Origin of the sequence: Prosthecobacter sp. (assembly GCF_044236155.1) — a bacterium.
In the GTDB taxonomy this organism is placed as follows: Bacteria; Verrucomicrobiota; Verrucomicrobiia; order Verrucomicrobiales; family Verrucomicrobiaceae; genus Prosthecobacter.
In genome coordinates, this window is sequence record NZ_JBIIHA010000003.1 from 171,800 (window position 1) to 287,142 (window position 115,343).

88 protein-coding genes (2 of these 88 running past the window's edge) are annotated in these 115,343 nt (G+C 61.4%); 54 read left to right on the forward strand and 34 right to left on the reverse strand.

Features of this window, described 5'->3' with window-relative positions; all coding sequences use genetic code 11:
- From ACILSE_RS04560 to ACILSE_RS04570, 3 genes are all read right to left on the reverse strand, one after another.
- On the reverse strand, positions 1 to 3,862 hold the 5' portion of the coding sequence (locus ACILSE_RS04560; protein WP_395716172.1) for an alpha-2-macroglobulin family protein. Its footprint begins 2,111 nt before the window's first position; 3,862 of the gene's 5,973 nt are visible here — the first part of the coding sequence; the start codon lies at positions 3,860 to 3,862; its stop codon lies off the left edge, out of view.
- A gap of 79 nt (positions 3,863 to 3,941) precedes the next feature.
- Positions 3,942 to 5,102: a 1-deoxy-D-xylulose-5-phosphate reductoisomerase gene (locus ACILSE_RS04565; RefSeq protein ID WP_395716173.1), complete on the reverse strand. Its 1,161-nt coding sequence runs from the start codon at positions 5,100 to 5,102 to the stop codon at positions 3,942 to 3,944.
- 104 nt (positions 5,103 to 5,206) lie between these two features.
- Positions 5,207 to 6,112, reverse strand: a complete 906-nt coding sequence (locus ACILSE_RS04570; protein ID WP_395716174.1) for a phosphatidate cytidylyltransferase — start codon at positions 6,110 to 6,112, stop codon at positions 5,207 to 5,209.
- Positions 6,113 to 6,211: 99 nt separating this feature from the next.
- On the opposite strand from ACILSE_RS04570, the gene ACILSE_RS04575 reads away from it, so the two are divergent.
- Complete coding sequence (locus tag ACILSE_RS04575; RefSeq protein WP_395716175.1) at positions 6,212 to 6,847, forward strand: LysM peptidoglycan-binding domain-containing protein; 636 nt, start codon at positions 6,212 to 6,214, stop codon at positions 6,845 to 6,847.
- Here the strand turns inward: ACILSE_RS04575 and ACILSE_RS04580 are convergent, their stop codons facing one another.
- The 3 genes from ACILSE_RS04580 to ACILSE_RS04590 all read right to left on the reverse strand — a co-directional run bounded on the left by ACILSE_RS04580 (position 6,848) and on the right by ACILSE_RS04590 (position 9,647).
- On the reverse strand, positions 6,848 to 7,837 hold the full coding sequence (locus ACILSE_RS04580; protein ID WP_395716176.1) for an aminoglycoside phosphotransferase family protein: 990 nt from the start codon (positions 7,835 to 7,837) through the stop codon (positions 6,848 to 6,850).
- 110 nt (positions 7,838 to 7,947) lie between these two features.
- Complete coding sequence (locus tag ACILSE_RS04585; RefSeq protein ID WP_395716177.1) at positions 7,948 to 8,868, reverse strand: sugar phosphate nucleotidyltransferase; 921 nt, start codon at positions 8,866 to 8,868, stop codon at positions 7,948 to 7,950.
- A gap of 56 nt (positions 8,869 to 8,924) precedes the next feature.
- Complete coding sequence (locus ACILSE_RS04590) at positions 8,925 to 9,647, reverse strand: hypothetical protein (protein ID WP_395716178.1); 723 nt, start codon at positions 9,645 to 9,647, stop codon at positions 8,925 to 8,927.
- Positions 9,648 to 9,802: 155 nt separating this feature from the next.
- Here ACILSE_RS04590 and ACILSE_RS04595 point away from each other — a divergent pair, with 155 nt between their 5' ends.
- From ACILSE_RS04595 to ACILSE_RS04620, 6 genes are all read left to right on the forward strand, one after another.
- Positions 9,803 to 10,057 carry a hypothetical protein gene (locus ACILSE_RS04595; RefSeq protein WP_395716179.1) on the forward strand — a complete coding sequence of 85 codons (255 nt, stop codon included), beginning with the start codon at positions 9,803 to 9,805 and terminating at the stop codon, positions 10,055 to 10,057.
- 187 nt (positions 10,058 to 10,244) lie between these two features.
- A complete protein-coding gene (locus ACILSE_RS04600; protein WP_395716180.1) occupies positions 10,245 to 10,403 on the forward strand; it encodes a hypothetical protein in 159 nt (52 codons plus the stop codon).
- Positions 10,404 to 10,569: 166 nt separating this feature from the next.
- A complete protein-coding gene (locus ACILSE_RS04605) occupies positions 10,570 to 11,010 on the forward strand; it encodes an Rrf2 family transcriptional regulator (RefSeq protein ID WP_395716181.1) in 441 nt (146 codons plus the stop codon).
- A complete protein-coding gene (locus ACILSE_RS04610; RefSeq protein WP_395716182.1) occupies positions 11,007 to 12,323 on the forward strand; it encodes a hypothetical protein in 1,317 nt (438 codons plus the stop codon). Before ACILSE_RS04605 ends, ACILSE_RS04610 begins: the two co-directional genes overlap by 4 nt.
- Before the next feature lie 48 nt (positions 12,324 to 12,371).
- Complete coding sequence (locus ACILSE_RS04615) at positions 12,372 to 12,749, forward strand: toxin-antitoxin system YwqK family antitoxin (protein ID WP_395716183.1); 378 nt, start codon at positions 12,372 to 12,374, stop codon at positions 12,747 to 12,749.
- Positions 12,750 to 12,828: 79 nt separating this feature from the next.
- Complete coding sequence (locus tag ACILSE_RS04620; protein ID WP_395716184.1) at positions 12,829 to 13,518, forward strand: cation:proton antiporter regulatory subunit; 690 nt, start codon at positions 12,829 to 12,831, stop codon at positions 13,516 to 13,518.
- 5 nt (positions 13,519 to 13,523) lie between these two features.
- On the opposite strand, the gene ACILSE_RS04625 is transcribed toward ACILSE_RS04620, so the two are convergent.
- The gene (locus ACILSE_RS04625; RefSeq protein ID WP_395716185.1) at positions 13,524 to 14,603 is read right to left on the reverse strand and encodes a DEAD/DEAH box helicase; all 1,080 of its coding nucleotides are present in this window, start codon (positions 14,601 to 14,603) and stop codon (positions 13,524 to 13,526) included.
- A gap of 206 nt (positions 14,604 to 14,809) precedes the next feature.
- Here ACILSE_RS04625 and ACILSE_RS04630 point away from each other — a divergent pair, with 206 nt between their 5' ends.
- The 10 genes from ACILSE_RS04630 to ACILSE_RS04675 all read left to right on the forward strand — a co-directional run bounded on the left by ACILSE_RS04630 (position 14,810) and on the right by ACILSE_RS04675 (position 31,215).
- The gene (locus ACILSE_RS04630) at positions 14,810 to 16,114 is read left to right on the forward strand and encodes a hypothetical protein (protein ID WP_395716186.1); all 1,305 of its coding nucleotides are present in this window, start codon (positions 14,810 to 14,812) and stop codon (positions 16,112 to 16,114) included.
- 91 nt (positions 16,115 to 16,205) lie between these two features.
- A complete protein-coding gene (locus tag ACILSE_RS04635) occupies positions 16,206 to 17,672 on the forward strand; it encodes a hypothetical protein (protein WP_395716187.1) in 1,467 nt (488 codons plus the stop codon).
- Positions 17,673 to 17,697: 25 nt separating this feature from the next.
- Positions 17,698 to 19,689 (forward strand): DUF4838 domain-containing protein, encoded by a 1,992-nt coding sequence (locus ACILSE_RS04640; RefSeq protein WP_395716188.1) that lies wholly within the window; start codon positions 17,698 to 17,700, stop codon positions 19,687 to 19,689.
- A 20-nt stretch (positions 19,690 to 19,709) separates the two neighbouring features.
- The gene (locus tag ACILSE_RS04645) at positions 19,710 to 20,558 is read left to right on the forward strand and encodes an alpha/beta hydrolase (protein ID WP_395716265.1); all 849 of its coding nucleotides are present in this window, start codon (positions 19,710 to 19,712) and stop codon (positions 20,556 to 20,558) included.
- A gap of 55 nt (positions 20,559 to 20,613) precedes the next feature.
- Positions 20,614 to 22,536 (forward strand): MBL fold metallo-hydrolase, encoded by a 1,923-nt coding sequence (locus ACILSE_RS04650; protein ID WP_395716189.1) that lies wholly within the window; start codon positions 20,614 to 20,616, stop codon positions 22,534 to 22,536.
- A gap of 74 nt (positions 22,537 to 22,610) precedes the next feature.
- On the forward strand, positions 22,611 to 23,624 hold the full coding sequence (locus ACILSE_RS04655) for a serine hydrolase domain-containing protein (protein ID WP_395716190.1): 1,014 nt from the start codon (positions 22,611 to 22,613) through the stop codon (positions 23,622 to 23,624).
- 72 nt (positions 23,625 to 23,696) lie between these two features.
- Positions 23,697 to 26,156 (forward strand): DUF1553 domain-containing protein, encoded by a 2,460-nt coding sequence (locus ACILSE_RS04660; protein ID WP_395716191.1) that lies wholly within the window; start codon positions 23,697 to 23,699, stop codon positions 26,154 to 26,156.
- Positions 26,157 to 26,159: 3 nt separating this feature from the next.
- Positions 26,160 to 27,578, forward strand: coding sequence for a DUF1501 domain-containing protein (locus tag ACILSE_RS04665; protein ID WP_395716192.1), 1,419 nt, complete (start codon positions 26,160 to 26,162; stop codon positions 27,576 to 27,578).
- A gap of 188 nt (positions 27,579 to 27,766) precedes the next feature.
- Positions 27,767 to 28,702, forward strand: a complete 936-nt coding sequence (locus ACILSE_RS04670) for a DUF6807 family protein (protein WP_395716193.1) — start codon at positions 27,767 to 27,769, stop codon at positions 28,700 to 28,702.
- A gap of 101 nt (positions 28,703 to 28,803) precedes the next feature.
- Positions 28,804 to 31,215: a PVC-type heme-binding CxxCH protein gene (locus ACILSE_RS04675; protein ID WP_395716194.1), complete on the forward strand. Its 2,412-nt coding sequence runs from the start codon at positions 28,804 to 28,806 to the stop codon at positions 31,213 to 31,215.
- A gap of 201 nt (positions 31,216 to 31,416) precedes the next feature.
- Here the strand turns inward: ACILSE_RS04675 and ACILSE_RS04680 are convergent, their stop codons facing one another.
- Positions 31,417 to 32,082: a hypothetical protein gene (locus tag ACILSE_RS04680; RefSeq protein ID WP_395716195.1), complete on the reverse strand. Its 666-nt coding sequence runs from the start codon at positions 32,080 to 32,082 to the stop codon at positions 31,417 to 31,419.
- 153 nt (positions 32,083 to 32,235) lie between these two features.
- Between ACILSE_RS04680 and ACILSE_RS04685 the strand changes: the two genes are divergently transcribed.
- On the forward strand, positions 32,236 to 33,777 hold the full coding sequence (locus ACILSE_RS04685; protein ID WP_395716196.1) for a hypothetical protein: 1,542 nt from the start codon (positions 32,236 to 32,238) through the stop codon (positions 33,775 to 33,777).
- A gap of 22 nt (positions 33,778 to 33,799) precedes the next feature.
- Here ACILSE_RS04685 and ACILSE_RS04690 read toward each other — a convergent pair whose 3' ends face one another.
- The gene (locus ACILSE_RS04690; protein ID WP_395716197.1) at positions 33,800 to 35,884 is read right to left on the reverse strand and encodes a DUF1549 domain-containing protein; all 2,085 of its coding nucleotides are present in this window, start codon (positions 35,882 to 35,884) and stop codon (positions 33,800 to 33,802) included.
- An 82-nt stretch (positions 35,885 to 35,966) separates the two neighbouring features.
- On the opposite strand from ACILSE_RS04690, the gene ACILSE_RS04695 reads away from it, so the two are divergent.
- The 7 genes from ACILSE_RS04695 (at position 35,967) to ACILSE_RS04725 (ending at position 45,446) form a co-directional block, all read left to right on the forward strand.
- A complete protein-coding gene (locus ACILSE_RS04695; RefSeq protein WP_395716198.1) occupies positions 35,967 to 38,651 on the forward strand; it encodes a hypothetical protein in 2,685 nt (894 codons plus the stop codon).
- Positions 38,652 to 38,687: 36 nt separating this feature from the next.
- Positions 38,688 to 40,487 (forward strand): FAD-dependent oxidoreductase, encoded by a 1,800-nt coding sequence (locus tag ACILSE_RS04700; protein WP_395716199.1) that lies wholly within the window; start codon positions 38,688 to 38,690, stop codon positions 40,485 to 40,487.
- A 63-nt stretch (positions 40,488 to 40,550) separates the two neighbouring features.
- On the forward strand, positions 40,551 to 40,718 hold the full coding sequence (locus ACILSE_RS04705; protein ID WP_395716200.1) for a hypothetical protein: 168 nt from the start codon (positions 40,551 to 40,553) through the stop codon (positions 40,716 to 40,718).
- A 36-nt stretch (positions 40,719 to 40,754) separates the two neighbouring features.
- Positions 40,755 to 41,504 (forward strand): sugar phosphate isomerase/epimerase family protein, encoded by a 750-nt coding sequence (locus ACILSE_RS04710; protein WP_395716201.1) that lies wholly within the window; start codon positions 40,755 to 40,757, stop codon positions 41,502 to 41,504.
- Between the two features lie 113 nt (positions 41,505 to 41,617).
- Positions 41,618 to 42,871, forward strand: a complete 1,254-nt coding sequence (locus tag ACILSE_RS04715; protein ID WP_395716202.1) for a DUF1501 domain-containing protein — start codon at positions 41,618 to 41,620, stop codon at positions 42,869 to 42,871.
- On the forward strand, positions 42,868 to 45,132 hold the full coding sequence (locus tag ACILSE_RS04720; protein WP_395716203.1) for a DUF1549 domain-containing protein: 2,265 nt from the start codon (positions 42,868 to 42,870) through the stop codon (positions 45,130 to 45,132). Before ACILSE_RS04715 ends, ACILSE_RS04720 begins: the two co-directional genes overlap by 4 nt.
- A 173-nt stretch (positions 45,133 to 45,305) precedes the next feature.
- Positions 45,306 to 45,446: a hypothetical protein gene (locus tag ACILSE_RS04725; RefSeq protein WP_395716204.1), complete on the forward strand. Its 141-nt coding sequence runs from the start codon at positions 45,306 to 45,308 to the stop codon at positions 45,444 to 45,446.
- 77 nt (positions 45,447 to 45,523) lie between these two features.
- Here ACILSE_RS04725 and ACILSE_RS04730 read toward each other — a convergent pair whose 3' ends face one another.
- On the reverse strand, positions 45,524 to 48,505 hold the full coding sequence (locus ACILSE_RS04730; RefSeq protein ID WP_395716205.1) for a hypothetical protein: 2,982 nt from the start codon (positions 48,503 to 48,505) through the stop codon (positions 45,524 to 45,526).
- A gap of 143 nt (positions 48,506 to 48,648) precedes the next feature.
- Here ACILSE_RS04730 and ACILSE_RS04735 point away from each other — a divergent pair, with 143 nt between their 5' ends.
- Both ACILSE_RS04735 and ACILSE_RS04740 read left to right on the forward strand, forming a co-directional pair.
- Positions 48,649 to 49,704 carry a metallophosphoesterase gene (locus ACILSE_RS04735; protein ID WP_395716206.1) on the forward strand — a complete coding sequence of 352 codons (1,056 nt, stop codon included), beginning with the start codon at positions 48,649 to 48,651 and terminating at the stop codon, positions 49,702 to 49,704.
- Positions 49,705 to 49,785: 81 nt separating this feature from the next.
- The gene (locus tag ACILSE_RS04740; RefSeq protein ID WP_395716207.1) at positions 49,786 to 51,186 is read left to right on the forward strand and encodes a DUF1501 domain-containing protein; all 1,401 of its coding nucleotides are present in this window, start codon (positions 49,786 to 49,788) and stop codon (positions 51,184 to 51,186) included.
- Between the two features lie 47 nt (positions 51,187 to 51,233).
- Here ACILSE_RS04740 and ACILSE_RS04745 read toward each other — a convergent pair whose 3' ends face one another.
- Positions 51,234 to 53,015 carry a hypothetical protein gene (locus tag ACILSE_RS04745; RefSeq protein WP_395716208.1) on the reverse strand — a complete coding sequence of 594 codons (1,782 nt, stop codon included), beginning with the start codon at positions 53,013 to 53,015 and terminating at the stop codon, positions 51,234 to 51,236.
- A 49-nt stretch (positions 53,016 to 53,064) separates the two neighbouring features.
- Positions 53,065 to 54,003, reverse strand: a complete 939-nt coding sequence (locus tag ACILSE_RS04750) for a polymer-forming cytoskeletal protein (protein ID WP_395716209.1) — start codon at positions 54,001 to 54,003, stop codon at positions 53,065 to 53,067.
- Between the two features lie 177 nt (positions 54,004 to 54,180).
- On the opposite strand from ACILSE_RS04750, the gene ACILSE_RS04755 reads away from it, so the two are divergent.
- Entirely contained in the window at positions 54,181 to 55,386 is a 1,206-nt protein-coding gene (locus ACILSE_RS04755; protein ID WP_395716210.1) for a homoserine O-acetyltransferase, read from the forward strand.
- An 85-nt stretch (positions 55,387 to 55,471) separates the two neighbouring features.
- Here ACILSE_RS04755 and ACILSE_RS04760 read toward each other — a convergent pair whose 3' ends face one another.
- Entirely contained in the window at positions 55,472 to 56,212 is a 741-nt protein-coding gene (locus ACILSE_RS04760; RefSeq protein ID WP_395716211.1) for a hypothetical protein, read from the reverse strand.
- A gap of 152 nt (positions 56,213 to 56,364) precedes the next feature.
- Between ACILSE_RS04760 and ACILSE_RS04765 the strand changes: the two genes are divergently transcribed.
- The 5 genes from ACILSE_RS04765 (at position 56,365) to ACILSE_RS04785 (ending at position 61,832) form a co-directional block, all read left to right on the forward strand.
- The gene (locus tag ACILSE_RS04765) at positions 56,365 to 57,153 is read left to right on the forward strand and encodes an MBL fold metallo-hydrolase (RefSeq protein WP_395716212.1); all 789 of its coding nucleotides are present in this window, start codon (positions 56,365 to 56,367) and stop codon (positions 57,151 to 57,153) included.
- 35 nt (positions 57,154 to 57,188) lie between these two features.
- The gene (locus ACILSE_RS04770) at positions 57,189 to 58,856 is read left to right on the forward strand and encodes a TIGR03790 family protein (protein WP_395716213.1); all 1,668 of its coding nucleotides are present in this window, start codon (positions 57,189 to 57,191) and stop codon (positions 58,854 to 58,856) included.
- 74 nt (positions 58,857 to 58,930) lie between these two features.
- Positions 58,931 to 60,343 carry a PQQ-binding-like beta-propeller repeat protein gene (locus ACILSE_RS04775; RefSeq protein ID WP_395716214.1) on the forward strand — a complete coding sequence of 471 codons (1,413 nt, stop codon included), beginning with the start codon at positions 58,931 to 58,933 and terminating at the stop codon, positions 60,341 to 60,343.
- A complete protein-coding gene (locus ACILSE_RS04780; protein WP_395716215.1) occupies positions 60,343 to 60,990 on the forward strand; it encodes a DUF1080 domain-containing protein in 648 nt (215 codons plus the stop codon). The genes ACILSE_RS04775 and ACILSE_RS04780 overlap by 1 nt, the downstream gene beginning before the upstream one ends.
- A 56-nt stretch (positions 60,991 to 61,046) precedes the next feature.
- The gene (locus ACILSE_RS04785) at positions 61,047 to 61,832 is read left to right on the forward strand and encodes a cyclic nucleotide-binding domain-containing protein (RefSeq protein WP_395716216.1); all 786 of its coding nucleotides are present in this window, start codon (positions 61,047 to 61,049) and stop codon (positions 61,830 to 61,832) included.
- On the opposite strand, the gene ACILSE_RS04790 is transcribed toward ACILSE_RS04785, so the two are convergent.
- Positions 61,810 to 63,210, reverse strand: coding sequence for an enolase C-terminal domain-like protein (locus tag ACILSE_RS04790; RefSeq protein WP_395716217.1), 1,401 nt, complete (start codon positions 63,208 to 63,210; stop codon positions 61,810 to 61,812). The genes ACILSE_RS04785 and ACILSE_RS04790 overlap by 23 nt on opposite strands.
- A 78-nt stretch (positions 63,211 to 63,288) precedes the next feature.
- On the opposite strand from ACILSE_RS04790, the gene ACILSE_RS04795 reads away from it, so the two are divergent.
- The gene (locus tag ACILSE_RS04795; protein ID WP_395716218.1) at positions 63,289 to 64,074 is read left to right on the forward strand and encodes an amidohydrolase family protein; all 786 of its coding nucleotides are present in this window, start codon (positions 63,289 to 63,291) and stop codon (positions 64,072 to 64,074) included.
- Positions 64,075 to 64,077: 3 nt separating this feature from the next.
- Here ACILSE_RS04795 and ACILSE_RS04800 read toward each other — a convergent pair whose 3' ends face one another.
- Positions 64,078 to 64,404: a DUF4339 domain-containing protein gene (locus tag ACILSE_RS04800; RefSeq protein WP_395716219.1), complete on the reverse strand. Its 327-nt coding sequence runs from the start codon at positions 64,402 to 64,404 to the stop codon at positions 64,078 to 64,080.
- 89 nt (positions 64,405 to 64,493) lie between these two features.
- On the opposite strand from ACILSE_RS04800, the gene ACILSE_RS04805 reads away from it, so the two are divergent.
- A complete protein-coding gene (locus tag ACILSE_RS04805; protein WP_395716220.1) occupies positions 64,494 to 65,318 on the forward strand; it encodes an amidohydrolase family protein in 825 nt (274 codons plus the stop codon).
- 5 nt (positions 65,319 to 65,323) lie between these two features.
- On the opposite strand, the gene ACILSE_RS04810 is transcribed toward ACILSE_RS04805, so the two are convergent.
- The 5 genes from ACILSE_RS04810 to ACILSE_RS04830 all read right to left on the reverse strand — a co-directional run bounded on the left by ACILSE_RS04810 (position 65,324) and on the right by ACILSE_RS04830 (position 71,114).
- A complete protein-coding gene (locus ACILSE_RS04810) occupies positions 65,324 to 66,727 on the reverse strand; it encodes an FAD-dependent oxidoreductase (RefSeq protein ID WP_395716221.1) in 1,404 nt (467 codons plus the stop codon).
- Between the two features lie 48 nt (positions 66,728 to 66,775).
- Positions 66,776 to 67,585: a glycosyltransferase gene (locus ACILSE_RS04815; RefSeq protein WP_395716222.1), complete on the reverse strand. Its 810-nt coding sequence runs from the start codon at positions 67,583 to 67,585 to the stop codon at positions 66,776 to 66,778.
- 14 nt (positions 67,586 to 67,599) lie between these two features.
- Complete coding sequence (locus ACILSE_RS04820; RefSeq protein WP_395716223.1) at positions 67,600 to 68,556, reverse strand: polysaccharide deacetylase family protein; 957 nt, start codon at positions 68,554 to 68,556, stop codon at positions 67,600 to 67,602.
- A gap of 22 nt (positions 68,557 to 68,578) precedes the next feature.
- Positions 68,579 to 69,754 (reverse strand): non-hydrolyzing UDP-N-acetylglucosamine 2-epimerase, encoded by a 1,176-nt coding sequence (gene wecB / locus ACILSE_RS04825; protein WP_395716224.1) that lies wholly within the window; start codon positions 69,752 to 69,754, stop codon positions 68,579 to 68,581.
- Between the two features lie 109 nt (positions 69,755 to 69,863).
- Positions 69,864 to 71,114: an ArnT family glycosyltransferase gene (locus tag ACILSE_RS04830; RefSeq protein ID WP_395716225.1), complete on the reverse strand. Its 1,251-nt coding sequence runs from the start codon at positions 71,112 to 71,114 to the stop codon at positions 69,864 to 69,866.
- 106 nt (positions 71,115 to 71,220) lie between these two features.
- Here ACILSE_RS04830 and ACILSE_RS04835 point away from each other — a divergent pair, with 106 nt between their 5' ends.
- Positions 71,221 to 72,135 (forward strand): sugar phosphate isomerase/epimerase family protein, encoded by a 915-nt coding sequence (locus tag ACILSE_RS04835; RefSeq protein WP_395716226.1) that lies wholly within the window; start codon positions 71,221 to 71,223, stop codon positions 72,133 to 72,135.
- 65 nt (positions 72,136 to 72,200) lie between these two features.
- Here ACILSE_RS04835 and ACILSE_RS04840 read toward each other — a convergent pair whose 3' ends face one another.
- The 3 genes from ACILSE_RS04840 to ACILSE_RS04850 all read right to left on the reverse strand — a co-directional run bounded on the left by ACILSE_RS04840 (position 72,201) and on the right by ACILSE_RS04850 (position 75,048).
- Positions 72,201 to 72,806 (reverse strand): HNH endonuclease, encoded by a 606-nt coding sequence (locus tag ACILSE_RS04840; protein ID WP_395716227.1) that lies wholly within the window; start codon positions 72,804 to 72,806, stop codon positions 72,201 to 72,203.
- A 216-nt stretch (positions 72,807 to 73,022) separates the two neighbouring features.
- Positions 73,023 to 73,970, reverse strand: coding sequence for a metal ABC transporter substrate-binding protein (locus tag ACILSE_RS04845; RefSeq protein WP_395716228.1), 948 nt, complete (start codon positions 73,968 to 73,970; stop codon positions 73,023 to 73,025).
- A 55-nt stretch (positions 73,971 to 74,025) separates the two neighbouring features.
- Positions 74,026 to 75,048: an A/G-specific adenine glycosylase gene (locus ACILSE_RS04850; protein ID WP_395716229.1), complete on the reverse strand. Its 1,023-nt coding sequence runs from the start codon at positions 75,046 to 75,048 to the stop codon at positions 74,026 to 74,028.
- Between the two features lie 88 nt (positions 75,049 to 75,136).
- Between ACILSE_RS04850 and rnhC the strand changes: the two genes are divergently transcribed.
- From rnhC to ACILSE_RS04870, 4 genes are all read left to right on the forward strand, one after another.
- Positions 75,137 to 76,084, forward strand: coding sequence for a ribonuclease HIII (rnhC, locus tag ACILSE_RS04855; protein ID WP_395716230.1), 948 nt, complete (start codon positions 75,137 to 75,139; stop codon positions 76,082 to 76,084).
- Positions 76,085 to 76,161: 77 nt separating this feature from the next.
- Positions 76,162 to 76,482, forward strand: coding sequence for an HU family DNA-binding protein (locus ACILSE_RS04860; protein ID WP_395716231.1), 321 nt, complete (start codon positions 76,162 to 76,164; stop codon positions 76,480 to 76,482).
- A gap of 102 nt (positions 76,483 to 76,584) precedes the next feature.
- On the forward strand, positions 76,585 to 79,668 hold the full coding sequence (locus ACILSE_RS04865; protein WP_395716232.1) for a c-type cytochrome: 3,084 nt from the start codon (positions 76,585 to 76,587) through the stop codon (positions 79,666 to 79,668).
- A 20-nt stretch (positions 79,669 to 79,688) separates the two neighbouring features.
- Entirely contained in the window at positions 79,689 to 80,489 is an 801-nt protein-coding gene (locus tag ACILSE_RS04870; RefSeq protein ID WP_395716233.1) for a DUF1080 domain-containing protein, read from the forward strand.
- Position 80,490: 1 nt separating this feature from the next.
- Here the strand turns inward: ACILSE_RS04870 and ACILSE_RS04875 are convergent, their stop codons facing one another.
- The gene (locus ACILSE_RS04875; protein ID WP_395716234.1) at positions 80,491 to 81,852 is read right to left on the reverse strand and encodes a redoxin domain-containing protein; all 1,362 of its coding nucleotides are present in this window, start codon (positions 81,850 to 81,852) and stop codon (positions 80,491 to 80,493) included.
- A 42-nt stretch (positions 81,853 to 81,894) separates the two neighbouring features.
- Positions 81,895 to 83,154: a GDSL-type esterase/lipase family protein gene (locus tag ACILSE_RS04880; protein WP_395716235.1), complete on the reverse strand. Its 1,260-nt coding sequence runs from the start codon at positions 83,152 to 83,154 to the stop codon at positions 81,895 to 81,897.
- A 67-nt stretch (positions 83,155 to 83,221) separates the two neighbouring features.
- Here ACILSE_RS04880 and glgX point away from each other — a divergent pair, with 67 nt between their 5' ends.
- The 5 genes from glgX (at position 83,222) to ACILSE_RS04905 (ending at position 92,354) form a co-directional block, all read left to right on the forward strand.
- Positions 83,222 to 85,363 carry a glycogen debranching protein GlgX gene (glgX, locus tag ACILSE_RS04885; protein WP_395716236.1) on the forward strand — a complete coding sequence of 714 codons (2,142 nt, stop codon included), beginning with the start codon at positions 83,222 to 83,224 and terminating at the stop codon, positions 85,361 to 85,363.
- A gap of 128 nt (positions 85,364 to 85,491) precedes the next feature.
- On the forward strand, positions 85,492 to 86,871 hold the full coding sequence (gene murJ, locus ACILSE_RS04890; protein ID WP_395716237.1) for a murein biosynthesis integral membrane protein MurJ: 1,380 nt from the start codon (positions 85,492 to 85,494) through the stop codon (positions 86,869 to 86,871).
- A complete protein-coding gene (locus ACILSE_RS04895) occupies positions 86,868 to 89,018 on the forward strand; it encodes a glycosyltransferase (protein WP_395716238.1) in 2,151 nt (716 codons plus the stop codon). Before murJ ends, ACILSE_RS04895 begins: the two co-directional genes overlap by 4 nt.
- 3 nt (positions 89,019 to 89,021) lie before the next feature.
- Positions 89,022 to 91,079: an asparagine synthase (glutamine-hydrolyzing) gene (asnB, locus tag ACILSE_RS04900; RefSeq protein WP_395716239.1), complete on the forward strand. Its 2,058-nt coding sequence runs from the start codon at positions 89,022 to 89,024 to the stop codon at positions 91,077 to 91,079.
- A 21-nt stretch (positions 91,080 to 91,100) separates the two neighbouring features.
- Positions 91,101 to 92,354, forward strand: coding sequence for an O-antigen ligase family protein (locus tag ACILSE_RS04905; protein ID WP_395716240.1), 1,254 nt, complete (start codon positions 91,101 to 91,103; stop codon positions 92,352 to 92,354).
- Here the strand turns inward: ACILSE_RS04905 and lpxA are convergent.
- The 4 genes from lpxA to acs all read right to left on the reverse strand — a co-directional run bounded on the left by lpxA (position 92,314) and on the right by acs (position 97,942).
- Complete coding sequence (lpxA, locus tag ACILSE_RS04910; RefSeq protein WP_395716241.1) at positions 92,314 to 93,114, reverse strand: acyl-ACP--UDP-N-acetylglucosamine O-acyltransferase; 801 nt, start codon at positions 93,112 to 93,114, stop codon at positions 92,314 to 92,316. The genes ACILSE_RS04905 and lpxA overlap by 41 nt on opposite strands.
- Positions 93,115 to 93,148: 34 nt before the next feature.
- Positions 93,149 to 94,468, reverse strand: coding sequence for a bifunctional UDP-3-O-[3-hydroxymyristoyl] N-acetylglucosamine deacetylase/3-hydroxyacyl-ACP dehydratase (locus ACILSE_RS04915; protein ID WP_395716242.1), 1,320 nt, complete (start codon positions 94,466 to 94,468; stop codon positions 93,149 to 93,151).
- A gap of 99 nt (positions 94,469 to 94,567) precedes the next feature.
- The gene (locus ACILSE_RS04920; RefSeq protein WP_395716243.1) at positions 94,568 to 95,821 is read right to left on the reverse strand and encodes a PQQ-binding-like beta-propeller repeat protein; all 1,254 of its coding nucleotides are present in this window, start codon (positions 95,819 to 95,821) and stop codon (positions 94,568 to 94,570) included.
- Positions 95,822 to 95,959: 138 nt separating this feature from the next.
- Complete coding sequence (gene acs / locus ACILSE_RS04925) at positions 95,960 to 97,942, reverse strand: acetate--CoA ligase (RefSeq protein ID WP_395716244.1); 1,983 nt, start codon at positions 97,940 to 97,942, stop codon at positions 95,960 to 95,962.
- Between the two features lie 145 nt (positions 97,943 to 98,087).
- Here acs and ACILSE_RS04930 point away from each other — a divergent pair, with 145 nt between their 5' ends.
- The 4 genes from ACILSE_RS04930 to ACILSE_RS04945 all read left to right on the forward strand — a co-directional run bounded on the left by ACILSE_RS04930 (position 98,088) and on the right by ACILSE_RS04945 (position 105,849).
- On the forward strand, positions 98,088 to 99,062 hold the full coding sequence (locus tag ACILSE_RS04930; RefSeq protein WP_395716245.1) for a peptidylprolyl isomerase: 975 nt from the start codon (positions 98,088 to 98,090) through the stop codon (positions 99,060 to 99,062).
- 25 nt (positions 99,063 to 99,087) lie between these two features.
- Positions 99,088 to 99,459, forward strand: a complete 372-nt coding sequence (locus ACILSE_RS04935; RefSeq protein WP_395716246.1) for a type II toxin-antitoxin system RelE/ParE family toxin — start codon at positions 99,088 to 99,090, stop codon at positions 99,457 to 99,459.
- Between the two features lie 184 nt (positions 99,460 to 99,643).
- Complete coding sequence (locus ACILSE_RS04940) at positions 99,644 to 100,801, forward strand: aminotransferase class V-fold PLP-dependent enzyme (RefSeq protein ID WP_395716247.1); 1,158 nt, start codon at positions 99,644 to 99,646, stop codon at positions 100,799 to 100,801.
- Between the two features lie 89 nt (positions 100,802 to 100,890).
- On the forward strand, positions 100,891 to 105,849 hold the full coding sequence (locus tag ACILSE_RS04945) for a FlgD immunoglobulin-like domain containing protein (RefSeq protein WP_395716248.1): 4,959 nt from the start codon (positions 100,891 to 100,893) through the stop codon (positions 105,847 to 105,849).
- Positions 105,850 to 105,862: 13 nt separating this feature from the next.
- Here the strand turns inward: ACILSE_RS04945 and pheT are convergent, their stop codons facing one another.
- The 4 genes from pheT to rpmI form a co-directional block, all read right to left on the reverse strand.
- The gene (pheT, locus tag ACILSE_RS04950; RefSeq protein ID WP_395716249.1) at positions 105,863 to 108,256 is read right to left on the reverse strand and encodes a phenylalanine--tRNA ligase subunit beta; all 2,394 of its coding nucleotides are present in this window, start codon (positions 108,254 to 108,256) and stop codon (positions 105,863 to 105,865) included.
- 88 nt (positions 108,257 to 108,344) lie between these two features.
- Positions 108,345 to 109,370 (reverse strand): phenylalanine--tRNA ligase subunit alpha, encoded by a 1,026-nt coding sequence (pheS, locus tag ACILSE_RS04955; protein WP_395716250.1) that lies wholly within the window; start codon positions 109,368 to 109,370, stop codon positions 108,345 to 108,347.
- A gap of 92 nt (positions 109,371 to 109,462) precedes the next feature.
- A complete protein-coding gene (gene rplT, locus ACILSE_RS04960) occupies positions 109,463 to 109,846 on the reverse strand; it encodes a 50S ribosomal protein L20 (RefSeq protein WP_395716251.1) in 384 nt (127 codons plus the stop codon).
- Between the two features lie 124 nt (positions 109,847 to 109,970).
- A complete protein-coding gene (gene rpmI / locus ACILSE_RS04965; protein WP_395716252.1) occupies positions 109,971 to 110,180 on the reverse strand; it encodes a 50S ribosomal protein L35 in 210 nt (69 codons plus the stop codon).
- A gap of 188 nt (positions 110,181 to 110,368) precedes the next feature.
- On the opposite strand from rpmI, the gene ACILSE_RS04970 reads away from it, so the two are divergent.
- From ACILSE_RS04970 to ACILSE_RS04990, 5 genes are all read left to right on the forward strand, one after another.
- Positions 110,369 to 112,024 (forward strand): ATP-binding protein, encoded by a 1,656-nt coding sequence (locus ACILSE_RS04970; protein WP_395716253.1) that lies wholly within the window; start codon positions 110,369 to 110,371, stop codon positions 112,022 to 112,024.
- Positions 112,025 to 112,065: 41 nt separating this feature from the next.
- On the forward strand, positions 112,066 to 113,172 hold the full coding sequence (locus ACILSE_RS04975) for a 6-bladed beta-propeller (RefSeq protein ID WP_395716254.1): 1,107 nt from the start codon (positions 112,066 to 112,068) through the stop codon (positions 113,170 to 113,172).
- A 229-nt stretch (positions 113,173 to 113,401) separates the two neighbouring features.
- Positions 113,402 to 113,962, forward strand: a complete 561-nt coding sequence (locus ACILSE_RS04980) for a SixA phosphatase family protein (protein ID WP_395716255.1) — start codon at positions 113,402 to 113,404, stop codon at positions 113,960 to 113,962.
- A 272-nt stretch (positions 113,963 to 114,234) separates the two neighbouring features.
- On the forward strand, positions 114,235 to 114,591 hold the full coding sequence (locus tag ACILSE_RS04985; protein WP_395716256.1) for an ArsR/SmtB family transcription factor: 357 nt from the start codon (positions 114,235 to 114,237) through the stop codon (positions 114,589 to 114,591).
- A 32-nt stretch (positions 114,592 to 114,623) separates the two neighbouring features.
- Entirely contained in the window at positions 114,624 to 115,067 is a 444-nt protein-coding gene (locus ACILSE_RS04990; RefSeq protein ID WP_395716257.1) for a rhodanese-like domain-containing protein, read from the forward strand.
- A gap of 112 nt (positions 115,068 to 115,179) precedes the next feature.
- Here ACILSE_RS04990 and ACILSE_RS04995 read toward each other — a convergent pair whose 3' ends face one another.
- On the reverse strand, positions 115,180 to 115,343 hold the final stretch of the coding sequence (locus tag ACILSE_RS04995) for an ABC transporter ATP-binding protein (RefSeq protein WP_395716266.1). The gene runs 535 nt beyond the window's last position; the window shows 164 of its 699 coding nt (coding positions 536-699); its start codon lies off the right edge, out of view — the gene reads right to left on this strand; its stop codon occupies positions 115,180 to 115,182.

The following is a 115,343-nucleotide window of genomic DNA, read 5'->3' on the forward strand; positions in this document are numbered from 1 at the left end:
CATGCGCGGCCACGGCCATGATGCGATAGCGCGTGAGATTGTCCGGCGCGTTGACGCTGGCGGTAAGTTTGCCCTGCGCGTCCGTCATCCCCGACGCCAGCCACAGCGGCGTGGCGATGAAGTTTTTTCGCACATCGATTTTTCCACCCATCGAAGCCTCAGCATCACCACCGCCGACGACGAAGCCCTTGTTGCCGCGATCACGCGCGGCGAGCTCTTCGGAGAGCAGGCTGTCGAAGGAGGTGAAGCTGTCGATGGCGAGCGGGAACTCGGCGTGGAAAAACGCGGAGGGGTCTGGCGTCTCGTGCTTCATGAGGCTGAGCACGCCCTCATCGACGGCGTAGAGCGTCACATCCGCACCGGAAACGGGGGCGCCCTTCGCATCGGTGATCGTGGTGGTGATGCTCACAGCCTCGGCGGGGCGGACTTCCTCCCGGTCCGGCTTCACGGCGAGCTTCAGATCCTTCGCATCGGATTCGACGGTCAAAGAACAGTAACCGACGCGATACTCCGGCATCTTGTGCTGCTTCGTGCTAGCGGCGGAGCCGCGGATGACGATGACCGAGACGTAGGCGTTCGGGAATTCATCCTCGCCCAACGGAACGCGAATGATCGGATTGTCCGGCGAGATTTCGGTGACGAACTGGCGGTGGATCTTGTTGCGCTCTAGGGTGACGAGCGCGGTGCCCGCGATTGGCGTCTTGACCACGATCACGGCGTCCTCGCCGGGTTTGAGCTTTGTCTTCTCAGGCTGAAGGTTCATACGGTTGCCATCCTCCATCGCCCACGGGAATTCACCGCCGCCGACCGCGTAGAAGGGCATGCGGGAGAGAACTTTCGTTCCTTTGGCGTCGATGGCCTCAGCGGTGAGGAAATAAACGCCGCCACGTGTCGGCGTGAAGGCGAGTGCGGCCGAAGGAGCGGATTTCGCGGTCACGGGCTTGAGATCGACGCTCTGCTTCAATTCCTCACGCAGCACGACCTGGTCCTTCGTCGTCGTGCCGCCGCCAGCGGTGGCGATTTTCAGCGTGTGATACTCCTGGCGCTCGACTTTGAGCTCGACGCGCACATTTCCAGCGGCCGGTGCACCTTTGGAATCAATCGCGACAACCTCCAGGTTCATCGGCTTCCCTGCGGTCGCAAAATACTGCGGGCCACGGAGCCCTAGCAGGTAATCCGCGCCCGGCACCTCGAACTCGACGGCGGAGCTGATGGTCTGCTCGTTAATGTCGGTCACTTCCGCGTTCACGCGCACCATTTGCGGCAACGCAGCGCGGTCCGGCGGCGGGCGCGGCATTTCGAGCGTAGCGGTGCCGTCCTCGCCGAGGAAAAGATCGCCGTTCACGAACCACTCGTCCTCGTTTTCCTCCTGCTCGCCGTAAATGTAGTCGCCGTCGGAATCACGATCCTGCGCGTAGTGGGACCACGCGGGCGCCTCGCCGAAGTGATAGTCGCGGAAGGCCTCCGGCGGCATGAAATCGCGGCGTGAGTTCGCGCTCCACGAGACATCGGCCACGGAGAGGGCCTTGCCCATGAGGTAGTTCGCGCTGAGTGGCAGATGGATGCGGTCGGCCTGAAACTTGAGAGCCTTCGCATCGAGCTTCACCTCAAAGGTGTTCGACTTGTAGTCGTCGATGCGGAAGCTCATGTGGCCGCCGTCGCTGCTCTGGCTGTTCGCGTTGGGCGATTTGAGATTCAGCGAGACATTGTACCAGCCCGCAGGGCCGGTGGGCAGCGCGATGTCATCCGCCCAGGCACCGGAAGCTGTGAAGGTGACCGGCTTGTCGATGACGACGCGGTAACGCGGATCGCGGATGACGAGGCGACCTTCGGCGGGCGCTTGATCGAGGCTCAAATCATCACCCGTCAGCAGGCGTGTGTGGGCCTTGAAGTGCGCAGTCTCACCGGGCTTGTAAAGCGAGCGGTCCGTGAAGACAAAGGTGCGGCGCTGCGGCTGCCAGACGCTTTCATAGGACTGGTTGATCTCATATGGAACGCCGATCCCGCTTTCGTTGACCTCGATCACGGCGCAGTCGCCCGCCTTCTCCGCGAGCACAAACGAAGGCGAGGTTCCCGGCACGATGGCGATGCCACTGGCGTCGGTGTCGCCGTAACCAGCGAGCTTCAAATCGGAATCTACGAGCGTGAGGCGAACGCCGGGGACGGGCTTGCCGCTTTCGAGAGACGTCACGAAGAAGACAGACTCGCGGCCGTTGCTTTTCTGCATGATGCCGAGGTCGGTGAACTGCACGAGGGACTGGGTGATGACGCCCTTGTCCTTCAATCCGGCAGCGGCGGTGCCTTCGAGCTCGATGAAGAGCGGCGCGGCAGCGAAATCGCCGAGCACCTCGCGCCAGTTGAGCTTCAAAATCTCGCTCTGGTCGAGCGGCTTGTTCACTGGGAAGGTGCGGTCAAAGACCTGCGTGCCTGGATAGGCATCGATGGGCTGCGTCTTGTAGGCGGCCTTTTGTTTCTCATTGCCGTAGTAGGCGGTCTCGTAGGCGCGGTATTGGTCCAGCGCCTTCAGCAGCTCGGGACCGGTGAGACGCTTCGCACGCACGCGCACCTGGCTCACATTCGCGGCGCTGAACTCGTAAGCTCCCGCTCCTTTGGCGAGCTGCGCATTGATGAAGGTCGGGGCGGCGAGGTAGGGAGGATTCGGCACGAAGGTGACCTCGCTCTTGTAGGCGGCCTGCAAGGGCAGGTTGTCGCCGGAGGTGAGCGCCTGCGCCACGGTGACCTCATACTTCTTATTCACCTCGAAAGGCCCGGAGAGACGCAGCGTCCAGCCCTGCACCTCGGCCTTGAGGCCGGTCATGGGGCCTTCGTCCTTGTTCACCACCGCGGCGATCTTCTGGCCGATGGACGCACGCTTCACGGTGATGAAGGGCATGATTTTTTGCACGAACGCCTCGGTCATCTCCTTCGTCATCTCGGTGTCGGAAGGAGGCAGGAGGCGTTTGTTGAAGTCGATGTCGATGTAATAGTCGCTGTCGAAGGGCGTGTGCGCCTCGACCAGCCGAACGGCGAACGGCGTGATCTCGCCGATCTGGATGTCATCGCCGGTGGCCAGCGCGTTGTGGCCGGAGGCGTTCGTGAGCGTCTCGGCGATCTGCAAACGCCAGCCTTTCGCGACCGGCAGCGGCGACTCAGGCTCCACGATGATCGCGCTGAGCCGCGCGGCATCCTCGGCGACGGCGGGTTTCGCTTTCGAGATTTGTTCCGCCCACGTTGGCTGCGGCTCCGCGCTCATGCGGGTGAAATCCTTGCCCGTGGCATGGCGGATCGTCGCCTTCACTGGCGGCGCGTTCTCGGAAGTGAACTGGATGTGCTTCACCGCCTCGGCGGGCGTCACGGCGTCGTTGAACTCGAAGAGAAAACGCGGGCTGCGGTTCTGCGCACCGTCATCAAACCAGCGCGGGTGCTGGTCGATGATGCGGAAGCGTGCGCTCTCGACGGAATCGAGTTTTTCGGCCGAAAGCGGCCTGCCTGTGAGATCGGCCAGACCAGCGCGCAGCTTGAAGTCATAGCTGCTGGCGAACTTCGGGGCCTGTGTGAGGTGAAAATGCCCGCTGCGCGTGCTCGTCCACTCAAATGTGCCCGTCAGCTCCGGGGAGACGATGATCGGCGAGGCGTCCGCCGCTTTGCCGATCTGCTCCTTGGCGACCATCGGCGTCGGAAAGACGACCTCGATGGTCGATTCGGGTGAAAGCTCTGCCGGATTGATGCTGATCGTGGCCTGCAAGGGCGGCGGGGCAGCTTCTTTGGCATTGGCACGGCTTTTGGAGGGAGCCGCTGAGGAAACAGAAACAAAAGCCAGTGTCATGACTGGCAGCAGCGCGAGGCTGAGCGTGGTTTTCATGGTGAACAAGGTTCACCGCGAGAGTAGCACGCCGCCACCGGGAGCGAGGGGATTTTTGGGAAGTTTTTGGAAGCTGGTGTCACGCCGCCGCCTCACGCCTCGCCCACGCATCTGCCTCGATGAGGGCTTCCAGATTCGGATGCGCGACAACCTGATGCGCGTTCATGACGCGCTCCACGGTCTGCCAGATGCCGGGAAAATTGATCTTGCCATTGAGGAAGGCATCGACGGCAACTTCGTTCGCCGCATTGAGCACGGCGGGCAGCGTGCCGCCGACGGTGCCGGCGTGGCGGGCGAGATTGAGCGCGGGGAAATCTTTCACCCGCGGTGCTTCGAAGTGCAAAGCGCCGACCTTGGCGAAGTCGAGCGGCTTGAGGTTGTTCGGGACGCGGTCGGGCCATGTCACGGCATATTGAATCGGGAAGCACATGTCGCTGTGGCTGAGCTGGGCGATGACGCTGTTGTCGGCGAACTCGACCATGCTGTGGACGATGCTTTGCGGATGCACGACGACCTCGATCTTTTCCATCGGCACGTCGAAGAGCCACTTCGCCTCGATCATCTCCAGGCCTTTGTTGAAGAGCGTGGCGCTGTCGATGGTGATCTTGCGACCCATGGTCCAGGTGGGATGCTTCAGTGCCTGCGCGACGGTGACTTGCGGCAGTTGATCGGCTGGCAACGTGCGGAAGGGGCCTCCGCTGGCGGTAAGCAAGATGCGCTGGACGCTGCTGTGCTGGTGGCCTTCGAGGCACTGGAAGATGGCATTGTGCTCGCTGTCCACGGGCAGGATGTTCACGCCCTTGCGTTTCGCGGCCTCGGTGACGGCCTCGCCGGCCATGACAAGAATTTCCTTGCTGGCGACGGCAAGATGCATGCCGCGCTCGATCGCCGCGAGCGCCGGAGCGAGCCCGGCGGTGCCGACGATGGCGACGAGCACCATGTCGGCGTCGGATTCATTGACGAGATCGACGAGCCCCTGCATTCCCGTGTGTAAAACGACATCCGCAGGCAGCAACGCACGCGCCTTGGCCGCCGCGGCGGCATCGGTGAGCGCGACCTGCTTCACACCGGTTTCGCGGACCTGCTCGACGAGCGACTCAACGCTGCTGTTCGCGGCCAAGCCGACAATTTGCATCCGCTCCGGGATGTCGCGGGCGACTTTCAGCGCGCTGGTGCCGATGGAGCCGGTGGAACCGAGGAGGAGGACGCGGCGTTTGGCGATGGAATTGGCTGAGGGCATCAGAATGACTAAATCAAAATGGCGAATGACGAAGCCCAAAGAACGAACCCTGATTTAGACATTGGGAATTGATTCGTCATTCCTCATTCTGGTTTCGTCATCCTTCACCGCGCAATGGCGGACAAGTAAAAATAAAACACCGGCGCGGTGAAAAGCAGGCTGTCCGTGAGATCGAGAATGCCGCCGATGCCGGGGAGCTTGTGGCCGCTGTCCTTGATGGCGACACAACGTTTCAGCACGGATTCCGCGAGGTCCCCGGTCACGGCGGTGGCGCAGAGCACCGGGGCGAGGATCATTCCATGCAGCCAGCCGATGGGGGCGATTTTTTCAGGAATGGCGAGCAGCAGGATGATCGCGGCGACAAAGGAGCCGACAAACGCGCCGACAAAGCCCTCCCACGACTTCGCCGGGCTGATGTGCGGGATCATTTTATGCTTCCCGAGGACCACGCCGAACGCATAGGCGCCCATGTCGCTGAATTTCGTGACCATGATGAGGAAAAGCACGAGGAAGAAGCCGGTAATGCCGATGCCGTCCGGCTGGAAATACATCAGACGAACGATGAAGCCGAAGAAGATGACGGTATAGACGACACCGAAGACCGTGTTGAAGATGCGCTGCAGTGTGAGCGCGCCCTCGAGCTGGTGACGGTAGCAAAGCAGGAATGAGCCGTGCACACTGGCCGTGAGAGCGGCCAGGTCCAGCCACATCGGCGGCTCAGTGTGATGCCTCGTTGTCCACCAGATCACCGACCCCCAGTAGGCCAGGCAGATGATGGAACCGAGGATGTTGAAGGAGCGCGCATGCACATCCACGCGCAAGAGACGATAATATTCCACCGCTCCCGCGACGCCGAAAAAGCCGGTGATGGCGAGCAGCAGGAGGTTGCTCTTCCATTGAAACGCCACCGCGAGCAGCGCCCACAGCATCAGCGTGCTGAACAGACGCGACGCGAAGACACGGCGCTTGCTGGGCGCGATCGGCGGGGCTGCGGCGGCGGGTTCGGACATGCGGCGGGTTGGAGAGCGCCATTTAGAGCGCAGGCGGTGGGATTGGGCAATGCGATTTCGTGTTTGGCTTTCGTTCGTGTCACCGTAACATCCGTCTTCATGGCAGCCTACGTCATCCAGCCCGGCGACACGCCCATGGGCATCGCCCGCAAATTCGGCATGAGCTTCGACCAGTTCAAAGCGGCGAATCCCGGCCTCTGCGACGCGAACAACAACTGCCGCGTGCTCTTTCCCGGCCAGATTTTGCAAGTGATCCCGCCCAACGGCGCTCCGCAGCCCGCGCCGACACCCGCGCAACCCGCCGCCGGCTTCGTGCCACAGGCACCACCGTGGATGGAAGTCGCTCTGCGTGAGCAAGGCGTGGCCGAGTGGAATCCTGGCGACAATCCACGCATCATCGAATACCTCGCCAGCGTGGGTGTGCGTGGCGGTGACGAAACGAGTTGGTGCGCTGCCTTTGTGAACTGGAGCCTGCGAAGAGCCGGCTTCCGCGGCCACGGCACCGGCCTCGCGGGCCAGTGGATCGGCTTCGGCCGCGCTGTGGCGCCGACCTACGGCTGCATCGTCGTCACCCAGCCGCTATCCGCCGGTGCCAGCGGCCATGTGGGCTTCCTGCACGCGATGGACCAGAAGAACGTCTGGCTCCTCAGCGGCAACAGCGCCAACCGCGTCCGCATCTCCGCCTACTCCCGCGGCAAGCTGGCAGCGGGGCAGTGTTTTCGCTGGCCGGTGTGATCAAAAGCCGCCTTCGAAGAACGCCCGCAGGGGGTCCAGATCCGGGGATGCGCGGCAAACCTCGGTCAAATTCAAGACAGCGGCGGGAATGTGCTGCTGGTAGTGCGGCTTGCCGAGGTTGCGGCTGAGATTCGCATACGCGCCAAGCGCCTGCATGAGGCGCTGCGCGGCGCAAAGGTGGAAGACCTCGTGTAGTTCATCCCGGTCGAGCGCGCGATGCACAGCGTAGTAGCGCAGCAGTTCGTGGCGCTCATCACGCGTGAGAGTCACATAGGGGTCGTAGAGCAGCGAGGCAAGGTCGTACTCGGCGCGGCCGAGGCGTAGCCCTTGATAATCGACCAGCCAGGCATCCTCGCCACGGATGAGCACGTTCTGGCTTTGAAAATCGCGGTGGACGAGGCAGCGCGGCAGTCTGGCGAGGCGGCGGCGGAGCTGTTTGAGCGCCTCGTGCGCGGAGGCGTATTCATCGCGGCCGAATTCACGCCCGAGATGCCCGCCGACGAAGTGATCGAGAAAGTAATTCTGTTCCCACTCGTAGAGCGCCTCGTCGAAGGGCGGCTCCAGCTCTTCGAGATCGGCGTCCGAGAGTGAAACCTCACCGACGGCGTGAAATTTGGCCGCCTCGCGCAAAGTGGCCTCGTAAAGCGGACGGCGCACGGCCCAGGGCTTCTGATCGAAGGACTGCAAATCGACGCGGCCGAGATCCTGCAGCCAAACGCAGAGACGCCGCTCGTCGAAGGCCATCACATGCGGCACATGCGCGCCGATTTTTTCGAGGCGATGGGTGGCAGGCACGAACTTCGGATTGTCCCGGCGGGCGAGCGTGTAAACCATCAGCACCATCGACTCGCGGCCGTCCTGCCAGTTGAGGCGGTAGAAATGGCGGTCAGAGGCCCCCTTGAGGATCACCTCGACCTCGCACGGCGCGTCATTCAGTTCTGGAAACTGCTCGCGGGTGAGAATGAGCAGGGCCTCGTGTTCGGGGGACATTTTCGTCAGTTCAAAGTTTCAGGTTCAAAGTTCCAAGTTGGAAAATCTCAGAGCGACCACGCATTCACACAACTTGAAACCTTAAACTTTAAACTTGAAACCCGGATCACTCAGAAATCGGCATCCTCCACGATTCCCGCGGCCGTGACACCGCTGCGCACGATGCAGCGCTTCAGCACCGCGCCGCGCACGACGCGTCCACCGGGCCAGACGATGGTGTCCTCAAGCTGGGCACCGGACTCGATCACGGCGTCAGCGCCGATGACATTCGTGCCGCGCAGGATGGCACCATCGTCGATTTTGGCCGCCGGATCGAGCGCGGGGCCATACCTGCCGTTGAGCGCTGCATGCGCGGCCAGATAGGCCGTGCGGCTGCCGAGATCCCACCAACTGCCCTCATCAATGACCACCCCGCCGATTTTCGCGCCTTCGCGGATCATGTTGAGGAAGATCGGTATGACGGACTCGACCTTGCCGGGAGTGATCCAGTCATGAATGGCCGGATCGCAGGCGTAGATGCCGGTGAAGAGATATTTCCCATCGTCACCGGTGCCAAGCTTGTTGCGGATGTCGGTGATGCGGCAGGAACGCTGGTCGAACGCGATGTGCAACGACGGTCCATGGCTGCGCAGCGCCAGCGTGACGAGATTGCCGTTCTCTCGATGCTCGGTGATCAACTGCTTGAGCGGCAGGTCGGTCAGGATGTCGCCGTTATAGACGAGAAATGAGTCGTTCCCGAGCAGATCACGCACGTTGGCGATGCCGCCGGCCGTTTCGAGACGCACGGGGCTTTCGTTGCGGAATTGGATTGGCACGTCACGGTAGCTCTGCTGCGGAAACGTCCGCGCATAGGCCTCGGGAATGTGATGCGTGTTCACCACGAGGCGCGAGACGCCTGCCGCGATCAGATGATCGAACGCGTAGGTGATGAGCGGCCGGTGAAACACAGGCACGAGCGGTTTCGGAAGCTGTTCCGTCAGCGGCCGGAGCCGTTCGCCAATGCCTGCGCCCAATACAAATGCCTGATTCACGCGGCGGCCTTTACGCGCTGCCGATGGCGGCGCAAATGGAAGTTCTCCGCCACCGTTCAGGCGGCACGTTTCTTCCGCAGGAAGGTCACCAGCGCCACGATGATTGCCACGGAAGCCAAAGCAGGCAGCGTGTAGCCGCTTCCAGCCGCGGCCTCGCACATCGGGCACATGAGATCACCCGCGGCGGCGGCACCAGCATCAGTCGTGATCGGTGGCGGAGCCTTGCTGCGCGGTGAGAAGGTCTTCAAAGACAGCACATAGCTCGACTCGCCGGGGAAGAGGATTTGGTAGCGTTCCACCTTCTTCCCGAGCGCCGTGTTGTGATAAAGCACGCTCAGCGTTCCCTCGGGCAGCGCCTTGATCGAGTAGCCGGTCGTTCCCGCCGGAATTTTCGTCTTCCAGGTGCCGGTGAGCATCACCGGGTCTTCCGGAGTCTTGAGCGGGGCGTTTTCCATGGTGGTGAACTGCCAGTCGAACTCCGGTTTCACCTCCACGACAGGATCCAGCACCACAGCCACGACGCGCTGGATGTAGTCACGGGCCGTGGCTTTCAGCTTGTCCTTTTGCTCCGGTGGCGTGACACCGAGATCGGCGTTCGTGAGGTACGGGGCCACATTCGGATCCGGCTCGAAGCTGCGGGGGTCGATCTCCACCTGGAGCGTCCAGTCGCCGTTTTGCTCGAAGCTCGCCCTGACCGCCACGTCCGGCAGCGGATGGGCGAGGACCTTTGCAAACGGCCAAAACAGGCTCAGGAAAAGGAAAAGCGCGTTCAATCTCATGTCCAGAGCGTGGCACAGGCGGCGACCGTGTGACGAGCCTTTTTGCATCCCCCCCCAAAAATTTTGATTGTCAGACCCCGGCTCGTTCGTTTTGAATGTGTGCAAATCCGATTTGGGGCAGTTCCCTGCCGGAAAAAGCCAACACTCAATCAAATATGAAATCCATCCTCACCACCCTCGCCGTCATCGGCCTCTCCGCCTCCGCTTTCGCCGGCTGTGGCAAAACCGAAACCACCAGCGGCAAGCTCAAGTCCGTTGACGCCGACTCCAAAGCCATCGTCATCGAAGCCGACGGCAAGGACGTCAAACTCACCCTGACCGCCGCCGTCAAGGATGCTGACAAGCTCGTCGGCAAGAAAGTGACCGCCGTCAGCTCCCACAAGAAAGTGGAGTCCCTGAAGGAAGGCTGATTCATTGCGCGGTGATTGATCTCACCCACGAAGCCCGGAGGCACCACCTCCGGGCTTTTCTATGCCCGAACCGGTCCGCCATGCAATTCGCTGCGGAGAATGCCCGGAATAAAACGTTTCATCCTCGCTCGAATCAACATGCCGGAACCTTCCGGTGACTGATCCTGAACTCCAATAACACACCACCATGAAAGCACTCCTCACCCTCGCGCTCGCCGCCCTTACCCTCAGCAGTTGCACCTCCGACGGTCGCTGCATCTTCGCTGGAAAGAAAAAAGACTGCTGCTCTGCCAGCGCCGCTTGCTGCGAGAAAAAAGCCGCCGATTGCAAGACCTGCAAGCATTGAAGCCCTTCGTCCAGCCAGACGAACGACGAGAACCCGGAGCACGCGCCTCCGGGTTTTTTGCGCCCGGATTGTGCCGATCCTGCCGCTGAATGCGCGGCGCTTGGCGCGAGATGCTTAAAGGTGCACGCGGCGTGCAAGTTTAATCCCCTGCCCTCGTAAAGCGGGCATGCGACTCAGCCTCTTCACCGACTATTCCCTGCGCGTTCTCATGTTCGCCGCGCTCAAGGCCGAGGCTTTTTCTCTCAGTGAAGTCGCCGAGGCCTATGACATCTCGCGCCACCATCTGGTGAAGGTGGTGAACTACCTCGCCAAGCTCGGCTACCTCGAAACCCGTCGCGGCCGTGGTGGCGGCATCGCGCTGGGCATGAAACCGCAGGACATCCGCATCGGCATGGTCGTCCGCCGAACGGAGGATTCGCCCTTCATCGTCGAATGCTTCGACAAGAATCACAACACCTGCGCCATCAACGGCTCCTGCCGCCTCAAAGGCGTGCTCGCCCAGGCCGTGAACGCTTTCTACGAAACGCTCGACCGCCATACACTGTGCGACCTCGTTTCCGGTGTCGATGGAGCACGTTTGAACCGCATTTTGCTTCCCCAGTCATGAATCGTCTCCTGCAAAGAGGCCTGCTCGCCTTCTCGCTCTCCGGCGCCGCCCTGCTGGCCGAAGACGAATACGAAAACGCTCCCATCCGCTACTCGGAAACCGAGCCCAACGACGCCGCGCAGCGCCTCGAACGCCTCATGGCCGCCGGAAAGGTCAAAATCGACCGCACCGACGCCTGGACCGTGCTGCGCGATGTGATGAAGCATTTCGACATCCCGCCAGAGTCACAAACGATGGTCTTCTCGAAGACCAGCAAGCAAAACGACCGCATCAGCCCGCAGACACCACGCGTCGTTTATTTCGGCGACAACGCCTATGTCGGCTACTGCCTCGGCGGCTCCATCGAGGTCTCCACCATCGACCCGAAGCTCGGTCCGATCTTTTATCTGCTCGATCCCGATGAGGCACCGCAGAAGCCGCTGCACTTCCAGCGCGACCAGAGCTGCCTGAGCTGCCACGGCGGCCCATTCACCCCCGAGGTGCCCGGCGTCATTGTGCGCTCCGTCTTTCCCGGCCCGGAAGGCCACCCCATCATGAGCCAGGGCAGCACCGTCGTCGATACCACCACGCCCTTCAGCGACCGCTGGGGCGGCTGGTATGTCACCGGCAGGCACGGCAGCGTCCTGCATCGCGGCAACATCACCGCCACGGAAAAAAACGACCAGACCATCGACATCGACTTCATAACAGGGGCGAACGTCACCAGCCTGGCCCAGTTCTTCGACACCACGCCATACCAGCGCAAAACGAGCGACATCGTCGCCCTCATGGTCCTGGAGCATCAGACCAGCGTGCAAAACGTGCTCACCAAGGCCAACCACACCTCTCTGCGCGCGATGCACATGCAGACCAGCCTTCAAAAAGAGCTTGGGGAACCCGTGAGCAGCGAGCCCACCGGCACCGCACGCCGCATCATCGACCACTGCGCCGAGGACGTCATCGAGGCGCTCCTCTTCAAAGACGAGGCCGCCCTGCCCGAAGGGGGCATCGAGGGCGATCCGGCCTTCCAGACCGCCTTCACCAAACGCGCTCCGCAAAGCAGCGACGGCCGCAGCCTGAAGGACTTCCAACTCCTCAACCGCCTCTTCAAGCACCGCTGCAGCTACATGGTCTATTCACTCACCTTCCAGCACCTCACCGCCCCGCTGAAGCAAACCGTGCTCGCACGCCTCTGGACCGTCCTCGAGGGCAAGGACACCACCGGCAGCTACAATTTCCTCGGCGAAACCGAGCGCGCCCACATCCGCCGCATCCTCGCCGAAACGCTCCCCGGAGCACCGGCGGAGTGGAAGAAGACTCTGGCGAGCAAGTGACCCGGAGCCGCGTGTTGCAATGCGTCTTGTCATCTCCAAGCTGAGAGGATGAACCGACTCCTCCCCCTCCTGCTCTGCGCGCTCTGCCTCTCCTCCTGCGAAAAACAACCTGCCGAAGTCGATTTCGCCGACAAAGAAGTCGAACTGCTCAACGAAGGCAAAGAAGCGAAATACAAAGGCAAGCCCTACACCGGCCTTGTCCGCAACAAGCACTCCAACGGCAAGTCCGCCGGCGAATATCCCTACACCAACGGCAAGATGCACGGCGTGATGAAGGAATGGTGGGAAAACGGCCAGCAGTCCGCCGAAACCAACTTCGACCACGGCCAGCGCCACGGCCTGAACCGCTACTGGGACATGAAGGGCAAGCAAACCAAGGAACAATTCTACGACCACGACAAATCCGTGAGCGAAAAGCACCTCTGACCAGTTCCTTAGCCTGCCCGCAATGCTTCGCATGGCGATGCAGGCGGGTCATTCCTCATTCTGATTTCGTCATTTCACCATGGTCGCCCCCGTCATCGCCCTGCTCGTCATCGCGCTCGTGTCGCTGCTCGCGGTGCGTGTCGGTGCCACGGCGCTGATGATGACCGGCATCAGTTGGGACACCGCCAGCTTCCAGGCCTACTCCGCCTTCTTCGGCGTCGGCTTCACCACCAAGGAAGCCGAGCTCGTCGTGAACCACCCGGTCCGCCGCCGCATCATCCGCGATCTCATTCTCGCCGGCAACGTCGGCCTCACCTCCGCGCTCGCCACGCTCATCGTCACCCTGCTGCAAAGCAGCTCCGGCGGCGACACGATGCTCATGCTTGGCTGGCTCGTCGGCGGGCTGCTGCTCCTGCTGTTTATCTCACGCATGAGCTGGTTTCAAAAAGTGCTCGATCACGTCATCCAGCGCACCTTGGAGCGCACCGGCATGGTCCGCGCGCTCGACTACGAGCTGCTCCTTCGCATCCAGCACGGCTACGTCGTCTCCGAAATCGAAGTCATGCCAGACACCTTCCTCGCCGGCCGCACGCTGAGCGATTCACGCCCCTGGGACCGCGGTGTCGTCATCCTCGCCATCAAACGCGATGGCGAAACGCATCCCGGCATTCCGAGCCGTGATGATTTGATCAAGGCAGGCGATGTCGTCACCGCCTACGGCAAAGAAACGGCCCTCCATGCCATGACGCAGCCGGCGGAGAGGCTCTGAGCGGGTCACCGCCGCCACTCGCTGAACTTCACCCGCAGCCGTTTTTCCAACTCCGTGACAAGCAACTTTTCATTCGGCTCGATGAGGACGAGTGACATGCCTTTGTTCCCCGCACGCGCCGTGCGGCCGCTGCGGTGCGTGTAGTATTCCATCTGGTCTGGAAGCTGATGGTGGATCACAAAACTCAAACCGGCCACGTCGATGCCGCGCGCGGCGACATCCGTGGCCACGACGAACTGCACACGCTGCTTTTTGAAGGCGCGCATCACCTTGTCCCGCTCTTTTTGCATCAAATCGCCCTGTAGCACATCGACGGCGAGACCGATGTCCTTCAGCTCCTGGCAAAGATCCATCGCGCCGTGCTTCGTGCGGGTGAAAATGAGGCCGCGCTGGTCCTTCTGGCGCTTGAGGAAGTTCGCGATGAAGGCGGTCTTCTCCGCACGCTTGCAGATCGCGAAGCGGTGGTCGATGTCGCGGTTCACTATCTGTGCCGTGTCGATCTGGATCGAATGCGCGTTAGCGGACATGCAGCCCTTAATGAGAACCTGGATCGCGTCAGGAAACGTGGCGGAAAACAGCCAGGTGCTGCGCCGCATGGCCGCCAGCTTCAGAATCTCCGTGAGTTGCTTCTTGAAGCCCATGCTCAGCATCTCGTCCGCCTCGTCCAGCACGAGATAGCGCACGAATTCGAGAGTCAGCGCGTCACGTTCGATCAAGTCCAGCAGCCTGCCCGGCGTGGCGACGACGATGTGGGTGGGACGCTTCAGCGCCTCTGTTTGGCGGTCTATGTTGTCACCACCACTGAGCACCTCGATAAAAATTTTCTCGGTGTGCTTGGTGAAGCGGAAGAGCTGCTTACCGATCTGCTTCGCCAACTCACGCGTGGGAGCAAGAACGAGTCCTTGGATGTCCCGATGCTTGGGATTCATCTTCGTCAGCAGCGGCAGTCCAAAGGCGGCAGTCTTGCCCGTACCAGTTTGCGCTTGAGCAATGAGATCACTGCCATCCTTCAGCAGGAACGGGATGACTTTTTTCTGCACCTCAGTCGGTGTGGTGATGCCCAGTTCCTCCAGGCCACGGATCATCTCCTCTGGGATTCCAAGTTCTTTGAATGGGTGCGACATCCCGTGCCATCCCTCACAATGCGCTGAATTGCCAGCAAGAAAGCGCATCAGGCCACGCCAATTCTGCGGCGCGCGCGATGAAAGGCTGATGAATTGAGAAGGTATGAAGCGGCCTGTCAGTAAAATCGTTGAAGTAAGACATCGCGTGACAACCCTGTTTAAAACCCATGAATCGCCACCTCCTGCTCTGCTGCACCTTTCTTTGCGGCCATGCTTTCGCAGCTGAGCCAGCTTCATCTGACGCCGTGCTCCAAAGCACGGTGGATCGCGCTCGCATTCTCTCCCAGGTGAGATGGACGCCTGTCGCGGGGACGATGCCGAATCGGAAGGGCGGGTTCTTTGAGGCGGGGAAGGAGAATGTCGGTGTGCCTTACTCCAGCGTGCGGTCGGAGGGGCGTTACATTGGTTTTGACATCGGATTGCGCACGTTCCTGGCAGCGGTGGAGAATCCGCAGAGCGTGCTCTACACGGAGAACCTCACAGGCAAGGTCTCGAACGCTGCGGCCTACTACGGCAGCGTTTGCTCCGCCTACACCAGCTACGCGCTGGGCTGCGGGATCTGGGAGGTGAGTCGTCGTTATGGTCCGCAAATCAGCGACGGCATCCGGTTGGTCGAGCCGCAATCGGCGGACGCTGCGCAAGCGGGTGATGTGATCTACACGCCGCACGCCACTGAGACCTCAGGCTCGCATGTGGAGATGGTCACGGCGGTCATCAAGGATGCCTCGGGTCGCGTGATCTCCGTGCGCGTAGATGAAAGCCGCCCGCCGACCACCGCCACGACGGAGCGCAGCGCGGCCGCCTTCAACACGCATCTCGCCTCGCGAAACAAGCAGCTCTTTCGCATCACGGATCGCGAGGCCTGGCGCGGCGCGAATCGCTCTGAACCGCTGCTTTTTCCGAACTACGAGGCCGATGCCGCGAAGCCGAAGATCAATCGCACCCTGCTCCTCGATCTCGGCGACTGGGTGCCGTATCAGAAGGGCAACCCCGTGAAGTTCAACGTCATGGACCGCGATCAGCTCGGCGTGAAGTCGCTCGTCATCCGTCGCGGCGACCAGTTGGTGGAGGAAATTGCTCTCGCTGGCCCCGGCGTGCATGAGCGGGCCTTTGACACCTGCGGCGACTACACCGCGCAGGTCATTCACCGCGATGGAAAGCCCAGTCAGGCATGCGAGTTCGCTGTCTGTGATCTCAAGCTCACGCTGCCGAAAGACAAAGTGTCGATGAAGGGCGGCTGGGAGGTTGGTTTTGGCGCGGCGAACATCCAACCCATCGTCATCTACCTCTGGAGCGAGGCGGACAGCTACGGCCGCCATCCGCTCTTCCTCACCGAGGAGCAACGCCGCACCGGATCACTCACCATTCCCGCGAATCTGCTCAAAAAGCCCGGCAAGCTGCAAGTCTGGCTCATCGGCGAGCACAAGCTCGGTCGCCTGAAACTGCGGAAGGACATCACGATGGTGCCGTGAGGCGTCGCGTTGCTCCTCATCGAGAAAGGTACCGGAGTTCGCGGTGTTGTGCCGCAAGTTGCCGATGCGTGTGCCGTTCACAGATGAAATCATGCGCCACCAATCCCTGCTCCTCCTCACCAGCTTTTGTCTGGCATTCGCATCGCTGGATCTTGTCGCTGCGGCGCCGGTTTTTCGGGCGGGCGCGGCCACGAGCAACATCACGCCGACCATCGCCGTCGAATCGGGCGCTCGCACCAGCCGACCGCCGGCGACGCATGTTCATGATGAGCTGCATGCCCGTTGTCTCGTTCTTGATGATGGGGAGGCGAAGCTGGCGCTGGTCGTGTGCGATTTGCGGCATATTTCGGCTGAAGTGGCCGCTGCCGCCAAAGTGATCATCGAGAAGACGACGGGCATCCCGCCGCAGTGCGTGGTGATTTCGGCGACGCATTCGCACACCACGGGTGGTGCGAAGCTGGAGGAGCGCGAGGGCGAGCCGTTTTTTGAATACAGCGCTTTCCTCACCCGGCGCATCGCCGATGGCGTGTTGCGGGCTCACAATCAGCTGGAACCGGCGCAGATTGGTTGGAGCGTCGCCGAGGAGCCGACGCAGGTCTTCAATCGCCGATGGTTCGTGATGCCTGAACGCGGCCCGATCTACGGTGCGCACGACAACGTCGAGAAAGTGGACACGAATCCCGGTTACAAGGGTCTGCTGCGGCCCGCTGGCCCCGTGGACCCGCAGATCACGTTTGTGTCCGTGAGATCCACTTCAGGCAAACCGATCTCGCTGATGGCTTCCTACGGCCTGCACTATGTCGGCGGTGTGACGGAGAACACCATCTCGGCCGACTACTTCGCCATTTTCGCTGACCGCGTGGGCGAGCTGCTCGGTGCGGACCGCCATCAAGATCCGCCGTTTGTCGGCATTATGGCCAACGGCAGCAGCGGCGACGTGAACAACCTGGAGCGCTACTCCGACGAGGAACTGGCCAAGCGCGGTCCGCAGCCGAAGAAGAAGTATCAACCCTTCGAAAAAGCCCGCGAGGTGGCGGACCTGTGCGCCAGCAAAGTGATGGAGGCTCACAAAACACTGCAATGGCACGATCACGTGAAGCTATCCTCGGTGCAGCGTACACTCACCTTCGAGCGGCGCTATCCGACGAAGGAGGAGGTCGCGTGGGCAGAGTCGGTGAAGGCCCGAAGGATCAAGCCGATGAGCGCCAGCCGGTATAGCACCTACAGCACCGTGCTCGCGTTTGCCTCACCGGACATGCCGCCGACGCTCGACGTGATCGTGCAGACGCACCGCATCGGCGAACTGGCCGTGGCTGCGATGCCGTTTGAGGTGTTCGCGGAAATCGGCCTCGAATTGAAGCAACGAAGCCCCATCCAGCCGCTGATGAACATTTCCATCGCCAATGGCTCCCACGGCTACCTGCCCACGCCCGAGCAGCACAAGCTCGGCGGTTACGAAACGTGGATCGGTGTCAACAAAGTGCAGCTCGACGCCTCCGTGAAGATGGTGAACGCCCTAGTCGAGATGCTCGGTGAGCTGTCGGCGAAGAAACCCTGATCCGAAGCCGCAAGCCTTTCCCATAATGAATCACAAGCTCACACTCATCGCCGCGGTGCTGGCCGCCACCGTTCCTGCACGCGCAGCCGATCTCGTCCTCGCTTCGAAGGACTCGCCACCTTTGCCGATCATCGTCTCTGCCGACGCTCCGCCGCGCACGCGGAATGCGGCGGAGGTGATGGCGGGTTACATTGAGAAGATCAGCGGGAAAAAGCCGCTCGTGATGCTCGGTGCGTCGTCTCCAGCGCCGGACAGCGCGATCTGGGTCGGCGTGCAGCCGGAAGTGAAGGCATTGTTTCCGAAGGTGGACTTCGATTTCAAACATCCTGAAGAGATCGTCTTCGCGGCGAATGAAAAGCATGTGGTCATCGCCGGGCGCGACCGCTGGGACCCGAAGCACATGGAGGCGAAGGGCCGGCTGAGCACGAAGACAGGCATGCAGCAGGAGTATGGCACGGCGAATGCGGTTTATACCTTCATTCGGGATCAACTGGGCGTGCGCTGGCTCTGGCCGGGTGAGGACGACGTGCTCAAGCAAGCATCTATCAGCGTCGCGTCGATGGAGCAGCACTATCATCCCCAGATCCGGGCACGGGCGGGGCTTTTCACCAAGCTCGAACTGGGTGATCACAAAGAAGGCCCTGACATGGAATGGGCACGCGTGCAGCGCCTGCAGCTCGACTCCATGGAGATCGATGGCGGCCACGGCTTCGGCCACTGGTGGGAAAAATATTCGAAGACGAACCCCGAGTTCTTCGCCCTCCAGCCAGACGGCACACGCAGTCCGCATCCCACACCGAACAACACCAAGCTCTGCGAGTCGAACCCACAGGTCTGGCAGCAGTGGCTCACCGAGGTGGAGGAGCAGCTTCGCGTCGATCCCACGCAGCGTGTTTTCAACGTCAGTGAGAATGACGGCTATGACTTCGGCCACTGTGTGTGCCAGGACTGCCTCGCCAAAGATCATCCGGATGGCGAGAAGTTCACCTTCCGCTGGCGTGGCAAACAGGAGGAACGCCCCGCGCTGACCGACCGCCAAGTCGTCTTTGCCAACACGCTCGGGCGGATGCTCAAAAAGCGTTTTCCGGACAAGGAGCTCTACGTCCAGCTCCTCGCCTACGGCTACTCCCGTCCTGCGCCCATCGCCGCCATGCCGGATGAGAATGTCATCATCGCCAACGTCGGCAACTTTGCCATGCGCGGGAAGAAGGAGCGTGAGACACCGATGAAGCAGCACGCCGAATGGGCCGCGAAGGCGAAGCACATCATGTGGCGGCCCAATCTCGGCAATCCCGCTGGTTTGAGCTGGGGCATGCCGGATGTGCCGATCACTCAACTGGCTGAAGACTTCCGCTTTGCGGCTGAAACGCAGTGCCTCGGCCTCTACTTTGACATGTTCTGGTATCACTGGTCCACGCAGGGGCCGCTCTACTATGCGCTCGCTCATCTTGCCTGGGATCCTAAAGCGGATGTGGCAGCGCTGATGGACGACTACTACCAGCGCTGCTACGGACTCGCTGCGGCGGACGCAAAAGCCTACTGGCAGCTGCTGGAGCGCACGCGCATGGAGTTCGTCGTTGAAAAGCCAAGCCCCTTCCGGGCCTTCGAGCTTCCGCAGAAATACACGGCCGAACTCTTTGCCCAAGCGCAGGCACATCTCGACTCCGCAGCTGCGAAACTCATCTCTGCCGATGAAAAATTCCGTCGGAGGCTGCATTTCACCCGCTGCGGCTTTGAGTTTGCCAAGCTCGCCGTCGATACCCGCGCTGCGATGCAGCAGTTTGAGGCCAGCAAAGGCAAAGACGAGGCCGCCAAAGCGCGCGTGCTCGCCAACTGGGACCGCACGGTGGTCATGCAGAAAGAGTTCCCGCCCTACGCCATCAATTGGAACGCCACCTTTCACACGCCCGGCGCTACCCCCGGTGGTAAACGCGATAAACGCGGCGAGGGCCTCCACCCCAAATCTCCCCTCACCCCCTACACGCTCAAGCGCATGCAAGCAGCGGGCTTGGAGTGAGCTTTTCACAACCCGCCTTGATGAACTGTCTCCCGCTTTTCGCCGCCGCGTGTCTGCTGCCGTGCTTTTCGCTCCTCGCCGCTGAAAAGCGCATCACGCTCTGGCCGGACGGTGCGCCCGGAGCACTCGGCAACACGCCGAAGGACATCCCGACGCTCACGCCTTACCTCCCCGCCAAGCCGAGCGGAGCGGCGATGCTGCTCATCCCCGGCGGCAGCTACAGCGGCATCTACGAAGGCCAGGCGGAGCCGTTTGCGCTCTGGCTCAATGAGCAGGGGCTGACGGTCTTTGTGCTGCGCTACCGACTCGGCAGCGCGGGCTATCGCTATCCCGCGCAGCTTCAAGATGCGGTGGAGGCGATGTTTCAGATTCGCGGCAATGCGACGAATTGGAAACTAGACCCCAAACGCATCGGCGTGATGGGCTTCTCCGCTGGCGGGCATCTCGTCTCCACCCTCATCAACCGCCCCGAGGATGGCCTGCTCGATGGTCGCGATTACAAGATCAGTCCACGTCCCGATCTCGCCATCCTGTGCTATCCGGTCATCAGCATGATCACGAAGCCGCACGCCACCTCGCGGAAGATGCTCATCGGCGACTCACCCGATGAAAAACTCCTCCGCCAGACCTCCAGCGAGCTTCAGGTGAAGCCCGGCCTGCCTCCCGTCTTCCTCTGGCACACCATGGAGGACAAACTGGTCCCCGTGGAGCACGCCCAGCTCTACGCGGCCGCTTTGCATGCGAATGGCGTCCCTCACGAGCTACATCTTTACCAGCACGGCGACCACGGAACGGGTCTCATCGGCACGGAGCATCCGTGGTTCGCGGATTTGCTGTTTTGGCTGAAAGGTCAGGGGGTTGTGAAGTGAGGCCGTAGCATCGTGAATTTGGAGCAAAGCTGACTCCTGCGGCGTTGGTAGGGGCATGAAGTGTCTTCTGGTCTTCCTGCTCAGTTTGCCGTGCTTGGCTTTGGCCTCCTTCGAGGAGGTCGCGCCCGGCATTCACCGCTGGCAGGACACCTGCAACGTGCATGTGCTGAAACACGAGGACGCGGCTGTTCTCATCAATCTCGGCGATGGCAGCGTGCTGGAGCATCTGGGGGAGATCGGTGTGAAGCACGTCGAGCGGGTGCTGCTCACGGATCACCATCGCGAGCTGTGCCAGGGTGAGACGAAGCTGGATCGCGCGGTCACGAAGGTCGCGGCTTCGGAGATCGAGAAAGAGATCCTCGAAAACCCGCTCTCGTTCCGCAAATGGCATCCGCGTCTTGGTGACAAACACAGTGTGCATGGCGCGAGCTATGTGCGCCCGCCGTCTGCGCCGCTGAAAATCGACTGCGTGCTGGCAGATGGCGAGGTTTTCGCGTGGAATGGTTTCGATATCACCTGCGTGAGCACACCGGGCCATTCGCCGGGCGGGATGAGCTTCGTTTTGAAGCGTGAAGACCGCACACTGGCCTTCACCGGCGGCGTGATGCATGACGGCGCGAAGATGACGAACTGGTTCGACACCGAGTGGGACTACGGTTTCGCCAAGGGTCTCGACGCGCTCACCGCCTCCGTGCAAAAACTCGCCACGCTGGGCATTGAGACCGCGTTTCCATCGCAGGGTCCGGTCATTCGTGATGCGACGAGGCAGTTTGAGGCTTATGAAAAGAAGCTCGCCGACTTCCGGCCCGATTACATTCGCGGCTATCCGGTGAACAATCTCTCCAAACGCGGACCTCACCCGGCCACGAAGCCGACGAAGGCAAACTACATCGTGCAGGTGACACCGCACCTCTACATGTTCGGCCCGGAGATGGCGGGGAAGAATTTCGCCATCCTCATCGCCGACAGCGGCCACGCGCTGCTGCTGGATTGCGGTCTGTTCCCGAAGCTCGTACTCGAGCGCATCATCAGCGACATGAAGGAGCACCTCGGCCTCAAACAGATCGACGCCTGCTGGATCAGCCACTCACATGGCGACCACTTCACGCTCTTCCCCGCGCTGCAGGATCACGGCGTGAAGTTCTGGACGATGGACACCATCGCCGACAAGTGCGAGAACCCGCGCTTCTACGACTACCCGGCGATGATCGGCGCCTACAACGCCGGATTTGAAAAGGCAAAGATCGACCGCGTGCTCAAGGCCGGCGACGTGATCGAATGGGAAGGCTACCAACTTCACATCGACTGGATGCCCGGCCAGACGGAGTTCGGAAACGCGCTCTGGCTCGAACTCGATGGAAAAAAGGTCGTCTTCACTGGCGACAACCTCTTTGGCGATCCCAGCGATCCCGCGCAAAACGGCCACGAGTGCGTGAACGCGCGCAACAGCGCCATCATCGAGGAAGGTTATCTCGTGGCGGCGAAGTATCTGCAAAAGCTCCAGCCGGACATCATCATGGGCGCGCACGGCGTGCTCATGACCGAGCCGAAGGACTTCATCGAGCGCTACCACGACTGGGCGCTGCGCGCGATCGGCAAATACAAAGACCTGCTGCCCGACAAGGACTATGAATACGGCTACGATCCCTACTGGGTCAGCGCTTATCCGTATCGGGTCGATGTGGCGAATGAGGCCGATGTGAGCATCACCGTGCGCAACTTTCGCGACACCTTGCAGCAGCATCGAGTCGTCCTCCAACTCCCGCCTGGCGTGAAAGCCGAGCCGGCTTTGCTCGAAGGCACTGTCGGTCCGAAGTCGCGTCAAAGCTTCAAAGTCAAACTCACCGCCGATCCGGCATTACTGCCCGCTGGTGTGCAAATGGTGCCGATGGACATCACGCTCAACGGCAAGCGATACGGCCAACTCTTCGATTTCATTATCCAGGCCAAGGAGGCCGCAAATCCAGCCACCAAATGATGAACCGCCGTCAAACTCTCTCCACCTTGCTTGCCAGCCTCGTTGCGACGAGAGGCCACGGAGCCAGCTCTGCCATGCAAACCGCCACCCAAATCATCCAAACGCAAATCGACAATGGCACCCTTCACTCCGCCGTGCTGCATGTGTGCCGTGGCGATCAGGTCACGCAACATGTCTTCGGCAAAGCGCAGGTGGACTCGATGTTCCTGCTTGGCTCCATCACCAAGCCGCTCGCCGCTGCCGTCCCGGTGATGATCCTGGTGGATCGCGGCGAGGTAAAGCTCTCGGAGCGAGCTGTGAAATACCTTCCTGAGTTCAACGAAGGCGCACGGAAGGATGTCACCATCGAGCAACTGCTCACGCACACCTCCGGCCTGCCGGATCAGTTGGAGAACAACAACGAACTTCGTGCCCAGCACGCGCCGTTGTCAGAATTCGTGAAAGGCGCGGTGCGCACGCCCTTGCTGTTCGCGCCGGGTACGAAGTATCACTACCAAAGCATGGGAATCCTTCTCGCGGCGGAGATCGTCGAGCGAGTCTCGAAGATGCCGTTGCCTGATTTTCTTCTGCAACACGTCTTCACGCCGCTCGGCATGTCACGCACCGTGCTTGGCCTCGGCAAATTCAAAAAGTCCGACATGGTGCCGATGCAAACAGAGCATGCCGCGCCCGAAGCCGGCGGCGGCGATCCCAAAGCCCGCGAGTGGGACTGGAACAGCGATTACTGGCGCAACCTTGGCGCTCCGTGGGGCGGTGCGCACAGCACGGCGTCCGACATGTCCATCTTCCTGCGCAGCTTTCTGCATTTCGACGGCAAAGTGCTGCGCGAGGAAACGGCGCGCCTCATGATTCAGGATCGCACGCCCACACTCGAAGCGCATCGCGGTATCGGCTTCATGGTCGGAACCGCCAGCCTCGGCAAAGGTTGTTCCGCTCATGCTTTCGGCCACAGCGGCTCCACCGGCACACTCGCCTGGGCCGATCCGGCCACGAACACCACTTTTGTGCTGCTCACTGCCCTGCCGAAGAATGTTTCCGGCGACCTCATCCTGCATCCGGTGGCGGATTTGATTTCGACCCTGAGCTGATTGCGCTGGATTTTGCCATGCATGGAGTGGGAATATCCCATTCAACGAATCGTATTACCTGTGACACATTTTATGATGAGAATTATCCTTTTCGCCACCCTGGCCCCAATCGCCCTCTTCGCCGCCGAACCGCCCATTCCGGCCAAAATCGAGTTCAACCGCGATGTGCGGCCCATTTTGAGCGACAACTGCTTCTACTGCCACGGAAACGACCCGAAGCATCGCGAGGCTGATCTGCGGCTCGACCTCCGCGACGAGGCCGTGAAGGCCAAAGCCTTCCTCCCTGGTAATGCGAAGGATAGCGAACTCGTCTCCCGCATCCTCACGGACGACCAAGACGACCTCATGCCGCCGCCGGACTCGCACAAGAAGCTCACGCAGCGCCAGAAGGACATCCTCAAAAAATGGATCGAGCAGGGCGCCACCTACCAACAGCACTGGGCCTATGAAAAGCCCATCAAAGCCTCCATCCCCGCTGGAGTGAATCCCATCGATCACCTCGTGCAAAAGCGCCTGAGCGAAATCGGTCTCAAACCTTCACCAAAAGCTGATGCACGCACTTTGGTGCGCCGTCTCTCCTTTGATTTGCTTGGCCTGCCGCCCAAACCGTCGGACTTGTCTGACTGGTCGGACAAAAAGCTCGATGCGCTGGTCAGCCAGCTCCTTAAATCCCCCCACTACGGCGAGCGCATGGCCATCGCGTGGCTCGACCAAGTCCGCTTCGCCGACACCATCGGCTACCACAGCGACAACCCGCACAACGTCTGGCCTTATCGCGATTACGTCATCCAGTCGTTCAATAAGCACAAACCCTTCGACCGCTTCACAATCGAGCAGATCGCCGGAGACTTGATGCCGGATGCCACTCAAGAAACCCGCGTCGCATCCGCCTTCAACCGCCTGCTGCTTACCACCGAGGAAGGCGGCGCTCAGGCCAAGGACTACGAGCAGCGCATGCTCACAGACCGCGTCCGCGCCATCGGCAATGCGTGGATGGGCCAGACCACCGGCTGCGCCCAGTGTCACGATCACAAGTTCGATCCCATCACCATGCGGGACTTTTACACCCTCGGCGCTTTTTTCGCCGACATCAAAGAGCCCATCCTCGGCCGCCGCGAAGATGGCATGCTCGTCACCACGCCGGAAAACGAAAAGAAGCTCGCCGAGCTTGATGCAAAGCTCGCTGAGGCCAAAAAGATGCTCGCCAAAGTGCAGCCAGAACTCAACAAGGCCCAAAAAGCCTGGGAGGCCGAGTTTGCCGCCAAAACGGATCACAAGGAAAAAGAAGCCAAAGACATCGCCGCGCTGTTGAAGGCCAAAAACCGCAATCCAAAGCAGAAACAGCAGATCGACGCCTACTTCGCGAAAATCAGCCCGCTTCACAAAGCCGAGCGCGATGCCGTCACGAAGGCCGAAGCGGCTCGCAAGGCCTTCTACGATCCTCTTCCGAAGTGCATTGTCTCCGTCAGCGATAAAACAAAACGCACCGTGCGCATCCTTCCGCGTGGCGATTGGATGAACGAAAGCGGCGAAATCGTGAAGGCCGCTCTGCCCAGCTACTTGCCCAAACCGAAAATCGAAGGTCGCGACCTCACACGTCTAGATCTCGCCCAGTGGCTCGTTTCCAAAGAAAATCCGCTCACCGCCCGCAACGTCATGAACCGGTTGTGGAAGCAGTTCTTCGGCACCGGCCTCAGCAAGGTGCTCGACGACCTCGGCGCTCAAGGCGAGCCGCCGGTGAATCCTGCGCTGCTCGATTGGCTTGCCTGCGAGTTCATGGACAGCGGCTGGGACATGCAACACATGATCCGCCTCATCGTCACCAGCCACACCTACCAGCAGGTCAGCACCTCCACGATGGAACTCACCGCCGCCGATCCCTACAACCGCGAATGCGCCCGCCAGAGCGCCTTCCGCCTCGATGCCGAACTCGTGCGCGACAACGCCCTCGCCATCTCCGGCCTGCTCGTGCCAAAAATCGGCGGCCCCAGCGTCAAACCCTACCAGCCCGCCAAATACTGGGAAAACCTCAACTTCCCCACCCGCGAATGGCAAAACGACAGCGGCGAGAGCCTGTATCGTCGCGGCATGTACACCTGGTGGCAGCGCAGCTTCACCCATCCGGCCATGCTCGCCTTCGACGCCCCCAGCCGCGAAGAATGCACCGCCGAGCGCAACCGCTCCAACATCCCGCAGCAAGCCCTCGTCCTCCTCAACGATCCCTCCTACGTCGAAGCCGCCCGCGCCTTCGGCGCCCGCATCCTGCAAAGTGATGGCGACATCGCCAAACGCATCACCTGGGCCTTCCAACAAGCTTTGCAGCGCCAACCAACCGCCGACGAAATGAAGACGCTTTCGTCTCTCTTCACCAAACACCTCGCCGATTACCAAAAAGACCCCACCGCCGCCGAAGCCCTGCTCCAAACCGGTGCTGCACCTGTCGCAGCCAATTCGAACAAGCCCGAGCTCGCTGCGTGGACTCACGTCGCCCGTGTGCTGCTCAATCTGCACGAAACGGTCACGCGGAGCTGATCCATGAATTCAATCAGCGCCCACACCCGCCGCGCCTTCCTCGGCCGCACCTCGCAAGGTCTCGGCGGCATCGCTTTGGCCTCGCTGATGAGTCCGGGGCTGCTCGGGGCGGCCTCACGCGGCGTGCTGGGCAAGCTGCCGCTGCCGCAAAAAGCAAAACGCGTCATCTGGCTCACCATGGCGGGTGGGCCGTCGCAGTTGGAGCTGTTTGATTACAAGCCGAAGCTCGCGGCGATGGACGGGAAGCCGATGCCGGAGTCGTTCACAAAGGGACAGCAGCTTGCGCAGCTCCAGGGGCAGAAATTGGTGTGCAAAGGGCCGATGTTTGGCTTCGCGAAACACGGTCAGTGCCAGATGGAGCTCTCCGAGCTGCTGCCACACCTCGGCAGCGTGGCGGATGAAATCTGCCTCGTGCGCTCAATGACCACGGACGCGATCAACCACGACCCCGCGCACATGTTCATGAACACCGGCGCTCAAATCGCGGGCCGTCCGAGCATGGGCGCATGGATTACCTACGGCCTGGGCAGCGAGGCGGAGGATCTGCCCGGCTTCGTCGTTATGGTGTCCACGGGCAAAGGCCGCACGCCGCAACCCATCGCCGCACGGCAGTGGAGCAGCGGCTTTTTGCCATCGAAGTATCAAGGCGTGCAGCTCCGCTCGCAGGGCGATCCCGTTTTGTATCTCACCAGCCCAAACGGCGTCACTCGCGAACGACAAGGCGCGGACGTGGCCGCGATCAATGCGCTGAACAAACAGCACGCTGCACTCTGCGACGATCCCGAGATCGCCACGCGCATCGCGCAGTATGAAATGGCCTTTCAAATGCAGGCCAGTGTGCCGGAGTTGATGGACATCCGCCCCGAAGGCCCGAGAACCCTCGAACTCTACGGCTGCACGCCCGGCGATGGCTCCTTCGCGTCGAATTGCCTTCTCGCCCGCCGACTCGCCGAACGCGGCACGCGCTTCATCCAGCTCTACCATCGCGATTGGGACCACCACAGCCTCCTGCGCGAAGAATTGCCGCTCCGCGCCAAAGAAGTCGATCGCGCCTGCATGGCCCTCATCACCGATTTGAAGCAGCGCGGCCTCTTTGATGACACGCTCATCGTTTTCAGCGGCGAATTCGGCCGCACACCGATGGCTCAGGGCAACAAAGGCCCCATCGGCCGCGATCATCACAACAAAGCCATGTCCATGTGGCTCGCCGGTGCCGGCATCCAACGCGGCCTCACCTTTGGCAGCACGGATGATCTCGGCTACGCCGCCCAGGAAAACATCACCACCGTCCACGACCTCCACGCTACCATGCTGCATCAACTCGGCATCCAGCACGACGCCTTCAGCTTCAAGTTCCAAGGACTTGATGCAAGGCTGAGTGGCGTAGAAGGCGCGAAGGTGATCAAGAAGATCCTTGCTTGAAGCGACGCCTCAAATGACGAAACCAGAATGGCGAATGATGAAGAAAGTTCGAATGCCGAAAACTTGGCGCTTCGTGCTTCGTCATTGATTCGGCATTCCTCATTGATTCACTTCGTTCTCCCTCCGGGCTCGTTTCACTCGTCTGTCTCGCTTCGCTCGGCTCTGGTTTCGTCATTCCATCCCTTTCCATGAAAAACACCCTCCTATTCCTCGCCCTCACTCTTCCCACCTTCGCCTTCGACATCACGGTCGCTGACAAAGACCACGTCGCGGTCGCCAATGGCGGCAAGGTCGTGGCGAAGCTCATGATGGCGAATGATCTCAGCACGCCGGAGAAGCATCACGAGACCTACAAGCCTTACATGCACGTCTTCAGCGCCGATGGCTCCACGCGGCTCACGAAAGGCGCGGGGTTCAACTTCACGCATCATCGCGGCATCTTCCTCGGCTTCAGCAAGATTGGCTACAACGGCAAATCCTATGACCGCTGGCACATGAAGAAGGGCGATCAGGTCGTGACGAAGGTCACGCCTAGCGAAAACACCTTCACCGCCCACATCGACTGGCAGGGCGACACCACCGCGCCCTTCCTCACCGAAGAACGCCGCTTCAGCTTCACCACGCCCGCCAAGCCCTTCTATCTCGGCATCGAAATGAACAGCGCCATCAAAGCCATCAGCGGCGAAGCCGACATGAATGGCGATCCCGAGCATGCAGGCGCTCAATTCCGCCCGAGCGAACTCGTGGACACGAAATCGACGACTTACGTCTTCCCCGGCGAAAACATCGACGCTCACAAGGTCAAAGACCTGCCCTGGGCTGCCGAAATCTTCACCACCGAAGGCAAAACCTTCACCGTCGTGATCCTCAATCACCCCGATAACCCGAAGGACACCGCCACCTCCGCCTACCGCGACTACGGTCGCTTCGGCATGTTCCCCAAAGGCAAAGCGACTGCAGAGGCGCCCTTCAAACTGCGCTACCAATGGCTCATCGCTGAAGGCAACGTGCGTGATGCCGCTGTCTTCCAAAGCGCGTGGAATGCTTTCGCAGGCAAATCCGAGCCCGTGCCTTCGCTGACGATCAAAGCGTCCGAGCAGCCGAAGCCGAAAGCGAAGAAGTGAGAGGTGCCGTCAAGAAGGTCAAGCGGTCGTCAAAACGCGAGTCCGTGGCACTCTTGACCCCTTGACGCCTTGACCTTCAGCACCTTGACCAAATTTTCCCCATGACGCGCCCACTCATCGCCCTCCTTTGTCTCTCGCTCGCGCCGCAAGCGCTGGCAGTACATTCCAAAAACGCCGGCCCCGAGAAGGTCGAGCTGAAGTTCAAGCTGCCACCTCCTGCGCCGCTTTCGCCGGAAGAGGCGATGAAGAGCTTCGCGGTCGAAAAGGGCTTCCGCATCGAGTTGGTCGCGAGTGAGCCGATGATCGAATCGCCGGTAGCGATGAGCTTTGATGATCAGGGGCGGCTCTATGTCTGCGAGATGCGTGGTTACATGCACGATCTGGCTGGCAGCACGGAAAAGGAGCCGACGGGACGTGTTTCGCTGCTCGAAGATACCGATGGCGATGGTCGCATGGACAAGGCGACGGCGTTTCTCGACCAGGTCGTCATGCCGCGTGCGGTGATGGCGGTGAATGGTGGCGCGTTGATCGCGGTGCCGCCGCAGTTGCTCTTCTGCAAAGACACGAATGGCGATGGCATCGCGGACGTGAAGGAAGTCGTGGCGACGGACTTCGGCACGCTCGGCGGACAGCCGGAGCACATGGCGAACTCGCCTGTGTGGGCGATGGACAACTCGATCTGGTGTGCGGGTTACAGTTCGCGGCTAAAGCTGCGCGGCGGCACGTGGATGAAGGATGTCGGGCTCGGTCGCGGTCAGTGGGGGCTTTGCCAGGACGACCACGGCAGGCTCTACTTCAACTACAACAGCGACATGCTCCGCGCCGATCTGCTGCCGACGGAGGCCTTTGCTCGCAATCCGCTGCTGCGCAATGCCACCAGCATCAATGCGAAGCTCGCCGCCGATCAATCGCTCTACCCTGCGCATCCCACGCCCGGCGTTAATCGCGGTTACGATGCCAAAACACTGAGCGCCGACGGCAAGCTGCAACGTCCCACCGCCACCTGCGGTGCGCTCATTTATCGTGGCGATGCGTTTCCATCGGCGTATCGCGGCAATGCCTTCGTGCCAGAGCCGAGCGCGAATTTGGTGAAGCGCTTCACGATGAGCGAGGCCGATGGTCTCGTGAAGGCCTCGAACACCGCGAAGGGCAGCGAATTCCTCACCTCCACCGACGAGCGCTTCCGCCCTGTGAACGCCTGCAACGGCCCCGACGGTGCGCTTTACCTCGTGGACATGTATCGCGGCATCATCCAGCACCAGAGCTTCCTCACGCATTACCTCATCGCGAACATCCAGGCGCGAAAACTCGAGCAGCCCTTCAACATGGGCCGCATCTGGCGCATCGTGCCGGAAGGCAGCAACGCCAAGCCCGTGAAGGTCACGAAAGACGCGAAACTCCTCACGCATGCCAACGGCTGGGTCCGCGACACCGCTCAGCGACTCATCGTCGAGTCCGCCGATGCCTCTGCGGTGCCCGCGTTGAAGGAGTTGCTGCAAAACGAAAGCCCCATCGCCCGCGAGCATGCGCTTTGGACGCTCGACGGCCTCGCCGCCATCACGCCAGACATCGTGAAGACCGCTCTCACCGACCCAAGCGAGCACGTCCGTGCCGCTGCGGTGCGTGTGGCACCTCGCGATTACGTTTTCGAGCTCGCTGCTGAAAAACATCCGCTCGTGCTCGCCAACCTCGCCATCAAAACGATCAACGAGGCCGCATTGGCCCCGCTGCTCGCCACACACGGCAAAAACGCCCTCATCCGCGAAGCCGCCCTCACCGGCCTGCGCGGCAAAGAAGCCGCCTTTGCCAAAACACTCGCCCAAACGCCTTCGGATGGCTCCAAGGCCGTCATCGGTGCTTTGGCCGAATTGATCGCTCTCGCCGGAAAAGCTGGTCCCATCGCCGAAATGCTCGATCTGGCCGCCAACTCGCCCGAAAACCGCGACACCATCCTCAAAGGCCTCGCCAAGACCGACAGCAAATCGAAGACCGTGAAGCTCGTGTGGCTCGAAAAATCCCCACCGAAGCTCAAACTGCCCGCTGACCTCGAAAAACGCCTCGTCTGGCCCGGCAAACCCGGCGCCCCCACACCGCCCGTCATCAAACCGCTCACCGCTGAGCAGACCGCCCTCTTTGAGAAAGGCAAAACCATCTACGCCACGCTCTGCGCCGCCTGCCATCAGCCGCACGGCTTCGGTCTCGACGGTCTCGCGCCGCCGCTCGTCGATAGCGAATGGGTTCTCGGCAAAACCGACGTGCTCGCCCGCATCGTCATGCACGGCCTCGCCGGCCCCGTGAAAGTCAGCGGCCGCACCTACAACCTCGCCATGCCGCCTTTGCCCCAACTCACCGATGAAGACATCGCCGGCGTGCTCACCTACATCCGCCGCGAGTGGGAACACACCGCCAGCGCCGTCGAAACCAAAACCGTCACCAGCATTCGCGAACAAGAAAAAGGCCGCATGATGATGTGGACCGAGACTGAGCTGAAGAACCTTGGGAAGAAGAAGTGATATGACATGGACTGCGGCAGCCTGCTGCCGCTTTCCTGAGGCAGCCCTGCTGCCGCCGAAGGCTTTTGGTGATCAAGAAAGCACTGCGGCTCACGCCTACGCGAGAGCGGTGGAAGTTTGCGAAAGGTCGTTGGGCCACTCGACGGCCAGCAGGCTGCCGCAGTCCAAGGAGCCTTCGGCTCAGAATTGGGTAATGTTTCGTCACTTCGACGGCACTTGGGAACCTGTCATCGGCACGAACTGGCGTTTGGCAGCATCCCAGAGCCATCGTTGATCCACTTTGGCTGAAGATGTTCTTCCGATTTCATCCACTCGATGTTCAGTTCCGTGCAGTCTCAGCATGACTGGCTTGGATGCATCACCGTCCATGTGTTCGATCTGCAACTGTCCATGGTCAAACCAACGCTCATCATTCTGCGCCACTGCACGTGTGTGCATCAAGGAGCGCATTTGCCCGTCTTTGAGTTCGAGAAGCCAGAGTGAGCCGTTGCGGCGATGGGTACTTGTAAACACATGCAGCACCCAGCCTACCTCGCGGATTTCTCGCCAGTAGAAATCGCGCACGTAATGTCCCGCATCCTCCAGATAGTCGGCAGGCAGGGAAACAAAACCGAACACGGCATCCCCGTCATGCTTTACGACCACCAAATCGCCCCACCAGCGAGCTTCCCGCTCGCAATGAAGCGCGGACACTTTTTCGCCTTCTGGATGCGGCGCACGAGTCACGCTGACAAAGCTGTTTGTGGCACGGGTCAGGCCCTCACTCTTCCATCTGGCTTCATCCAGCAAGTTTTCCTGCCCAAAGCAGGTCAATGAAGCCCAGACAAGGAGCATCAGGAAGCCGGAAATAGAAGAACGAAGCAACATGACGCAAACATGTCATTCACCAATGTCCCTGCAAGTCATGAACTGGACACCTCGCCAGCGTCTGGTGATGTCGTTCGTAGTTGCCGGTGAGCATGCGGCAGAACCAAACAACCTCGGGAAGAAGTAATGCCCTCCTGCGGACGTATGCGGTGCATGCGTTCGCTTTTCATTCTCTTCATCGTTCTCTCGGCCACTGCCGCCGAGCCCGTCCGCATTGGCAAGACGCATCAGCTTTTCCTCGACGACCATCTCATCGAGCACACGGAGCATCTCACGCGACGCGTGCAGCAGGCGCGGAAGCATGAAGCGAATCCGATGATCGTGCCGCGGGCCGCCTGGGAGCCGGAGGGCTACTTTTTGCCATCGGTGATCTTTGATGAGGAGGAACGCCTCTTCAAAGCGTGGATCGACGGCGGCGGGCCGGGCGTGTTTTACTTCACGAGCAAGGATGGCATCACCTGGGAGCGGCCCAAGCTGCATTTGTTTCCCGAGTTCGACGCGGAGCCGACGAATCGCGTGATCCTCAGCGGCTTTGAGTTTGATCAAAAGGAAGCGCCACCGGAGAAGCTGGCCTACCTGCGGTCGCGTGAGCGCGGATGGACGTATTTCTGCTACGCGAGCGGCGTCATCAAAGACAAGCGCGAGACCGATCCGCAGAAGCGCTACAAGATGGCTTACCTGTGGATCGACCGGAAATTTCAGCGCACTCCCACATCGAAACTGGGCAAACTCACCGCGCTGGGCGTGGCCTTCAGCCCCGATGGCATTCACTGGACGCCGCACAACGAACCCGCGAGCTACGCCACGCTCGATGCGCCGATCCATGTGACCTGGGATGAGAAGCGTCAGCGCTGGATCATGCTCGGGCGTGCCTTTGGCGTCGTCACCGATGCAAAAAAGGCCGCGCAGGCCGCCGAGCCGAATCTGCAATACAACGCGGGCCGCGCCGTGATCCGCTGCGAAAGCGCGGACTTCATCCACTGGACGCCAGAGAAGGGTGATCTCGTTTTGGCGAGCGATGCGCAGGACACGCCCACCACGGAGATTTACGACATGCGCAGCATTCCCTATGCCGGGCTGCACATCGGCCTCGTGCACATGTTTCTTAACAATCCTGACAGCGTCACGCTGCCCATCCAGCTCGCCGTGAGCCGCGATAACAAAACCTGGCAGCGTCTCAGCGACCGCTCGCCCTTTCTCGCGCAGGGCGGCTTTGGCGAGTGGGATCGCAGCGTCATCTCGCCACCGACGGCCGATCCGCTCGTCGTCGGTGATGAGCTGTGGTTTTACTACACCGGGCGCAATGGCCTGCACAGCACGCGCTGGATTCCTGAGGACAATCCGAAGCTGCTCGCCGGTGTGTCGCCGTTTCGCGGCTCGCTCGGCCTCGCCACGATTCAGCGCGACCGCTTTGTCGCGATGGAGGGCAACTACCGCCCCGGTATCCTGCGCACAAAGCCCTTCATTCACGATGGCGGCACCCTGCATGTGAATGCGGCGGCGAAGTTCGGCATCCTCACGGTGAGCCTGCTCGATGAGTCTGGCGTCTCGCTGCAAAAGATCACGATCAAGGAACGCGATGCCATCGACATCGCCCTTCCCGAACTCACCAAGCTCTCCGCGAGAAAAGACCAGCCGGTGAGATTGGAGTTCAGCGTGCAGAACGGGCGGCTGTTCTCGTTTTGGGTGGAGTGAGTCTTCGGGAGCCCGATCAACCTCACTGCACAAACAAGAACTGCTGCCCGTTGAGCAGGGCGAAGACGATGTCCTCGGTGCTCGCGTCCTTGAGGCGGGCTTTCTCGGCGGCGGTGGGCTTGCGGGTCAAAAGGGCGAGGTAGATGGCTTCGACGCGGTCGGACTCGTCGCGGAGGTCGAGCATGAGGGCGTTCCAGGGATCGAGCACGCGGGGGATGAGGCTGCTGTTCATCATTTGCAGGGCCTGCGTGATGGAGGCGTCGGCGCTGGCGTTTTCGATGACTTCACGGTCGCTCTGGCCGAACTCGCGCAGAAAATGACCGCCAGGCGCGGGTTGATCGAGTTCCGAGGCACGCAGGTAGGTGGTGTACATGCTGAGGCGATTTTTGATGAAGGCATCGCGTGAGGCCTCGGGGATGGCCCGGCGCTGCATTTCGGGGGCGAGGAGGTCCTGCCACTTGGTGGCGTCGCGATGCTCGGCTCCGACTTTTTCCAGCAGGTCGCCACCGCGAAGACCGGCATCGGGTCCATCGAGATGGGCGACGGAGCGTTTTTCCTTCGCCGCGAGTTTTTGAGCCGCAGGACGGATGAGATGCGCGCTCACGGCATCACGCTGGTTGTTTTCCACGGTCGTCATTTGCAGACCGATCTGCTTCGCGAGTGCCTTGTCATCAGCGGCGCGGGCGGCCTCCAGTTCCTTTTGCAGGCGCTGGGCGGTCTGTGCGTTGCGCACATAGGTGGCGGCAGCGGCTTTGACGCCTTCAAAGATCTCGCTGCTGCTCATGAGGCGCTGCGAGAGGATGGTGTCACGGGCGATGGCGCGGCTTCTCCGCAGGTAGTCGTGCATGACGCGGTTCGGCAGATCAGGCTCGGGATTGATGAGCGTGACGAGGCTGTCCCAGGCCTGCTCGGCGGTCATGCGGCGCAAAACGGGGCCGGTGAAGTGACTGCTGTCACCGGCGGCGATCTCTCCGCGCACGCACTGCGACTGATAAGCTCGGGTGTGCAGCAACACGCGCAAAAAGGCCTTCATGTCATAGCGCAGCACCTTCATCTGGCTCTCCAGTTCGCGTTGCAGCGCGGGAATGACGGGCGTGGAGCTGTCCATGATCTCATCGAGCGGCTCCATGTTTGCCAGGCCGAAAAGCCGCTTCCACAGGCGGTTCACGATCACCGTGGTGAAGCGCGGATTCTCCGGCGAGGTGGCCCAGGCCGCGAAGGCATCGAGCTGGCCCTCGCCCGTGGCTGCTGGCGGTGCTTTGCCGAACATGACGGCTGGTTTGATCGCCTCATGCGGCTTACCGTCGTTGTATTGATAGTCGTGCGGGAGTTTCAGCGGCAGGCCGGTCCACACCATGCCCGCGAAGGTCTGCGGGCTGAGCGCATTTTCGATGGTGACGCCCATTTTGGGCCGCTCCGGGCCTTTGTAAGGCCCCACGAGGTCCAAGGCGGCACGAAAGAGAGGAATCTTCTTCCAGTGGCTGAACTCGTTGCCATGCGTGAAGGCCGCCATCTGGTAAAAATCCATCTGCGACCATTTATCGAAGGGGTGATTGTGACACTGGGCGCACTCGATGCGTGTGCCGAGAAAGATGCGCGTGAGGTTGGCGAGGTTGTCCAGCGGCATGCCCGTGTCGCGCAGGTAGAAGGCGGTGCCAGGTGCGTTGAAGATGTCGCCACGTGCGGAGAGCATCTCGCGCACCCATTGGTCGTAGGGCTTGTTGCTGCGGAGCGCCTCGCGGATGAGATCACAAAAGACCGCGTGATGCCCGCGTCGTGTGAGCTGGGACTGCGCCCGGAGCACATCGGCCCAGTAGTTGAACCAGTGCAGCGCATAGCCATCGCTGGCGAGCAGGCGGTCGATGAGCCGCGCTCGCTTATCCGCACCCGAATCGGCCCAAAACGCGCGAGCCTCCTCCAGGGTCGGGATTCGTCCGATCACATCCAGATACACGCGGCGAAGAAAGACCTCGTCCGAGGCCGGAGCATTCGGTGACAGCCCCTTCTCCTGCCAATGACGCTCCAAAAGGGCATCGATGCGCGATGCCGCCTCATCCGCGTAAAGCGAGACAAAAGACAGAAGCAGGAAAAAGAGGCCTAAACGCATGGAGGCGCTCTAAACGGCGTGATCGCAGTCATGTTTTCAGCACGGACAAGAGTGGCTGGTTGTCCTGCGTTTGTTCGGCCGCATGCGCTTCCTCTATCTCCTTCTCGCCACCACCGCTGCTGCGCAGGTCATGCCTGCGCCGGACATCGCGTCGATTCCGCGGCTGCCATGTGTGACGACGGGTTTTGGCAACACACTCATTCGCGGCAACAGCTTTGCCGACAATTCGCAGACGTGGATGCAGCTCTACACGGCGGACATGGCGGTGAGCGCGGAGGGCTTTGTGTTTCTCACGACGAAGTGGGAGGAGGGCCTGCGGGCGGCGGGCATCTACAAAGATGGCGATGCGCTGCCGGAGATGACCGGCCTCGGAGTGAACTCGGGCGAGGCGGTGGCGGTGAGCGAGCACTTCGCGGCCTATGCGCGTGAGGTGAAGAGCAAGGACGGCCCGGTGATGACGCTCGTGCTCTTTGAAAGGCGCGCTGGCAAGGCGCTCGACAGTGCGAAGCAGCGCACCACCTATCTGCCGGAGCAGAAGAGCAGCATCACCGGCCTCGCCATCGACGAGGCGCGGGATCGCGTCTATTTCGCGGATGACGAAGGCGTGCGAGCGCTGTCGTTGAGGACGCTGAAGCCGCTCGACTTTCACATCGCGTTGGAGCGTGCGGGCAAAATGCTCGTGGATGAAAACGGGGCGCTGTGGGTCATTCAGCGGGCTACTTCCGCCTACGCACACACACCGCTGCAAGGCGAGGTCTTTGGCAGCGAAGCCATCGACGCGGAGCACGGCCTCGAGCAGGCCGTGAGCACCTCGGACAAGATCAAATACATCGCCAAGGACACGTCGGGCGCGTTTGTCGGCCTCGATTTCGGCAAAGCCGTGGCCGTCTCCCGGTTCAGCCTCATGGGCGACAGCGCGAAGGCGGACTTCCGGCAGTTGAAGGTGCAAACGAGCGCCGCTGGCCGCGACGGCCCGTGGGCGGATGTCGCCACGCCACTCGACAAGCTCTACAACTACCCGGAGGAGTTTGTGACGCTCGATGCCTCGCAGCCCATCCGCGCCATTCGCGTCCTCTCACCCGATTTGACCATGTGCCGTATGGCTGCGTATGCGCCGCCACAGGTGATCGCGGGCCGTGTGTTGAAGTATGAAGGCGCGGAGCTCAAAGCGAGCCTCAACGACATCACGCAGCCGATGGACATCGCCATCGATCCGCGCACGAAAAGGCTCTTCGTGGCCGATGGAGGCCCGGAGCATCAGATTCACGGCTTTTCCGATCAAAACGGCCAGATGAAGCACGAGGTGAGTTTCGGCGAAAAAGGCGGATGGAGGTCGCAGAAGGGCAAAATCGGCCCGCAGAGCTTCGAGAACATCCGTGGCATCGGTTTTGATGCGCAGGGCTGTCTGTATGTGTGCGATGTCGGCATGGCCGGCATGTGCCAGAGCCGCCTGCATGCCTTCACGCCGGACTTCGAGCCAAAGTGGAGCCTGCACGGCACCAGCTTCCTCGACAGCGTAGATGCCGATCCGCAATCGCCACGCGATGTCTTCTCCAGCTTCAATCACTACCGCGACGAAAAGTGGATCGCCAGCACGCTCGACCGCGCCCGCTTCCCCGATGATCCACGCTCGAACGGCAGCGCCCTCGTTTATGGCGTGCGTCGCTGGTTCGGGAAAAAGTTCCTCATCACCACCACGCAGCATGGCAATCCCATGTGCGTCTTCCGTTTTGAAGACGGTGACGACACCGCCATCCCCTGCGCACTCATCGCACCGCGCCACACCGCGAAAATCTGGCCACCGCACCAGCCGCTGGGCTTTGGCAGCATCATCTGGACGGATGACAACGGCGACGGCCAGTTCGATGCCGCTGAATACGCCAAAGCGCTGCGTGACGACAGCGACACCGCGTTTCAAAACATCGACGAGCAGGGCAACTACGCCTTCATCACCCGCATCAAAGGCACGCGCCATCTGCGCAAACTCGCACTCATCGGTCTGAATGCGCACGGTGCTCCCGTTTGGAAATGGAACGCGCCGGAGAACACGCTGCTCGAACTCCCGCCGCCCTGGCAGGACGGCAAAGCACGCCTCGGCGGCTTCGAGATCGACTCCGAGCGTGGCGAGGTCTTCCTCTTCGGCTTTCCCGCCGACAAACCGAACGAATGCGGCATGAACTGGCCGCTCGGACGCCTGCTGCAACGTTGCGAGATCAAGGACGGCAAGCTCATCGTCACGCAGAGCGCGGAGTTGCTGCACAATGTCGTCATCGACACCCGCACAAAAGACCAGGCCTACGGCGCGGCGTTGTGCGGCGACTATCTTTTCATCGCCTACGCGCATCATTTCACCGTGCTCGTCTATCGCCGCGCCGACCTCAGCCTCGTCGGCCGGCTCGATCTCGGCCCGCAGGTGCTCAAGCCCCTGATGGACGGCATGCACGAGCTCATCGTGCGCCCCGATGGCGAAGGCTTTGTGCTCTGGTCCCCGCACTACGTCGCCAACGCCATCCACCAGCGGCGCTGGAACGGCCAGACCACCGGCTACGAGCCACCACCAACCCTCATGCTCGAAAACAGCAAACTCACCTGGACCGTCGATGGCACCCTCGAACGTCGCGTTCTCCGCGAGAACGGCTGGAGCGCTTGGGAGCCGGTGAAAACAACGGCGCGTGAGTTTGAAGAAGCGCCGCAGGTTAAAACAGCCGCCTACCGCCTGCGCACCGCACGCTCCGACTGGTCCGCGACGGTGTATCTGCGGCGGTGATTTTTTCCCTGAGCTACCCACAGCATCAAGACCACCATGCCCGCCACCCGCCGCCATTTCCTCCAAACGACCACCGCCACACTCGCCGCGTGTGCCTTTGATCCGCGCTTGCTCGCGGCCGATGCCGTCGAAGCCGATGTCTGCATCTATGGCGCGACGGCCAGTGGCATCGCCGCAGCGCTCGGTGCGACGGATGCAGGGGCCAAAGTGATCATTGTGGAGCCTTCGCGATGGCTGGGCGGCATGAGCGGCGGTGGGTTGAACGCGATTGATTGGGGCTACAAGCGCTCGGTGGGCAAGATGGCGCTGAAGCTCCTCATCGATAAGGACGACGTGGCGATGCGTGAGCTCTACAAGCGCGAACTCGCCCAGCTTGGCATCCCGGTGATCTATGAGCATCGGCTGGCGAGCGTGGTGAAGGAAGGCGCTCGGATTCGCAGCATCACGCTCGATCACGCGCCGGCGGACAAGCTCGGCTGCCCCATCGAGCAGCCTTTGGCGAAGAACGCGAAGACCGTCGCGGCGCGGATGTTCATCGACTGCTCGTATGAGGGCGATCTGATGGCGAAGTCCGGCGTGAGCTACACCTGGGGCCGCGAATCGCGCGAGGAGTATGGCGAGTCGCTCGGTGGCGTGCGGCCGATCTTGATGCGTTACGACATCGACCCGTATGTGAAGCCCGGCGATCCGAAGAGCGGCCTGCTGCCATTCGTGCAGGACATACAAATCGGCCCGCTCGGGAGCGCGGACAAGCTCACGATGATGTATGCTTTTCGTTGGGTGCTCACGCGAAAAGACCCCATCCGCATCGAGAAACCCGACGACTATGATCCGCGTCGCTATGAGATCTTCCGTCGCGGTTTCCAGAAGGGCGTGGACATGCGAGCGGGGCGGAAGATGCATGTGCTCGGCGAATACTCGCAAAACAACGGCTGGGGCATCTTCAGCGGGAATTCAAGCCGCGCACTCTGGGCGCAGTCGATGGCTGGTGAGAACGCCGCCTATCCCGATGGCGACTGGGTCACGCGCTCGCGCATCTGGCGGGATCAGATGAACTTCGTGCGCGGCATGTATCACTTCCTGCGCACCGATCCCTCCGCACCACCCGACATGCGAGAGCGAGCGGAGGCCATCGGCTTTCAGCGCGGCATCTTTGATGAGACAAACGGCTGGCCGCATCAGCTCTACGTGCGCGAGGCGCGACGCATGAAGTCGGACTACGTCGTCACGCAAAAGGACCTCGAAGGCGCGGCCAGCCCCGAGGACTCCGTCGGCCTCGGCAGCTACGGCGTCGATGACTGGCCCTATGCCAGCATCGCGCACGAGGGTGGCATCGCGCTCAGCGGCGGCGAGTTCAGCATCATGAAGGCGAACCCGGCACACAGCGGCATCCATCGCCTGCCGTATCGCGCCATCCGGCCAAAGCAGAGCGAGTGCGAGAACCTCCTCGTGCCCGTGTGCTGCTCCGCCAGCCACATCGCAATGACCTGCATCCGCATGGAGCCCGTGTGGATTACCCTCGGCCTCTCCGCCGGCATCGCCGCCGCGCATGCGATCCAGCAAAACACCGCCGTGCAAGCCATCGACTTCCCGCGCTACCGCCGCGCCCTGCTCGATGCCGGCCAGATCCTCGAACTCAACGAAACCAGCGCCGCCGGCTGGAACTCCCGCGATGAATGGAACCAATCCAAGCCCGGCTACGAATGGGTCTTCGATGCCATCGACGAAGACAAAGACGGCCGCATCTCACCCAGCGAGTATCGCGAGTTCCAGGCCTTCAAGCAGAAGCACAAGGACTGGCAGGAGCGGCTCAAGGCGAAGGTGGGTGGGAAATAGCCTTCACCTTGCCTGTGGCCCGAAATTGCTCTCAAACTCATTCTTCTGCCTATTCCAACACTCATGAACCGCCGTCGCCTTTTTCAACTCGCTGCTCTGGCTCCACTCGGAGCCGCCACTTCCCAAGCGGCCTACTCGCCGCTCCCGAGCACGGGCAAAGCTCGCTTCACGCCGACGCTGAATGCGTATTCGTTCCTCGAACAGCTCAATGCCAACATCGCCGATCCCTAGACGGGCATCGACCTCTTCGGCGTGTGCGATTTCTGCGTGAAGCATGACATCGAGGCGGTGGATCTCACCGGCTACTTCTTTCCCGGTTATCCGAATGCACCGACGAGCGACTACATCGCCCGCATTAAGCACTACACGCATGATCGCGGCATCACGATCAGCGGCACAGGCGTGAAGAATGACTTCGCCACGGCGGACAAGGCCGTGCGTGCCGAGGGTGTGGCCTTGACGAAGCGGTGGATCGAGGTGGCCGCGCGGCTGGGGGCACCGGTGGTGCGCGTGTTTGCCGGACCGCAGCAAAAGAATCCGAAGGACTGGCAGGGCGCTGCTGGTAGTGCCTCGCGCGACGAGGTGGAGAAGTGGATGGCCGAGGCGCTGCGCGACTGCGCCGAGCATGGCGAGAAACATGGCGTCATCGTCGCGGTGCAGAATCACGGCGACTTCCTCAGCACTGGCCCGGAGCACGTAAGCCTGCTGAAGCGCGTCGATCATGCCTGGTGCGGTGCGCTCGTGGACACCGGCAAATACTTCACCGAAGATCCGTATGCCGACATCGCGATGATGGTGCCGCACGCGGTGAACTGGCAGATCAAGGAAACGCTCGGCAGCAGCCTCAAGACACCGCCCACCGACTTTAAGAAGCTCGCGAAGATCATCCACGACGGCGGCTATCGCGGCTTCGTGCCCATCGAAACGCTCGCCATGGGCCGCAAGGACTACGATCCCGCCGCCGAAGTCGTGAAAGTGCTCGCCGCCATGCGTGCGGCAATCGCGGAGCTGAAGTGAGCATGGCTCAAACGAGGGCGTGGGCCTTGGGTGTATGAGAGACACCCGTTCGCGGCAGATTCGCACTTTCTCGCGGCAAGTCCGCGCCTGGATGACGTGTTATTTGCGTGACCATGAACCATCCTCTCCATCGTCGAAACTTCATCGCCCGGGCGGCCAGCACGCTGCTCGGCGTGCATCTGCCGCGGGTGTTTGCTGCCGATGCGAAGCCTGCGGGCAACGCGAGGGCGAAAAACATCATCTACCTCTACATGGACGGTGGCATGAGCCACATCGACACCTGGGACCCGAAGCAAGGCGCGACGGCCGGACCGACGAAGGCCATCAAGACGAGCGCGGATGGCATTCAACTCGCCGAATACCTGCCGCGCACGGCGAAGCAGATGCATCATGGCAGCGTCGTGCGCAGCATCACCTCCACGCAGGGGGCGCATGCGCCGGGGAACTACTTCATGCACACCAGCTATGAGGAGCGCGGCACCATCTTGCATCCCAGCCTCGGTGCGTGGCTGAGCCTGTTTCAAGGTCCGGGCAATCCCGAGCTGCCCGCCAGCGCCTACATCGGCAATGCGAGCCGTCATCCAGGCGCGGGTTTCTTTCCGCCGGTGCACACGCCGCTCTTCGTGAACAATCCCGAGGCCGGTCTGCGCGACATCGAGTTGCCGAAGAGCCTCGCCCGTGAGTCGCACGAGGCACGCATGGCCGTCGCGGGCGATCTCGACGCGTTGTTTTTGAAGAAGTATCCGCAGCGCGAGGTGAAAGCCTATGCCGAGGCCTACGACGGAGCCTTCAAGATGATGAAGAGCGCCGACATCGCCGCGTTTGACCTCACGCAGGAGAAAAAGGAACTGCGCGAGCGCTACGGCAGCGATCCCTTCGGCCAGGGCTGCCTGCTGGCGCGGCGTCTGGTCGAGCATGGCATCCGCTTCGTCGAAGTGAGCCTGCATGGCTGGGACACGCACACGAACAACTTCGTCGGCACGCCCGATCTCTGCGAAAAGCTCGACGCCGGACTCGCCACGCTCATCGAGGACCTGCATCAGCGCGGCATGCTCAAAGACACGCTCGTGGTGGTCACAAGTGAGTTCGGCCGCACGCCGGAGATCAATGTGAACCAAGGCCGCGATCACTATCCCAAGGCCTTTTCCTCCGCGCTCTTCGGTGGCGGCGTGAAGGGTGGCACGGTCTTTGGCTCCACCGACAAAACAGGTGCTGAGATCGAGTCCGATGCGCTCCGTGTGCCCGATTTCAACGCCACGCTCGCCTACGCCCTCGGCCTGCCGCTGGAGCAGATCGTGCACTCGCCCACGATGCGCCCCTTCACCGTCGCGAACAAAGGAAAGCCCGCCACGAGCCTCTTCGCATGAAACGATTCCTTTTCTCGCTCGGCTTCGTTTGCATGACGAGCGCCGCCTTGGCCCAAAACAACCTCCAGCAGCACGCCGCGGCCATTGATCGCGTGCTGGAGGCGCATTGGCAGGCGAACAAGGTCACGCCGAATCCACCGGCGAGTGACGAGACGTTTCTGCGGCGCATCTATCTCGATCTCGCTGGCCGCATCCCGACGACGCAGGGGGCACGCCAGTTCCTCGAATCAGGCGAAAGCGGCAAACGCGCTGCCTTGATCGACGATCTGCTCGCTCGCGAAAGCTACGCCTCGCATTTCTTCAATGTGTGGGCCGATGTGCTGCGCTTCAAGACGCACTACGTCAACACATCGAACGTCATCCCGGCCGCCTACCGCAGTTACATCCGTGAGAGCCTGCGCGACAACAAGCCCTACGATGTCTTCGTGCGCGAGATGCTCTCCGCGAAAGGCTATGCCTGGGACAATCCGGCCATCGGCTACTACCAGCGCGATCCCGACATGCCGCTCGACAACATGGCGCTCACGGCGCGCATCTTTCTCGGCACGCGCATCGAGTGTGCGCAGTGTCACAACGATCCCTTCGACAAGTGGCTGCAAACCGATTTCTACCATCTCGCCGCCTACACGCATGCCAACAAGTCGGTGAATGAGGCCTTTGAAGGTGCCCGCCTCGAAATCAAACGTCGGCAGGATCTCATCGAGGCCGATTTCAAAGCGGAGAAGAAGGCCGCGACCGATGGAGGCAAGGCAGCGGAGGCTCGCAAGCAGCAGCGGCTCGACGCGATGCACTATCGGCCGGTCGTCGGCGTCATCAAAAATCCCGTGGGGCAACTTTTGAGCCCCATCGGCCTGAATCGCAAAGCGGACAGCGTCTTGAAGCTGCCGCACGATTTCAAAGAGGACGACGGCAAGCCTTTCGACGTGATGACGCCCGCCTCGCTCATGGGAGAGGCGGCGCCCATCGCTACGGGGCAGGATTCGGCGGAGGCGTTCGCGAACTGGCTCACCTCGCCGAAGAATCCGCGCTTCACACGCGTCATCGTGAACCGCCTGTGGCGTCAGATGCTCGGCCTGCCGATCACGGAGCGCTTCGACAACCTGCGCGATGACACGAAGGCCATGATCCCCGAACTGGAGGGCCATCTCGTGCAGCTCATGATCACGCTGCGTTACGACATGAAGGCCTTTCTCGGCACCATCGCCCGCACGCGTTTGTATCAGGCGCAGGCGAGCCTGGAGGCGCACACCGTTGGCTCTGCGTATCATTTTCCCGGCCCGCTGCTGCGCCGCATGAGCGCGGAGCAGGCATGGGATTCACTCGCGGCACTCATCTCGCATGAACCGGATGCGCGTGACGAGCAGCGCGAGTTCACCGATGCGCGTCGAGTCGGCATCTCGCAGATGGTTTGTGATGCCTACCTGGCCTTCGACGGCAAAAAGCTCCTCGACATCGCCTACGAGGCGCTAGGCCCCGACATGGAACTGCAAGCCAAAGAAGCCGCCGTCATGGAGGAGATGACGCAGGCGAATCGCGCCAAAGACGACGCCAAAGTGCTCACGCTACGTCGCGCGCAGGGGGACATCCGCCGCGAGCGTGCGACGAAGATGGTCGAGAAGTTCATCAAGCCCGTCCTGCACGGCCTCGCTGCTCAAAAAGGCGTCCAGGTCTTTGAAGACAGCCTCTACAAAATGAATCCGAACCCCGGCGTGCTCGTCAGCGAGACCTGGCGGAAGATGTGGCTGCCCGGCTACGGCCCCAAACCGCGCACCGAGGCCGATTTGAAAGCCGACGAGGCCAAAGAAGCCTCTCAACTCGCCGAACTCGCGAAACGCCTCCAAATCCCCGCCGAGCGTCAAAACGACTTCATCACCCACACGAAGAAAATCCTCGCCGAATGGCATCGCGCCTCCGAACTCGACTCTCCCGCGCCTCGCGGCCATCCATTGCGCACACTTGGCCAAAGCGACCGCGACTTCGTCGAAAACGCCAACCTGCAAGCCTCCATCCCGCAGGCCCTCATGCTCATGAACAACGAAATCATGACCGAAAGTGCCCTGCTTTCACCGTGGTCGCCGCTGATGCTCAACGTGACCCAAGCCACGACAACCGATCAACAACTCGAAGCGGCCTATCTGGCCCTTTTGAGCCGAAAACCATCGCCGGAGGAAGAAGCCCTCTGGGCCGCCCGCAAGTTCACGCGGGCGGAGGACATGGTGCACGCGCTGCTGAACACGAAGGCGTTTTTGTTCATCGAGTAGTTTGGCTCAGTTCACCAAACTCCTCACTAACTTGCGAATAGAACAAAGGAACCGAGCCACACAGGGGGCTAGTCCTTAGCCCCCACTGCTTTGTCCATTTGGCTCGCTTGCCCAAGTTACTCCTCGCCTAAAACGCCCCCGACAAAGGCAAGGCGCACCCGAGCGTGTGGCTTGTGACGGACGAAAAGGCCCGCATCGTCTGCATCACCCTCGGCCACGCCGCCGACGCGCACGGCAATCCCGCCTTCAAGACGCTGCTCATCAACGCAGTGAAGTGGTTGGGCGGAAACGGGAAACAGAACGATCATCAATAGGGAGCGCCAAAAATCCGCTTGATCATCTCATCGGCGGTTATGTTAACTTGTGCAGCGATGATTGGATGAAACGACTCTCACTTGCCCTCAGGCGGAATGAAGTCGGTGATGACTCGCACGGAGGGCTGGGCCTGGGAGCGTGTTTTTGAATCCCAACCGATGATCAGGTCGATGGAGCCATCGCGGCGACGGAGATCGGGCATGAAGCAGCGCACGCAGTTGTCGAGGTCTTCGCAATCAGCGGGGCTGTGCCCTTCGATGCGCAGGTGCGGCTCGATGCGGATTTGTCCGCCGGGACTGAGGTCGATGCGATCAAACTGCACCGCCGCACCTTGCGCGGAGAGAATGAAAAAACGGCCATCGGGCGAGGTGATGATCTTTTCGCCCGGACGCCGGAAACTCAGGGTGGTGACAGCTTCGCCTGCATGGGTGCGCAGCTTGATGCCGTCGATGAACTGGCGCTGCGCGATGCTCCAGGTATAAAGCGTGGCATCGTCAGTGAGGATGAGCAGGAAGCGGTGGCAGGGCGACATGGCGAGGTGACTATCGGCGCTGCCACCCTGCGCAGTGAGCGGCATGGCAAAGCCGAGCAGGTCACGCAGGCCATGCTGCTCGGACACGTCGTAGAGGAAGATTTTTTCGTCGAGGTTGCTGGGAACGAGGGCTTTGTCTTTCGCATCGAGTTCATCGACGAACACCTGGCTGGGCCTGCCGCTGCCGAAAATCTCCTGTCGGCGGCGGCCATCGTGGGCGCTCCAGACGATGCGGCTTTGCAGAGTGCCGAGCGCACCGCAGCAACGGCTCAGATTCGCGGCGGTCTGACTCGGAATGGACGCGGCGGAGGCAAGGTCGTTGATGTTGAACAACTCGATGCCGGTGGTGTAGGGCGTGCCGCCGCGACCGGGACGACCGGTGCCGCTGTCGAGCATGCGACCGCCAAAGACGGGGAAAATGCGGTCGTATTGCTTCAAGCCGCCGCGCAAGTGGCCGTCCACGGCTTGCGGGGCCATGCGGGTGTGAAAGCTGTCGGCGCTCATGTTTTCGAAGACTTTGCCGGCCTTCGAATAGCGGATGCGAGTCATGCCGGTGTAGCCTGTGATGAGCAACCATTGCTCGTCGCCATGAGCAACCCAGGCGGAGTCATAAGCACCGACTCCGGTGGCCAGCGCGGCCTTTGCAGGCTGCGGTGTTTTGAAAACGGCGCGCTTCTCCGCGAGACCGGAAAAATCGAGCGTGCAAAGCGGATACACTGCGTAGTCGCATACGGCGGCCGTTTTGTCCGGCTCGCCGGGGATGGGTGTGACGAGAAACACCGGGCCGAGGCTGGGGCCGCCGTTCAAGGAATCCGCGAGTGCGCCCTGCGCCTCGGGAGCGGCTTTGAGCTGCTGGAGGAAATCATACTTCACAGTGACGATGCCCTCCGGTGCGCCGGCGTAGGTGCGGTAGGCGTGGCGTGAGGCAGGCGGCAGGAGCTTTGAGGCATCCCAACCGTCTAGCATGAGCAACTGCCGGATGGAGGCGCGTGGAATCTCGAAGCCATCGAGTCCCGCCGGACCGACGAGATGCCTGCCGAAGATGTTGCCCGCGAGATGCACCATGGTCTTGCTCACACCGCTGATCGTGGCCTCGCGGGTGGGTGAAAATCTTGTGAGTCCATCCTTCGACACCGTGTCGGTGAGTGAGGTGACTTCGCCAAAGGCGGTGGTGTTGCCTTGGTCATCGAGGTCCAGCCGCCACGGTCCACCGGCAGATTTTTTCCCGGCGGGCACGATGAGCAGTCCGGCCTCGGTGATGACGGGCATGCTGAGCTTTCGCTCATCAGCCGCTGCACCGATGACGGGCGGCGTCTTGTAAAGCGTGGGCGTGGCGCTTTCCCAAGAGCCAACATGCAACCGCGTGTCGGCGGCGAAAGCGGTCGCGTCGCTCCAGTCCTGCGGGATGGAAAACACACCGCCGATGCGGCGCTGCGGCACATCGACGCCCGGCGGGTTGGGCGCGGTTTTGTAGTCGAGGATGTCGATGAGAAAGACCCGACCGCGAGTGCAGACCATGAGCCAGTTCCCGCTCAACCATCCAGGCGAACCCTTCATCACATCGCCGCCAGGACAGATTTTTTGCAAACCCAGCGGAGGCGAGCACTCGAAGCGCTTCGTGTGCGGATCAAAGCGCACGACGCGATATTCCGCGATAAAGTAGATGCGCCCTTTGTCATCGGTGGCGGACAGCGTTTGTCCGAGATCGTCATCGCCTTCGCCGAGTATGTGCCGCTGGCGACCGCTCCAGTCCTTCTCCTTCACTTGGTTCGTGACATGCACTTTCACTTCGCTGCCGAGCTGCACGGTCTCATCCCCGCGACCTTCACCCCAGGCCTTTTGAATCGGCACTTCAACGAGGAATTTCATCCAGCGGTCGAGTTTTTCGCCCGCATAGATCGCCTTCTTGTAGGTGACGTAGAGGCTGGCCTGGTGCGGATCATCCGGTGCCGCCGTTTGCCGGCTCACCAGGATGCTGGCGCAACGCAGCGGCATATCACCACGCGAGATCACCGGGTAAGTGATGTCTTGTTTCGCCACCGTGCGCCCTGCGGGCGCGATGCGGACCTCCCGCAGCTTCGTGACATCCGGCAGCGCGATCTTCGGCGCTGCCTCCATGGCCGAACCCGGCTGAATGTGTGCAAACGCCGCCCCCAGCGCGATCTGCGGGCGCACATCGACCTCCGGCAACGGCGAGAAGATTTTGTCCGCGACCAACTTCCCACCTTCGCCGCGCAAAGCGACGCTCAAGCCCGCCACTGAGCCGAGTTGCGTCACATCCAGGACCAGCGTGCCTTTGATCGCCGGATCAGCGAGGTCGATGTCGAGCTGCTTCTCCTTCGCGTCGCCAAGTCGCAGCCGCACATCGGCACTCAGCGTGCGGTGAGCCTCACGCAGCAAATCAAAGCGCTCCAGCTTGATGATGATCTCACCCCTGCTGCGATACGCCACGATGGTTTCAGCCCCGCGAAGCGGCAACACGAGGACGGCAAGGACAAGAACGATGCGTTGGATGAATGCGGCCATAATGCGATGAATACAGACAAACCCACCTGAATGAATCATAAAACCATCACTTCATTATTCGCTCCTGCTTCCCACACTAACGAAAGCGTTTTTGTTCATCGAGTGAGAATAGGTTGGGAACTTGGGAGCGTTTTTGAGAAGCCATGACTCCCACCACTCGCCGCCGGTTTCTTCGTGATGTTGCGTTTGCCAGCGCCGCTTCGGCCTTGCCGAGTCTGTCAGCGGCGGAGCGTGCCGACGCGGTTTCGTTCTTTGTGGTCGGGGACACGCATTACTGCGCTCAGAAGGAGAATATCAAAGTCATGGATGAAGTCTCCGCGAGCTACAACGCGGCGCTGGTGCGGCAGCTCAATGAACTGCCTGGGACGGCTTTTCCGACGGAGATCGGTGGTGGCGTGGTGCCGGTGCCGGGCGGTGTCATCCATGCGGGCGACATCGTGGACAATGGCGACAAAGGGCCGGGCAAATATGCGATGGCGGAGACGGAGTTCGCGGCTTTCACGGCGGATTGGGGGCTGAATGGCGGCGATGGCAAACTGCGCTGGCCGGTGCGCGAGGTGCATGGCAATCACGACAGCCCGCGTGGCGATGGTCCGGTGATCACGGGCATCAAGGAGCGCAATCAACGGCGTGCGGGCATCGTGAACCGCTCGGAGAACGGCCTGCACTACTCGTGGGACTGGGGCGGCGTGCATTTCGTGGCGCTCGGCATCGTCGTGGGCGATGCGCCGGAGGTCACACGCACGCGACGCTATGCACCGCTGGGCAGTCTGCCGTTTTTGAGGCAGGATTTGGAGACGCAGGTCGGCAAAAGCGGTCGCCCGGTCGTGCTGGTGCATCATGTGGATGTGCATCGCTACTCGGAGACGGTGGCTGATGACAAAGTGAAGAGCCACGAGTGGGACTACGGCGATGCGCAGGCCTTTCACGCCGCGCTGAAGCCGTATCGCATCGCCGCGACGATGTGCGGGCACACGCACACGCGGAAGATCGCCCGCTGGAATGGCACCAAGGACGACCGTGTAACCGAAGGCGTCCCATTTCTGAACACCGACAACGCCGCGCACTTCGACAAGCCCGCGCAGGCCATCCTGCATGTCGAGATCGCCGCGAACGAGATGCGCGTGCGCGAGTTTGGCACCAAGGACGGCTGGCAGACCGGTGCATGGACACCGCAGGTGTGGAGGTTTCCGCTTTAGGTCTGAAAGATGTGACTTTGAAGTGGTGGATGCCGTGAGTTCCGCGAGAAAAACTCATACTTTGCCCCGTTTTGTTGGGACATGATCTCCCCTCTTCATCGCCGTGCTTTCCTCGGCAAAACGTCGCAAGGCCTCGGGGCCGTTGCGCTGGCTTCGTTGCTCAAACCGGCTGCCGCCGCGCCGATGGCGGGTGTTTTGACGAAGCTGCCGCTGCCGCAGAAGGCGAAGCGGGTGATCTGGCTGACGATGGCGGGCGGGCCTTCGCATTTGGAGACGTTTGATCCGAAGCCCAAGCTGGCGGAGATGGATGGGAAGCCGATGCCGGAGTCCTTCACGAAAGGGCAGCAGCTCGCTCAACTACAGGGGCAAAAGCTGAACTGCTTCGGGCCGCAGCACAAGTTCGCGAAGTTCGGGAAGAACCAGATCGAGATTTGTGAGCTGTTTCCTCAGATCGGCAGTGTGATCGACGACATCTGCCTGATCCGCAGCATGACCACGGATGCGATCAATCATGATCCAGCGCACATGTTCATGAATACCGGCTCGCAAATCGCCGGACGGCCCAGCATGGGCGCGTGGGTGACGTATGGCCTCGGCACGGAGGCGTCCGATTTGCCGGGATTTGTCGTTTTGACCTCGCTAGGCCGTGGCGGGCAAAATCAGCCGATCGCGGCGCGGCAGTGGAGCAGCGGCTTTTTGCCTTCGAAGTATCAAGGCGTGCAGCTTCGCGCCAAAGGCGATCCCGTTTTGTATCTGACGAACCCGAATGGCGTCACGCGTGAGCGACAGGGAGCCGATGTGGCGGCGATCAATGCGCTGAACAAGGCGCACGATACGCTGGTGGACGATCCTGAGATCGCCACACGCATCGCGCAGTATGAAATGGCCTTCCAGATGCAGGCGAGCGTGCCGGACCTGATGGACGTGAGCGGCGAGGGCCAGAAAATCCTCGATCTCTACGGCTGCCAGCCCGGCGATGGCTCTTTCGCTTCGAACTGCCTCCTCGCGCGTCGTCTGGCGGAGCGTGGCACGCGTTTTATCCAGCTCTATCACAAGGACTGGGACCATCACGGCGGCGTGAAGGACGGCGTGAAGCTCAAGGCCGAGGAAATCGACCGCGCCTGCATGGCGCTGATCACCGATCTCAAACAGCGCGGCATGCTGGAGAGCACGCTCATCGTGTGGGCGGGTGAGTTTGGCCGCACGCCGATGTCGCAGGGCGGCAGCGGTCGCGATCACCACAACAAGGCCATGAGCGTGTGGATGGCCGGCGCGGGCATCCAGGGCGGCATCGTGCATGGCTCGACCGATGACCTCGGCTACGCGGCGATCGAAAAAATCACCACCGTGCATGATTTGCACGCCACGATGCTCCATCAGCTCGGCATCGACCACAACGCCTTCAGCTTCAAATTCCAAGGCCTCGATGCCCGCCTGAGCGGCGTCGAGGGCGCGAAGGTGATCAAAGACGTGCTGGCGTGAAATAAAGCGAGCCGATTGAGAAATGAAGGCTGAGTCGGAACCTCTCGCTACTTCCGGATCGTGCGTGCCTTGTCGGTGTAGAAGACCATCGGCAGGCTGAGGTTTTCCTTGTCGCCGACGGGTTGGCCGACGAGCGGGACGGGCACCTTGTAGGGGAAGTCGGGATGAGGGAGGAAGTCTTTGTCGAAGGCAAGCATGGGGCCGCGAATGATGAGATCGCGCCATTCGGAGTAGGGCCCGGTGTAAACATCGGCGATGCGCTCCACCTTCGCGGAGACGGGCGTCATGATGAAACCGGCCAGTTTCGCGCCACGCTCCTCCGCCCTGGCTTTCATGACCTCGTAATCCGCGCGCTGGGTGCAAAGATTCACGCAGGGCACGTCGGCATACCACGCGACGAAGGCGGGCGAGTCTGAGATGAGGAACTCATCGCGCTCCACGAGCAGGCGCAGTAGGAAGGCGCGCTCGGGCAGGAAGGGCGGCCAGTGTGGCGGGATCTTGCCGCCCATGGTGAGGCCGAACTTCATCAACACGGGCAGGTTCACCGCCAACGGCAGCGCGGTGATGATGAGAGCGGCCAGCGCCGCGCCCCAGCGCGACATGAAATTGAAGGCGTCGGCAGTTTGAAACCGCGACCAGAGGATGACGAGCATGGCCGATCCAAAGGCGCTCATCGCTGGCATGAGCACGATGTAGAGGGCGTTGTCGTCGTTTTCCTTGTCCACGAGGCCGAGCAGGCCCATGCCGAGCGCGACGCATGCAAAAACAGCCGCCAGCATCCAACGCGCCGCCGCGGCGTCCGCCTTCCGGAAACGATGGATGAGCGCTATGAAAAAGAGAAGCGCCGGCACGACGTGGCCGAGATGCGCGTGGATGCCGCCGATCTGCTCCTGCCAGCCCAGACCGATGCGACGCAGCAGGTCGTCCACCTGGAGCAGCGGCACGGCGGGTGTGAAGTCACGCAGCAGCGAATCATGCGCGACGGCGGAGGATTGGGCCTGGAATATCGCCTTGATGCCTCCAAGAGGATCTCCGCAAAGCTGCACATTCCACCAGCCCCAGGCAACGAGAGCCAGCACCGGAAAAAACGCCACGACGAGCACGCCCGCCTTTCCACGCGGCAAAAAAGCCGCCACGCCGACGAGAATGCCCAGCACGATCCACAGCGCCATCCAATGCGTGAGCAGCATGAGCATGCAGACCAGCCCCAGCAGTGTGAGAGGCACGAAAATGCCGCGATTGTCCGCCGCACGGCCCGCCGCCGAGGCATACAGGCGGAATGCGAGCGCGAAGAGCGGCAGCAGCATCGCACGAGGCGCGCCGCTGACCATGATCTGCCACGCAGGCTCGCACACAAGCAGCGCGATGGCGGTGATGGCGGCGACCTGCTCGTCAAACAGCCGTCTGGCGGCCCCGTGTGTGAAAAAAATCGTCAGCAAATACCAGGCGGCGCCGAAGCAGGCGATCACGCGGTCGAGCATGAAGACCGCGCTGCCTTCCACGGGATCATAGACCTGCCATGGCTTCATGAAACGAAAGGCGAGCGACCATAGCAGCGGCTGCAGCGGCGGCTGCACCGTCTCCGGCATGGCGAGCGGAGTGACGTTTTTTTTCGCGGCCTCGACCTGGCTCCACGCATAGGGCTGGATGGCACGTGTTTGATAAGATCCCGTGCGAGCGATCTGCCGGGCGAGCTGCGCCTGGTCCATGCCCTCCGCGCTGCCCAGACCGCGGAATGTCACAAAGACATGCAGCAGGGCCATCACGAGGGCGGCGGCGTAAAACACCAGTCGTAGCAATGCGCCGGGGCCGGAGGAGTTGGGAGACATGCGTGTTACATTCCACAATCTGCCCGCGCGTGCCAAGAACGATCTCGTCTCACTCGTGCGGCTCGAAGCTCACCGAGGCGCAAAGCCGTTGGCCGCTGGTGTTGGCGCAGCGCCACTGCCAGCGCACCGCCGGCTTCACAAAGGAGCCCAGCTCACCCTCCAGGATGCGGAACTGGCCGAGCAGCTCGCCACCATCGCGCACGACCAGAGAGCGGGCCGCGACGGTGCCGGATAGCGTGCCGCCTGGTTCGAGCGTCACCGGCCCCTCGCAGACGAAATCTCCCGTCGCCTGGCCGTAGATGGTGATGGCGCGCGCCTTCACCTCGTGGAGAAATGTCACCTCGCAGCCGGAGACGACCTCCAGCCGGTCGCACACGACCACATCGGCGATGAGTCCGTCCGTGTCGATGGTTCGCGAGAGCAAGGCTTGGGTTTCCTGCTCCACGCGGGTGAGTTTTTTCATGCACACGGGACAGCTCGGCGTGGAAAAGTCTCCTGCCGTCGTCACGACGAAGAGAAAGTCGCTCTTGTCCCCCGGCAACGCTCGCACGGCGGCGTCGAGCGCTGCCGCATCCACCGCCTCGATGCGAAGCTCCTGTGCCGTGCGCAATGCGGCGGGACTGAAACCCGCGGGCGCGATCAGGATGCCCCGGGTGTCGCGCGCTGTGCGCACCTCCTGATCGAAACGCCGCACCGTCTCCGGCGTGGCACCCCATTCGTTCCACGGCACGATTTTCACCATCGCACGGCGAGGTTTTGATGACTTCGGCTGCTCGATCATGCCGAAATGCACCGCACCGTCCGGCATCACGCGTGAACCGGCCAGCTCGCAGCCGCCTGCGGCGGCGATGGCACGCGCCAGCTCAGAGAGCCGCGCCCAGTCGAGGCTGGCGATCAGTTCAGGCGACCATCCGGCCAGCCGGTCCACGCCACCGCCGCGCCGGAGGGAGAAGCCGGCTTCTTCGAGGGTGGCGAACGGGTCGAGCATCGGACGTGCAGAGTGGAATGATGGAGCAGTGGAGTTATGGGCAAATGTACCAAAGCACATTCGCGCCGGTCCCCAACACTCCATTTCTCCAATACTCCATCATCCCGCTTCTCCTGCCACGGTCGTCATGGTGTTCCAGCTTGCCGCATCTGCAAAACCCTGTTTCTTCCGCGCCTCATGTCGAAAGCGGCCAAAACACAGGAAACCCAATTTTTTCAGACCGGCAGCGCGAAGAAGCCGTTCGTGTTTGCCTCCGGTGACAAGCTGCCCGGCATCACGGTCGCCTACGAGACCTACGGCAGGCTGAACACCAGCAAATCGAACGCCATTCTTCTGTTTCACGCCCTTTCCGGCAGCCAGCACGCCGCCGGCCTGAACACGGCGGTGCCGCACACCGACGAGCGCTGGACGGAGGACATCCATCAGGGCTGGTGGGATCTTTTCATCGGCCCGGACAAGGCGTTGGATACGAATCGCTACTTCATCATCTGCGCGAACTACCTCGGCGGCTGCTACGGCACCACCGGCCCGGCTTCGATCAACCCGGAGACGGGCAATCCCTACGGCAGCAGCTTTCCGCCCGTGCGTACCAGCGATGTCGTCGCCTCGCAGCTCGCATTGCTCGATCACCTCGGCATTAAAAAGCTCCATGCCGTGATCGGCGCGTCCGTCGGCGGCCTGCTGGCCATCAATCTGGCCACGTTGCATCCGGAGCGCGTGAAACTCGTCGTTCCCATCGCCAGCGGCTGCCGCACCACCGTTTTGACACGGCTCACATTGTTCGAGCAGGTGCTCGCCATCGAAAACGACCCGCATTTCAAAGGCGGCGACTACTACGACGGCGATGCACCGGAATACGGCCTCGCTCTCGCCCGCATGATCAGCCACAAGACCTTCGTGCATCTCGACGCCATCGAGCGCCGCGCCCGGCAGGATTTGAAGCAGGGCGGCGACACGCTCTCATGGTACCGCGTGCAGCACAATGTGGAGAGCTACATGCTGCATCAGGGGAAGAAATTCGTGAAGCGCTTCGACGCGAACACCTACCTGCGCATCGCCGACATGTGGCTGCGCTACGATCCACTGCGTGACGCCGGTGTGAAGACCTACGAGCAGCTCTTCGCCCGCAGCGCCGCCGCCGGGCAGCACTACCTCGTCTTCAGCATCGACAGCGACTTCTGCTTCTACCCCGAGGAGCAGGCGGAGCTCGTCTCCCATCTCGAAAAAGCCGAGGTTTCGAACATGCACATCACCGTGCACTCCGACAAAGGCCACGACTCCTTCCTGCTCGAACCGCAGCTCTACACTCCGCATTTGTCCTTCCTGCTCGAAGGCAGATGGAACAAGGGCTCGGTGGATCGCCCGGTGCAGGAAGTGGAGTGACGGCGCGCGATGCTATGGAGCTGATGCCGGCTCGCCGCCCAAACCCGCGCCGACGAGCTTCCGCGCATCATTCCCTGCAGGCTGCTCATGCTTTTTTGGAGAGCGCCTCATACATGCAGAAAAAGCACACGGTTCCGTAGGCAGCGGTGATGTCGATAACGACACCAAAGGCGGCGTCCACGATCCAGAAATCTGGCATGATCTCGAGGACTGACAGAACAGCGAGCAGGACGATGGGAACGCCGACAATGAGCATCAGTATGAGCAGAAGACCCGCGACCTGCCAGTAGCGGCCCTGGGTGAGCTGTTGGCAGCGGCTCATGGCGGCGTTGCCGGACAGGCGCTCGCATATGACCACGCTGTCCACCAGCACCAGCCTGGGATAAAGATAGAAAAACGGCACCACCAGCAGGAGGAAGGAAAGGATGAGCAGCAGGCCGGTGAGGAAGCGCGTCCACCACATCCGGGGCCATGCCTTCAAACCTGCAATGAACGCCTGACCGATGCTGACCGGAGTACCCGAGCCGTGATGCAGCGCCACATGGATCACCCCGGCGGTGGCGATGATGCCGAAGAAGTTTTCGAGGAGCTGGGCAAATTTGAAAGACTTGCGGAGATCATCCTCGCCGAAGACAAAGGCATCCATGTAACAGCTCAGCAGCTCGCAGGGAACCCAGATGAGCATGACCGTGACCGCGATCTGCATGAACCGCTCGTGGAAAATGCGCCACGCTCGCGACATGATGACGCCGGTTCGGAGCGGATCTCCAGGCTGGACAACGATCTCCGCCGCAGGCGGGGCATAGGGGTTGAAGAAGTCGCTCATGGGAAAACTTGGCCTGTCCACAACGGCGGGGGAACGTCCAGATAATGCCGTGCTCGCCGGGGCAAGCATGCGGCAGCTTCATTTCGCGGCATCTCCTGCTGTGCAAGTTTCAAATCGTCGCTAACACTGCGGGGACGCCTTTGAACCCCAACATGTCCATGCAGCTCACCTTCCTCGGCACCGGCACATCGGTCGGCATTCCGGTGATCGGGTGTGATTGCGCGGTGTGCCGCAGCCCGGATCCGAAGGACAAGCGGCTGCGCTGCTCGGTTTACATCCGCACGCCGGAGATGGCGTGGGTGGTGGACACGGGGCCGGATTTTCGCACGCAGTGCCTGCGCGAGAACATCCGCAAGATCGACTCGGCAATCTTCACGCACCCGCACATGGATCATCTGACCGGCTTCGACGAGCTGCGACGTTTCACGGTTGAAATCGATCATTTCATGCCGGTTTACGGCACGCCGGAGTGCCTCGCGGTGCTGGAGCGCATGTTCAACTACGCCTTCAACGGCGAGAACCGTTACCGCGGCTACCTGAAGCCGTTTCCAAAGCCGATCCACGGACCGTTTCATCTCGGCGAGACGAAGGTCACTCCGCTGCCCGTGCAGCATGGCAAGGTGGACACCATCGGCTACCTGTTCGAACGCGGCGGCAAAAAGCTCTGCGCCTACATCCCGGACTGCAAGACGCTGCTGCCGCGGACGATGGAAGCGTTGCACGGCGTGGACACGCTCATCATCGACGCGCTGCGCCACACGCCGCATCCCACGCACATGAGTTTCGAGGAATCCCTGGCCGTACAGCGTGAAATCCGCCCGCGCCAGACGTGGTTCACGCACATCCAGTGCGAGATCATGCATGCGGTGGAAGATCCGAAGCTCCCGCCTGGCGTGAACATCGCGTACGACGGGCTCAAACTGGAATGGGCGGGAGAATGATGAAACCAGAGCCGAGCGAAGCGAATCAATAACGAATGAGGAAGGAACTCCGAATGACGAAACCCGAGATCAAAAGCCTGGCGAATGTTCGACATCCACGTTTCGGCATTGCGGCTTCGTCATTCGTTCGTTATTCGCCATTCCTCATTCGTCATTTTTTCACCATCTTTTCGCTCATCATCCTGAGCCACCCGGCACACGCGCAGCTCGTGGCCGACTGGGACGCCGCCGCGGAAACCGCGGTCGTTTTCAACCCTGCGTTTCCCGGCTCGGCCGAACTCGCGGCTCATTATGCCGAGAAGCGCCGCATTCCGAAGGAGCGCGTCCTCGGCCTGCGCTGTTCGCAGGAGGATTCGATGTCGAGAAAGGAGTTTGAGGAGCAGTTGCGCCTGCCGCTGCTGCAAACCTTTCAAAGCAAGGGCTGGTGGATGACGCAGCCGCCCGCAACGGGCAAAACACTCACCGGAGACGGCATCCGCGCTCCCGCCGCCATCGTGCCGACAGTGCGCGTGCTCGTGTTGATGCGCGGCGTGCCGTTTCAAATCCGCCGCGACGCACAGAATCCGAAACAGAGCGAGGAGGACGAGGCCAGCGTCGATTCAGAGCTCACCACGCTCGGACTCAACTCACCACCGGTCAAAGGCGGCATGCGCAATCCGTATTTCGACCAGCAGGCCCGTTTTCCGCACGCGCAGTGCGTCACCGGACTACTGCTGGTCGGCAGGCTCGACGGTCCTGACGATGCCACGGTGCGGCGAATGATCGACGACGCGGTCGCCGTGGAGCAATCCGGGCTGCTCGGCCGCGCGGTGGTCGACCTGGCGCAAAAAAGCGGCGCGTATCAGGAGGGCGAGGACTGGCTGAAACGCAGCTCGGACACCTTCAAACAGGCTGGCATCCCCGTTTACATCGACCGCTCCGCGAACGTGCTGCCTGATGCCTGGCCGCTGCCTGAAACAATCCTCTATTTCGGATGGTACACCGACCACATCACCGGCGCGCTGGCATCGCCCGCGTTCCGCTTCAAGCGCGGCGCCATCGCCTGCCACCTGCATTCCTTCAGCGCCAGCATCATCCGTTCGCATGAGAAGGCGTGGGCTGGCCCGCTGCTGGCGAAAGGCGCGGCGGTGACGTTTGGGAATGTGTTCGAGCCGTTCCTGTCGCTCACGCTGCATTTCGACGTGTTCAACAAGCGCCTGCTCGAAGGCTTCACCGTCGGCGAGGCCGCCTGGAACGCCACGCCCGCGCTCTCCTGGATGAACGTCGTGCTCGGCGATCCTTTGTACCGTCCTTTTGCCAAAGGCATCGGCGCAAAGCTCGGCGAAGGAGCAGATCGTGACTACACGCTGTATCAGGGCATGCTGCAGCGCATGGCGGCGGACACCGATGCGCGCATCAAGAACGCCATCGCCGAGCTCGCAGTGAAACGCCAGAGTCCCCGCCTGCTGGAGCTCACCGCGTTGCTTTCCGCGCTGCAGTCAAAACATCCCGAGGCGCTCGACCTGCTCGAGCACGCCGAGACCATGACCCGCGAGATGGCGGACCTGCTGCGACTGCGCTTGTACCGTGCCGAGATCCTCCGCCGTGACGGCAAGGCCGATGCCGCACGCAAGCTGCTGCGGCAGATGCGGGAGGATGACGTCTTCAAAAGCCAGCCGTCACTACCCGCCATCGAGGCGCTGCTGAAGGAGATGGGCGGCTAAAAAAGCTGTTCACGCTAAAAGGAGCCGCGTATGCTCCGTTTTGATCCGGTTCGCACATTCCTCCCACACAGACCATGAAACACACCATCACCGCATTTTTGTCACTCTGCCTCGCCATCGCCGCGCAGGCTGAACTCCGCGTCTGGAAGGACGCCTCCGGAGCGCATGAAATCAAAGCCGAGCTCGTCGGCGTGCAGGGAGGCAAGGTCACTCTGAAACGCGAGAACGGCACGACCGTCACCCTGCCGGTCGCCAGCCTGAGCAAGGCCGACCAGGCGCTGCTCGGCGGCGGATCATCTTCCGGTGGAGGCGCGGCAGCGGGCGACTGGCCGCAGTGGCGAGGCCCGAACCGCGATGACATCTCCCCCGAGACCGGCCTCATAAAAGAGTGGCCCTCCGACGGCCCGAAGCGGGTGTGGGTGAACGAGGACGGCGGTCTCGGCTACTCCGGTTTCTCCGTCGTCGGTGGCAAGCTTTACACCATGGGACTCTACGACGCGGAGGAGAAGCTCATCTGCCTCGACGCCGCCAGCGGCAAAAAGCTCTGGGACGCCCCCGTCGGCGCCATTTACAAAAACGGCTGGGGTGACGGTCCGCGCAGCACGCCCACCGTCGCAGGAGGAAAAGTCTTCGCCATCGGCGGCAATGGCGACCTTCTCTGCGCCGACGCGGCCACCGGCAAAAAGGAATGGAGCGTCAGCCTCACGAAAGATCTCGGCGGCAAGCTCCAGAGCTGGGGCTACACCGAATCCCCGCTCGTCGATGGCGATCTCGTCATCGTCACCCCCGGCGGCGACCAGGGTGCCATCGCCGCGCTCGATGTGAAGACCGGCAAAGTGAAATGGCAGACCAGTGATGTCACCGAGAACGCGCAGTACTCCTCCATCATCCCGATCAACCACGACGGCAAACGCCAGTATGTGCAGCTCCTCATGAGCAGCATCCTCGGCGTCTCCACCGACGGCAAAGTGCTCTGGAAGGCCGACTTCCCCGGCAAGACCGCCGTCATTCCCACGCCGGTCTACAAGGACGGCCAGGTTTACGTAGCCGCCGGTTACGGCGTCGGCTGCAAGTCGATCAAGATCGGCTCCAGCAGCGCTGAGGAGGTCTATTCCAACACCAACATGGTCAATCACCACGGCGGCGTCATTCTCATCGACGGCAAGCTTTACGGCCACTCCGACAAGGGCGGCTGGACCTGCCAGGACTTCAAGACCGGCGAGGTCGTGTGGCAGGACCGCGGCATCGGCAAAGGCGCCGTCACCTCCGCAGACGGCCATCTCATCTGCCTCTCCGAGGACACCGGCACCGTGGCGCTCGTGAAGGTCTCCGACAAAGGCTGGGAGCAGAAGGGCAGCTTCAAACTCGAAGCCCAGTCCTCCCAGCGCAATCCCAAGGGCAAGATCTGGGTCCACCCCGTCGTCGCCGGCGGCAAGCTCTACCTGCGCGACCAGGAGTGCATCTCCTGCTACGACATCAAGGGCTGATGCGCCGCGTCATCACACGCTTCGGAGGCAGGGCCGCTGGGCTCTGCCTCTTTTTTGTCCTCACCCAATGCGGCCCGCCGCCGCGTGGCGAGTGGAAGCTGCTCACGGCTGAGTTTGCGCCCGCGTGGAAAGCCGCCGGCATCGACGAAGAAGGGGGTGTGACCGTCGAAAAGGGCGAAATCACGCTGCACGTCGGCCGGCCGATGACCGGCGCCCGATTTGAGGCCTGGGAGGCCGCGAAACTGCCGCGCACACGCTACGCCATCGAGTTTGAAGCCATGCGCGTCGAGGGGAACGACTTCTTCGGCACCGTGACCTTTCCCGTGAACGACACGCATGTCTCCCTCGTCATTGGCGGCTGGGGCGGCACGCTGGTCGGCATCTCCAGCATCGACGACATGGATGCCAGCGAGAACACCACCACCGGCAACGCCTTCTTCAAAAACAACGAGTGGCACCACGTCCGCGTCGAGGTGCGGGACGACGACCTGCGCGTGTGGATCAATGACAAGCTCTTCGTCAATGTGAGCACCAAGGGCCATAAACTCGGGCTGCGGCCCGGCGAGATCGAAAAATGCGCGCCCTTCGGCTTCACCACCTATGCCACGCAGGCCCGCATCCGAGGTGTGGTGGTCCGCCGGCTGTGAGCAAGTCCTCGACCTCAGGCTTGACCTCACAGAGGCACCCGGTACTCTCCGCCCGCATGGCAACCGAACATTTCACACGCGGGCAGGTCATTTTCCGTGAGGGCGACAAATCCCAGGAGGCTTACTTCATCGTCACTGGGCTCGTCGAGATCACCATCAACACCTCCCATGGCGTGCAATCGCTCGCCAAGATCGGCCCCGGCGAAATCTTCGGCGAGATGGGCATGATCATGGACCGCCCTCGCTCCGCCAGCGCCACGGCGCTCGAGAATACAACCGTGGAGACTGTGGCCGAGACCGAGTTCGAGCAGCAGATCATCCAGCGCCCCGACCGCCTCCACGTCTATCTCGCCACCCTTTTCGAGCGCATTCGCAAGACCGACCTGCTGCTCACCACCAGCACGAACGCCACCGTGCCGCTGAACCCGAGGCCGAAGCCCCAGCCCGCGAAGGAGGCCGTCTTCCGCGTGAAACTGCGCTCGCACTACGACCAGACCGGTCTCGACCACGAGCCGGTGGAAAAAACGATCACCAAGCTACCCTTCCGCATCGGCCGCGCCTACTTCGACACCGCCACCTCAGCGCTTGCCCGCAACGACCTCTCCATCGAGGAGCACCATCCCTACCAGCTCTCCCGCAACCACTGCGAGATCGACTTCGAGCACGGCCACTTCATCCTGCGCGACCGTGGCAGCAAGCTCGGCTCCTGGGTCAACGGCGTCCAGGTTTCCGTGGACAGCGGGCTCATCTCAAGCCCGCTCAAGGTCGGCGAAAACACCATCACCCTCGGCAACGCCGACAGCCCCCACCGCTTCACGATCACGATTGAGGAGCTGGGCTGAGCGCACGTTTCACCTCATCCGCCCTATAGCCGAAGCCCGGACCTTTGAGCGTGCTGAGGTCGATGATGCCATTGCGGCGCTGGAAGAGGCCGGGATGAATCTCCTGCTCGGGCAATGACGCGTCGGGATAAAACTGCATCGCATTGCATTCCACACCCTGGATGGTGCCCGCGTGCGCGGCGAGTCGAACGTGCGGGATCATGGCGAGCATCGGATTCGTCAAATCCTGCACCATGAGCGGCATGCCGTGCGCCTTGGCCCAGCAGAGGCTCAGTAGCGCACCGGTTTGCGTCTTGCAGGTCTTCAAGGCCACGCCGGACCAGCCGAGACGACGGCCGAGACGCACAAACTCCCAGTCGTGCGCGCTTTCATCGAGGAAGAGCGGCTTGCGGGCGGAAACACTGCGCACATCGATCTGATGCGCCTCCAGATCATACGGGAAGGGCTGCTCCACATAGAGCGTGCGCGCATAAATCTCCGGCTCGTCGCGCAGCAGGCGGTCGAGGATGTCGTTCACATACGCCGGCTCCTTCACCGTGCAGTTGAAGTCGGCGCTCAGCCATCTCACGCCGCCGGCGAAGCAGATGCGGCCCACGCGCACCATGCGCTCGTAGTCCCACGCGGCGTCCGTGCCGCGCAGCTTCACCTTGAGACACTTCAGGCCGTCGCGTTTGATCCAGTCGGCCAGCAGCAGCGGATGTTCGTCCTTTGGCTCGCTACCGGTCAGATCAGACGCCTCCAACGCGTCCACACCACCGACGAGATGCCAAACGGGCAGTTGCTTCGGCGCTTCCATCACGAGGAAGTCCTGCGGATAGCGCCCGGCGAAACTGATGCCGCTGCCGTCCTCGGGCGTGATGAAGGCGGAGAGGTCGCGGCTCATGAAGTCCGCGTTGTAAGTCGTGTAAATGTCGCGTCCGTGCAGCACGCCGAAGGCGTCGTGCACCGCGATGTCGAAGGCGCTGAAGGCCACGAGCGAGCCGAGGTAGGGCATCGCGTCGCCACCGGCCTGCTCGTTGGCTTCCTTCAGCGTCGCCGCCAGCGGGCCGTGCATGAAGTCCTGGCCGATCTCCATCGGATGCCCGGAGAAGCCGCTCTCCACCAGCCGAGTGGCCAGCAGCGTGGAAAAATCCTTCATGCGCTGCGTGCGCACGGCCACGCTCAACGTGCTCGGCCACACCCACGACACGCTCAGCGGCGTCTCGCCCCAGCCTTGCGCCGTTTTGCCATTTCGATCCGCCACGGTCACATGCACGCGCAGGCAAACCGCGCTCGTCACGGTCTCCGGGCCGAACTTCAGCGGCACCCGCATCGTCACGGGCAGGAAAAACACTTCGGCGGCGGTGACTCGGACATCAGTGGGCTTGGTCGGGAACATGAACTCATGGTGAAGCGGGCACTCCTGCCCGCAAAGAAAACCTTGTGGCGGGCAGGAGTGCCCGCTTCACTTGAGGGCATGCGCATCTGGGATCTGCATTGTCATCTTTCCGGCGTCCCCGGCCTCACGCCGGAGGAGCGCATGAGAGCGCTGCTCGTCTATGCCGACCGCATGGGCATCGAGCGGCTGTGTGTTTACATGGGCATGAAGTGGTCGCAGGACCCCACGCCGGACGATTTGGTGAAACAGAATGACGAGGCGATGCGCGCTGTGGCGAAATTTCCGGATCGCACCTTCGGTTTTGTCTATCTCAGCGCCAAACATCCGCAGGAAAGCCTGGCCGAGCTCGAACGCTGCGTGGCCAACGGGCCGATGGTGGGCGTGAAGCTCTGGGTGGCGGAACGCTGCACGGTCCCGGCCATCGACGCGATCATCCGCCGTGCCGCGGAGCTTAAGGCGGTCATCTTCCAGCACACCTGGTTCAAAACGAACGGCAATTACAACGGTGAATCGACTCCCGACGATCTCGTGGCATTGGCGAAACGGTTTCCCGACGTGCCGATCATCTGCGGCCACACCGGCGGCAACTGGGAGCTGGGAATCCGCGCGATCCGTGCGCAAACCGACCTCTACGCCGATCTCGCCGGCTCCGACCCCACCGCCGGCTTCACCGAAATGGCCGTGCGCGAGCTCGGCGCGGATCGCGTGATCTACGGCAGCGACTGCGGCGGCCGCAGCTTCGCCAGCCAGCTCGCGAAAGTGCACGGCGCGCAGATCAGCGACGCGGACAAACAAAAAATCCTCTGCGACAACCTGCGCGGTCTGATGCTTCCCATCTTGAAGGTAAAAGGCATCCACGCGTGAAGATCATTCCTTTTTCTTCCCGAAGCCGAACAAGCGCTTGAGGAAACCGCCGGACTTTTCACCGGCCGCCTCGGCGGTGGGTACCTTCGGGCCTGCCAGACGGCGGACTCCAGAGTCCTTCTTTTCCACAGCCTCCTTTTTCTCGACCACAGGCTTCGCCGTTCCGCCCAGCCACGCGGGCGAGAGCTGCGCGACCGTCTGCCAGGCTTCAAGCCCGGCATGCCAGATGAGAGAATCCATCGACAACTTCTTGTCACGGATCAACTCCGCCATCGCGGCGTCATCCTTCGGCCCTTCGGCGGCTCCGGCGTTGTTGATGTACCAGTTCATTGTTGGCGCGGAGGCTACGCGCCCATCTGTTCTGCGCAAGAGATGAGGAAATGCTTTTCACCGGCGACCTGATCAGTCAGGATGGCCGCATGAACCGACGGAACTTCATCAGGATCTCTTCTGCCGCGTGTGCGGCATCGTCGCTTCATGCCGCTGATGTCGCGAAACTCACCGACTGCCATGTTTACCTCGGTTCCAGCCCGTTCCGGCAGTTTGAAGCCGAGGATGCGGGGAAATTCGCGCAATCGCTGCTACAACGCGGTGTCACCGAAGCCTGGGCTGGCGCGTTTGAAGGGCTGTTGCGCCGTGACGTTGCTGAGGTGAATCGTGCTCTGGCCGAAAAATGCAGGAACACGCTCTTCCGCCCCTGCGGCACGGTGAATCTGGCTTTGCCTGAATGGCAGGATGATGTGAAGCGCTGCGACGAAGTCCACGGCATGCGTGTGATACGTCTGCATCCGAATTATCACAGCTACACGCTCGAAACGGCGGCTTTTCGCGAATTGCTGGCCCTGGCGGCGAAACATAGGCTCTTGGTGCAAATCGTCGTCCAAATGGAGGACGAGCGCACGCAGCACCCGCGTGTGCAGGCAGCGCCTGTTGATCTCGCCCCGCTCGCTGGCATCATGCGCGAGATGAAGGAGGCACGTGTGATGCTCCTCAACGTGAACGCGGCGATGGTACTCCGGCATTTGCAGGACTGCCCGAATGTGTGGCTCGACTTCGCGATGATCGAAGGCGTGGGCGGCGTGGAGAACCTGCTCAAAACGTGGCCTGTGGAGCGTCTCGTATTTGGATCCTTCGCGCCTGTGTTCTACTGGGAATCCGCGCTCCTGAAGATGCGGGAGTCGGCGCTGGATGATTCACAGAGGCATGCGATTCAAGGATTGAACGTGGAGAGACTGCTGTCCTGACCGGGTCAAACCTTCACCGCCGCCGGACGCAGTGGTTGCGCCACTGAACGCGGCTTTGACAGCTTCAATTCCGCTGTGCGCGAGCCGACGGGTGCCTGGACGGTCTCTTTGGCGATCCCCATGACCTCCAGCGTGCGCTCGGCCTGAGTCACGCTGCCGTTCCAGGAGGTGACGACGGGATAGACCTGCGCGGTGTTGGCGAGATAGACCTTGTTTGCGACCAGTTCCTCCGGCGGACGCAGCTTCATCTGGCCGAGCTTGTAGATCGGCTCGACGAACGGAGCACGGAAGACGAAGGAGGTTTCAATGTCCTCGTCCTGGAGCTGCGGGAAGAGGTTTTTCAACGCGGGAATCCAGTAGGCGCGGATGCAGTCGTCGCTCGCGGCGAAGCGCTCGTCATCGCGATGGAGATATTTGGTGAGATAAACGACGTGACGTTTGCCACGGTCGGCGGTGTCGGTGAGCGTGGAGGTCTCGACGACACCATCGAAGGGATGCTCGCTCTCCGGCGTGGCGACCCAGTAGTGCGGCGTGAGCGGCTTCTTGAGGAAAAGAAGGCAGTTGATGACGCCCTGGTAATCAGTGGAGGTGTCGAGCGCTGGCATCTCACGGCGCATGGCGGGCCCGATGAGCTTTTCGACCTGCGGCGTTGGCAGGGTGACGACGACCTGGTCGAATTTTTCGACGCTGGCATCGGTGGTGATCGCAACGCGGCCTTCGTCGTCCAAATCCATCTGCCGCACGGCGGTTTTGAGCCGTATGGTGCCGCCGTGGCCGCGCAAGACGCGGGCGAAGGTGTCGGTGATGTGCTTGTAGCCGCCTTTGATGTAGCCTTTGCACTCGCCTTTTGATTCGCCCTTCTCGCGGTTGAATCGAGTCCAGAACCAGAGCGCGGGCACATCATGGTAGCGGTCTCCGAATTTCGCCTCGAGCATCGGCTGCCAGAATTTCGCGAACGCACGAGTTCCGCTGAGTCTGGTGAGCCATTTCACGGTGGTGACGTCGTCCAACCCCTTGGCGGAGACGAGGCGGCCGTACAATCCGGTGATGCCGACACGGATGCGGTCGAGAAAACGTAGCGGCGCGAACTTCAGCAGATCGAGCGCTGTGTTGAGCGGAAAAAACCTGCCCTGATGCGCATACGCGAAGGTGGTGGGCTTCCAGTACACGTCATCGCGGATGCCGAGTGTCTCCAGCACTCGCAGCAGCGGCCCGTCGCTGGGCAGCATGCAGTGGTAGAATTTTTCAAACATGCGTCCGTCGTGATCAAAGAAGGTGCCGAGACCGCCAAGCTGGTCGGAGCCTTCGATGAGCGTCACGCATTTCCCCTCCTGGGCGAGGCGGAGGGCGCAGGTGAGGCCGGAGATGCCTCCGCCCAGGACGGCGATGGAGTGGGTGATGGGGCGCATGCGGGAAAATGACGAAATCCGAATTCAGAATGATGAATGACGCGCCGATCACGCGCGGAGCTGGGCGCGCAACTCGGAGAGCGAAGGCTCCTCGGACTGGGGCAGCACGTCCTTGGCCCAGTAGCGGCCGATGACGTTGAAGTAGCGGCGGATAGTGCGCATGATGCGCATCTTGCTGACGCCGACCTTGAGGTCGTAGCGAAGCGTGTAGGGAATCTCGACGGCGCGTGCGCCGACCCAGCGCAGGCTTAACAAAAGCTCCAGCATGCACGCGAAGCTGGATTCTTCGAGGAAACGCGGGCCGGCGTTTTTGATCAGGCGGCCGAGCGTGAGGCTGCGGTAGGCGCGGAAGCCGGTGGAGTAGTCGCGCACGTTGTTGTAGGGCAGCAGGGTCTTCATCATGACGAAACAGCCCCAGCTCAGCACCTGGCGGAAGAAGGGCACGCCCTGCACAATGCTGCCGGCCTGGAAGCGGGAGGCGATGACCACGTCGGCATCACCGTCCTGGATGACCTTCACCATTTCCCGGATGTAAACGGGGTTGTGCGTGTTGTCGGAGTCCATGACGACAACGACATCGCCGAGGTGCCAGCCGGCGCGCAATCCGGTCTGGATGCCTTCGCCGAGGCCTTTGTTCACCTCGTGCTGGATGAGCTTCAGCGGCATTTTTTTGGCAAAGTCGCGGGCGATCTCGGCGGTGCGGTCCTTTGAGCCGTCATCGACGACGACCACGCTGTAAGAGAAGGGCATGTCCGCCATTTTTTCGCGGATGTTTTCGAGCAGCACGGGGAGATCCTTCTCCTCGTTGTAGGCGGGCAGGACGATGGCGATTTCGTTGACGGTTGTCGGCGTTTTCATGGCGTGTGTGGATTTCAGGCGGGTTGCATGGAGAGGTTCGGGGAAGGCATGGCGGAGCTGCGGAAGGCGGCGGCGTGATCGCTCATCGTGCCGGGTTGCCAGTGGCGCTGGAGGCTGCGGATAGTGTGCTCGACGAGAGCGGATTTTTTCGCCGCAGGCAGCTTCATGCCGGGGAAGAAGCCCATCTCAGGCACGTCCTGCTCATCGAGGAAATCCGTCGGGTGCAGCAGCAGCGACGGCGCGATTCCGCGCGCACGGCAGAGCGTGATGGCGGTGTTCCAGTAAAGTCGGGCGAGAAAATCCGACTTCTGAGCGAGGAACATCAGGTAGGTCGTGTGAACAGGCAGGCGGAGGAGCGGCATTGTCGTCACCGGCATCTCGATGAGGCCGTTTTCCCATGTGAAGGGCCGCAGTGAGCCGAACGCGTCGGTGAACTTGCCGTAGAGGCCTTTGCGCTGCTCTTTCTCCTCGGCGCTGAGCTTTGAGTTCAGCAGAAAAAACATGCGCGCCACCGGCCCGAGCACGCTGGGGAAGATGGACGCGTCGTAGTCGTAGCCCCGCTCGGCCAGCACGTCGCGCACGAGCGGCGAGGTGCTGAAGCCCGGACCGCGGAAGCCGCGTGTCGTTTTGCCTGTGACAGCGGCGATGGCATTCTCCGCGCCGCCGATCTCCTCATGAAGCCGCTCGCGGCTGTAAAGATGCAGCCAGGGCTCATGCATGAACGAGTGATTCGCGATCTCGTGGCCTGCGGCGGCGATTTTTTGCAGCGCGCCACGGTTGGACTCGATCGTGGCGTCCTTGCCGACAATGAAGAAGGTGATGCGCTGATCGCAGCGCTCCAGCACGTCGAGGATGCGCGGCACGACGAGGTCCAGATAGCCCGGAAACGACTCCCAGCCTGGGGCGCCCTGGGTTTTCAGGTAGCTCCACAAATTATCGAGGTCGAGCGAGATGCTGGCGGCGGGCTTCATGGCGCGATTCGAAGGCAGAAGTTTACGCCGCGAGCGGCAGGGCATGAGACGCGGCGGTTTTCGACTGCGCGCCGAACAGAACATCGCAAATGCGGTCGGCGGTGGTGCCGTCGCCAAAGACATCGCGTGAGCGGCTGGCGCTGGCGTGCCAGACTTCGTCGATCAAAGCGGTGCGCAGCATTTCGTGAAGGCGTTCGGGGGATTCGCCAACGAGGCGTGCCACGCCGCATTCGACGGCTTCGGGGCGCTCGGTGTTCTCGCGTAGCACGATCATCGGCTTGCCGAGCGCTGTGGCTTCTTCCTGGATGCCGCCGGAGTCGGAGACGATCAGCCACGCGTGCGAAAGCAGATGCACAAAGTCGCAGTAGTCCATCGGATCGGTCAGGCGGATGCGCGGATGATGCTCCAGCTCGGCAACGACGGCGGCACGCACATTCGGGTTCGGGTGAACGGGGAAAACCATGCACAAATCCTGCTCGCTCTCGATGAACTCACGCAAAGCACGGAGATGCAGGCTCATCGTCTCGCCGAAATTCTCCCGGCGGTGCGTGGTGACGATCACCAGCCGCTTTCCAGCCGCCCACTGCTGCATGAGCTCGACCGTCTTGCCCGGACGTGTGTTCTGCAGAGTCTGGCGCAGCGCATCGACGACCGTGTTGCCGACCAAGTGGATGGAATTTGACGCGACACCTTCTTCCAGCAGCGTGCGGCGGTTGCGCTCCGTGGCGGCAAAGTGATACGCGGCGATCTGGCCGACGAGGCGCCGGTTCATTTCCTCCGGGAAGGGACTGAGCGGATTGCCGGAGCGCAGACCTGCCTCCAGGTGCCCCACCGGGATGCGGCGGTTGAAGGCGGCGATGGAGCCCATCACGGCCGAGGACGTGTCTCCTTGCACGAGCACAAGATCGGGCTTTTCCGCCTCCAAGACGGGGTCCAGCCGGTCCAGCAAGCGACTGCCGAGCGCGTTCAGGCTCTGCCCTGCGACCATGGCCTCCAGGTTGTGCTGCGGGCGGATGCTGAAGAGTTCAAACAAGGGCTGAAGCAGATCCGTATGCTGGCCGGTGTTCACCGTGGCCAACTCAATCCCCCGATTCTCCGAAGCCTTGATCATCGGCGCGAATTTGATCAGTTCCGGCCGTGTGCCGAGACAGACGAGCACTTTGGAGGGCTTGCTAGCGAAATCAGAGGTTAATTCCATAATTACTATGATAAACACGTATTTATCACAGGCAAGCCTATTTTATGGAAATTATCTCAAATGCGGTTAAATACTGCACAGTCTCTCAGGTTTGAGAGGCTGACTGTTTTCAACGGATGCTTTGTTGCAACCGCTTCCCCAAAGCAGCCGCGATCCCCAGCCCGATCCACGGCCACACGACGATTGTGTAGCGCGGCAGTCCCGGCAGAAGGCTTGTTCCGCCGAGATAGATGAAGGTCATCAGGCTCAGCAGCAGCACTTCGGCGGGAATCGAGGATCGATGCTTCCATCCCATCCACAACGCGGCCAGAACAGCGAGCATCAGCGGCCCGTTCACGACCACGAGCACCAGCATGACCAGCTCCTCGGCCTGATAGGACCGTGGAAAGCCGAAAATGAGACGGCCCCAGTTGCAGACCCAGTTCTTGAGCACGCCCTTGGGGTTGGCGCGGATATTTTCCATCGCCTTCTTCTTCAGTGCTGCCTCACGTTCCTTCACCGGCAGGTAATAGTTCGCCTTGTAGAAGTCGCGATGACCATTGGCGACGAGCTCGGGCTTGTTCTGCGCGTCTTCCTCCGAGAACCAGTGGCCGTTCTCTCCTTCATGGGTGCTGGTGGCCCAGTAGAGCAGCTCACCGCCGTTCGTGGACCAGCAGAGAGTGTCACCGGTTTTTGATTTCGTGTAGGCCAGCCACGGGACGCACATTGCCAACGCCAGCCCCATCACCGCCAGCGCGCGAAGCAGTGATGATCTCGCAGCTTTCCAAAACGGCAGCAGCAGCCCGATGAACACGATGGAGGCCATGATCACGTTGCCAAAGAACACGCGTGTCATCGTCAGCCAGACGAACGAGGACGCGGCGGCCAAGATCACGAGCCAGTTCCATCTCTCCGCCCGCAGCGCCGCCGTAAAGGCCCACGCAAAGCCCGCGATGCAGCAGATGGCCAGCGCCTCGGTCATGAGATACGGCGCGGTGCGCACAAGGCTGGGATGCAGCGCCGTGACCAACGCCACGCCGAGCGCCCATGATTTGCCCGCATACGGCTTCGCAGCGCGAAAACTGAACCAAGCAGCCAGCGCCATGAAGACCGCATTGAACATGCGCAGGCCAAGCAGCGGCGTCTTCAACAGCAGCAAACCGGCAAGCACCAGCGGATAGCCCGGCCCGTTGATGATGTCCGGCTTCTCCGGCGTGACGTAAATGCCCTGCGTCAGACTTTCCGCAAACCACAGGTAGCGTCCCTCGTCCCAGATGAGGTCAGGCCTGTTCACCACCAACGTCACGGCCATGTAAAGCATCAGCGTGCCGGGAAGCAGCCCGAGTTCGAGCCGCTGGGTGGATGAATTTGCTTCTGACATCCGGTACCGTCCGCCGATGTGGTGCGTTTTGTCAAAGCCGAACCTTGCAACACCATTCCATCCCTACACTAATCCTCCGCTCCAACTCTCCTCCCTTTCCCCGACCATGATCAAACTCACCGGCATCGCAGACGAAGCAGGCGCATCCTTGGATGTGCAAATCCAGGCCCACCAGGAACTCGGCTGGGACAGCATCGAGTCCCGCATCGTCGAATTCGACGGCGTGAAGGGCAATCTACACGAGATCCCCGACGTGGTGTTCGACAAGGTCGCGTCACGTCTCCAGGAGCGTGGCATGAAGGTCAGCGGCTTCGGCTCCCTCATCGGCAACTGGGCCAAGAAAATCACCGACGACTTCAGCATCACGGAGGCTGAAATCTCCCGCGCCATCCCGCGCATGCAGCGCCTCGGCGCCAAGCTCATCCGCGTCATGAGCTACGCAGTTTGCAAAACCGACGGCAAGGACGATGCCGAGCAGTTCGCCCCCGAGCGCATCAAGCGCATGATCGAGATCAACAAGCGCTTCGCCGACGCCGGCCTCACCGTCGTCCATGAGAACTGCATGAACTGGGGCGGGATGAGCCCTTCTTATGTGCGCCGCATGGCCGAGGCTGTCCCGGGCATGAAGTGGGTCTTTGACACCGGCAACCCTGTGTTCATCGACGACCGCGACCGTCCGGGTCACAAGCAGGACTCCTGGGAAATGTACCAGGCCATCAAGCCCTTCATGGCCCATGTCCACGTCAAAGACGGCATCTGGGACAAGACGAAGAACGACGCCGTTTACACCTTTCCCGGCGAGGGCGAAGGCCAGACCGAGCGCATCATGAAGGACCTCGTCGATACCGGCTACTCGGGCTACATCAGCATCGAGCCGCACGTCGCCGTCGTCTTCCACGGCGCTGGAGCGGCCGACAATCTCAGCCCCGAGCAGAAGGCGAAGGAGCAGTACGACAGCTATGTGAAATACGGCCGCATGCTGGAGGCGATGCTCAAACGCCTCGGCGCGAAGCTGGGTTGATTCATAGGAGAGGGATCATCCTGATCCCTTCATGAAAAAGGGGCCAGGATGGCCCCTCTCCTTGATCACACCTCAAACACTCCCGTTCCACCGGAGAGAAACACCTCCCAGTCCCGCACCTTGTGGTGATTCTTGATCAGGTGCGTCACCGGCAGTTCACGCGGCACAAAGGGACGGCGCAGGAGCTTCAATCCCGCCTCCTCCGGAAGTTTGTTGCCCTTGCGGCTGTTGATCTTGCGGTCGGCGAGCACGCAGTTCTCCCAGGTGCTCGTTCCACCGCGTGAGATTGGCACCACATGATCAATGTTGCCCTCGCTGGGCTTGAGCTTGCGGCCCGTGTACTGGCACACGCCGCCATCGCGCTCCCAGATCGCCTTCGCGCAGAATTTCGGGCGGCGTTTCGGCACCTTGTCAAAACGCGCCAGCACCAGCACCGAAGGCACGCGCACCGGACGATGCACGGTGCCGATGCTGTTGTCTCCTTCGCGTACTGGCAGCGTCAGCCATTCCTCCCAGGTAACGGGACGCATGTCCCCTTCGCCATGGATGTCGAGCGCGGTGGCGTTTCCTGCGGCCATCATGCCAAAGGCCTCAATGGGCGTTTTCGAGTCGATCGCCTGCCAGTGCCGGTTCAGCACTAGTACCGTTGATTTCGTCAACACTTCGTTCATGCGCAGCTCCTGAATTGGAATTTCGGCAGAAGAACAGTTCGTTCTTCGGTGTTGGACGACCATGCTGGCGAGAGTTTGCCGTTTGCCAAGTGCCAAGATTGTTTCCGCAAACGGGACCCGCATGCCACAGGTCTTCTTTCAATTGGTCTCCTTTTCGGCACAAGCACAGCTTGTGATTAAAGTCGCCCCCCTCACACAAACTGCGGACACCGTTCTTCAGGGAAAGGCCTTTTCCAGCGCCTCCACGTTCGCCTTCATCATGGTCATGAAGTCGCCGTTCTCCGGCACGTTGCCGCAGGGGTCGAAGACGACACTTTTCAGTCCGACGGACTCCATCTTCTCCACGCTTTCGCTGGCGGGTTCGCCTTCCCAGATCATCCAACGTGCGCGGTGGCCGGCAAGAATGCCGTTGAGGTCGGCCATGGCCTTGTCATCTGGCACATTTTCCGGCTCCCAGAGCACGGATTTCAGATTCATGCCGTAACGGCGTGCCAGGTAGTGGTAGACCGGATGGGAGGCGACGAGAGGCGTTTCCGCCCAGCGGCGGCTGAGGGCGCTCATGCGCTCATCGAGTGCTTCCAGTTCATCCTTGAGTGCCTCGGTGTTTTTTTCGATTGTTTCTTTAGCGGTGGGCACGAGGCCGACGAGCGCATCTGCCGCCGCCCTCGCCTGCATCGAGGCCTGCTTGAAGTCGATCCAGGTCGTGAAGGCGGTGCCGCTGTGGCTGTGCTCGCCACCAGGGCCGTGGCTATGGGTGACGAGGTCGGTCACTTTGATGAAGTTATTGGCGAAGCCAGCGGATGTATCGACCACCTTGGACTCCGGCAGTGTGACCTTGTCAGCCCATTTGGAATAGGTGGCGCCGTTCATGAGGATGAGGTCGGCCTGTTGAAACGCGGCGATGGCCGCCTCGTCCGGCTGCCAGAAGGCGGGATCCTCGTCCTTCGGCGCAAGGAGTAGCACCTCAACGGCATCACCTGCGATGCGCTGGGCGAAGTATTGCAGCGGATAGTTGGCCACGAGCACCTGCGGCCTGCCGGATTTCGCCGGAGCGGCGGTGCCGGCCGCGGCCGGCGCGGTTTCAGTCGCGCCAGGCTCGTTGCTGGCGGGCTTGCAGGCAGAGAGGAGAATCGCGAGGCAGAAAAATGCTGGGAGTGATTTCATGGGGATGGCTGATTGCAGACTGAAAAGGCGCTGATGTAAATGGCAAAGTCAAAGCTCAGGAGTCGAGCTTGAACTCAGCACGCTTCAAGAGGTCGTCCAGCGCCCGGCGGTAGGGCGCGGGCATGGGCGTGGAGCCGATCTCGGCGAAGGTGATGACGCGATGCGTGTCCGGCCATACCGGATGCTGGCGGGGCGCCTCATGCACCCAGAGCGTCACCTTGTAGCGGGTGATGCCGTAGTTCGTGCGCATCAGCACGGGCGGTGGTTTGTTTTCATGAACTGCGGGCAGCGCGGGCAGCTTCCACAGGCCGGTGCGGCGTCCACCGGTTTCCTGCTCCAGCAAAACGCCCTCATCGGTGCGGAGGAACACGACACGCTCGGTCACGGCGGTGATCTCCTGCCGCGCCTGCTTCACCGGCAGTGATTCCGGCTCCTTCGCGCGGCATTGCGCGCGCACGGGACACAGATCGCAAGCGGGTTTCGCCGGCGTGCAGTGCGTCTGGCCAAGTTCCATGAGCGCGGAGTTCAGCACACGCGGATCATCGGTGGTCCCCACCAGTTCCCCGGCATGCTGCCACAAAAGCTTGACGCCTGCTGTGGAATCGACCGGCGTGGCATCATTATAGAGGCGTGAAAGGACGCGGGCGACATTGCCATCGACAACCGGCTGCGCGAGGCCAAAGGCTAAACTGGCCACCGCGCCAGCCGTGTAGGGGCCGATGCCGGGCAATGAGAGAATGGTGGCATGATCGCGCGGAAACACACCGCCGTGCTTTTCGATCACCTCTTTCGCGAGGCGGTGAAGATTCCGCGCGCGGCGGTAATAACCAAGGCCCTCCCACGCCTTCAATACCTGCTCCTCGGACGCGGAGGCGAGCCTTTCGAAGTCCGGGAATCGCTCCAGCCAGCGTGCATAATAACCACGGCCTAGCACAGTTGCGATCTGCGTCTGCTGGAGCATGATCTCCGAAACAAGAATCGCATACGGATCATGGGTGCGCCTCCAGGGGTAGTCGCGCCCGTGCTTGCGAAACCACGTCACAAGCTGTCGCGCCGTGGCGGCGGGTTCGGGAGGCATGGTTGTGACAGGCATCGGCCGCATCTTTCGGGCATGCATTTGGAAAATGCACGATGGTTTTGCCGAAAGGAACGTTTCAGTCTGCATCATGGCTGCCATCACCAGCTACACACACCCGCTTACGCCCTCGCAGGCGGAAAGTTTAAAGACGCTGCTGGCGGCACGCGGATTTGAGTTCATGACCAAGCCCTATTGCCTGTACGCGGCCGCCAAACCCAAGGTGAACGTGCTGGTGTATGAGAAAGGGCCGAAGGTGGTCGTGCAGGGCAAGGAAACCGTGGACTTCGTGACCAACCTCCTCGAACCGGAAATTTTGGGCGAGGCAAAGCTCGGCTACGAGGAGGTGCATCACCCGGAGATGTTCCAGCCGCACATTGGTGTCGATGAAAGCGGCAAGGGTGACTTTTTCGGCCCGCTGGTGATCGCGGGCGTTTATGTCGATGGTGACGTGGCCCGTCAGTTGCTTGAAATCGGAGCCATGGACAGCAAACGCATCGGCAGCGACGACAGGATTGCCAAACTCGCCGCCGAAATCCGCAGGCTGCCCGGCCTCGCCTGGGAAGTGGTTTCCATCCATCCAGAGCGCTACAATATGCTCTATGCCAAGATGGGCAACCTCAACCGCCTGCTCGCCTGGGGACATGCCAAGGTCATCGAAAACCTGCTCGACCGGGAGCCTGGCTGCCCGCGAGCGGTTTCCGACCAGTTTGCAAATCCCGCCGTTCTAAGAGCCGCCATGCAAAAACGCGGGAAGCTCATCGAACTCGTCCAGCGCACCAAGGCGGAGAGCGATCCCGCCGTGGCCGCGGCCTCCATCTTGGCTCGGGATGGGTTTGTCAGTTGGCTGAAAGCGCACGGGCAACGTTTGGGGATCGAAATTCCCAAAGGAGTATCAGAAATCGTGAAACAAACAGCCGCCACGCTGGTAAAGCACCATGGACCGGGCCTCCTGCCGCTGCTGACGAAGACTCACTTTCGCACCTCCCAAGAGCTGCCCTTGCTGACAGTTTCGGATCAGGCGAATAAAACCTCCTGATGGCATCGTAGGTTAACCCGTGTTTTCGATATAGAATTTAGTTGCCATCCATTACACATCTAACTAGACACAGTGTCATGTCCACGATCACCAAAAAAGAACTCGTCACCGAGCTTAGCGACATCACGGGTGCAAAACATGCCGATTGCTTAAAGATGATCGAGGCCTTCATGGAACTGGTTTCCAAGCACTTAGCGGAAGGCAACGAGATCACTCTGCGCACCTTCGGGACATTCGACCTGCGGGTGGCACGGGGCAAAATTGGCCGTAATCCAAAACAGCCAAATTCTGAGGTCATGATTCCCGACCGGTGCGTCGTTCGATTCAAGCCCAGCAAGGAATTGAAGTCCAAAGTGGCGTCCCTTTCAGTGCCTCAAATGAACGGCAGCCACCCTTAAACTTAAGAATAGAACTTAAAAAGTCCAAGACCGTGACAATCTTGGCGAACCAAGGATTTCCCTGCTAAGAAAGCACCGAGCGGGCGTATTATGCGCCCCTCCATGCGCACGCTTCTGCTCTCCCTCCTCGCTGTTTCCTCTCTCCACGCCGCCCCCCAGTGGATCTGGCTCTCCAAAGACGGCAACAAAGACAACAAGGTCACCTTCCGGCATAAGTTTGACGTGCCGCAGAATGCGCAGCTCGCCACGCTCGAGCTCACCTGCGACAACGGAGCCACCGCCACCCTCAACGGCAAAAAAGTCCTCACCAATGCCGACTGGATGGAACCCTCCAAGGCCGACCTCAGCCAGCACATCAATCGTGGCGAGAGCAACGAGCTCATCGTCAACGCCACCAACAAAGGCGGTGTCGCTGCCCTCGTGGCCCGTATCACGCTGAAACTGCCTTCCGGTCGCCAGGACATCGTCATCGAGTCGAATGGCACTTGGGAGGCAGCCAAAACAGGCACGCAGGACTTCAAGAAAGCGCTCGTCATCCAAGAATACGGCCAAGGCCCCTGGGGCAAGCCTTTCGACGGCAAAATCGGCGGTGGAAACGCCGGTCCCGCCGAGTCCATCGCCGCGGCGGACATCACCGTGCCGAAGGGCTTCAAGGTGGAGAAGCTCTACAACGTCCCCAAGGACCAGGAAGGCTCCTGGGTCGCCCTCACCGTCGATCCGAAAGGCCGTCTCATCGCCTGTGACCAATACGGCAGCATCTACCGCATGAGCGTTCCTGCCATCGGCAAGACCGAGAACCTCAAGCCCGAAAAGCTCGCCATCGAAATGGGCAAGGCGCACGGCCTGCTCGCCGCCTTCGACAGCCTCTACGTCATGGTGAACGAAAACGGCAAGGACAACGGCCTCTACCGCCTCCAGGACACCAACAACGACGACCAATTCGACAAGATCACCAAACTCCACACCATGGCCGGCGGCGGTGAGCACGGCCTGCATAGCATGGTCGTCAGCCCCGATGGCAAACGCATCTACTTCAACTGCGGCAACCACACCAAGCTCCCCGATGGCCTCACCGAGAGCCGTCCGGCGAAAATTTGGAACGAAGACCATGTCCTCCCGCGCCTGTGGGATGCGAACGGCCACGCACGCGGCATCCTCGCCCCCGGCGGCTATGTTTGCAGCATGAACCCCGATGGCTCCGGCCTCGAACTCTTCTGCTACGGCTTCCGCAACGAGTTCGACATCTGCTTCAACGACCAGGGCGAGCTCTTCACCTATGACGCCGACATGGAGTGGGACATCGGCAGCCCGTGGTATCGCCCCACGCGTGTGAATCACTGTGTCAGCGGTGCCGACTACGGCTGGCGCAGCGGCAGCGGCAAATGGCCCAATTATTACCCTGACTCCCTGCCCACAACGCTCGACATCGGACCCGGCAGCCCCACCGGCGTCGTCGCCGGCACCGGAGCGAAATTCCCCGCGAAGTATCAGCACGCCATCTTCATCAACGACTGGACCTACGGCACCATGTGGGCCATCCACCTCGAAAGCAAAGGCGCGAGCTACAAGGCCGAGAAGGAAGAATTCGTCTTCGGCAAACCGCTGCCGCTCACCGATGTCGTCATCCATCCGCAGGACGGTGCGATGTACTTCGCCGTCGGCGGCCGCAAATCGCAATCCGGCGTCTATCGCGTCACTTATGTTGGCGAGGAATCCACCGCGAAGGCTACTCCCCTGCCCCTCGATGAAGAAACACGCATGCGCCACGCCATCGAGGCCTCCCACAGCACCGCGGGCGACCTCGGCAAGCTCTGGGGCTACCTCAGCCACAGCGATCGTCATGTGCGCTACGCCGCCCGCGTCGCCATCGAGAAGCTTCCCGTCGATTCCTGGCGCGAAAAAGCCCTCACCGAAAAACAACCCGTCGCCGCCATCGAGGCCCTCATCGCGCTCGCCCGCGTCAGCGGTGCCTCAAGTGCTCACGAAGGCGGAAAAGCCGCTGAAAAGCCCAAAGCCACATCCAGCGGTCCCATTCCGCATGTCTCGCCGGAAAACGTCGAACTCGAAAATCGCATGTTGAGGGCTCTCAGCACCATCAAAACCCCTCCCGGTCACGAACTCGCCGCCCTGCGTGCCTTGCAGCTCATTTTGATCCGCCTTGGCAAACCCGATGCCGAGGTCTGCGCGAAGATCGCCGAACAGTTTGATCCGCTCTTCCCCAGCGAAGATCCCTACATCAATCGCGAGTTGTGCCAGATCCTCGTTGCCATCGACAGCAAGCAGATCGTCGGCAAAACCCTCGCCGCCATGGCCACCGCCAAGGATGACTTCCAGGAAGTCGCAAGCGACGCCGTGTTGAGCCGCAATGACGGCTACGCCAACGCCGCCCGCGCCGCCGCCGGGTCGCGACCCAACGCGCAGCAGATTGCCTACATGTTTGCGCTGCGCAATGCCACCGCCGGCTGGACGCCCGAGTTGCGCAGGACCTTCTTCTCGTGGTTCCCACGCGCCCGCACCTGGAAGGGCGGCAACAGCTTCAAAGGCTTCATCGAAAACATCCGCAAAGACGCGATGGAGACCTTCGTCCCGCAGAACGAACTCGCCGAACTCGACACCCTCAGCAACAAAGTCGAAACCATGACCGCGATGCCCAACTACGTCGCCCCCAAAGGTCCTGGCAAAAACTACACGCTCGATGAAGCCACCGCCCTTGCTACCACGGGCTTGAAAGCCGGCGGACGCAATTTCGCCAATGGCGAGGCCATGTATCGCAGCATCATGTGCGCCACCTGCCACCGCTTCAACGGCGAAGGCGGCAGCATCGGCCCCGACCTCACCGGCTCCGGCAACCGCTACACCCTCCGCGACCTCCTGGAGAACATCATCGACCCCAGCAAGGTCATCTCCGATCAATACGACAGCCACGAGATCACCAAGAAAGACGGCAGCGTGCTGGTGGGTCGCATCATCGTCGAAGAGAACGAAAAAGTCTTTCTCATGACCAACCCCTTCGCCCCGAATGACCACATGGCCATCAACGAGAGCGACATCGCCAAGAAGGGAACGCGCAAAGTCAGCATGATGCCGCCGAGCTTGATCAACTCATTGAATCAAGACGAACTCCTCGATCTGCTCGCCTATCTCGTCAGCGGCGGCAACAAGGGCGACAAGGTGTTCACGAAATGATCCGCTCGTTAAATCCAGTCATGCTTCGCATTCTTCCAATCATCCTTGTGTGCACCGTCGCTCTGCCTGCCGCAGAGCCCGCAAAGAACGCTGAACCAAAAAAAGAAAAGCCCTTCACGCCCGGCGGCATCTACCGGCAGGGTGACATGCAGCGGCCGCGCCCCACGGTGATCACGCCAGCGACGGATAACGCGCCGCCCTCGGATGCGATTGTGCTTTTTGATGGCAAGGACCTTTCGCGGTTCAAGCGGCAGCCGCGCAAGGACGACCCGGACACCTCCGACGTGCCGAAATGGAAGGTGGAGAACGGCTACGCGGAGATCGTCGGCAAATCTGGCAGCATCGACACGCGGGAGGAGTTTGGATCCTGCCAGATCCACCTCGAATGGGCCACTCCCGCCAAGGTGGAAGGCAAAGGGCAAGGCCGCGGCAACAGCGGCGTGCTCATCCACGGCTGGGGCGAGGTGCAGGTGCTCGATTCGTATGAAAACGACACGTATCCCGACGGCCAGGCCGCGGCGATCTATAACCGCTACCCGCCGTTGGTGAACGCCAGCCGCAAACCGGGTGAGTGGCAGAGCTACGACATCATCTGCGAATGCGCGAAGCTCGATGACAAGGGCAAGATGGTGTTACCCGCGCGTCTCACCGTGCTGCACAACGGCATCATCGTCCAGCACGCGCTGGAGATGGACACGAAGGTGCAGAAGTTCGGCTTCACACTGCAGGACCACCACAATCCGACGCGCTACCGGAACATCTGGGTGCGCCCGTTGCACCAGCGCGACGAAAACGCGAAGAAGAGCGAACCGGCGAAGTGAATCACTTCACCGCCGCCTCGTTCACTCGCTTCACGAGATTGAGCACGGTCTTGGCCGGAATGGCCTCGTGCATCACCAACGTGGTGCCAGTGGAAGGAGCCGGATTGCTGTTAAAGGTTTGGATGCGGGCCACATGCCCGATGACGTTGCCATATTCGTCCAGCACTGCCGATCCGCTGCTTCCCTGTGCCCAGTCGGTGCTGACGTTCAGGCGCTGGCTGGCCGGATCCGGCTTTTCATCAGTCGAGTAAAGCCGGTTCACAATGCCGGCACTGAAGTATCCGCGATGTCTCAACGGATCACTGAAGCAGTAGGCGGGCTCGCCCAATTCGACATCCGCGCGCAGCGGCAGCGGCTTCAAACCACCGGCAACAACACGCACCAGAGCGGCATCCGCCTTCTCATCGACTCCAAGAATCGCCGAGGTGGAGTACATCTGATTTTCTGTATCGGCGACGACGAGCCAGCCCTCCTTGAGCGTGGAAGGCGGGACGATGACGTGCTGGGCAGTGGCAACGACGTCCGGGGCGACGGCATAGCCACCGGCCATGTTGAGGTGCATTTTGTCACACCGGGTGCAGCGGAAATACCAACCGATGCGCAGGTGACCAGCACGTGCGATGCGCGCAATGTCCCGGCTGGCTCTTGATTGGGTAGATTCTGTGACCAGTGCAACAGGGCCCGGTTTGGGATTCTTGATCTGCTCCTTCACAGCCGCATCGTCGAGATACTTGCCAGGCTTCACCTGCTTCGCGGCGATCTCCAACAGCGGATCAGGCGGAGCCGGAGGCGCGGCTGGAGTCGGCGGAGTTGCCGATTTCCCTGAGGGCTGAGCCGGGCGAGCAGCCGCCACAGGCGGAATGCCGCTGGCCGGAAGGCCGAGCGCCTTCTCAATCGTCGGCCGCAACGAAGCGCCGCGCAGTTCAGAGCCTTTGGCGAGGATTTTCCCCGTCGTGCCGTCCACGAGGAAACAAGACGGGATGGCGCGCACGCCATAGAGTTTGCCCAGTTCGGCATCCCAGCCCTTGCCGTCGCAGATCTGCGTCCACGTCATGCCTTTTTCCTGGGTGAATGACGCCAGCTTGTCTTTCGTGCGCTCGCTGTCGAGGCTGATGCCGAGCACCTCGAAGCCCTTTGGCTTCAAATCGGTGTAAACCTTCGTCAGATTCGGCACCTCGGCGATGCATGGCCCGCACCACGTCGCCCAGAAGTCGAGCATGACGATCTTGCCTTTGTAGTCAGCAGGGAAGCTCACCTTCTGCCCGGTGGTGCTGGTGGCCTCGAAGGGCGAGGCATTCGCAGGCGCCTCCTGAGCGGGCAACGATGAGGCGACAAGAGAGGCGATGAGCAGAAGCGGTTTCATGGCGCTGATGGTGCTAAATTTCCGGCGGAGGAGTCAAGCCTGCTATTTCAAGAGCGGCGCGATGATCTTCGTCCAGATCGCATAACCCTTGGGATTCATGTGGAGCTGGTCGGACACAAAGATGTCCGGCAGCGGTTTGCCATCGGAGCCAAGCATGGCGTCGTGGACGTTGATGTATTCCAGGCGCTTGTCCGTTTTGGTGAATTCCTCGATGAGGCGGCTGGTTTCGCGCAGTTGGTCGATCAAGGCCCAGCGCTTCGGATTGGGCGCGTTGGAGATGTAGCTGATGCGGCAGTCCGGCAGCGCGGCATGCACTTTGGCAACGAACGCCTTGAAGTCCGCGAACACGCGCTGCGGTGTCTTGCCACCGGCGATATCGTTGCCGCCGGCGTAGAATACAATCCGGCGCGGCTTGTATTTGATGACGGTGAGGTGCGCGTAGTTGAACGAATCGAAGATTTCAGAGCCGCCGAAGCCGCGGTTCATCACGGGAAGACCGGGGAAATCTTCCGCGAGCGTCGTCCAGCGTCGAATGCTGGAACTGCCGGTGAACACGATTGGATTCGCAGGCGGCGCCTTCTCCTCGTCTTGTTTCGCAAAGGCGAAAATCTCCTTCTGCCAGCGGATCGCCGAGGTCACCACGTCGTAACCGGCCTCGCTGAAGTGCAGCTTGTCATCGAGATAAAGTTCGGGACGCGGCTTGCCTTCGCCATCGAGAAGCAGGGAAAAAGTGTCGATGAAATCGACGCCGTTTTTCGCCGCAGAGGCAGCGATGAGCCGGTTGGCCCGCCTCACCTGCTCCACCTCGCTCCAGCGTGCGGGCGAGGGCGGGATCGCGAGGAAGGCGAGTTTCGTTTTGGGCAGCGCCTTGCTGACTTTGGCGACAAAGGCGTCAAACGCGGCCAAAACGTCCTCCGGAGTGCGTCCAGAGTGCAGGTCGTTGCCGCCGGCGTTCAGGTAGATCTGCTTTGGCTGGTATTTGATGACGATGCGGTCGGCGAAATGCACCACGTCGCTGAGATGCGAACCCCCGAAGCCGCGGTTGAGCACCGGCGTCTTTTTGAAACGGTCCGGTAGCGACTTCCACAGGCGGATGTTTGAGGCGCCGACGAACAGCGTCACATCCTTCGGCGGAGCTTTGGCCGCGTCCTCGGTCTCGAAGGCGACGATGGCCTTTTCAAAGCGCGCCGGGTCCGCAGGGGCGAGCGCGTGAACCCAGAGCGGGCTGAACAGAACGAGAATGATGAAAATCTGACGATAAATCATGGCGGGGTGGCAAACGTTGTGCGTGATGGAACTCATGCAGCCTTTGCTCAGAAGCTGGAAACGAAGATTTGCCCCAACGCCTGCGCTCACCACTAATCCCGGCGTGAGTACGGCAGCGCCTGTTTCCTTCGATATTCCCGACCAGCCTCTGCTTCCCGGTGTTACACGGCTGGCTGCGGGCACCCGCTTTGTGGTGCATTCGCGGCATGCGCAGGCGGTGGACCTCTGTCTTTTCGATCCGGCCGATCCTGCGCGCGAGACCGCCCGGGTGCGCATGCGGCGCGCGGAGTGTGATCTGTGGCATGCGACCGTGCGCGATGTGAAAACGGGCACGCTTTACGGCTATCGCGCCCACGGAGCGTGGCTGCCGCGAAACGCGATGCGCTTCAACGCGAAGAAACTGCTGATCGACCCCTACGCTCGTGCCATCCACGGCATTCCAGACGCGGCGATTCACATGCACACCGTGCCGGACCCGCACCACCTTCCGGGCTGCATCGACAACGGCCCCAAGGCGCTGAAAGGCGTGGTGATCGACGAGACGTTCGACTGGGGCTCCGACACGGCGCCCCGTGTTCCGTGGCGCGACACGGTGATCTGCGAGCTGCATGTGAAGGGCTTCACGAAAACACATCCTGATGTGCCGCAAGCCCAGAGGGGCACCTACGCGGGCCTGGCACATCCATCGGCCATCTCCTACCTGAAGGAACTGGGCGTCACCAGCGTGCAGCTTTTGCCCGTCCACCAGCATCTCGATGACTTGTTTCTGCTGGACAAAGGCCTCACAAACTACTGGGGCTACAACACCATCGGTTTCTTCGCCCCGCACAATGCCTACGCCGCCGCAAGCGACCCGCAGGAGCAGGTGCGCGAGTTCAAAACAATGGTGAAGGCGCTCCACGCCGCCGGAATCGAGGTGATTCTTGATGTCGTTTACAACCACACCGCGGAGGGCAACCACATGGGCCCTTCGTTGATGCTCCGCGGCCTCGACGACCACAACTACTACCGGCATCATTTCGGCGAGGACGGCGCGGGGTACCTCAACATGACCGGCTGCGGCAATGCGGTGGATTCGGCCAGCGTGCCGGCGTTGCGGCTCATTCTCGACAGCCTGCGTTACTGGGCCACGGAGATGCGCGTCGATGGCTTCCGCTTCGATCTCGCCGTAACAGTGGCGCGCAATGAAAAGGACGGCTTTCACGCGCAGTCGCAGTTTCTCAGCGCCGTGGCGCAGGATCCGGTGCTCTCGCGGGTCAAGCTCATCGCCGAGGCATGGGACATCTCGCGCGAGGACAGCTACCAGGTCGGCCAATTTCCTGAACCGTGGCGCGAGCTGAACGGCAAGTATCGCGACACCGTGCGCGGCTGGTGGCGCGGCGACCGAGGCACCACGGCGGAGTTTGCGAAGCGGCTGTGCGGCAGCCAGGACATCTACGGCTGGAATCTGCGTCCGCCGCTGGCCAGCATCAATTTTCTCACCTCCCACGACGGCTTCACGCTGCTGGATCTCGTGAGCTACGAGCACAAGCACAATGAGGCCAACGGCGAGCAGAACCGCGACGGCGATCATGGGAACCACAGCTCGAACTGCGGCGTCGAAGGCCCCACCGATGATCCTCGGATCAATGCCACGCGGGCACGTCTGCGCCGCGGCATGATCGCCACGATGATGTGCTCCCTTGGCGTGCCTTTCCTCACCGCCGGTGACGAACGCGGGCGTACGCAACGCGGGAACAACAACGCCTACTGCCAGGACAATCAGATCAGCTGGCTGGACTGGAGCCGCTGCGACACCGACATGCTCGATTTCACGCGTCGCATGACCGCCTTCCGCCGCCAGCACGCGCAGTTCCGCCGCCGTGACTATTTCGACGGCAAAGCGAACCCGGTCAGCGGCCTGCGTGATGTCGCCTGGCTCGAAGGCGACGGTACGCTGCTCTGCCACGAGGAATGGCATAACGACTCACGCCGCTGCTTCGGTGCTCTGCTCGACGCCATGGAAGACAGCCCGCCCTTGGTGCTGATCTACAACAACGGCACTTCCTCCCTGCCATTTTTGCTTCCCGGGGACGCGGACACACGCTGGACGCTCGTCTTTGACACCGGCATCCATCCTTCCTTCCCGCATGGGAGTCCGCCGCAATATGCCGGGCAAAAGCACTATCAGGTCAGGGACCGCAGCGTCGCCTGCCTGAAACTGAGCGCCGGTCGCTGCGATGTTATCGAGCCTAAAGCGTGCTGAGCCTCGAAAACACGTCTCCAGACAGCCCGGCGGCGGTCTGGAGGGATTGATCTCCAAAGGTTTCGCCTCTTGAAAAAGGCCAAGGCAGGGTTTGCTCAATTGTTTTATGGTGTTTATAGTTTATGTAAATGCCTGCAATCCGTGCCACCCTGCCAGCGCCGCTGCGCTCCCTGCTCGCCAGAGGGGCAGGATCGGCAGTGGTTTCGGGCTTCGTGCTGGTGGCCATGCTCACCGTGGTCGGAAAGATCGTCGCCTTTGCCAAAGATGCCGTCGTGGCGGCCAAACTGGGCACGGCGGATGACCTCGATGCCTTCATGCTCGTGTTCGGCTTTTTCTCCTTCACCGCCACTGTGCTGGCGGGCGGCCTGCCGGAGTCGTTTGTGCCTGCTTTTGCGGAACTGAGGGAACGACGCGGCAGACGCCGTGCCGAACGGCTCGGCGTGCAATGCTCCGTGTGGCATTTCGGCGCGCTGCTGCTCTGCGGCATCGTGCTGGTGCTCGCCGCGCCGCTGGTGATCGGGTGGACCGGTCACGGCTTCAGCGCTGGCAAGCAGGCGCTCGCAGCACAGCTCATGCGCGCTCTGCTGCCGTTCCTGCTGTGCTTTGGCCTCGCTCAGCATCTCGGCGCCTGGCTGCGCGCCGGAAAATCTTTTCTACTCGCCGCGTCGGCCCCGATGCTCGTGCCTCTCGGCATCGTGACCGCCCTTGTGATCGCGGGCGACCAGGTGGACGCGTGGACGCTCGTCGCCGGCACGGTCTGGGGAGCGGTCGCAAACGTCGCGGTGATGCTCATTGCAATTGCACGCAAGCTGCCGCGTTCGAGATCATGGTGGCGATGCAGCCTGCGGCATTGGGAGCCAGGACTGCGCACCGTACTGTGCAACGCGCTGCCTTTCCTCATCGGCGGTGTCGCCTTTGGCAGTGCTGCCGTGGTGGATCAGACCATGGCCGCTTGGCTCTCCGCGGGCTCCGTGGCTGTGCTCAGCTACTCGGACAAGCTGTGCGCCATCGTTCTCGCCGTCACCGCCGGACCTGCGGCGGACGTGCTGTTCCCGCACTTTGCCGAGCTCGCCGCCCGTCGCGACTGGAGCGGCCTGCGCAAGCGCCTGTTCGCCAGCGCCGGCCTCATCGTCAGTGCCGCGCTGCCGATGACGCTTTTCCTGTACCTCTTCGCGCCCTGGTTTGTCAGCACCTTGTTTGAACGTGGCGCGTTCGGCCCGAACGACACGCAACGCGTGGCCGAGGTGCTGCGCTTCGCGGCGTTTCAGATTCCGTTTTACATCCTGGGCACCGTCGCCGCTCGCGTGGCCGTTTCCCTGCAGGCGGCGCGTCTGATGCTCGTGATTTCCTTCAGCGCGCTCGTGCTGAATGCCGCGCTGAACTGGCTGCTGATGCGCCATCTCGGCGTGGCGGGCATCGCGCTGTCCACGGTCATCGTGCATGGCATCTGCGCCGCGGCCACCTGCGCCGTCTGCCTCGCCGTCATCCGTAGAAAGGAGGCCGCATGAGGCTGACCTTCATCATTCGTGACCTCGGGCATGGCGGCGCGCAGCGGCAGCTTGTGCTGCTGGCCAAAGGCATGCAAGGCGACGGCCATGAAGTCAGCGTGATCCACTTTTACGACGGCGCTTTCCGTGCCGAACTCGAAGCCGCGGGCATCCCCACGATCTGCGTTGGCAAAAAAAGCCGCTGGGACCTGCTCGGCTTCTTTCTCCGCCTCATCAAAGCGGTGCGCACCACACAGCCTGAGGTTTTGCACGGCTACCTGGCCGAATCGAACCTGATGTCGCTGTTTGTGAAGCCCTTCTGCGGTTTTCCTCGCGTCGTTTGGGGTGTGCGTGACTCGCAGACCGACGCACACCTCTGGGGCTTGCTCGGAAAGCTCAGCTTTCAACTGAACTGCCTCCTCGCCCGCTTCGCCGATCTCATCATCTGCAATTCCCAGGCCGGTCGCGGCTACTACGCCGCGCGCGGCTATCCGCGGCACAAGATGCATGTCATTCCCAATGGCATCGACACCGAGCACTTCCAGCCGCGGTCGCGTGCGCCATCCAAAACGCTCACCTTCGGCCTCGTCGGCCGCATGAGCCCGATGAAGGACATCGCCACCTTCCTGCATGCCGCAGCGCTTGATCCGCATGCGAAGTTCATCATCGTCGGCAGTGGCGACAAAACCTACGAGCAGGAGATGCGCGACCTCGCAGTGTCGCTCGGGCTCGCTGACCGCGTCACATGGCTTCCGCCCCAGAGCGACATGACCACGATCTATGCGCGTTTCGACTGCCTCGTGAACTCCAGCGCCTTCGGAGAGGGATTCTCCAACGTCATCGGTGAAGCCATGGCCTGCGGCGTGCCCTGCATCGCCAGCGATGTGGGCGACAGCGCGTGGATCATCGGCAACAAAGCGCGAATTTTCCCAGCAGGAGACCATGAGGCGCTCGCGCAATGCATGCTCGCGTTTTCCCCCGAGAATCCGCGCCAGCGCATAGTGGATGAGTTCAGCGTCGAAAAACTTGTCGAGCGCACCAGCCGGCTGCTCGGGCGGAAAACGCTCTGGATCACCACCGGGCTCGGCTCGGGAGGCGCCGAGATGATGCTGTCCCAGATCATCACCGGTCTGCATAGGACTCGGCACATCGTCATCTCGCTCACCTCAGGCGGTAAACACGCCGACTCGCTGCGCAAGACCGGCATCGAAGTCCACAGCCTCGACATGCCTGCGGGCAAACCCACGCTGTCCGCCTTGTGGAAGCTCTTTCGCCTCGTGCGTCGCGAGAAGCCGGACGTGCTCATGGGCTGGATGTACCATGGCTGCCTCGTTGCTAGCCTCGCCAAGTTCATGCGCCTCAAGCAGGTGCCGATGATCTGGAACATCCGCCAGAGTCTCTACGACCTGAAACTCGAAAAACGCGGCTCCGCCCTTGTCATCCGCGCTCTCGCCTGGCTTTCCTGGCTGCCGAAACGCATCACCTACAACTCCCAGCTCAGCTCCCAGCAGCATGAGGCCATCGATTATGCCAAAGCGAAGACGCAGCTCATCGCGAACGGCTTTGATCTCGCGAATTGGAAGCCCATGCTCCATGCCCCATGCTCCATGCCATTGATCGGCCGCTTTGGCCGCAACGCCCCGATGAAGGACTATCCGACCTTCATCGAAGCCGCCAAACTCATTCACGCCAAGCATCCCGAGACGCGTTTCATCATCGTCGGAGCTGAAACGGAGTCTCTCGATGTGCCGCCCTTCATCGAAGTGCTCGGTGAGCGTCACGATCTACCTGAACTCACCGCTTCACTGAACATCGCAGTATCCTCTTCAGCCTTCGGCGAAGGATTCCCCAATGTCGTCGGCGAGGCGATGGCCTGCGCCGTGCCTGTGGTGGCCACGGACATCGGCGATACCCGTTGGGTCATGGGAGAAACCGGTCGCCTCGTGCCGCCGCGTGATCCGCAGGCCCTCGCAAAGGCCTGCCTCGAAATCCTCGATAGCGGCCTCACGCAGGATTTGGCAGCCCGCGAGCGCATCGAACGGCATTTTTCGCTGACGAGTGTCCTGGGGCAGTTCGAGAGTCTCATCACTTCCGAAGGGACTCAAAAGACCGAAGGGGCCGAAGCGACACTTCTGACCTCTCACATCTCACCTCTTACCTCTCACTAAACCATGTGCGGCATCGCCGGCTTCTTCTCTCCTGCCAAATCTCGTGCGGCGCACGAGATGGAAAGCATCGTCAGCGCCATGACGGATGCCATCGTGCTTCGCGGGCCGGATGACGCGGGGGCTTGGGTGGATTCGGACATCGGTCTCGCGCTGGGGCATCGCCGTCTCTCGATCCTCGATCTCTCGCCGCTCGGTCATCAGCCGATGGCGAGCGCCGATGAACGCTTCGTGATCGTCTTCAATGGCGAGATCTACAACTTCCAAGACCTCCGTGCCGACCTCGAAAAGCATGGGCACACCTGGCGCGGCCATTCGGATACCGAGATCATGCTCGCCGCGTTTTGCCAATGGGGCGTCATCGAAGCCACGAAGCGCTTCAACGGCATGTTTGCCTTCGCCGTGTGGGACAAGCAGGACCGCGTTTTCCATCTTGCCCGCGATCGCATGGGTGAAAAGCCGCTCTACTACGGCTGGGTGGGCGAGACCTTCGTCTTCGCCTCCGAGTTGAAGGCCATTCAGCGTTTCCCCGGCTTCAACGCCTCGGTGGATCGCGAGGCGCTGACCTCGCTGCTGCGCTACAACTACATTCCTGATCCGCTCTGCATTTACCAAGGCTTTAAGAAGCTCCCGCCTGCCGCGATGATCTCGCTGCGCTCGCCGGCGGAGCGTCCACAGCCCGGCTGGTATTGGAGCCTGCCGCAAGTGGTCGAGCGTGGCTTTGATAAACCGTTCACCGGCAGCGATGCCGATGCCATCGCCGAGTTTGAAGCCTTGCTGAAAAAGGCCGTCGGCATGCGCATGATCGCCGATGTGCCGTTGGGCGCGTTCTTGAGCGGTGGGGTCGATTCCTCGCTCATCGTGGCGATGATGCAAAAGCAGAGCACGCGGCCCGTGCGCACCTTCACCATCGGTTTTCACGAGAAGGAGCACAACGAGGCTGAGTTCGCCAAGGACGTCGCCAAGCATCTCGGCACCGATCACACCGAAATGTATGTCAGCGGCGAGGATGCGCTCAATGTCATCCCCCAGCTTCCATCGCTCTACGACGAGCCGTTTTCCGATTACTCGCAGATCCCGACCTATCTCGTGTGCAAAATGGCTCGCGAGCATGTCACCGTCGCGCTGAGCGGCGATGCGGGCGATGAGCTTTTCGGCGGTTACGAACGTTATTCAGTCGGTCGCAAGCTGTGGAGCAAGTTTTCCTGGATGCCGCCCGTGATGAAGAAGATGACCGCCGGCATGCTCACCGCCTTGCCACCGAAGGTTTTGAATGGTCTCGGCTCCAAACTGCTGCCGAAACGCCTCCGTCACATCCCTGTGGGTGATAAATTGCACAAACTGGCCGAGGTCATCGCCGCGCCGGGCATGGAGACGCTCTATTTGAACCTCATGTCTCACTGGAAGCAGCCGCAGGACATTGTCATCAATGGCCAAGATCCCGTCACCGCTATCACCGATACTGCCTCGTGGCCTCGCGTGAGTGATTTCACGCATCGCATGATGCATCTCGACATGGAGACCTATCTGCCGGGCGATATTTTGACGAAGGTGGATCGAGCTGCGATGGGCGTGAGCCTCGAAGGCCGCATCCCGCTGCTCGATACCGACATCATCGAGTTTGCCTGGCGCATTCCGTTTCACATGAAGGTGCGTGATGGCCGTGGGAAGTGGCTCATGCGTGAAACTCTTTATAAGCATGTGCCCAAGACGCTCATCGACCGTCCAAAGCGCGGCTTTGGCATCCCGCTCGATGTCTGGCTCCGCGGACCGTTGCGTGAATGGGCCGAGGATCTGCTCAGCGAGAGCCGCCTGAAGCGTGAAGGCTTCTTCCACGCCGCCCCCATCCGCCAAAAATGGGCCGAGCATCTTTCCGGCACGCGGAACTGGCATTTCTACCTTTGGGACGTGCTCATGTTCCAGGCCTGGCATTCGGAGCAAACGCAGAGTGTTTCCGAAACGCCCCTGATTTCGCACACTATGCGCGGCAGCGCTCCATCGCGTCTCAGCACGAAGCAGGAAGAACTTCTGCAAGCCGCGCGTCTGATCGCCAAACATGCCTGATTCATGAATCCATGCGCCGCCATGCTCCGACCGACCGGCTGGACCCGCTTTCGCGAGTGGGTGCTCGTGTGGGTGTGCGGCTCGATGCTGGGTGCGCTGGCGGCGGATGCGGTGATCGGCAGCTACGACACCGGGTTGCAGCCCATCAAGCCGAGCCTGTTCACGGTGGTCGCCGTGTTTACCTGCATCATGGTCTCGCTGGTGAACAAGCCGCGCCTGTGCCTGGCCACGCTTGTCATCGCGCTGTTGCCGGCGGTGCGCTTGTTTGATGCGGCGGTGCTGCGACGCTTCGATTCGTCGTTCCAGGACCAGATCACGATGGATCTTGCGCGCACGATGCTGGTGCTGCTCGCGATCATCGCTGTTCTTTCGACGGAAAAATGGGAAAAGACGGCCCTTTGGGCCGCCATTTGCGCAATGCTGCTGACCACCGGTTCCGAAATCTATGAAATGCTCGGCTTTGCGAAGTTCAGCAGCATTCCCGGCCGTTACGCGGGGTTCAACAGCCATCCAAACTTCCCGCCCGTGCTGTTGTGTGAAATGCTGGGCATCGTCTTCGCGCTCTCGAAGAATTTCCGCTTCAACTGCCTCATGATCGCCGTGGCGGTGCCGGGCGTGGCGCTGACCTACGGCCGCAGCGGCATGATCGTGCTGGCGCTACTATGCGGCTCTTACATTTTGCTCAACGCGCGGCGGAATTTCGGCTTCCTCATGATCGTGACCGCCATCGCCCTGCCGCTGCTGGGCATTGGCGCGGCGGTGCTGGAAAGCGGCACGCAGCATGGCGTGATGAAGGACAAAAACACCGCCGACCGCCTGGAGGCGATCTACGATCTCGACTTCGAGAAGCTCAAGTCACCGGAACGCCTCAAGGATTTGAGCGATGCGTGGGAGGCGGTGCAGCAGAAGCCGTTGTTCGGTCACGGCACGGGCATTTCCGGGACGATTTATGCGCCGCACAATGAATATGTGTCCTTGTGGCTGGAACTGGGCATTCCTGGGCTGGTGCTGTTTGCCGGAACATGGCTGTGGCTCATCGCCCGCAGTGTGCTGACCGGTGGACGGGCGGGTTACCTCGTCTTCGCCCTGCTCGCCTACACGCCCTTCGGCCAGGGCCGCATCGAAGTGCCTCACTTCAGCTTCGCGATGGTAGCGGCCGCATGCGTTCTGTGGCCGAAGCGATATCAGCTTACGCTGCGCTCATTGAAACAGGCGCCGCAAACCTCGGCGGCCTTCACTCCTCCTCATCCGCAGACGCTTTCCCGCCAGGGATGATGCCGCGCTTCGTTGCGGCGACGAAATCGACAAAGACGGCGGCCTCGGGACTAAGTTCCCCGGCGCGGAGCTCATCGATGGCCTGAGCGTTGTTGAGGCCGCTGCGGTAGATTTTGCGGAAGGCGCCGCGCAGGGCGCGCATCTGGTCGCGGCTGAAGCCGGCACGCTGGAGGCCGACGATATTCAGGCCGCGTGCACGCGCCGGATTGCCGTCAGCGGTGCAGAAGGGCGGGATATCCTGCGTGACCTTCGAGCAGCCGCCGGTGATGGATCGCGTGCCGATGCGGCAAAATTGATGCACGGCGGTCAGACCGCCGATGATGACGTGATCCTCAACGACGACATGCCCGGCAAGCGTGCCGTTGTTGGAGAAGATGACGTGATTTCCCACGACGCAGTCGTGGGCGATGTGGACATAGCTGAGGAAATTGTTGTGAGAGCCGATGATCGTCTTGTCATTCGGCGAAGTCGCGCGATGCACGGAGCAAAACTCGCGGAAGGTGTTGTTGTCTCCGACCTCGAGCCAGGTGGGCTCGGCCTTGTATTTCAAATCCTGCGTCTGCTGACCGATGGAGCCGTAGGCGTAGAACTTGTTTCCTTTCCCGATCTTTGACGGCCCCATGATCGTGACGTGATGCTGCAGCCAGCAGCCGTCACCAAGCTCGACATCCGCACCGATGATGCAATACGGGCCGATGTGGACGTCCGAGTCAATTCTGGCGGACGCGTCGATGATGGCGGTGGGGTGGATCGTGCTCAAAGTGGGCGGCTCCCGGTTCGCAGTTCTCGTTTGATCAGCGATCGACGACGCTGAACATGAGGTCAGCCTCGGAGGCGACCTGGCCGTTCACGATGCAGCGGCCGACGCCGCTGGCGATGCTTCGCTTGGTCTTGAGGATTTCGGTTTCGATGATGAGCGTGTCGCCAGGAAGAACGGGCTTGCGCCACTTCACGTTGTCGGCGCTCATGAAGTAGCCAATCTTGCCCTGATTGCCGGGCATGCGCAGCAGCACGATGCTGGCGACCTGCGCCATGGCCTCAAGCTGGAGGACGCCTGGCATGATCGGGTGGCCGGGGAAGTGCCCTTGGAAGAACGGCTCGTTGATGGTGACGTTCTTGATACCGGTGCACTTTGTCTCACCCTCAAATCCAATGATGCGATCCACCAGCAGGAAGGGATAACGGTGCGGGAGGATTTTCATCACCTCGTTGATGTCGAGCACGGACTCGCCGCCGGGGATGTGCACCGGCGCGGGCACCATGCTGCGCATGGCCTCGTATTGCTTCACGATGGCGCGGGCCAGCTCGGTGTTCGGACCGTGGCCGGGGCGAACGGCGATGACGTGCCCCTGGATGCGTTTCCCGGAGAGCATGAGGTCGCCGACAATGTCGAGGATCTTGTGGCGCACGAACTCGTCCTGGAAGCGCAGCGGCTGCTTCGAGAGCAACGACTCGCCGCGGATGACGATGGCCGCCTCCAGCGTGCCTCCTTTGATGAGGCCCTTCTCCATCAGTGGGGCAATGTCCTCGTAATACACAAAGGTGCGCGCGGCGGCGATCTCCTTCTCGTAAGTCTCTGGATTGATCTCCGTGCTGAAATACTGCGTGAAGCGCCCGTTCGGCCCCACGTTCGTGCATGAGATGCGGAATTTTTTGTCCGGGACGATGGTGAGGATGGTACCGTCGCGTGTTTCCTGGTAGATCGGCTCCCGGATCTCGAAAACCTTGCGAGCCTCCTTCTGTTCGACGAGTCCAGCGGACTTAATGAGCTCGACGTAAGGCATCGCACTGCCGTCAGCGATAGGCGGCTCGTTCGCGTCCATCTCGATGATCGCATTGTCCACCCCCATGCCGGTGAGGGCAGAGATCACATGCTCCACGGTGTGCACGTTCACACCGCCTTCGGCGATGGTGGTGGCACGCTCGACTTTTTGGACCTTTTCCGCCAGCGCTGCAATGAAGGGCTTGTCCTCCAGGTCCACGCGGCGGAATTTGAAGCCGAAGTTCTCCGGCGCCGGCTGAAGGGTGAGCGTGACCTGCTCGCCGGTGTGCAGCGAGGTGCCTGTCATGGAGACGGCTTTGGCGAGGGTGTGCTGACGGTCGGATTGGGCCATGGCGCTGGAGATGGGAGCGCGTTCGTTAGCGTCCCGGCCCTGAGTGGGCAAGGGGAAATCCGGGGGCAACGTCAGGCCCTGCGGGAGGGGTGCCAGCGCCTACTTTTTGCCAATGCACCAGAGATTCTGATAACCGCGGATGAAGAGCAACCCGTCGCTCACGGCGATGGAGCCAATGATTTTTTCACCCAGCGAGTTGGTGGCAAGAAGTTCGAACTTCGGCTCCGCCTTGAACACGAAGCAGTCACCGCCCTGGTTGGCCGCGTAGCATTTGCCGTCGGCGCTGAGCACGAGAGAAGACCAGTTCTGGCCGGTGGGTCCGGGGCCTTTGAGGCGCTCGTTGAAAATCAAACTCCCGGTTTTGATGTCACGGCACTCGACGATGCCGCCGTCGGTCAGGATATAATGATGCCCCTCGTGGATCACGCCGCTGCCGATTCGCTGCTGCACACGTGGCAGGTGCCAGACACGATTTTTCTCCGTCACATCGCCGCTGCCGCCGGCTTTGACCGCCATCGCCGCGCCTCCGTAGCCACACATCACGACGGCCATGCCGTCGGCAAACAGAGGAGAGTTATAGACCAGCGGCGTGAGTCCTCCACAGGTCCAAAGCTCCTTGCCAGAATCTGGATCAAAAGCGCACGCACGACCTGGATACGACATGAGCAGTTCATCACGCGTGCCGACTTTGCGCAGGATCGGATCACTCCATGAGCCGAGCCACCGCTTGTTCCCACCCTCGCCAGAGGCTCCGCCGGGCTCCTTGTGCTGCCAGATCGTCTTGCCGGTCTTTTTGTCGAAACAATACATCACGGTGTTCTCACCAGGGCCAAAGTTGAGGAACACACGGTCACCCGCGATCACGGGAGACGTGCCGTTGCCCCAGATGTGATGCTGCTTGCCGAGATCGGTGCGTTTCCACAGTTCATGGCCGTTCATGTCGTAGCAAAACAGGCCCGCCGAGGCGAAGAACACGATGACACGCTCGCCATCGGTGGCCGGCGATGCGGCGCAATAAGGGTTCGTCGCATGCGTCAGCTCCTTCTCCTTGTAGATCGTGCCCGCGTCCCAGAGCTGTTTTCCGGTTTTCTTCTCAAAACACAGCAGCAGGCGCTTGCCTTCCTTCTCGATGGCCTGGGTGATGAACAGCTTGTCGCCCCAAACCACCGGCGTCGAATTTCCACGGTCAGGCAGCGCCACCTTCCAGACCACATTCTCCGTCTGGCTCCACTTCTCCGGCAGATTTGACTCGGTGCATGTGCCATCACCGTTCGCGCCACGCCACATCGGCCAGTTGTCGGCAAACGCGGAGAACGGAGAGCAGAGAGCGAGGAGCAGGAGCGTGCGTTTCATGACGTGGCTGGATTGGTTGCGTGATGAAACGCAACCCGCTGAGTGACTTTAGCCGTTTGCGAGCAAAGTCTGACGATCTTGCACCGCATGCGGACGATGGCGTCCGCATTCCGGTTTGCATCAGGTGTTGCGTGGCGGTCAATCCTCCCCACTCGCGGCGGAGAGCGCGGCGATGACGTTGATGTCTTCGAGGGTCGTCGTGTCGCCTTTGAGCGTTTCGCCGGCGGCGATTTGCTTGAGGAGGCGGCGCATGATCTTGCCGGAGCGGGTTTTCGGCAAAGCGGCGGCGAAGCGGACTTCGTCAGGCGTGGCAACGGGGCCGATGACTTTGCGGACGTGCTTCTTGAGCTCATCGCCGAGGTCGCGGCCGGTCTTGATGCCTTCTTTGACGGTGACGAAGCAGACGACGCCTTGGCCCTTCAGTTCATCGGGACGACCGACGACGGCGGCTTCGGCGACAGAGGGATGGGAAACGAGGGCGCTTTCGACTTCGGCGGTGCCGAGACGATGTCCGGCGACGTTCAGCACGTCGTCGATGCGGCCGATGATCCAGATGTAGCCGTCCTTGTCGCGGCGTGCTCCGTCGCCGGCGAAGTACCAGCCTTTGAAGTCGCTCCAGTAAGTTTCCTGGTAGCGTTTTTTGTCGCCCCAAATACCGCGGAGCATGGACGGCCAGGGTTTCTTGATGACGAGTTTGCCCTGTTCATTCGGGCCGACTTCTTTGCCGAGGTCATCGACGATGCCGACATCGACACCGAAGAAGGGCAGCGTGGCGGTGCCGGGCTTCGTGGGGATGGCACCGGGGATCGGGGTGATCATGTGGCCGCCGGTTTCGGTCTGCCACCAGGTATCGACGATGGGGCATTTGCCGCCGCCGACCTTGTTGTGATACCACATCCACGCTTCGGGATTGATCGGCTCGCCGACGGTGCCAAGCAGGCGCAGGCTGCTCAAATCGTGCTTCTTGAGCCATTCGTCGCCCCACTTCATGAAGGCGCGGATGGCAGTCGGCGCGGTGTAGAAAACGGTGACGGCGTATTCTTCGATGATCTTCCAGAAGCGGTCGTTTTCCGGCCAGTTCGGAGCGCCTTCATACATGAGGCAGGTCGCGCCGAGGGCCAGCGGGCCATAGACGATGTAGCTGTGGCCGGTGACCCAGCCGATGTCTGCGGTGCACCAGTACACATCGTCGTCGCGGAGGTCGAAGACGTATTTGCAGGTCATCTGCGCATGCAGGAGGTAGCCTGCGGTGCTGTGCAGGATGCCCTTGGGTTTGCCGGTGCTGCCGCTGGTGTAGAGAATGAAAAGATCCGCCTCGGAATCGAGCGCCACGGGCGGGCACTTCGCATCGACGTATTCGAGTTCGCGGTGCCACCACACATCTCGGCCTTCCTCGATGTGGATGTCCTGGCCGGTGCGCTTAAACACCACCACGGTCTTCACTGGCGTGTCCTTGGCCTTGAGAGCGTCATCGACATTCTTCTTCAAAGGAACGACTGCACCGCGGCGGTAGCCACCATCAGCGGTGATGATGATCGCGGCACCGCTGTCGAGCACGCGGTCCTTGATCGATTCGGCGCTGAAACCGCCGAAAATGACGCTGTGAACGGCCCCGATGCGTGTGCAGGCCAGCATGGCGATGGCGGCCTCCGGGATCATCGGCATGTAAATGATGACGCGGTCGCCTTTTTTGACCTTGTGACGCTTCAGCACATTGGCGAAGCGGCAGACCTCGCGATGGAGCTGCTGGTAGGTATAAACACGCTTCTCGCCGGGCTCGCCTTCCCAAATGAGAGCGGCCTTGGTCTTGCGCGGGCCGTTCAAATGGCGGTCGAGGCAGTTTTCGCTGACGTTGAGCTTGCCGCCGGTGAACCACTTCGCGTTCGGACACTTCCAATCGAGCACCTTGGTGAAGGGCTTGCTCCAGGTGAGTTCCTTCGCCTCGCGACCGAAGAACTTGTCCGGATTCTTGAGCGACTCGGCGTGCATCTTCTTGTATTGCGCCATCGAGCTGATGCGGGCCTTCTTCACAAAAGCGGCGTCCGGCTTGAACACGCGGTTTTCGACGAGGAGGCTCTTCGAGGAGCTGCTGGATGTCTTGGAAGCGGCTTTCTTGCTCATGGCTGGTAATGGGTCTGCGATTGGGAGCGCAGAGTAGAGAGTGGACCCGCGATCACGCAAGGCGAAGCTGCAAAGCGGGCCACCCCGGGTCTGAACTTCGCCTTGCCACGCCGTCACCACGCCCTACGATGCAAGCCGATCAGTCATGATTTCCCTTCGCAACAGCCTGCCCGCCCTCTTTGCCGTCCTCGCCCTTTCCTGCGCCACGGCCCAGACCTACTCCAACCGCATCGTCGCCGTCGTCGATGGGAACCCCATCATGGCATCCGAGGTGCGGGACACGATCAGGACCCAGGAGCAGATAATCCGGTTCCAGTTTCAAAACGACCCGGCGCGCATCAACAAGGAGCTCGCCGCCATTCGTGACTCCGCCCTCGAGTCGCTGATCGACCGCGAGATCCTCCTCGCCGAATTCAAGAAAATTGGCGGTGTCATCAAACCGCAGTATGTCGATGACGACATCAACACCATCATCCGCGAGAGCTTCAAGGGCAATCGCGACGCCTTCGTGGACGAGCTCGCCAAGAGCGGCATGTCCGTGAAGAAATTCCGTGAGATGCGCGAGAAGATGGTCATCACGAATGTGATGCGTGCCCGCAATTCAGGCGAGCACCCGCCGGCCACGCCGAGAGAGGTCGAGGAATACTACAACAAGAACGTGGACAAGTGGCGCGAAGGGGACCAGATCAAAATCTCAACCATCACCATTCCGAAGTTCAGCGGGGAGGCCGGATCATCCGCTGAAAAACAGAAAAAACTCGCCCAGGAGCTGCGCTCCAAGCTCCTCGGCGGCGCCGACTTCGCCGCCACCGCCCGGACCTACTCCCAGGACAGCCGCGCTGAAAACGGCGGCTCTTGGGACTGGATGGCGAAGACCGACATGATGCCCGCCATCGCCAACGCCGCCATGGAGCTCAAAACCGGTGGCATCAGCCCGGTCCTCGAGCAGGAAGGCTCATACATCATCGTCGCCTGTGACGCTAAAAAGCTCGGCAAGGCACCCACGCTAGAGGAAAAGCGCCCGGAGATCGAAAGGATGATCAACGCCGAAAAGTCCAAGGCCAACATCGACCAGTGGATGGAAAGCGTCCGCAAAAAACACGTCGTCAAACGATTCTAATCCAACCTGCACGCCCCGAATCACCGTGATCCAGATCGTCTTCAACGACATCAGCGCCGCCGAGCTCTCCCAACTGCCCGCTCAGGTGCAGTTCCATCTCCTTGAGGCCCTGAACATCCAGCCGGCCGACATCGACGACACCATCCTCGCCAAGCGCTATGGCCTGCTCGAACGCGGCAGCAAAAAACTCTACCGCTGTCGTGCCGGCGACCATCGCATCTACTTCAGCATCGTCGATGGCAACGTCCGCGTGCATCGGGTGCTGCACAAAAACACGCTCACCGACTTCCTCTACCGCAGTAATCTGCCCGGCGCCGGTGAAGACGAGGCGCTGAGCCAGTCGAAGAGCTTCTGGCATCTCATCGACGAAGGAGCGAAGACGCTGAAGGTCGCGTGACCGCTGACGCGGAAATGATGAAACCAGAATGGCGAATGGCGAAGTTTTGTCGCCCCAAGCCTGCTTCATCCTTCGTAATTCGTCGTTGATTCGACATTGATTCGCTTTGCTCACCTTTCAGGCTCCCTTCGGTCGTCTGTCTCGTTTCACTCGGCTCCTCATTCTGGTTTCGTCATTTCCAGCCATGCTCACGCTCGACGCACTTCTTTCGAATGAATCTCTGCGCCAGCAGGAGTTTCCGGTCATCAAAGACAGCCTGTTTCTCGCCCACGCCGGCGTCACCATCCTGCCGCGCCGCGTCGCGCGCACGATGCAGGACTACCTCGAACAGTGCAGCCTGCGCATGCAGGAGTATCCTGAGGCGTGGAGAGCGGTGAATGAGACGCGCGTCGTCGCTGCCAAGCTCATCGGTGCCAAGGCCAGCGAGATTGCGCTCATCGGTCCGACTTCCGTCGGGCTTAGTTTGGTCGCCAACGGTGTTCCATGGCAACCCGGCGATGAAGTCGTCAGCTATCTCGACGACTATCCAGCCAACGTCTATCCGTGGAGCGAACTCGAACGCCACGGCGTCGTCTTGAAGCGGCTTCAACCCACCTCACCGGGCGAAATCACGCCCGAACTCGTCGAAGCGGCGCTCACACCGAAAACGAAACTCGTCGCACTCGCCTCCTGTCACTTCCTGAGCGGTTATCGCATCGAAATCGACCGCATCGGCCGCATGTTGCGCGAGCGAGGCGTCCTGTTCTGTCTCGACGCCATTCAAACCGTAGGCGCCTTTGAAACCCGCGTCGATCACGTCGATTTCCTCTCCGCCGACTCGCACAAATGGATGCTCGGTCCGATGAGTGCGGGCATCTTTTATGTGCGTGAGGAATTGCAGGACATGCTGCGCCCCAGCCTGCTCGGTTCGTGGAACGTTCGCAGCCCGAACTTCATCGCGCAGGAGGAAATCGCCTTCGAACGCGGCGGTCGTCGTTACGAACCCGGCGCGCTCAACATTTCCGGCATCCTCGGCATGAAGGCCGGCATCGAGCTGATCCAGGAGATCGGGCTCGAAGCCATCAGCGCCCAACTTTTGAAGCTCAAAGCCCGCCTGCATGCCGGACTGGCACCGCAAGGCTTCACCTTCCTCGGTCCTGACCCACAGAGCATCAACGCGTCCGGCATCACCACGATCCAGCACCCGACGCGCTCGCTCGAAGACATCTCCAAACACCTCGCCGAGCACCACATCGCCACCTCCCTGCGCCACAACCGCGCCGGCCAGCCGCTCCTGCGCTTCAGCCCGCATTTCTACAACACGGAAGCGGAGATGGATCGTGTGGCGAGGGTGATCGGCTAAGTTGATTTTGCCTCCGGCTGCGAGTGACTCAGACATCGCTCTGACAGCCTGCGAATGGGCCGCCATCGCAAGACCTTCGAAACATGAATATGAAAGCCAGCCTCCTTGCCCTTGTTTCACTCGCAGCCACCACTGCACTGCCAGCCGCCGAACTCCATTTCACCGGCTCGCTCGGCAATTCGGATGACTCGCAGGCGGTCTTCGCGGGGAAGGCATTCTCCGGCATCGGGCCGGTGCTCGATGATGAGGGGGCGCTTTGGGAGCGTGGGGGCTCGATGCGGTTGAATCGCTATGCGCTCGATGGCCGCTTGCTGGCCAGCTTTGAGATTCCTGAAGGTGATGAGCGGGGCAGCGATCAAATGACGCGCGTGGGGGACCTGCTGGTGCTTAAACTCAAGAAGGCGCTCTACACACTGCCGCTGAAGGCCGCGCCGGGCACGAAACTGACGCGTTTAAAAGGCGATGTCGATTTGATCGCATCGAGCGCGGTGAAGGATCGCCTCATCGTGCTGGAGAAGGACGCGCTGGCATCGCTTGATCCAGTCACAGGCGAGCGCACGCCGATGACGCAGCCGGGGGCGAGGCTGAATGGGCTGCATGTCGAGGCCGATGGCACGATCTGCGGCTTTGGTGAGGGCAAGGTCTTCGCCTGGCAGGACAGCACGCTGAAGGACGGCTTCCCAAAGCCCTTCCAAGGCGAGCGCCCGCAGAAGATCGGGCGCTTCTGGTATTCGCACGCGTGGCACGGCACGATCAATCGCTTCAATGAAGCCTTCGAGCCTGATCCAGGCGTCGTGCTCGGCGGTGCATCGGGCTCGTTCATTGGCTACATGCCGATGAGCAACGACCTCACGAACGGTCGCGGCATGGTGAAGCTGCGCGATGGTTTGTTCGCGGTCTCTGGCATGGGCGGTGTGATTCAGTTCGTGCAGTGGAACGACGCGGAAAGCCGCTTCGATGTCGTGCGACGCATTGGCGGCTTCACGGGGCTTCGCGGACTCGCGCTCGATGTGGATGGCAACATCTGGACCTCGCGCGGAAGCTGGCGCTGGCAGGAAGAGCCGCACACGCCGCACACGCTCGGTGATCTGGAAGCTTCACTCTGCGCGCAGCCGACTTTGCTTGGCGGAAAGACGCTGTGCATCCTCAAAAAGCACTACAACTACGTGCAGCTCGCTCGCGGGCCGGTGATCGACGAAAACGGCCTCTCGCATCTTGACACGCCGGGCATCAAAGACTTCACAGTGCCGGAAAACATCAGCGGCGCGGCCGTGATCGACCAAGACATGATCGTCACCACGCCGAATGGCGAAGGCTTCAAACTGCCAATCTCACCCGATGGCCATCTCGCAGGCAAACCACAGCCCATCAAGCTGCCGGGCCTCACGAACTGCACGAGCCTCGCGTGGTTTCATAATCAACTGCTCGCCGGCGACAAGGATGCCATCGTGGTGCTGGATCGCGACTTGAAGGAGGTGAAACGGCTCACGCAGCACGGCGGCGCGGTGTTTGTGCATAGCGACGGCCAGCGTCTCGCCGTCAGCGATCCTCGGCATGGCGCGGTGCATGTCTATGAATCGCTCGATGCGGCTCCAGTGAGCTACACTGGCCTCGATTCGCCCGCGCACATCGCCATCGCGGGTCCTCGGGTGATCGTAAATGAGCTGGGGAAACAGCGTTTGCTGAAGTTGGAGCTCGAAACGCCGGTTTTTGCCCCTGTAGTGCTCGCTGGTCGCGTGGGTGGCATTCCGCTCGAAATCGCGATCACAGACAGAAAGATCAAAGTCGAGACACCTGCTCGAAACGTGGTGCTAGGCGTCTCAAATGGCTCCTATTCCTCAATTTTGGCAACGACGGGCATTGAGCTGCCAAAAGGCGACTGGTCGAAGCTGCGCATCGCTGTCGCAGTGGAGCATGAAGGCCAGCGCGAGCGTTTTGGCTTCAACGATCACCAGCCGATTCATGCCTCCTTCAATGACGATCCGGCCTCATGGGCCGAGTTTGACCTCGAATCGTATCGCGAAGCTGTTGTGGCGAGGCAGCAGGAGATTCGCGTGGCTTTTACTCAGCCCAGCGAAGGCAAGGCGACGATCGTGATCGAGAACGAGAAGGGCGAGCGCGTGCGGAATCTCGTCAGTGGTCGCAGTTTCGGCGTGGGCAAGCAGTCGCTCGTTTGGGATGGCCTTGATGAGACGGGCAAGCTCGTAGCACCCGGCAGCTACACGTGGCGTGGCGTGACGCATGAGGGCATCCGCCCGCAGTATGTGATGAACTTTGCCAACGGCGATGAACCGACGACGGAGCCGTGGGGGCCGAATCACAGCACGCTGCACGCGGCGGCGGCGAACTCGAAGCTCGTGTTCTTCGCCGCGCCGGTGACGGAAGGTGGCTGGGCGCTGGTGGCGCTCGATGACAAGGGGAAGCTCGTGCAAGGCTATGAGCACCAGCAGGGCTACGGCATCCAGCACGACGCCATCGCAGCGGATGAGGAGCACCTTTATGTCGCGCAGGATGGCTTCGCGTGGGGCGGACGGCCGGACTTTGCCAAAGCGGATTGGAAGGCGACATGGACGGTGACGATCTGCCGCTTCGACATCGCCACGGGCAAGCTCGTTGAGTGGCCCGGCAAGGTGCGCGGCTTGCCGGTGGACACGATGGAGGTGAACGGGCAGTCCGATTTGACGCAGTTCAATCTCGGCGGCATCGCGGTGCTCGACGGAAAGCTCTATGTGAGCTGTCGTGATGAGAAAGTGATCCTTGAGCTCGATGCGAAGACCGGCCACCAGCTCGACAAGATCGCGCTCGCAGATGTGAAGCATCTCGCGGCGGGAAAAGAGCTGTTTGCGGTGACGGATCGCGGTGTGGTGCGTGTGCGGGATCAAAAGATGCTGATTCAAAACGAGAACATCAGCGGCATCACGATCGTGCCCGACGGCGAGATCCTCATCAGCGATGCCAAGACGCATCAGGTGCGTCGATTTTCATCGGCGGGCATCGAGCACGCGATCACGGGCAAGCCCGGCGGTCCGTATCGCGGAAAATATGATCCCGAGCGCATGGTGAATCCGGCGGGGCTCGTTCTCGGGCCGGATGGCAAGCTGTGGGTCACCGAGAAGCGCTGGAATCCAAAACGCGTGATGGCGTGGGATTTGAAGACCAACCAGGTTGTGGTCGAGAAATTCGGCATGCCGCACTACGGCGGCGATGGCAGCGGCTTTGATCCCGAGGATCCGCGGCGCTGGATCGGACTCGGCTGCTTCTGGGATGTTGATTTGGAAAAGAAGACGGCGCGGCCCACACACATCCTGAGCATCGACGAAGGCCACCTCGGCCACTACGAGCCGCACAGCTACGCGTTCTTCCGCGAGGCCGGGCGCACGTTCGTCGCCACGCGTGGGAAGATCGCGCTGATCAGCGAGGTGCTACCGGATGGCACGCTGAAAGACATCGCCGCGACGGCGGGCACGCATCATTTTGGCTACGCCTTCAACTGGCAGCCGCCGCAGGCCTACATCGACGCGTTTTACGCGAAGTGGCCGGAGAAGCGCGCCGGTGAGAAGCCGGGCAAGAAAGGCGAGGGCAAACCGTGGTCGCAGCGCGGCATGGGCGTGCTGTGGGTAGATCGCAATGGCGATGGCGAGGCGCAGAAGGAGGAGTTCGACTTCTGCGGCGATCAAATCGACTACGCGGGCGGTCCGTGGGGCCACATGCAGAACTCGCTGACGTTTTACATGCCCGTCGCCGACAAGACGCAGGTCAAAGTGGCCGCGATCAAGCTGAAGGGTTTCCTAGCGAACGGCGTGCCGGATTGTCCGACGCTCGACGAGGCCATCGCGAAGGCCACGCCGGTGAGTTTGACGCCCGGCTACAAGCGCAGCGGCGTGGCGACGATCCGCGACCGCTTTGGCCGCTTCCTTTTCAACTCCGATCCCGAAATGAACGCGTATGCGAGCGATGGAAAGCATCTCTGGAGCTACGCGAACCAATGGAGCGACGTGCACGGCAGCCACGACGCGCCGCTGCCCGAGCCCGGCGTGATGCAGGGCGTGATGGCTTTCCTCGGCATCGCGCCACTCGATGACAGAGCGGACGTGTTTTTCGTGAACGGCAACCACGGCCGCTGCTTCACGCTGACGAGCGACGGCTTGTATCTCGATGAGGCCTTCGTTGATGTGCGCGTCAGCTATTTGAAGAACGAATACCGCCTCGGCGGCGAGATCTTTGGCGGCAGTTTCGGACGCGATGCGAAGAGTGGGAAGTATTTTGTCCAGATCGGACATGGGCCGTATCGCATCTATGAACTGACCGGCTTTGACAAGGTGAAGTGCGTCAGTGGCAAGCTCACCGTGACAAAAGAGCAGATCGCCGCCGCCGAGCGCCAGAACATGCGCCGAGTCGCCGCGAAGCAGCAGGCGCGCGAGACCACGATCCCAGGCAGCATCGCGTGGGACAAGAGCGGTAAATTCAAAACGCAGTGCGACATCGCCTCCGATGCCACTCACCTGCATCTCACGTGGCGCGTGCAGGATGCTTCACCATGGATCAATAACGGCCGCGACTGGGCCAAGCTCTTCGCTACCGGCGACACGGTCGATTTCCAGTTCGCCTGCGACCCGAAGGCCGATCCGAAGCGCCGCGAGCCGGTGATCGGCGACAAACGCCTGCTCATCGCGCCGCACGAAGGCAAGCCGCTCTCCGTGCTCTATGAACACCGCAAACCCGGCGGCAAGAATCCCGTCGAGTTCACCAGCCCTTGGCGCGGCGCGAAGGTCGATGACGTTCGCCAGCTCCCTGAGGCCAAAATCGAGGTCAAAACCGATGCGAACGGCTACACCGTGAAAGCCAGCTTTGCGCTGAGCGATCTCGGATTGACGCTGAAACTCGGCGACATGCTGCGCGCCGACTTTGGCGTCACATTCGGCGATACTGCGGGCACCGACACGAATCTACGCTCGTATTGGTCGAATCAGAGCACCGGTCTCGTCGATGATATTCCGGGCGAGATCATGCTCTCACCGAATTTGTGGGGCGAGGTGTTGGTGAAGTGAGGGAATTATTCGCTCAGCGCCGCACCGTCGCCGGAAGCGCCTTCTCCAGCGCGGCGAGGATGCGCTGGTGGGCGGCATCGACTTCGGCGGTTTCGAGGGTCTTTTCGGGGCTGCGGTAGGTGAGGGTCCAGGCGATGGATTTGCGGTCGCTGGGGATCTTTTGGCCGGTGGGGTCGGTGAAGACGTCGAAGACTTCGCTGGCGATGAAGAGGGGCTCTTTCTGCGTGGCGAAGAAGGCGGCGACTTTGGCGTGGGGGAGGTCGGCGGGGACTTCCATGGCGACATCGCGGGTCATGCCGGGGAAGCGGGGGAGTTCTTCAAATTTCGCGGGGCCGGTGCTGCCTTGGCGCAGGGCGCTGAGGAGCAACTCGGCGACATAGACGGGATGGCGGGCGCTGATGTCGCGGGCGCGGGAAGGATGCAGTTGAGCGATCCAGCCGAGGTTGCGATTGCCGGCGCGGAGTTCGCTGGTGAGCAGGAAGTTCGCGGGGGATTCTTTGACGGCTTTCGGCTCGATGCTAACGCGGCTGAGGCCGGGCAGGTTTTGGATGATGCCCATGAGTTCATGGATGTCGGCAGCCTGCGGGGTGCGGGCGTGCCAGCTCGATGGGCTGACGGGGCCGCTGATGAGGATGGCGAGGCGTTCTTCTTCGCGGCTGTTGCCATTCGGGAGCTTCAGGAAGACGCGGCCGAGCTCGAAGAAGCGCAGGCGGTCGGCGCCTTGGCGGATGTTCAGCGCGGCGGCGGCGATGAGGCCGGGGATGATGCTGGGGCGCAGCGTGGTGTGGTCTTCGCTGAGCGGATTTTTCACGGCGACGCCGGTGCCGCCGCCGAGGGTATCGGCGAGTTGAGCTTCGGCGACGAGGCGTAGGGTTTGCGCTTCAAAGCAGCCGCGATTCACCAAAGCCTGACGAATCGTCATGGCGAAGTCGTAAGCGCGGTCTGTGGCATCGCTGGGCACGGCGACGGCGGTCATTTTCGATGGGACGCGGTCGAGACCGATGACGCGGGCGATTTCCTCGATGAGATCGACGGGGCGCTGGAGGTCGGCGCGGTAGCTGGGGATGTGCCAGCGGCTTTCGTGCTTCGTGGCGGCTTTTTTGCCGAGGCCGAGCTTTTCGAGGATGGCGTGAATTTCATCGCCGCTGAGCTCGGGCGTGCCGAGCAGCTTGCGGGCGCGGTCTTCGTCGAGGGTGACCTCGCCGGTCAAAGCGGGGGCTTCACCTGCGACGTGCAGCACGTCCTCTGCGGTGCCTCCAGCGATGGAAAGGATGAGCTTCGTGGCGAGCTCGGAGCCGCCAGCGACTTGTTGAGGGTCGATGCCGCGCTCGAAGCGGTAGCTGCTGTCGCTGCTGAGGCCGAGTCGGCGGGAGGTGCGGCGGATGTTCGAAGGGGTGAACCACGCGGCTTCGAGGAGCACATTGGTGGTGGCTTCGGTGACGCCGGTTTCTTCACCGCCCATGACGCCGGCGATGGCGACGGCACGCTTTTGATCGGCGATGACGAGGTCGTCGGTTTGCAGCGTGTAGGTCTGCGAATCGAGAGCGAGGAATTTTTCGCCGTCGGTGGCTTGGCGCACGACGATGGAGCCGTTGAGCTTGTCGAGGTCAAAGCAATGCAGCGACTGTCCCATCTCCATCATGACGTAGTTGGTGATGTCCACGATGCTGTTGATGGGACGCAGGCCGATGCTTTCGAGGCGACGACGCAGCCATTCCGGGCTGGGGCCGACTTTGACGCCTTTGATGATTCGTGCGGTGTAAAGCGGGCAGACTTCTTTGGCTTCGAGTTTGATGTCGGAGGCAGCGGCTTTCGTTTTTGTCGCGGTGTAATCGCGTTGGCCTTTGAGCGGGATGCCGGTGAGGGCGCTGAGCTCGCGGGCGAGGCCGAGGTGGCTGAGGAGATCGGGGCGGTTCGGTGTGATCTCGAGGTCGAAGACGACATCGGAAGGCACGAGTTGGTTGAAGGGTGTGCCGATGGTCGTTTCGGCATCGAGGATGAGCAGACCGCTGTGGTCGTCGCCGAGGCCGAGTTCTTTGCCGCTGCACATCATGCCGAGGCTGGCCACATCGCGCAGTTTGCCTTCTTTAATCGTGAATCCGCCGGGCAAAACGGCTCCAGGCAGTGCGAGCGGCACTTTGTCGCCTGCTTTGAAGTTTTTCGCGCCGCAGACGATCTGTCGCGGGGTGCCGCTGCCGTCATTGACCTGGCAGACGCTGAGTTTGTCGGCATTCGGATGCTGCACGAAGGAGTCTATCTGAGCCACGACGACCTTGTCAGTGGTCACGCCGCGTTCTTCGATGCCTTCGACCTCGACACCGGCGAAGGTGAGCAGGTCAGAAAGCTGCGGGACGGTATAGCTGCTGAGATCGAGATGAGTGCTGAGCCAGGAGAGGGAGACTTGCATAGCTGGAAAGAAGAAAGAATGGGCAAGCGAATGGGGGCAAACGAATGAAGAACAGGGATTCGCTTGCCCCCATTCGTTTGCCTAAAAATCACGCGGCGAACTGTTGGAGGAAGCGGACGTCGTTTTCGATGAGGTGACGGATGTCGGTGATGCTGTGGAGGATCATCGCGAGGCGGTCGAGGCCGAGGCCGAAGGCGAAGCCGGTGGTGGTCTCGGGATCGAAGAGATTGTCGCCGCGGCTCTTGTTCACGGCGGTGAAGACGGCGGGATCGACCATGCCGCAGCCGGCGATTTCGATCCAGCGGGCGTCTTTGCCTTTCGCCTCGAGTTTCACGTCGATCTCGAAGCTCGGCTCGGTGAACGGGAAGAAGTGCGGGCGGAAGCGCACGGCGGTGTTCGGGCCGAAGATCTCGCGGAAGAAGGCTTCGAGCGTGCCTTTGAGATCGGCGAGACTCACGTCGTTGGAGACGTAGAGACCTTCGAGTTGGTTGAAGACGCTCAGGTGCGTGGCGTCGATCTCATCGCGGCGATATGCGGCTCCGGGGGCGATGATGCGGATGGGCAGCGACTTCGCGGCTTCCATGGTGCGGATCTGCACGCTGGAGGTGTGGGTGCGCAGCAGACGGCCATCGGGAAGGTAGAAAGTGTCCTTCTCGTTGCGGGCGGGATGGTCGGCGGGTGTGTTGAGAGCGTCGAAGCAGTGGAATTCGGTCTCGATCTCCGGTCCTTCGGCCAAAATGAAACCGAGGCGACGCAGCGTGCGGATGGCGAGATCGCGAATCTGCGTGAGCGGATGCAAAGCGCCATTTCCAGTGCCTGGGCGACCGGGAAGCGTGATGTCGATGCCTTCGACGGCTTTTGCGTCCAGCGCGGCCTGCAACGCGAGCTTCTTCGATTCGATGCCGTCGGTGATGGCGGTGCGCACGTCGTTGAGTTTGGCACCGACTTCCTTCTTCTGATCGACGGGCACGTCCCGCATGTTTTGGCTCAGCGCAGTGACGCTGCCTTTTTTGCCGAGGAAGTTCACGCGCACGGCTTCGAGCGTGGTTTCATCCTGCGCTGCTTCGAGCGCGGCGAGAGCTTCTGTTTTGAGGGAATCGAGTTGGGAGAGCATGGTCGGGCGGAAAAGATCGAAAGTCTGAAAATAAAGCAGCCGGGACGTAGAGCGTCCCGGCTGCGGTGCAAATGGTTGAAGTATCTGCGGAGTTACGCTTTCGGGGCAGCGGCGGCCTTCTGTTCGAGCGCGGCCTTGGCCTGCTGGACGAGGGCTTCGATGGCAGCGGCGTCCTTGATGGCGAGGTCGGAGAGGACTTTGCGATCGAGGGTGATACCAGCGGCTTTGAGACCCTCCATAAATCGGGAGTAGCTCAGGCCGAGGGGGCGGGTGGCTGCGTTGATGCGCTGGACCCAGAGGTTGCGGAAGCTGCGCTTCTTGGCCTTGCGGTCGCGGGTGGCGTAGGTTTCGGCCTTGCGGACGGCGTCCTTGGCATAGCGGAAGTGCGTGCTGCGGAATCCGCGGAAACCTTTGGCTTTGGCCAGCACGCGCTTGCGGCGCTTGCGGCTGGCGGGGGAGTTGGTGGCTCTTGGCATGTGTTTTCTATCGGTTGATCAGGCTGTTGTTAAGAGAGATGCGCTGCCTCACCTGGTCGAAGGCTCCGTGCGATAGGAGCCAGGCCGGCGCATCTTTGGTTCCATCTGGGAACCGGTGTCGGGATCAATGGAACGGAAGGTTCATCTTGATCGCCTTCACATCGACTTCCGCCACAAGGGCGACTTTGCCGAGGTTGCGCTTCCGCTTGCGGTTCTTGTTCTGCAGGATGTGGCGCTTGCCTTGTTTACGGCGCAGCACTTTACCCGTCGCAGTGACTTTGAATCGTTTGGCGACAGCTTTTCTCGTCTTGGCGATGCCAGCATTTTTGGACATAGGGGCGCGGAGGCTAGATGAGAAGGCCTGAGTGGCAAGGTGTTTTTCTCTGCCGCAGCAAGGCGCGAATGAAGCCACTGAAAATATCAGCTCTCAAAAGTGGGAGTCAGAAAAACTCAGAATATCAAAAATTAAAGTTGTCTTAATTATCCTCAATTGCTAAACAGGGAAAACTGAGCGGAAAATTCATGACGACCTCCATCCCTTCCTCCACAGCCACTACCGCCTCGACCGCCGAGCTGGAGCAAAGCGTGGAGCAACTCAAGGTCGCCAACTATTACCTCCGTGTGGCCCTGGACCAGGTGACGGACGGGGTGGTCATCGTGGAGAGCGATGCCAGCGACCCCAAATGCGGCCCGAAGGTGCTCTTTAGCAACGCCGCCGCCGCCATGCTGGCCGGAGCCGACCCAGAATCCGGGCTCCGCGGCTTGGGATTAAACGATCTCGTCGCTGATGACCGGGATGCGACCACTTTGCTGCAAAGCCTGCGCCAGGCGATGCAAAGCGGCGGCTGCCATGAATGCGAGTGCGCCCTGCAAAGCCTGCGGACACAGTCGCCCGTGAAATGCAAGTGGCGCGTGCGCGCTGTCTTCAACAGCATGCGCAAGCTGCTGAACTTCACGATTCTCATCAGCCCGTCGCAGGCTACGGCACCGAAAACCGAGCCAAAGCACCCGGCGGACGATCTCGACGCGCAGTCGGTGCAGTTGCGGAAGGAAAACCTCGCTGCTCTGGCCCAAGGCATCGCGCATGACGTGAACAACCTCCTCGGCCCCGTCACCGTGCGTCTTTCCGCTCTCATCCAGCAGGTGCAGGAGCATCCGGCCCTCGCACAGGAACTGCAGGCCGTTTTCTCAGGGCTGAAACGCGCAAAGCAGTTCACCTCGCAGGTCGTCAATGCCTCCAAGGCGACACCGCGCAAGCACGAGCCCACCGACCTCGCCTCCTTGGTGCGCGATACCGTCGAATTCGCCGGCGCCGGCTCAAACGTCCATGTTTGCGTGCGGCAGGATGACAACCTTCGCCTCGTCGTCGCCGATCCGGTGAAACTCAGCCAGGTGCTGCAAAATCTCGTCATGAACGGCATCCAGGCCATGCCGTGCGGCGGCTACATGGATGTCGAGGCGCACAACCACATGGTCGGCGGCACGGGCGACGGTCATTTGAAGCCGGGTCCGCATGTGCGCCTCGTCGTGCGCGACCGCGGCTGCGGCATCGCAAAGGAGAACCTCGGCCGCCTCTTCCGCGAATCCTTCACGACGAAGGCCGACGGCAACGGCATCGGCCTCACCACCTGCAAACGCTTCATCGACGAGATGGACGGCGAAATCCGCGTCACCTCCACGCCGAACGTCGGCACCGAGTTCAGCGTGTACCTGCCCGCTGCCGAAGGCTCCGGCGCCACGAGACCCCTCAGTCCCGCCGACACTGCCCCCGTGCCCCTGAAACACGGCAAAGGCAAGGTGCTCATCGTCGATGACGAGGACGACCTCCGCAAAGTCGCCCACATGATCCTCACCCGCTGCGGTTACGAGGTCGTTCAATGTGACAACGGCCAGGACGCCGTGAAGATTTATCAGAGCCTCTTCCGCACCGGCACGCCGCCCGACGTCGTCCTCATGGACCTCACCCTGCGCGGAGGCATGAACGGCACCGAAACCGCCGCCGAGATCCTCCACCTCGATCCCGACGCCCGCATCGTCTGCACCAGCGGCAGCGTCACGCAGGAGGTCCAGATGGTCTTCCTGGAGCGCGGCTTCGTCGGAGTCCTTCCGAAACCTTACGAGGCCGGGGAACTCACCCAGACCGTCCATCGCATTGCCACCATGATGAAGCGGAATTGAGCGTGCGTGACGCCGTGCCTGTGTCGATATTTCCTGCACACATGAAAACACGCCGCCATTTCCTCTTCGCCGGCCTCGGCACGGCCGCCACAGCCACGTTCACCGAGACGCTGCGTGCCGCGCCTGATCCGAAAAAAGACACCGTCATCGGCCACGGCGTGCATCGCTACAAGGTGGTAAAGGACTGGGTCCCCGCAGGCCAGGGACGCCATCATCCCATCCTCAACTGCCACGAGATTGTCCAGGTCAAAGACGGCCGCCTCTTCATGATCGGCGACCACTGGGACAACCAGGTGCTCGTCTTCAAGCCCGATGGCACCATCCTCGACTCCTGGGGCGGCGTCTGGCCCGGCGGCCATGGTTTGACGCTCTCCAATGAGAACGGCGAGGAGTTCCTCTTCGTCACCGACAGCGGTTTGTGGAAGAGCGGCAGCGGCGGCTACCGCCAGACCGGCCGCATCACCAAGATCGACCTCACGGGCAAAGAAATCTTCTCCATCAGCCACCCGATGAGCGTCGGTGCCTACGAGCCCGACATGGTCTTCAATCCCACCGAGACCGCCATCGCTCCGAACGGCGACATCTACGTCGCCGACGGCTACGGCTCGCAGTTCGTGCTGCGCTACGACGCGCGCGGCAAGTTCATCCAGCGCTTCGGCGGAAACAAAGGCGTCCCCGCCGACGAACGGCTCAACAACGCCCACGGTATCGCCATCGACACCCGCCAGGGCACCGACAAGGCCACTGTCCTCGTCACCTCGCGCGTCGATAATTGCTTCCGCCGCTTCACGCTCGACGGCAAATACCTCGAAACCCTCGCCGTCCCCGGCGCGATGGTCTGCCGCCCTGTCATCGCCGGGCAGGAACTCTACGCCGGCGTCTGCTGGTCCAAGACCCCCGAGATCAACAAGCTCCCGCAGAACCCCAGCGGCTTCACGGTCATCCTCGACGCCGCAGGCAAGGTCATCAGCGCCCCCGGCGGCACCGCACCCGTGTATGAAGACGGCAAACTCCAGCCCCTCATGCAGGCCGAGCGCATTTTCGATCATGGGCACGATGTCTGCGTGCTCGAAAACGGCGACCTCATCGTCTGCCAGTGGAACGCTTTTCAAACTTACCCCGTCAAACTGGAGAAAGTCGCCGCCTGAGCCGCGAACACATCTTCGAGTTTGTGACGCGAACAATGACGAATGAGTAAACCAGAATGACGAACGAATCCCCAATATCGAATCGCCCGATAGCAGCTTCGCCCGCGCAGACATGGCGACTTAATGTCATTGGGTTATCGTCATTGATTCGTCATTCCTCATTCTAGTTTCGTCCTTCCGGGATCCGCTCTTCTCTCACAGCTCTTAAACGATGAAGTATCTCACCCTCATGCGTCACGCCAAATCCAGTTGGGCCGAGCCCGGCGTGGCGGATCATGATCGTCCGCTCAATGAGCGCGGAAAACGCGCCGCCCCCGCCGTCGCCACCTTCCTGCACCGCACCTACTTCGGCGGGAACGACTCCCCTGCCCTGCTGCCGCCACCAGATCGTCTCGTCAGCAGCACCGCCCTGCGCGCCCTCACCACCGCGCAGATCGTGCGCGAGACCTTCGCCATGCCGGTCGAGCAACTGCTGCTCGAATCACGGCTTTACCTCGCCGAGGCGGAACTCATCCTCGACGTCATGCGCGGCTTTGAGGAGAGCTGGCATCACGTCATGATCTTCGGGCACAATCCCGGCATGCATGAGTTCGCCGAAAACATCCTCGCCCGCGCCAACATCCCGAAGATGCCCACCGCCACCGCCGTCATCATGGCCTTCCCGCACGAGTTCTGGGGCCTCGCCGACTGGCACGAGGCCCAGCTAATCGGCTACATCACCCCGAAGTCCCTCGAACGCCGCTTCCCCGAGCTCTACGGCAACATCTCGCAGGGTGACGGGGATGATTGAAAAGCATAGAGCATGGATAGACAGGGAGAAGAGGAACGCGGACAATCCTGTCAGCTCAGGAATAGCAACGCTTTGTCGGCCCTCCTGAGGAGGGCAGCGCTCCCGCCTTGCCGAATCCGGCCAGGCCGGAACCTCAGGAGTATTGGTTTACCAAAACTCCATGCCCGTTCCGCGCACATTTTCAGTGGACGAAACCGCCTCCATGGTGGAAACATGCACGACTGTATGATTTTATACGCATATAGTAGCCGTCTAAAAAACCTTTTGCCATCATGCCTGCTGCACGTTCCAAAAAGCCGCTGCCGCCTGTCACTGACGAGGCGCTCGCGCTCATCGCCTCCTGGTTCCGCACGCTCGCCGAGCCCAGCCGTTTGAAAATCCTCCGTGCCCTGGAGGAACAGGGCGAGCTAAACATCAGCGAGCTCGTCGAAGCCACCGGGCTGACGCAGGCGAATGTCTCGCGCCATGTGCAGTCGCTCGTTGATGCCGGGATGGTCGGCCGGCGCAAGGAAGGTCTCACCGTCATCTGCTTCATCGCCGACCCCAGCATCACCGACTTGTGCGACAGCGTGTGCAGCAACCTCCTCAAGCGCCTTTCCCAGCAGGTGAAGAAGCTCGGTGGTGCGTGATCAGTGTTTCAGGTTTCATGATCCTTCGTCGCATGCTCTGGCCCCTCCTCAGTCTCGTTATCGTCATCGCCGCCTGGTATCTCTTTGAAGGATTTTGGGACCGCCAGCTCTTCAGCGCCGCGCAGGGGCGTGTGTGTGTCAATCTCAGCGCGGATGAGGCAAATGCGTGGCTGCGCGAGCATCCTGAGACGCAGGTGCTTGATGTGCGTTCCGTCGGAGAGTTCAGCGGAGGAGCCCTGCCAAGGGCCCTCAACGTCTCCATCGGCGATGCAGCCTTCGACAGCAAAGTGGGCGCCCTCGACAAAACCAAGCCCGTCCTCGTCTATTGCGCCGGAGGCTTCCGAAGCCGAAAAGCGGTCGCGAAGCTCAAAGAGCTCGGCTTCAAAAACATCCAGCACATCCACCGCGGCTACATGTCGTGGAAACCGGATGCCCAACATGATCAAGACATGTCAGCTTCTCGCCGCAATCAATGAAGTTGAGAGGAGAGAAATGACAGGGCTGAGGGCTGTGAGCCCATAGCCCGGCAGATTCTTCAATTCCCGTTCGATGTGAGGCCCTAAAGAGAAGATGCCCTGAAGCAAAAAATCACCACTCCAGGCTCGTCACCGGCAGACGCTGCTCATTGTGGCGTTCCTTGACGATCTGGCCGTCAGAGAGATGCAAGACGCGGTCGGCCATGGCGGCCATGGCAGCGTTGTGGGTGATGACGACCGTGAGCGTGCCAAGCTCGCGATTGATGCGCTCCACGG

Bases quoted from the DNA above. Each gene is read 5' to 3' on its own strand.
- ACILSE_RS04565 (WP_395716173.1), bottom strand. From the start codon at position 5,102: ATGCCCTCAGCCAATTCCATCGCCAAACGCCGCGTCCTCCTCCTCGGT.
- ACILSE_RS04570 (WP_395716174.1), bottom strand. From the start codon at position 6,112: ATGTCCGAACCCGCCGCCGCAGCCCCGCCGATCGCGCCCAGCAAGCGC.
- ACILSE_RS04575 (WP_395716175.1), top strand. From the start codon at position 6,212: ATGGCAGCCTACGTCATCCAGCCCGGCGACACGCCCATGGGCATCGCC.
- ACILSE_RS04580 (WP_395716176.1), bottom strand. From the start codon at position 7,837: ATGTCCCCCGAACACGAGGCCCTGCTCATTCTCACCCGCGAGCAGTTT.
- ACILSE_RS04590 (WP_395716178.1), bottom strand. From the start codon at position 9,647: ATGAGATTGAACGCGCTTTTCCTTTTCCTGAGCCTGTTTTGGCCGTTT.
- ACILSE_RS04595 (WP_395716179.1), top strand. From the start codon at position 9,803: ATGAAATCCATCCTCACCACCCTCGCCGTCATCGGCCTCTCCGCCTCC.
- ACILSE_RS04600 (WP_395716180.1), top strand. From the start codon at position 10,245: ATGAAAGCACTCCTCACCCTCGCGCTCGCCGCCCTTACCCTCAGCAGT.
- ACILSE_RS04605 (WP_395716181.1), top strand. From the start codon at position 10,570: ATGCGACTCAGCCTCTTCACCGACTATTCCCTGCGCGTTCTCATGTTC.
- ACILSE_RS04610 (WP_395716182.1), top strand. From the start codon at position 11,007: ATGAATCGTCTCCTGCAAAGAGGCCTGCTCGCCTTCTCGCTCTCCGGC.
- ACILSE_RS04615 (WP_395716183.1), top strand. From the start codon at position 12,372: ATGAACCGACTCCTCCCCCTCCTGCTCTGCGCGCTCTGCCTCTCCTCC.
- ACILSE_RS04620 (WP_395716184.1), top strand. From the start codon at position 12,829: ATGGTCGCCCCCGTCATCGCCCTGCTCGTCATCGCGCTCGTGTCGCTG.
- ACILSE_RS04625 (WP_395716185.1), bottom strand. From the start codon at position 14,603: ATGATCCGTGGCCTGGAGGAACTGGGCATCACCACACCGACTGAGGTG.
- ACILSE_RS04630 (WP_395716186.1), top strand. From the start codon at position 14,810: ATGAATCGCCACCTCCTGCTCTGCTGCACCTTTCTTTGCGGCCATGCT.
- ACILSE_RS04635 (WP_395716187.1), top strand. From the start codon at position 16,206: ATGCGCCACCAATCCCTGCTCCTCCTCACCAGCTTTTGTCTGGCATTC.
- ACILSE_RS04640 (WP_395716188.1), top strand. From the start codon at position 17,698: ATGAATCACAAGCTCACACTCATCGCCGCGGTGCTGGCCGCCACCGTT.
- ACILSE_RS04645 (WP_395716265.1), top strand. From the start codon at position 19,710: ATGAACTGTCTCCCGCTTTTCGCCGCCGCGTGTCTGCTGCCGTGCTTT.
- ACILSE_RS04650 (WP_395716189.1), top strand. From the start codon at position 20,614: ATGAAGTGTCTTCTGGTCTTCCTGCTCAGTTTGCCGTGCTTGGCTTTG.
- ACILSE_RS04655 (WP_395716190.1), top strand. From the start codon at position 22,611: ATGCAAACCGCCACCCAAATCATCCAAACGCAAATCGACAATGGCACC.
- ACILSE_RS04660 (WP_395716191.1), top strand. From the start codon at position 23,697: ATGATGAGAATTATCCTTTTCGCCACCCTGGCCCCAATCGCCCTCTTC.
- ACILSE_RS04665 (WP_395716192.1), top strand. From the start codon at position 26,160: ATGAATTCAATCAGCGCCCACACCCGCCGCGCCTTCCTCGGCCGCACC.
- ACILSE_RS04670 (WP_395716193.1), top strand. From the start codon at position 27,767: ATGAAAAACACCCTCCTATTCCTCGCCCTCACTCTTCCCACCTTCGCC.
- ACILSE_RS04675 (WP_395716194.1), top strand. From the start codon at position 28,804: ATGACGCGCCCACTCATCGCCCTCCTTTGTCTCTCGCTCGCGCCGCAA.
- ACILSE_RS04680 (WP_395716195.1), bottom strand. From the start codon at position 32,082: ATGTTGCTTCGTTCTTCTATTTCCGGCTTCCTGATGCTCCTTGTCTGG.
- ACILSE_RS04685 (WP_395716196.1), top strand. From the start codon at position 32,236: ATGCGTTCGCTTTTCATTCTCTTCATCGTTCTCTCGGCCACTGCCGCC.
- ACILSE_RS04690 (WP_395716197.1), bottom strand. From the start codon at position 35,884: ATGCGTTTAGGCCTCTTTTTCCTGCTTCTGTCTTTTGTCTCGCTTTAC.
- ACILSE_RS04695 (WP_395716198.1), top strand. From the start codon at position 35,967: ATGCGCTTCCTCTATCTCCTTCTCGCCACCACCGCTGCTGCGCAGGTC.
- ACILSE_RS04700 (WP_395716199.1), top strand. From the start codon at position 38,688: ATGCCCGCCACCCGCCGCCATTTCCTCCAAACGACCACCGCCACACTC.
- ACILSE_RS04705 (WP_395716200.1), top strand. From the start codon at position 40,551: ATGAACCGCCGTCGCCTTTTTCAACTCGCTGCTCTGGCTCCACTCGGA.
- ACILSE_RS04715 (WP_395716202.1), top strand. From the start codon at position 41,618: ATGAACCATCCTCTCCATCGTCGAAACTTCATCGCCCGGGCGGCCAGC.
- ACILSE_RS04720 (WP_395716203.1), top strand. From the start codon at position 42,868: ATGAAACGATTCCTTTTCTCGCTCGGCTTCGTTTGCATGACGAGCGCC.
- ACILSE_RS04730 (WP_395716205.1), bottom strand. From the start codon at position 48,505: ATGGCCGCATTCATCCAACGCATCGTTCTTGTCCTTGCCGTCCTCGTG.
- ACILSE_RS04735 (WP_395716206.1), top strand. From the start codon at position 48,649: ATGACTCCCACCACTCGCCGCCGGTTTCTTCGTGATGTTGCGTTTGCC.
- ACILSE_RS04740 (WP_395716207.1), top strand. From the start codon at position 49,786: ATGATCTCCCCTCTTCATCGCCGTGCTTTCCTCGGCAAAACGTCGCAA.
- ACILSE_RS04745 (WP_395716208.1), bottom strand. From the start codon at position 53,015: ATGTCTCCCAACTCCTCCGGCCCCGGCGCATTGCTACGACTGGTGTTT.
- ACILSE_RS04750 (WP_395716209.1), bottom strand. From the start codon at position 54,003: ATGCTCGACCCGTTCGCCACCCTCGAAGAAGCCGGCTTCTCCCTCCGG.
- ACILSE_RS04755 (WP_395716210.1), top strand. From the start codon at position 54,181: ATGTCGAAAGCGGCCAAAACACAGGAAACCCAATTTTTTCAGACCGGC.
- ACILSE_RS04760 (WP_395716211.1), bottom strand. From the start codon at position 56,212: ATGAGCGACTTCTTCAACCCCTATGCCCCGCCTGCGGCGGAGATCGTT.
- ACILSE_RS04765 (WP_395716212.1), top strand. From the start codon at position 56,365: ATGTCCATGCAGCTCACCTTCCTCGGCACCGGCACATCGGTCGGCATT.
- ACILSE_RS04770 (WP_395716213.1), top strand. From the start codon at position 57,189: ATGAGGAAGGAACTCCGAATGACGAAACCCGAGATCAAAAGCCTGGCG.
- ACILSE_RS04775 (WP_395716214.1), top strand. From the start codon at position 58,931: ATGAAACACACCATCACCGCATTTTTGTCACTCTGCCTCGCCATCGCC.
- ACILSE_RS04780 (WP_395716215.1), top strand. From the start codon at position 60,343: ATGCGCCGCGTCATCACACGCTTCGGAGGCAGGGCCGCTGGGCTCTGC.
- ACILSE_RS04785 (WP_395716216.1), top strand. From the start codon at position 61,047: ATGGCAACCGAACATTTCACACGCGGGCAGGTCATTTTCCGTGAGGGC.
- ACILSE_RS04790 (WP_395716217.1), bottom strand. From the start codon at position 63,210: ATGTTCCCGACCAAGCCCACTGATGTCCGAGTCACCGCCGCCGAAGTG.
- ACILSE_RS04795 (WP_395716218.1), top strand. From the start codon at position 63,289: ATGCGCATCTGGGATCTGCATTGTCATCTTTCCGGCGTCCCCGGCCTC.
- ACILSE_RS04800 (WP_395716219.1), bottom strand. From the start codon at position 64,404: ATGAACTGGTACATCAACAACGCCGGAGCCGCCGAAGGGCCGAAGGAT.
- ACILSE_RS04805 (WP_395716220.1), top strand. From the start codon at position 64,494: ATGAACCGACGGAACTTCATCAGGATCTCTTCTGCCGCGTGTGCGGCA.
- ACILSE_RS04810 (WP_395716221.1), bottom strand. From the start codon at position 66,727: ATGCGCCCCATCACCCACTCCATCGCCGTCCTGGGCGGAGGCATCTCC.
- ACILSE_RS04815 (WP_395716222.1), bottom strand. From the start codon at position 67,585: ATGAAAACGCCGACAACCGTCAACGAAATCGCCATCGTCCTGCCCGCC.
- ACILSE_RS04820 (WP_395716223.1), bottom strand. From the start codon at position 68,556: ATGAAGCCCGCCGCCAGCATCTCGCTCGACCTCGATAATTTGTGGAGC.
- wecB (WP_395716224.1), bottom strand. From the start codon at position 69,754: ATGGAATTAACCTCTGATTTCGCTAGCAAGCCCTCCAAAGTGCTCGTC.
- ACILSE_RS04830 (WP_395716225.1), bottom strand. From the start codon at position 71,114: ATGTCAGAAGCAAATTCATCCACCCAGCGGCTCGAACTCGGGCTGCTT.
- ACILSE_RS04835 (WP_395716226.1), top strand. From the start codon at position 71,221: ATGATCAAACTCACCGGCATCGCAGACGAAGCAGGCGCATCCTTGGAT.
- ACILSE_RS04840 (WP_395716227.1), bottom strand. From the start codon at position 72,806: ATGAACGAAGTGTTGACGAAATCAACGGTACTAGTGCTGAACCGGCAC.
- ACILSE_RS04845 (WP_395716228.1), bottom strand. From the start codon at position 73,970: ATGAAATCACTCCCAGCATTTTTCTGCCTCGCGATTCTCCTCTCTGCC.
- ACILSE_RS04850 (WP_395716229.1), bottom strand. From the start codon at position 75,048: ATGCCTCCCGAACCCGCCGCCACGGCGCGACAGCTTGTGACGTGGTTT.
- rnhC (WP_395716230.1), top strand. From the start codon at position 75,137: ATGGCTGCCATCACCAGCTACACACACCCGCTTACGCCCTCGCAGGCG.
- ACILSE_RS04860 (WP_395716231.1), top strand. From the start codon at position 76,162: ATGTCCACGATCACCAAAAAAGAACTCGTCACCGAGCTTAGCGACATC.
- ACILSE_RS04865 (WP_395716232.1), top strand. From the start codon at position 76,585: ATGCGCACGCTTCTGCTCTCCCTCCTCGCTGTTTCCTCTCTCCACGCC.
- ACILSE_RS04870 (WP_395716233.1), top strand. From the start codon at position 79,689: ATGCTTCGCATTCTTCCAATCATCCTTGTGTGCACCGTCGCTCTGCCT.
- ACILSE_RS04875 (WP_395716234.1), bottom strand. From the start codon at position 81,852: ATGAAACCGCTTCTGCTCATCGCCTCTCTTGTCGCCTCATCGTTGCCC.
- ACILSE_RS04880 (WP_395716235.1), bottom strand. From the start codon at position 83,154: ATGAGTTCCATCACGCACAACGTTTGCCACCCCGCCATGATTTATCGT.
- murJ (WP_395716237.1), top strand. From the start codon at position 85,492: ATGCCTGCAATCCGTGCCACCCTGCCAGCGCCGCTGCGCTCCCTGCTC.
- ACILSE_RS04895 (WP_395716238.1), top strand. From the start codon at position 86,868: ATGAGGCTGACCTTCATCATTCGTGACCTCGGGCATGGCGGCGCGCAG.
- asnB (WP_395716239.1), top strand. From the start codon at position 89,022: ATGTGCGGCATCGCCGGCTTCTTCTCTCCTGCCAAATCTCGTGCGGCG.
- ACILSE_RS04905 (WP_395716240.1), top strand. From the start codon at position 91,101: ATGCTCCGACCGACCGGCTGGACCCGCTTTCGCGAGTGGGTGCTCGTG.
- ACILSE_RS04915 (WP_395716242.1), bottom strand. From the start codon at position 94,468: ATGGCCCAATCCGACCGTCAGCACACCCTCGCCAAAGCCGTCTCCATG.
- ACILSE_RS04920 (WP_395716243.1), bottom strand. From the start codon at position 95,821: ATGAAACGCACGCTCCTGCTCCTCGCTCTCTGCTCTCCGTTCTCCGCG.
- acs (WP_395716244.1), bottom strand. From the start codon at position 97,942: ATGAGCAAGAAAGCCGCTTCCAAGACATCCAGCAGCTCCTCGAAGAGC.
- ACILSE_RS04930 (WP_395716245.1), top strand. From the start codon at position 98,088: ATGATTTCCCTTCGCAACAGCCTGCCCGCCCTCTTTGCCGTCCTCGCC.
- ACILSE_RS04940 (WP_395716247.1), top strand. From the start codon at position 99,644: ATGCTCACGCTCGACGCACTTCTTTCGAATGAATCTCTGCGCCAGCAG.
- ACILSE_RS04945 (WP_395716248.1), top strand. From the start codon at position 100,891: ATGAAAGCCAGCCTCCTTGCCCTTGTTTCACTCGCAGCCACCACTGCA.
- pheT (WP_395716249.1), bottom strand. From the start codon at position 108,256: ATGCAAGTCTCCCTCTCCTGGCTCAGCACTCATCTCGATCTCAGCAGC.
- pheS (WP_395716250.1), bottom strand. From the start codon at position 109,370: ATGCTCTCCCAACTCGATTCCCTCAAAACAGAAGCTCTCGCCGCGCTC.
- rplT (WP_395716251.1), bottom strand. From the start codon at position 109,846: ATGCCAAGAGCCACCAACTCCCCCGCCAGCCGCAAGCGCCGCAAGCGC.
- rpmI (WP_395716252.1), bottom strand. From the start codon at position 110,180: ATGTCCAAAAATGCTGGCATCGCCAAGACGAGAAAAGCTGTCGCCAAA.
- ACILSE_RS04970 (WP_395716253.1), top strand. From the start codon at position 110,369: ATGACGACCTCCATCCCTTCCTCCACAGCCACTACCGCCTCGACCGCC.
- ACILSE_RS04975 (WP_395716254.1), top strand. From the start codon at position 112,066: ATGAAAACACGCCGCCATTTCCTCTTCGCCGGCCTCGGCACGGCCGCC.
- ACILSE_RS04980 (WP_395716255.1), top strand. From the start codon at position 113,402: ATGCGTCACGCCAAATCCAGTTGGGCCGAGCCCGGCGTGGCGGATCAT.
- ACILSE_RS04985 (WP_395716256.1), top strand. From the start codon at position 114,235: ATGCCTGCTGCACGTTCCAAAAAGCCGCTGCCGCCTGTCACTGACGAG.
- ACILSE_RS04990 (WP_395716257.1), top strand. From the start codon at position 114,624: ATGCTCTGGCCCCTCCTCAGTCTCGTTATCGTCATCGCCGCCTGGTAT.